The 114,222-nt window shown below is 70.5% G+C and carries 102 protein-coding genes, 1 tRNA gene and 3 pseudogenes (1 of these 106 only partly in view); 45 read left to right on the forward strand and 61 right to left on the reverse strand.

What is annotated here, in order from left to right:
• From ACIPK3_RS16485 to glgB, 4 genes are all read left to right on the forward strand, one after another.
• Positions 1-432, forward strand: a 432-nt coding sequence (locus ACIPK3_RS16485; RefSeq protein ID WP_402570233.1) for a DUF3459 domain-containing protein, incomplete at its 5' end; no start/stop codon positions are given.
• Positions 429-2,129 carry a maltose alpha-D-glucosyltransferase gene (treS, locus tag ACIPK3_RS16490; RefSeq protein WP_402570235.1) on the forward strand — a complete coding sequence of 567 codons (1,701 nt, stop codon included), beginning with the start codon at positions 429-431 and terminating at the stop codon, positions 2,127-2,129. The genes ACIPK3_RS16485 and treS, both read left to right, overlap by 4 nt.
• 91 nt (positions 2,130-2,220) lie before the next feature.
• Positions 2,221-3,636, forward strand: a complete 1,416-nt coding sequence (locus ACIPK3_RS16495; RefSeq protein WP_402570237.1) for a maltokinase — start codon at positions 2,221-2,223, stop codon at positions 3,634-3,636.
• A 27-nt stretch (positions 3,637-3,663) separates the two neighbouring features.
• Positions 3,664-6,009: a 1,4-alpha-glucan branching enzyme gene (gene glgB / locus ACIPK3_RS16500; RefSeq protein ID WP_402570239.1), complete on the forward strand. Its 2,346-nt coding sequence runs from the start codon at positions 3,664-3,666 to the stop codon at positions 6,007-6,009.
• 27 nt (positions 6,010-6,036) lie between these two features.
• Here glgB and ACIPK3_RS16505 read toward each other — a convergent pair whose 3' ends face one another.
• The 5 genes from ACIPK3_RS16505 to ACIPK3_RS16525 form a co-directional block, all read right to left on the reverse strand.
• On the reverse strand, positions 6,037-8,307 hold the full coding sequence (locus tag ACIPK3_RS16505) for a HelD family protein (RefSeq protein ID WP_402570776.1): 2,271 nt from the start codon (positions 8,305-8,307) through the stop codon (positions 6,037-6,039).
• A 130-nt stretch (positions 8,308-8,437) separates the two neighbouring features.
• A complete protein-coding gene (locus ACIPK3_RS16510) occupies positions 8,438-8,770 on the reverse strand; it encodes a thioredoxin family protein (RefSeq protein WP_402570241.1) in 333 nt (110 codons plus the stop codon).
• Positions 8,767-9,171 (reverse strand): MerR family transcriptional regulator, encoded by a 405-nt coding sequence (locus ACIPK3_RS16515; RefSeq protein ID WP_402570242.1) that lies wholly within the window; start codon positions 9,169-9,171, stop codon positions 8,767-8,769. Before ACIPK3_RS16515 ends, ACIPK3_RS16510 begins: the two co-directional genes overlap by 4 nt.
• Before the next feature lie 103 nt (positions 9,172-9,274).
• Positions 9,275-10,042 carry a DUF2127 domain-containing protein gene (locus ACIPK3_RS16520; protein ID WP_402570243.1) on the reverse strand — a complete coding sequence of 256 codons (768 nt, stop codon included), beginning with the start codon at positions 10,040-10,042 and terminating at the stop codon, positions 9,275-9,277.
• Positions 10,043-10,136: 94 nt separating this feature from the next.
• On the reverse strand, positions 10,137-11,810 hold the full coding sequence (locus ACIPK3_RS16525; protein ID WP_402570245.1) for an MFS transporter: 1,674 nt from the start codon (positions 11,808-11,810) through the stop codon (positions 10,137-10,139).
• 133 nt (positions 11,811-11,943) lie between these two features.
• Between ACIPK3_RS16525 and ACIPK3_RS16530 the strand changes: the two genes are divergently transcribed.
• On the forward strand, positions 11,944-12,573 hold the full coding sequence (locus tag ACIPK3_RS16530) for a TetR/AcrR family transcriptional regulator (protein ID WP_402570247.1): 630 nt from the start codon (positions 11,944-11,946) through the stop codon (positions 12,571-12,573).
• A gap of 184 nt (positions 12,574-12,757) precedes the next feature.
• Here ACIPK3_RS16530 and ACIPK3_RS16535 read toward each other — a convergent pair whose 3' ends face one another.
• Complete coding sequence (locus ACIPK3_RS16535; protein ID WP_402570778.1) at positions 12,758-14,182, reverse strand: cation:dicarboxylate symporter family transporter; 1,425 nt, start codon at positions 14,180-14,182, stop codon at positions 12,758-12,760.
• Positions 14,183-14,302: 120 nt separating this feature from the next.
• Between ACIPK3_RS16535 and ACIPK3_RS16540 the strand changes: the two genes are divergently transcribed.
• The gene (locus ACIPK3_RS16540) at positions 14,303-15,940 is read left to right on the forward strand and encodes an ATP-binding protein (RefSeq protein ID WP_402570248.1); all 1,638 of its coding nucleotides are present in this window, start codon (positions 14,303-14,305) and stop codon (positions 15,938-15,940) included.
• A complete protein-coding gene (locus ACIPK3_RS16545; RefSeq protein WP_402570250.1) occupies positions 15,937-16,632 on the forward strand; it encodes a response regulator in 696 nt (231 codons plus the stop codon). The genes ACIPK3_RS16540 and ACIPK3_RS16545 overlap by 4 nt, the downstream gene beginning before the upstream one ends.
• Positions 16,633-16,662: 30 nt before the next feature.
• Here the strand turns inward: ACIPK3_RS16545 and ACIPK3_RS16550 are convergent, their stop codons facing one another.
• Positions 16,663-17,688 (reverse strand): ATP-dependent 6-phosphofructokinase, encoded by a 1,026-nt coding sequence (locus ACIPK3_RS16550; RefSeq protein ID WP_402570252.1) that lies wholly within the window; start codon positions 17,686-17,688, stop codon positions 16,663-16,665.
• A 177-nt stretch (positions 17,689-17,865) separates the two neighbouring features.
• Here ACIPK3_RS16550 and pta point away from each other — a divergent pair, with 177 nt between their 5' ends.
• The 3 genes from pta to pyk all read left to right on the forward strand — a co-directional run bounded on the left by pta (position 17,866) and on the right by pyk (position 22,725).
• Positions 17,866-19,956, forward strand: coding sequence for a phosphate acetyltransferase (pta, locus tag ACIPK3_RS16555; protein WP_402570254.1), 2,091 nt, complete (start codon positions 17,866-17,868; stop codon positions 19,954-19,956).
• Complete coding sequence (locus ACIPK3_RS16560; protein WP_402570256.1) at positions 19,953-21,197, forward strand: acetate kinase; 1,245 nt, start codon at positions 19,953-19,955, stop codon at positions 21,195-21,197. Before pta ends, ACIPK3_RS16560 begins: the two co-directional genes overlap by 4 nt.
• Before the next feature lie 97 nt (positions 21,198-21,294).
• Positions 21,295-22,725, forward strand: a complete 1,431-nt coding sequence (gene pyk / locus ACIPK3_RS16565) for a pyruvate kinase (protein ID WP_402570258.1) — start codon at positions 21,295-21,297, stop codon at positions 22,723-22,725.
• A gap of 113 nt (positions 22,726-22,838) precedes the next feature.
• Here the strand turns inward: pyk and ACIPK3_RS16570 are convergent, their stop codons facing one another.
• The 4 genes from ACIPK3_RS16570 to ACIPK3_RS16585 form a co-directional block, all read right to left on the reverse strand.
• Complete coding sequence (locus tag ACIPK3_RS16570) at positions 22,839-24,257, reverse strand: hypothetical protein (RefSeq protein ID WP_402570260.1); 1,419 nt, start codon at positions 24,255-24,257, stop codon at positions 22,839-22,841.
• A complete protein-coding gene (locus ACIPK3_RS16575; protein WP_402570262.1) occupies positions 24,247-24,810 on the reverse strand; it encodes a DUF6114 domain-containing protein in 564 nt (187 codons plus the stop codon). The genes ACIPK3_RS16570 and ACIPK3_RS16575 overlap by 11 nt, the downstream gene beginning before the upstream one ends.
• 116 nt (positions 24,811-24,926) lie before the next feature.
• The gene (locus ACIPK3_RS16580; RefSeq protein ID WP_402570263.1) at positions 24,927-25,571 is read right to left on the reverse strand and encodes a DUF6230 family protein; all 645 of its coding nucleotides are present in this window, start codon (positions 25,569-25,571) and stop codon (positions 24,927-24,929) included.
• A gap of 618 nt (positions 25,572-26,189) precedes the next feature.
• Entirely contained in the window at positions 26,190-27,161 is a 972-nt protein-coding gene (locus ACIPK3_RS16585; RefSeq protein ID WP_402570264.1) for a tetratricopeptide repeat protein, read from the reverse strand.
• Positions 27,162-27,383: 222 nt separating this feature from the next.
• Between ACIPK3_RS16585 and ACIPK3_RS16590 the strand changes: the two genes are divergently transcribed.
• Positions 27,384-28,070 (forward strand): TetR/AcrR family transcriptional regulator, encoded by a 687-nt coding sequence (locus ACIPK3_RS16590; protein ID WP_402570266.1) that lies wholly within the window; start codon positions 27,384-27,386, stop codon positions 28,068-28,070.
• A gap of 85 nt (positions 28,071-28,155) precedes the next feature.
• On the opposite strand, the gene ACIPK3_RS16595 is transcribed toward ACIPK3_RS16590, so the two are convergent.
• From ACIPK3_RS16595 to ACIPK3_RS16640, 10 genes and pseudogenes are all read right to left on the reverse strand, one after another.
• Positions 28,156-29,856: a methylmalonyl-CoA mutase gene (locus ACIPK3_RS16595; protein ID WP_402570268.1), complete on the reverse strand. Its 1,701-nt coding sequence runs from the start codon at positions 29,854-29,856 to the stop codon at positions 28,156-28,158.
• A 95-nt stretch (positions 29,857-29,951) separates the two neighbouring features.
• Complete coding sequence (locus tag ACIPK3_RS16600; RefSeq protein ID WP_402570270.1) at positions 29,952-30,290, reverse strand: DUF3817 domain-containing protein; 339 nt, start codon at positions 30,288-30,290, stop codon at positions 29,952-29,954.
• Positions 30,291-30,344: 54 nt separating this feature from the next.
• Complete coding sequence (locus ACIPK3_RS16605) at positions 30,345-30,854, reverse strand: MarR family winged helix-turn-helix transcriptional regulator (RefSeq protein WP_402570272.1); 510 nt, start codon at positions 30,852-30,854, stop codon at positions 30,345-30,347.
• A 90-nt stretch (positions 30,855-30,944) separates the two neighbouring features.
• Positions 30,945-31,304: pseudogene (locus ACIPK3_RS16610) on the reverse strand (MFS transporter); the annotation flags it as partial.
• 297 nt (positions 31,305-31,601) lie between these two features.
• On the reverse strand, positions 31,602-32,276 hold the full coding sequence (locus tag ACIPK3_RS16615; RefSeq protein ID WP_402570274.1) for a TetR/AcrR family transcriptional regulator: 675 nt from the start codon (positions 32,274-32,276) through the stop codon (positions 31,602-31,604).
• Positions 32,273-33,043, reverse strand: coding sequence for a hypothetical protein (locus ACIPK3_RS16620; RefSeq protein WP_402570276.1), 771 nt, complete (start codon positions 33,041-33,043; stop codon positions 32,273-32,275). The genes ACIPK3_RS16615 and ACIPK3_RS16620 overlap by 4 nt, the downstream gene beginning before the upstream one ends.
• 224 nt (positions 33,044-33,267) lie before the next feature.
• Positions 33,268-33,744: a MarR family winged helix-turn-helix transcriptional regulator gene (locus ACIPK3_RS16625; RefSeq protein WP_402570278.1), complete on the reverse strand. Its 477-nt coding sequence runs from the start codon at positions 33,742-33,744 to the stop codon at positions 33,268-33,270.
• A gap of 92 nt (positions 33,745-33,836) precedes the next feature.
• Positions 33,837-34,592: an AIM24 family protein gene (locus ACIPK3_RS16630; protein ID WP_402570780.1), complete on the reverse strand. Its 756-nt coding sequence runs from the start codon at positions 34,590-34,592 to the stop codon at positions 33,837-33,839.
• Positions 34,593-34,636: 44 nt separating this feature from the next.
• Complete coding sequence (locus tag ACIPK3_RS16635) at positions 34,637-35,287, reverse strand: AIM24 family protein (RefSeq protein WP_402570279.1); 651 nt, start codon at positions 35,285-35,287, stop codon at positions 34,637-34,639.
• Positions 35,287-35,919, reverse strand: a complete 633-nt coding sequence (locus ACIPK3_RS16640) for an AIM24 family protein (RefSeq protein WP_402570782.1) — start codon at positions 35,917-35,919, stop codon at positions 35,287-35,289. Before ACIPK3_RS16640 ends, ACIPK3_RS16635 begins: the two co-directional genes overlap by 1 nt.
• Before the next feature lie 158 nt (positions 35,920-36,077).
• Here ACIPK3_RS16640 and ACIPK3_RS16645 point away from each other — a divergent pair, with 158 nt between their 5' ends.
• Entirely contained in the window at positions 36,078-36,428 is a 351-nt protein-coding gene (locus ACIPK3_RS16645) for a DUF3817 domain-containing protein (RefSeq protein ID WP_402570281.1), read from the forward strand.
• Entirely contained in the window at positions 36,425-36,718 is a 294-nt protein-coding gene (locus ACIPK3_RS16650) for an MTH1187 family thiamine-binding protein (RefSeq protein ID WP_029387678.1), read from the forward strand. Before ACIPK3_RS16645 ends, ACIPK3_RS16650 begins: the two co-directional genes overlap by 4 nt.
• A gap of 76 nt (positions 36,719-36,794) precedes the next feature.
• Here ACIPK3_RS16650 and meaB read toward each other — a convergent pair whose 3' ends face one another.
• Positions 36,795-37,751, reverse strand: coding sequence for a methylmalonyl Co-A mutase-associated GTPase MeaB (gene meaB, locus ACIPK3_RS16655; RefSeq protein ID WP_402570283.1), 957 nt, complete (start codon positions 37,749-37,751; stop codon positions 36,795-36,797).
• Positions 37,752-37,798: 47 nt separating this feature from the next.
• Positions 37,799-39,004: an acetyl-CoA C-acetyltransferase gene (locus ACIPK3_RS16660; RefSeq protein ID WP_402570285.1), complete on the reverse strand. Its 1,206-nt coding sequence runs from the start codon at positions 39,002-39,004 to the stop codon at positions 37,799-37,801.
• Between the two features lie 148 nt (positions 39,005-39,152).
• On the opposite strand from ACIPK3_RS16660, the gene mce reads away from it, so the two are divergent.
• The 7 genes from mce to ACIPK3_RS16695 all read left to right on the forward strand — a co-directional run bounded on the left by mce (position 39,153) and on the right by ACIPK3_RS16695 (position 48,933).
• Positions 39,153-39,593 carry a methylmalonyl-CoA epimerase gene (mce, locus tag ACIPK3_RS16665; RefSeq protein ID WP_402570287.1) on the forward strand — a complete coding sequence of 147 codons (441 nt, stop codon included), beginning with the start codon at positions 39,153-39,155 and terminating at the stop codon, positions 39,591-39,593.
• 213 nt (positions 39,594-39,806) lie between these two features.
• Positions 39,807-43,688 carry a polarized growth protein Scy gene (gene scy, locus ACIPK3_RS16670; RefSeq protein WP_402570289.1) on the forward strand — a complete coding sequence of 1,294 codons (3,882 nt, stop codon included), beginning with the start codon at positions 39,807-39,809 and terminating at the stop codon, positions 43,686-43,688.
• A 141-nt stretch (positions 43,689-43,829) separates the two neighbouring features.
• A complete protein-coding gene (locus tag ACIPK3_RS16675; RefSeq protein ID WP_402570291.1) occupies positions 43,830-44,768 on the forward strand; it encodes a cellulose-binding protein in 939 nt (312 codons plus the stop codon).
• 82 nt (positions 44,769-44,850) lie between these two features.
• On the forward strand, positions 44,851-45,804 hold the full coding sequence (locus ACIPK3_RS16680) for an ABC transporter ATP-binding protein (RefSeq protein WP_402570292.1): 954 nt from the start codon (positions 44,851-44,853) through the stop codon (positions 45,802-45,804).
• Between the two features lie 2 nt (positions 45,805-45,806).
• On the forward strand, positions 45,807-46,577 hold the full coding sequence (locus tag ACIPK3_RS16685; RefSeq protein WP_402570293.1) for an ABC transporter permease: 771 nt from the start codon (positions 45,807-45,809) through the stop codon (positions 46,575-46,577).
• A 104-nt stretch (positions 46,578-46,681) separates the two neighbouring features.
• Positions 46,682-48,052 (forward strand): ABC transporter ATP-binding protein, encoded by a 1,371-nt coding sequence (locus ACIPK3_RS16690; RefSeq protein ID WP_402570295.1) that lies wholly within the window; start codon positions 46,682-46,684, stop codon positions 48,050-48,052.
• A complete protein-coding gene (locus tag ACIPK3_RS16695) occupies positions 48,049-48,933 on the forward strand; it encodes an ABC transporter permease (RefSeq protein WP_402570297.1) in 885 nt (294 codons plus the stop codon). Before ACIPK3_RS16690 ends, ACIPK3_RS16695 begins: the two co-directional genes overlap by 4 nt.
• Before the next feature lie 18 nt (positions 48,934-48,951).
• On the opposite strand, the gene ACIPK3_RS16700 is transcribed toward ACIPK3_RS16695, so the two are convergent.
• Positions 48,952-49,284, reverse strand: a complete 333-nt coding sequence (locus tag ACIPK3_RS16700) for an ATP/GTP-binding protein (RefSeq protein WP_402570299.1) — start codon at positions 49,282-49,284, stop codon at positions 48,952-48,954.
• Positions 49,285-49,507: 223 nt separating this feature from the next.
• Between ACIPK3_RS16700 and ACIPK3_RS16705 the strand changes: the two genes are divergently transcribed.
• Positions 49,508-50,536 carry an LLM class flavin-dependent oxidoreductase gene (locus tag ACIPK3_RS16705; protein ID WP_402570301.1) on the forward strand — a complete coding sequence of 343 codons (1,029 nt, stop codon included), beginning with the start codon at positions 49,508-49,510 and terminating at the stop codon, positions 50,534-50,536.
• 112 nt (positions 50,537-50,648) lie between these two features.
• Here ACIPK3_RS16705 and ACIPK3_RS16710 read toward each other — a convergent pair whose 3' ends face one another.
• Positions 50,649-51,041, reverse strand: a complete 393-nt coding sequence (locus tag ACIPK3_RS16710; protein WP_402570302.1) for an SCO5389 family protein — start codon at positions 51,039-51,041, stop codon at positions 50,649-50,651.
• 287 nt (positions 51,042-51,328) lie between these two features.
• Between ACIPK3_RS16710 and nucS the strand changes: the two genes are divergently transcribed.
• Positions 51,329-52,000 (forward strand): endonuclease NucS, encoded by a 672-nt coding sequence (gene nucS / locus ACIPK3_RS16715; protein ID WP_402570303.1) that lies wholly within the window; start codon positions 51,329-51,331, stop codon positions 51,998-52,000.
• Positions 52,001-52,045: 45 nt separating this feature from the next.
• On the opposite strand, the gene ACIPK3_RS16720 is transcribed toward nucS, so the two are convergent.
• A complete protein-coding gene (locus ACIPK3_RS16720) occupies positions 52,046-52,618 on the reverse strand; it encodes a cob(I)yrinic acid a,c-diamide adenosyltransferase (protein ID WP_402570304.1) in 573 nt (190 codons plus the stop codon).
• Positions 52,619-52,791: 173 nt separating this feature from the next.
• Here ACIPK3_RS16720 and ACIPK3_RS16725 point away from each other — a divergent pair, with 173 nt between their 5' ends.
• The 4 genes from ACIPK3_RS16725 (at position 52,792) to ACIPK3_RS16740 (ending at position 58,652) form a co-directional block, all read left to right on the forward strand.
• Positions 52,792-53,640 (forward strand): 3-hydroxyacyl-CoA dehydrogenase family protein, encoded by an 849-nt coding sequence (locus ACIPK3_RS16725; protein WP_402570306.1) that lies wholly within the window; start codon positions 52,792-52,794, stop codon positions 53,638-53,640.
• A 181-nt stretch (positions 53,641-53,821) separates the two neighbouring features.
• Complete coding sequence (locus ACIPK3_RS16730) at positions 53,822-54,145, forward strand: STAS domain-containing protein (protein ID WP_402570308.1); 324 nt, start codon at positions 53,822-53,824, stop codon at positions 54,143-54,145.
• A gap of 147 nt (positions 54,146-54,292) precedes the next feature.
• Positions 54,293-56,701: an ATP-binding protein gene (locus tag ACIPK3_RS16735; RefSeq protein WP_402570310.1), complete on the forward strand. Its 2,409-nt coding sequence runs from the start codon at positions 54,293-54,295 to the stop codon at positions 56,699-56,701.
• Positions 56,702-56,831: 130 nt separating this feature from the next.
• The gene (locus tag ACIPK3_RS16740; protein ID WP_402570312.1) at positions 56,832-58,652 is read left to right on the forward strand and encodes a glycosyl hydrolase family 18 protein; all 1,821 of its coding nucleotides are present in this window, start codon (positions 56,832-56,834) and stop codon (positions 58,650-58,652) included.
• A gap of 4 nt (positions 58,653-58,656) precedes the next feature.
• On the opposite strand, the gene ACIPK3_RS16745 is transcribed toward ACIPK3_RS16740, so the two are convergent.
• From ACIPK3_RS16745 to ACIPK3_RS16865, 25 genes are all read right to left on the reverse strand, one after another.
• Positions 58,657-59,103, reverse strand: a complete 447-nt coding sequence (locus tag ACIPK3_RS16745; protein WP_402570314.1) for a DUF2550 domain-containing protein — start codon at positions 59,101-59,103, stop codon at positions 58,657-58,659.
• Between the two features lie 128 nt (positions 59,104-59,231).
• A complete protein-coding gene (locus tag ACIPK3_RS16750) occupies positions 59,232-59,606 on the reverse strand; it encodes a F0F1 ATP synthase subunit epsilon (protein WP_402570316.1) in 375 nt (124 codons plus the stop codon).
• A gap of 138 nt (positions 59,607-59,744) precedes the next feature.
• On the reverse strand, positions 59,745-61,181 hold the full coding sequence (atpD, locus tag ACIPK3_RS16755; RefSeq protein WP_402570318.1) for a F0F1 ATP synthase subunit beta: 1,437 nt from the start codon (positions 61,179-61,181) through the stop codon (positions 59,745-59,747).
• Positions 61,181-62,095: a F0F1 ATP synthase subunit gamma gene (locus tag ACIPK3_RS16760; protein ID WP_402570320.1), complete on the reverse strand. Its 915-nt coding sequence runs from the start codon at positions 62,093-62,095 to the stop codon at positions 61,181-61,183. Before ACIPK3_RS16760 ends, atpD begins: the two co-directional genes overlap by 1 nt.
• A gap of 21 nt (positions 62,096-62,116) precedes the next feature.
• A complete protein-coding gene (gene atpA, locus ACIPK3_RS16765) occupies positions 62,117-63,709 on the reverse strand; it encodes a F0F1 ATP synthase subunit alpha (RefSeq protein WP_402570322.1) in 1,593 nt (530 codons plus the stop codon).
• Between the two features lie 156 nt (positions 63,710-63,865).
• On the reverse strand, positions 63,866-64,681 hold the full coding sequence (locus ACIPK3_RS16770) for a F0F1 ATP synthase subunit delta (RefSeq protein ID WP_402570324.1): 816 nt from the start codon (positions 64,679-64,681) through the stop codon (positions 63,866-63,868).
• Positions 64,678-65,223, reverse strand: coding sequence for a F0F1 ATP synthase subunit B (locus tag ACIPK3_RS16775; RefSeq protein WP_402570326.1), 546 nt, complete (start codon positions 65,221-65,223; stop codon positions 64,678-64,680). The genes ACIPK3_RS16770 and ACIPK3_RS16775 overlap by 4 nt, the downstream gene beginning before the upstream one ends.
• Positions 65,224-65,261: 38 nt before the next feature.
• On the reverse strand, positions 65,262-65,510 hold the full coding sequence (locus tag ACIPK3_RS16780; RefSeq protein ID WP_018544514.1) for an ATP synthase subunit C: 249 nt from the start codon (positions 65,508-65,510) through the stop codon (positions 65,262-65,264).
• Positions 65,511-65,584: 74 nt separating this feature from the next.
• Complete coding sequence (atpB, locus tag ACIPK3_RS16785) at positions 65,585-66,415, reverse strand: F0F1 ATP synthase subunit A (protein WP_402570328.1); 831 nt, start codon at positions 66,413-66,415, stop codon at positions 65,585-65,587.
• A gap of 225 nt (positions 66,416-66,640) precedes the next feature.
• The gene (locus ACIPK3_RS16790; protein ID WP_402570329.1) at positions 66,641-67,072 is read right to left on the reverse strand and encodes a hypothetical protein; all 432 of its coding nucleotides are present in this window, start codon (positions 67,070-67,072) and stop codon (positions 66,641-66,643) included.
• A 279-nt stretch (positions 67,073-67,351) separates the two neighbouring features.
• Positions 67,352-68,677 (reverse strand): MraY family glycosyltransferase, encoded by a 1,326-nt coding sequence (locus tag ACIPK3_RS16795; protein ID WP_402570331.1) that lies wholly within the window; start codon positions 68,675-68,677, stop codon positions 67,352-67,354.
• A gap of 139 nt (positions 68,678-68,816) precedes the next feature.
• Complete coding sequence (gene glyA, locus ACIPK3_RS16800; RefSeq protein ID WP_402570332.1) at positions 68,817-70,055, reverse strand: serine hydroxymethyltransferase; 1,239 nt, start codon at positions 70,053-70,055, stop codon at positions 68,817-68,819.
• Between the two features lie 121 nt (positions 70,056-70,176).
• Complete coding sequence (locus ACIPK3_RS16805) at positions 70,177-70,839, reverse strand: protein-tyrosine-phosphatase (protein ID WP_402570334.1); 663 nt, start codon at positions 70,837-70,839, stop codon at positions 70,177-70,179.
• Positions 70,840-70,891: 52 nt separating this feature from the next.
• Positions 70,892-71,539 (reverse strand): L-threonylcarbamoyladenylate synthase, encoded by a 648-nt coding sequence (locus tag ACIPK3_RS16810; RefSeq protein ID WP_402570336.1) that lies wholly within the window; start codon positions 71,537-71,539, stop codon positions 70,892-70,894.
• A gap of 52 nt (positions 71,540-71,591) precedes the next feature.
• On the reverse strand, positions 71,592-72,431 hold the full coding sequence (gene prmC / locus ACIPK3_RS16815; RefSeq protein ID WP_402570783.1) for a peptide chain release factor N(5)-glutamine methyltransferase: 840 nt from the start codon (positions 72,429-72,431) through the stop codon (positions 71,592-71,594).
• An 86-nt stretch (positions 72,432-72,517) separates the two neighbouring features.
• Positions 72,518-73,594, reverse strand: a complete 1,077-nt coding sequence (prfA, locus tag ACIPK3_RS16820) for a peptide chain release factor 1 (protein ID WP_402570338.1) — start codon at positions 73,592-73,594, stop codon at positions 72,518-72,520.
• Positions 73,595-73,699: 105 nt separating this feature from the next.
• Positions 73,700-73,921, reverse strand: coding sequence for a 50S ribosomal protein L31 (gene rpmE, locus ACIPK3_RS16825; protein ID WP_402570340.1), 222 nt, complete (start codon positions 73,919-73,921; stop codon positions 73,700-73,702).
• A gap of 172 nt (positions 73,922-74,093) precedes the next feature.
• A complete protein-coding gene (locus ACIPK3_RS16830) occupies positions 74,094-75,233 on the reverse strand; it encodes an LCP family protein (protein WP_402570341.1) in 1,140 nt (379 codons plus the stop codon).
• A gap of 321 nt (positions 75,234-75,554) precedes the next feature.
• Positions 75,555-77,648: a transcription termination factor Rho gene (gene rho, locus ACIPK3_RS16835; RefSeq protein ID WP_402570342.1), complete on the reverse strand. Its 2,094-nt coding sequence runs from the start codon at positions 77,646-77,648 to the stop codon at positions 75,555-75,557.
• Positions 77,649-78,054: 406 nt separating this feature from the next.
• The gene (gene thrB, locus ACIPK3_RS16840; protein ID WP_402570343.1) at positions 78,055-78,972 is read right to left on the reverse strand and encodes a homoserine kinase; all 918 of its coding nucleotides are present in this window, start codon (positions 78,970-78,972) and stop codon (positions 78,055-78,057) included.
• 282 nt (positions 78,973-79,254) lie between these two features.
• A complete protein-coding gene (gene thrC / locus ACIPK3_RS16845) occupies positions 79,255-80,313 on the reverse strand; it encodes a threonine synthase (protein ID WP_402570344.1) in 1,059 nt (352 codons plus the stop codon).
• A 6-nt stretch (positions 80,314-80,319) separates the two neighbouring features.
• The gene (locus ACIPK3_RS16850) at positions 80,320-81,609 is read right to left on the reverse strand and encodes a homoserine dehydrogenase (protein WP_402570785.1); all 1,290 of its coding nucleotides are present in this window, start codon (positions 81,607-81,609) and stop codon (positions 80,320-80,322) included.
• A gap of 176 nt (positions 81,610-81,785) precedes the next feature.
• Complete coding sequence (lysA, locus tag ACIPK3_RS16855; protein ID WP_402570346.1) at positions 81,786-83,177, reverse strand: diaminopimelate decarboxylase; 1,392 nt, start codon at positions 83,175-83,177, stop codon at positions 81,786-81,788.
• Positions 83,178-83,235: 58 nt separating this feature from the next.
• A complete protein-coding gene (gene nrtL / locus ACIPK3_RS16860; protein ID WP_402570348.1) occupies positions 83,236-84,216 on the reverse strand; it encodes an ArgS-related anticodon-binding protein NrtL in 981 nt (326 codons plus the stop codon).
• Positions 84,217-84,330: 114 nt separating this feature from the next.
• Entirely contained in the window at positions 84,331-84,936 is a 606-nt protein-coding gene (locus ACIPK3_RS16865) for a response regulator (RefSeq protein ID WP_402570350.1), read from the reverse strand.
• Positions 84,937-85,002: 66 nt separating this feature from the next.
• On the opposite strand from ACIPK3_RS16865, the gene ACIPK3_RS16870 reads away from it, so the two are divergent.
• Positions 85,003-85,074 (forward strand) — tRNA-Arg (locus ACIPK3_RS16870).
• A gap of 165 nt (positions 85,075-85,239) precedes the next feature.
• Here ACIPK3_RS16870 and ACIPK3_RS16875 read toward each other — a convergent pair.
• Positions 85,240-85,797, reverse strand: coding sequence for a DUF6083 domain-containing protein (locus ACIPK3_RS16875; RefSeq protein WP_402570787.1), 558 nt, complete (start codon positions 85,795-85,797; stop codon positions 85,240-85,242).
• 83 nt (positions 85,798-85,880) lie between these two features.
• Complete coding sequence (locus tag ACIPK3_RS16880) at positions 85,881-87,419, reverse strand: MauE/DoxX family redox-associated membrane protein (RefSeq protein WP_402570352.1); 1,539 nt, start codon at positions 87,417-87,419, stop codon at positions 85,881-85,883.
• A 566-nt stretch (positions 87,420-87,985) separates the two neighbouring features.
• Between ACIPK3_RS16880 and ACIPK3_RS16885 the strand changes: the two genes are divergently transcribed.
• The 8 genes and pseudogenes from ACIPK3_RS16885 to ACIPK3_RS16920 all read left to right on the forward strand — a co-directional run bounded on the left by ACIPK3_RS16885 (position 87,986) and on the right by ACIPK3_RS16920 (position 96,020).
• On the forward strand, positions 87,986-88,276 hold the full coding sequence (locus ACIPK3_RS16885; protein ID WP_402570353.1) for a hypothetical protein: 291 nt from the start codon (positions 87,986-87,988) through the stop codon (positions 88,274-88,276).
• Between the two features lie 500 nt (positions 88,277-88,776).
• Positions 88,777-89,463, forward strand: a pseudogene (snpA, locus tag ACIPK3_RS16890) (snapalysin); the annotation flags it as partial.
• 1,197 nt (positions 89,464-90,660) lie between these two features.
• The gene (locus tag ACIPK3_RS16895; RefSeq protein ID WP_402570355.1) at positions 90,661-91,086 is read left to right on the forward strand and encodes a hypothetical protein; all 426 of its coding nucleotides are present in this window, start codon (positions 90,661-90,663) and stop codon (positions 91,084-91,086) included.
• Between the two features lie 185 nt (positions 91,087-91,271).
• Positions 91,272-91,742, forward strand: coding sequence for a GNAT family N-acetyltransferase (locus ACIPK3_RS16900; protein WP_402570357.1), 471 nt, complete (start codon positions 91,272-91,274; stop codon positions 91,740-91,742).
• Positions 91,743-91,902: 160 nt separating this feature from the next.
• Positions 91,903-91,982, forward strand: a pseudogene (locus ACIPK3_RS16905) (DNA-binding protein); the annotation flags it as partial.
• 362 nt (positions 91,983-92,344) lie between these two features.
• On the forward strand, positions 92,345-92,812 hold the full coding sequence (locus tag ACIPK3_RS16910; protein ID WP_402570358.1) for an NUDIX domain-containing protein: 468 nt from the start codon (positions 92,345-92,347) through the stop codon (positions 92,810-92,812).
• Complete coding sequence (locus ACIPK3_RS16915) at positions 92,809-94,839, forward strand: ABC transporter ATP-binding protein (RefSeq protein ID WP_402570360.1); 2,031 nt, start codon at positions 92,809-92,811, stop codon at positions 94,837-94,839. The genes ACIPK3_RS16910 and ACIPK3_RS16915 overlap by 4 nt, the downstream gene beginning before the upstream one ends.
• A gap of 17 nt (positions 94,840-94,856) precedes the next feature.
• On the forward strand, positions 94,857-96,020 hold the full coding sequence (locus ACIPK3_RS16920) for a bifunctional class I SAM-dependent methyltransferase/NUDIX hydrolase (RefSeq protein WP_402570362.1): 1,164 nt from the start codon (positions 94,857-94,859) through the stop codon (positions 96,018-96,020).
• Between the two features lie 61 nt (positions 96,021-96,081).
• Here the strand turns inward: ACIPK3_RS16920 and ACIPK3_RS16925 are convergent, their stop codons facing one another.
• Positions 96,082-97,212, reverse strand: coding sequence for a Ku protein (locus tag ACIPK3_RS16925; protein WP_402570364.1), 1,131 nt, complete (start codon positions 97,210-97,212; stop codon positions 96,082-96,084).
• Between the two features lie 71 nt (positions 97,213-97,283).
• Between ACIPK3_RS16925 and ligD the strand changes: the two genes are divergently transcribed.
• On the forward strand, positions 97,284-98,165 hold the full coding sequence (ligD, locus tag ACIPK3_RS16930) for a non-homologous end-joining DNA ligase (protein WP_402570366.1): 882 nt from the start codon (positions 97,284-97,286) through the stop codon (positions 98,163-98,165).
• Between the two features lie 25 nt (positions 98,166-98,190).
• Here the strand turns inward: ligD and ACIPK3_RS16935 are convergent, their stop codons facing one another.
• Positions 98,191-98,994 (reverse strand): nuclease-related domain-containing protein, encoded by an 804-nt coding sequence (locus ACIPK3_RS16935; protein WP_402570368.1) that lies wholly within the window; start codon positions 98,992-98,994, stop codon positions 98,191-98,193.
• A gap of 113 nt (positions 98,995-99,107) precedes the next feature.
• Here ACIPK3_RS16935 and ACIPK3_RS16940 point away from each other — a divergent pair, with 113 nt between their 5' ends.
• The 5 genes from ACIPK3_RS16940 (at position 99,108) to ACIPK3_RS16960 (ending at position 104,582) form a co-directional block, all read left to right on the forward strand.
• Complete coding sequence (locus ACIPK3_RS16940) at positions 99,108-99,614, forward strand: protein phosphatase (RefSeq protein WP_402570370.1); 507 nt, start codon at positions 99,108-99,110, stop codon at positions 99,612-99,614.
• Positions 99,615-99,722: 108 nt separating this feature from the next.
• Positions 99,723-100,481, forward strand: a complete 759-nt coding sequence (locus tag ACIPK3_RS16945) for a hypothetical protein (RefSeq protein WP_402570789.1) — start codon at positions 99,723-99,725, stop codon at positions 100,479-100,481.
• Positions 100,478-101,731, forward strand: coding sequence for an ATP-binding protein (locus ACIPK3_RS16950; protein ID WP_402570371.1), 1,254 nt, complete (start codon positions 100,478-100,480; stop codon positions 101,729-101,731). Before ACIPK3_RS16945 ends, ACIPK3_RS16950 begins: the two co-directional genes overlap by 4 nt.
• A 35-nt stretch (positions 101,732-101,766) precedes the next feature.
• Entirely contained in the window at positions 101,767-103,128 is a 1,362-nt protein-coding gene (locus ACIPK3_RS16955; RefSeq protein ID WP_402570372.1) for an FtsW/RodA/SpoVE family cell cycle protein, read from the forward strand.
• A complete protein-coding gene (locus tag ACIPK3_RS16960) occupies positions 103,125-104,582 on the forward strand; it encodes a peptidoglycan D,D-transpeptidase FtsI family protein (protein WP_402570374.1) in 1,458 nt (485 codons plus the stop codon). Before ACIPK3_RS16955 ends, ACIPK3_RS16960 begins: the two co-directional genes overlap by 4 nt.
• Positions 104,583-105,175: 593 nt before the next feature.
• Here the strand turns inward: ACIPK3_RS16960 and ACIPK3_RS16965 are convergent.
• Positions 105,176-106,288, reverse strand: coding sequence for a ferritin-like domain-containing protein (locus tag ACIPK3_RS16965; protein ID WP_402570376.1), 1,113 nt, complete (start codon positions 106,286-106,288; stop codon positions 105,176-105,178).
• A 121-nt stretch (positions 106,289-106,409) separates the two neighbouring features.
• Here ACIPK3_RS16965 and ACIPK3_RS16970 point away from each other — a divergent pair, with 121 nt between their 5' ends.
• From ACIPK3_RS16970 to ACIPK3_RS16985, 4 genes are all read left to right on the forward strand, one after another.
• Complete coding sequence (locus ACIPK3_RS16970) at positions 106,410-107,348, forward strand: diiron oxygenase (protein ID WP_402570378.1); 939 nt, start codon at positions 106,410-106,412, stop codon at positions 107,346-107,348.
• Between the two features lie 59 nt (positions 107,349-107,407).
• The gene (locus tag ACIPK3_RS16975; RefSeq protein ID WP_402570380.1) at positions 107,408-108,061 is read left to right on the forward strand and encodes a TetR/AcrR family transcriptional regulator; all 654 of its coding nucleotides are present in this window, start codon (positions 107,408-107,410) and stop codon (positions 108,059-108,061) included.
• Positions 108,054-108,362 carry a hypothetical protein gene (locus ACIPK3_RS16980; RefSeq protein ID WP_402570382.1) on the forward strand — a complete coding sequence of 103 codons (309 nt, stop codon included), beginning with the start codon at positions 108,054-108,056 and terminating at the stop codon, positions 108,360-108,362. The genes ACIPK3_RS16975 and ACIPK3_RS16980 overlap by 8 nt, the downstream gene beginning before the upstream one ends.
• A 166-nt stretch (positions 108,363-108,528) precedes the next feature.
• Positions 108,529-109,674, forward strand: a complete 1,146-nt coding sequence (locus tag ACIPK3_RS16985) for an NlpC/P60 family protein (RefSeq protein ID WP_402570383.1) — start codon at positions 108,529-108,531, stop codon at positions 109,672-109,674.
• Here the strand turns inward: ACIPK3_RS16985 and ACIPK3_RS16990 are convergent.
• The 5 genes in view from ACIPK3_RS16990 to ACIPK3_RS17010 are tightly spaced (at most 28 nt apart) and all read right to left on the reverse strand, a layout consistent with a single transcriptional unit that may run on beyond the window.
• Positions 109,635-110,900, reverse strand: coding sequence for a styrene monooxygenase/indole monooxygenase family protein (locus ACIPK3_RS16990; RefSeq protein WP_402570385.1), 1,266 nt, complete (start codon positions 110,898-110,900; stop codon positions 109,635-109,637). The two genes, ACIPK3_RS16985 and ACIPK3_RS16990, sit on opposite strands and share 40 nt — an antisense overlap.
• Positions 110,901-110,928: 28 nt before the next feature.
• Positions 110,929-111,573 carry a GTP-binding protein gene (locus tag ACIPK3_RS16995; RefSeq protein ID WP_402570386.1) on the reverse strand — a complete coding sequence of 215 codons (645 nt, stop codon included), beginning with the start codon at positions 111,571-111,573 and terminating at the stop codon, positions 110,929-110,931.
• A complete protein-coding gene (locus tag ACIPK3_RS17000) occupies positions 111,554-111,985 on the reverse strand; it encodes a DUF742 domain-containing protein (RefSeq protein WP_402570388.1) in 432 nt (143 codons plus the stop codon). The genes ACIPK3_RS16995 and ACIPK3_RS17000 overlap by 20 nt, the downstream gene beginning before the upstream one ends.
• Positions 111,982-112,494, reverse strand: a complete 513-nt coding sequence (locus ACIPK3_RS17005; RefSeq protein WP_402570390.1) for a roadblock/LC7 domain-containing protein — start codon at positions 112,492-112,494, stop codon at positions 111,982-111,984. Before ACIPK3_RS17005 ends, ACIPK3_RS17000 begins: the two co-directional genes overlap by 4 nt.
• Positions 112,491-114,222 carry the 3' portion of a nitrate- and nitrite sensing domain-containing protein gene (locus ACIPK3_RS17010; protein ID WP_402570391.1) on the reverse strand. The gene runs 1,007 nt beyond the window's last position, so only the last 1,732 of its 2,739 coding nucleotides appear in the window; the start codon falls outside the window, past its right edge — the gene reads right to left on this strand; the stop codon is at positions 112,491-112,493. The genes ACIPK3_RS17005 and ACIPK3_RS17010 overlap by 4 nt, the downstream gene beginning before the upstream one ends.

Here is a 114,222-nt window from a genome sequence, read left to right on the forward strand (position 1 = left end):
GAGAAATACCAGCTCCACCCCCGCGACTGGACCACCGCCACCCGCGAGGGCCGCACCATCGCCCCCCTCATCACCCGCCTCAACACCATCCGGCGGCAGAGCCCGGCGCTGCGGCAGTTGCGTGATCTCCACTTCCACCACGCCGACAACGACGCGGTGATCGTCTACAGCAAGCGGAGCGGATCGAACACGGTTCTGGTGGCCGCGAACCTCGACCCCCACCACACCCAGGAGGCCACGGTCTCGTTGAACATGCCACAACTCGGCCTGGACTGGCACGAGTCGGTACCGGTGCGTGACGAACTCACCGGCGAGACCTATCACTGGGGCAGGACCAACTATGTGCGCCTCGAACCGGGTCGACGGCCCGCGCACGTCTTCACGGTGCTGCGACCGTCCACCCCGCAGATCGGAGGGTCACCCACACAATGATCGTCAACGAGCCTGTTCCGGACACCTTCGAGGACACCCCCGCCAAGGACCGTGACCCGGAGTGGTTCAAACGCGCCGTGTTCTACGAGGTCCTGGTGCGCTCCTTCCAGGACAGCGACGGGGACGGCATCGGGGACCTGAAGGGCCTGACCGCCAAACTGGACTACCTCCAGTGGCTCGGCGTCGACTGCCTCTGGCTGCCGCCCTTCTTCAAGTCACCTCTGCGGGACGGCGGTTACGACGTCTCGGACTACACCGCCGTACTGCCCGAGTTCGGTGACCTCGCGGACTTCGTGGAGTTCGTGGACGCGGCCCACCAGCGCGGGATGCGCGTGATCATCGACTTCGTCATGAACCACACCAGCGACCAGCACCCGTGGTTCCAGGAGTCGCGACGGGACCCGAAGGGACCCTACGGCGACTACTACGTCTGGGCGAAGGACGACAAGCAGTACCAGGACGCGCGCATCATCTTCGTGGACACCGAGGCCTCGAACTGGACGTACGACCCCGTCCGCAAGGAGTACTACTGGCACCGTTTCTTCTCCCACCAGCCGGACCTGAACTACGAGAACCCGGCGGTGCAGGAGGAGATGGTCTCCGCCCTGAAGTTCTGGCTGGACCTCGGGATCGACGGCTTCCGTCTGGACGCGGTGCCGTACCTGTACCAGCAGGAGGGCACCAACTGCGAGAACCTCCCCGCCACCCACGAGTTCCTGAGGCGGGTGCGCAAGGAGATCGACTCCCAGTACCCGGACACGGTGCTCCTCGCGGAGGCGAACCAGTGGCCGGAGGACGTGGTCGACTACTTCGGCGACTTCCAGAGCGGCGGCGACGAGTGCCACATGGCGTTCCACTTCCCGGTCATGCCGCGCATCTTCATGGCGGTGCGCCGTGAGTCCCGCCACCCCGTCTCCGAAATCCTGGCGAAGACCCCGGCGATCCCGTCGAACTGCCAGTGGGGCATCTTCCTGCGCAACCACGACGAGCTGACCCTGGAGATGGTCACCGACGAGGAACGCGACTACATGTGGGCCGAGTACGCCAAGGACCCACGGATGCGCGCCAACATCGGCATCCGCCGGCGTCTCGCCCCGCTCCTGGACAACGACCGCAACCAGATCGAGCTCTTCACCGCGCTGCTGCTCTCCCTGCCCGGATCACCGATCCTCTACTACGGTGACGAGATCGGCATGGGCGACAACATCTGGCTCGGCGACCGCGACGCCGTCCGCACCCCCATGCAGTGGACCCCGGACCGCAACGCCGGCTTCTCCTCGAGCGACCCCGGACGCCTCTACCTGCCCACGATCATGGACCCGGTCTACGGCTACCAGGTCACCAACGTCGAGGCCTCCATGTCCTCCCCCTCGTCGCTGCTGCACTGGACCCGCCGCATGATCGAGATCCGCAAGCAGAACCCCGCCTTCGGACTCGGGTCCTACAACGAACTCCCGTCCTCCAACCCGGCGGTCCTCGCCTTCCTGCGCGAGTACGAGGACGACCTCGTGCTGTGCGTGCACAACTTCTCCCGGTTCGCCCAGCCCACCGAACTCGACCTGCGCCGGTTCGGCGGCCGCCATCCCGTCGAGCTGTTCGGCGGGGTCCGCTTCCCGGCGGTCGGCGAACTGCCGTATCTGCTCACCCTCGCGGGCCACGGCTTCTACTGGTTCCGGCTCCGCGCGGAGACCGCGTAGTTCATCCCGTGGCCCGGGACGGTTTCCGCCGTCCCGGGCCGGGCACCCGTCACCGACACCCCGAAGCCCCCCGGGGAAAGGACCCGACGCCATGGCGGAAACGGTCATACCCTCCGGCACGACAAGTCCCGGCATTCTCGCGTCACTCGACCCGCTGCTGCGTGAATGGCTGCCCCGGCAGCGGTGGTTCGCGGGCAAGGGGCGGCCGGTCACCGGCTTCTCCCTGGTCGAGGCCACCGAGCTGCTCCCGCCGGGCGCGCGCCTCGGCCTGCACCACCTGCTCGTCCGCGCCCACCAGCCGCCCGCCCCGGGGACCGTCCCGCGGCCCGGGGACTGCTACCAGCTCCTCATAGGCGTGCGCGAGGCGCTGCCGCCCCGGCTGGCGCCCGCGCTGATCGGACACGTCACCGCGGGGCCGCTCGCCGGGCGGACGGTGTACGACGCCCTGTACGACACCCGGCCCGCCGAGGTGCTCCTGGAGGCGCTGCGCACCCGGGCCCGTGTCGGCGCGCTGCGCTTCGAACGGGACCCGGGCCAGGAGGTCCGGGACGCACTGGTGCCCCGGCTGCTGACCGCCGAGCAGTCCAACTCGTCGGTCGTCTATGGAGATACGTTCATTCTCAAGCTGCTGCGCAGAGTCGTCCCGGGCGTCAACCCCGACCTGGAGATACCCCGCGCGCTCGCTCGCGAGGGCTGCGCCCGGGTGCCCGCGCCGACCGCGTGGTTCCTCGCGGACCCGTCCGGGGCGTCCGGACCGTCCGGGCAGGAGGACGACGCCTACGTCCTGGGCGTGCTCCAGCCCTTCGTGCGGGGCGCGACGGACGGCTGGGAGCTGGCCCTGCGGGAGCTGGCCAAGGGCGAGGACTTCGCCGCCGAGGCGCGGGCGCTGGGGCGGGCGACCGCCGAGGTGCACACGGCGCTCGCCCACGCGCTCCCCACGGTCACCCTTGGCCACGGCCAACTGCGGCTGATGGCCGACGGCATGACCGACCGGCTGACGGCGGCCGTGCGGGCGGTGCCCGCGCTGCGGCCCTACGAGTCCGGTCTGCGCTCGGCCTACCGGGCCCTCGCCGACCTCGCCGCCGAGGGCCGCACCTGGACCGCCCAGCGCGTGCACGGCGATCTGCACCTCGGACAGTGCCTGCGCTCGCCCGCCGGGCGGTGGTCGCTGATCGACTTCGAGGGCGAGCCGGCCCGGCCGCTGGCCGAGCGGCGGATGCCGCAGCCGACGGTCCGGGACATCGCGGGGATGCTCCGCTCCTTCGACTACGCGGCGCACTCGGTGACCCCGCCCGCCCCGGACTGGGCGGCCGCGTGCCGGGCCGCGTTCTGCTCCGGGTACGCCGAGGCCGACGGCCGCGACCCGCGCACCGAACCAGTGCTGCTGCGGGCCTACGAGACCGACAAGGCGGTCTACGAGGTCGTCTACGAGGCCCGCCACCGCCCCGACTGGCTGCCGGTGCCGCTGTCGGCGGTGCACCGCCTCGCCATGTCCGACCAGATCTGACCCCATCCTCGCCCAGGAGGCTAGTCCGTGACCCCCAGTCCCCCGTCCAGCGGTTCGGATCCGAAGAAGAAGGCGAAGAAGACGAGGAAGGCCACAGCTCAGAAGGCCACGGCGCAGACGGCCACGGCGCAGAGGATCCCGGACGAAAGGACCGGCGACGCGGCCGCGGCGCCCGTCGAGATCGCCGTGTCGCCCGCCGTGGACGCCGCCGACCGCGAGCGGCTGCTGGCCGGGACGCACCACGACCCGCACTCCGTCCTCGGTGCCCACCAGGTGACCGGTGGAGTCGCCTTCCGTGCCTTCCGCCCGTACGCCCGGTCGGTCACCGTCCTGTCGGGCGACCTGCGGGTGGAGCTGCACGACGACGGCGACGGATTCTTCTCCGGGCTGCTGCCCCTCACCATCGTTCCGGCCTACCGGCTGCTCCTGGCGTACGAGGGTGTGGCGCAGGAGACCGAGGACGCATACCGCTTCCTGCCCGCGCTCGGCGACCTCGACCTGCATCTGATCGGCGAGGGACGGCACGAACAACTGTGGAGGGCGCTGGGCGCCGAGCCGATGACCCACCAGGGCGTCACCGGCACCCGGTTCACCGTGTGGGCCCCCAACGCCCGGGGCGTGCGGCTGGCCGGTGGCTTCAACTTCTGGGACGGCACCGGGCATCCGATGCGTTCGCTCGGTTCGTCCGGGGTGTGGGAGCTGTTCGTGCCGGGGATCGGCACGGGCGAGCTGTACAAGTTCGAGATCACTCGTCCGGACGGCTCCCACAGCCTGCGCGCCGACCCGATGGCCCGGCGCACCCAGGCCCCGCCGGACACCTCGTCCGTCGTACACGCCTCGCACCACGAATGGGGCGACGCCGTGTGGATGGCGCACCGCGGGGACACCCCGGTGCACGAGGCACCGTTCTCGGTGTACGAGGTCCATCTCGCTTCCTGGCGACCTGGCTTGACCTACCGTCAGCTCGCGGATCAGCTCCCCGCCTATGTCAGGGACCTGGGCTTCACCCACGTCGAGCTGATGCCGGTCGCCGAGCACCCGTTCGGCGGCTCCTGGGGCTACCAGGTCACCGGTTTCTACGCGCCGACCGCGCGGCTGGGCACCCCCGACGACTTCAAGTACCTGGTCGACGCCCTGCACCGGGCCGGCATCGGCGTGATCATGGACTGGGTGCCCGCCCACTTCCCGCGCGACGACTGGGCGTTGGCGGAGTTCGACGGGCGCCCGCTGTACGAGCACGAGGATCCGCTACGGGCCGCGCACCCCGACTGGGGCACGCTGGAGTTCGACTTCGGCCGTCGCGAGGTGCGCAACTTCCTGGTGGCCAACGCGGTGTACTGGTGCGAGGAGTTCCACATCGACGGCCTCAGGGTGGACGCGGTCGCCTCGATGCTCTACCTCGACTACTCGCGGGAAGCGGGCCAGTGGTCGCCGAACCGGCACGGCGGCCGGGAGAACCTGGACGCGGTGGCCTTCCTCCAGGAGATGAACGCCACCGTCTACCGGCGCAGTCCGGGGGTCGTGACCATCGCCGAGGAGTCGACCGCCTGGGACGGCGTCACGCGCCCCACGCACCACCGGGGCCCGAGCGGCTTCGGCGGTCTGGGATTCGGGCTGAAGTGGAACATGGGCTGGATGCACGACTCGCTGGAGTACATGCGGCACGAGCCGGTGCACCGCAGGTACCACCACCACGAGATGACCTTCTCGATGGTGTACGCGTACAGCGAGAACTACGTCCTGCCCATCTCCCACGACGAGGTCGTGCACGGCAAACGCTCACTTGTCTCCAAGATGCCCGGCGACTGGTGGCAGCAGCGCGCCGGCCACCGTGCCTACCTCGGCTTCATGTGGGCCCACCCCGGCAAACAACTCCTCTTCATGGGACAGGAGTTCGCGCAGGGCGCCGAGTGGTCCGAGGCGCACGGCCCGGACTGGTGGCTGCTCGACCCCGGCTACGGCGCCGAGGCCGACCACCGGGGCGTGCGGGACCTGGTCCGCGATCTGAACTCCGTCTACCGCGCCGCCCCGGCCCTGTGGCAGTTGGACACCGACCCGGCCGGCTTCCAGTGGGTCGTCGGCGACGCGGCCGACGACAACGTCATCGCCTTCCTGCGGCTGGACACCGGGGGCAGCCCTCTGCTGTCCGTCTCGAACCTCTCCCCGGTGGTCCGGCACGGCTACCGCCTCGGCGTCCCCGAGGAGATATCAGCCTGGCGCGAGGTCCTGAACACGGACCACGGGAGGTACGGGGGCAGTGGCGTGACCAACGCGGACGAGGTCAAGCCGGAGCCCCAGCCCCTGCACGGCCGCCCCACATCGATGGGCCTGACCCTGCCGCCGCTGGCGACGGTGTGGCTGCGGCCGGCCTGAGCGACACCGGGCCGCCGCAGCCCGCGGTCACTCCGTCTCGGCCAGGCCCTGCGGCAGCGAGCCCGTGTGCAGCACCCCCAGCCGTTGCGTGGCCCGGGTCAGCGCGACGTAGAGATCACTCGTGCCGTACCGGCCCGGCTCCACCACGAGTACCGAGTCGAACTCGAGTCCCTTGGCCTGGCGTGGGTCCAGCAGCACGACGGTGCGGGTGAGGTCGGGTTCGGACCCGGCGGTGACGCCGTCCAGCCGTGCGGCCAGCGCGCGGTGCAGGTCGCGCGGGGCGATCACCGCCAGTCTCCCCTCGGTGGGGGTGAGTTCGGCGACCGCCTTCGCCACCGCGCCGGGCAGGTCGTCGGCCACGTGCCGCACCCAGGGCCGTACTCCCGTGGAGCGGACCGAGCTCGGCGGTTCGAAGTCCGGGCGCACGGCGCGGACCACGGCCGCCGCGAGGTCCATGATCTCGGACGGGGTGCGGTAGTTGACGCCCAGTCGGGTGTGCTCCCAGCGGTCCTCCACGTAGGGGGCGAGGATGTCCGACCAGGAGCCGACGCCCGCCGCCTCGGCCGTCTGGGCCGGGTCGCCGACCAGGGTCATGGAGCGGGTGGGGCTGCGCCGCATGAGCAGCCGCCACGCCATCGGTGACAGCTCCTGCGCCTCGTCCACGATGATGTGCCCGAACGCCCAGGTCCGGTCGGCCGCCGCCCGCTCGGCCGCGCTGCGGAGATCGTCCTCCTCCTGCCGCTCGGCGAACCGTTCGGCGTCGATGATGTCGTGCGCGGACAGCACCTCCGAGTCGTCGTCGTGCATGTCCTCGAACTCGTAGGTCCGGGAGGCGTACGACACGTCGAGGACACCCTGGGCGTAGGCGACCTGTGTCTCCCGCTCACGCTCCGCCCGCTCCCTGACGACCCGCTCGTCGACACCGAGGAGTTCGGCAGCCTCGTCGAGCAGCGGCACGTCCGCGACCGTCCACGCCCGGGTGACCGGACGGCGGATCGCGGCCGCGTCCTCGTCGGGCACATAGCCCTCGGGATTCGCGAGGAAGTCGGCGACCAGCCGCCGTGGGGTGATCCTGGGCCACAACTGGTCGATGGAGGACCAGACTTCGGGGTTCTCGGCGAGCTCGTCGCGGATCTGGGTGATGTCGGAGGCGTCCAGCAGACTGGTGCCGTCGTAGGGGTCGGTGCCGACCCGCTCGGCGTAGAGCTCGGTGAGGGTGTTCAGCAGGTGTCCCTCGAAGTGCTCGCGGGCCACGTTGTGCGGCAGTCCGGCGGCCCGGGTGCGCTCGCGGGCGACACCGACCAGGCCCTCGTCGAGCATCAGGACCTCGCGGTCGTGCGCGACGGTGAGGACGGGGTCGGGCAGTGCCTGCCGGCCGCGTACGACGGCGGCGAGGACGTCGGCCATGCCGGCCCGGCCCTTCACCGCGGCCGCCTCGGGGGTGTCCCGGGCCGTGGCCCGCACCCCGGGGAACAGTTCGCCGACCGTGGCGAGGAGCACGCCGGTCTCGCCCAGGGAGGGCAGCACCTCGCCGATGTAGCCGAGGAAGGCGGGGTTGGGGCCGACGATCAGCACGGCCCGCTTGGCGAGTAGTTCGCGGTGCTCGTAGAGGAGGTAGGCGGCCCGGTGCAGGGCGACCGCCGTCTTTCCGGTGCCGGGGCCGCCCTCCACGACCAGCACTCCCCGGTGCGGAGCCCGGATGATTTCGTCCTGTCCGGCCTGGATGGTCTGCACGATGTCGGTCATGCGGCCGGTGCGCGCGGAGTTGAGCGCGGCCAGCAGCACGGCGTCCCCCGTGGGGTCCTCGTGGCCGGTGCGGGTGGCGTCACCGAGGTCGAGGATCTCGTCGTGCAGGGAGGTCACCCGGCGGCCGTCGGTGCCGATGTGCCGGCGTCTGCGCAGGCCCAGCGGGGTGTGCCCGGTGGCCAGATAGAAGGGGCGGGCGACGTCGGCCCGCCAGTCGACGAGGACGGGGGTGCGTTCGGCGTCGTCGGCGCGCAGGCCGATTCGGCCGATGTGGTGGCTCGCGCCGGAGGACTGGTCGATGCGGCCGAAGCAGAGGGAGCCGTCCACGGCGTTCAGCGCGGCGAGCAGCCCGGAGCGCTCGGCGACCAGGATGTCCCGTTCGAGCCGCGCCTGCATGGGCTTGTCGCCCTGGGCGAGCGCGTCCGCGACGGAGGTCTCGGTGTCGCCGCGCAGGGCGTCCACACGTGCGTACAGTCCGTCGATGAATTCCTGCTCGTGCCGCAATTCATCGCCCGGAAATTCGGTGTTTGACAATTCCGCTCCCGCCCGGATATACTCTGCTCAGTAAGCTTCTTCGCGCCTTGACGTTCCTCAAGTCGCGAATCATTGAATATACGCAAAGAAATCCCCCGGGCGCAATTGCCCGGGGGATTTCTTTGTATGGGGGTAGGCGGTATGGGGATCAGAGCACGTCGGACAGCTCCTCGAGCAGCCGCCGCTTCGGCCGCGCGCCGACCACGGCCTTCACCGGCTCACCGTCGCGGAAGACCATGAAGGTCGGCATGGACAGCACCCGGTAGGCGTTCGTGGTCACCGGACTGCGGTCGACGTCCAGCTGTACGACCTTCAGGCGCCCGCCCGTCTCCTCGGCCACGGCGCCGAGCACCGGCCCCATCTGCCGGCACGGCGGGCACCAGTCGGCGGTGAACTCCACCAGCACGGGCACCGCCGAACCGATCACCTCCGCCGCGAAGTCCGCGTCCGTCACCTCGGTCACACCGTCGGCCTTGATCACCGCTCCAGCCCTCCCAGCTCGCACAGGGGTTCCGGGCCTCCCGGAACCAGCGACTCGGCGGCCAGCCGCAGCCGCCCGGCGACCTGCTCACGCACCGTGCGCAACTCCCCGATGAGTGCGTCCAGTTCGTCCAGCTTGCGCCGGTAGACCGCGAGCGACGCCGGACACGCGTCGCCCTCCGGGTGCCCGGCCCGCAGACACTCCACGAACGGCCGTGTCTCCTCCAGCTCGAACCCGAAGTCCCGCAGCGTCCGGATCTGTGTGAGCAGCCTGAGATCGGCCTCGTCGTACGACCGGTATCCCCTGTCGTCGCGCCGCGCGGGCAGCAGCCCCCGCGACTCGTAGTACCGAAGCGCCCGCGTGGTGGTCCCGGCCCGTGCGGCCAGCTCGCCGATTCGCATGCGTACGACCGTAGGCGTTGACGTGGGCGTCAGGGCAAGGCCGCGGGCGGCGGCCTGTACGGCAGCGGCTTGTACGGCACCGACGGCTCGGGCCGAGGGCCCCTCAGGAGGCCGCCAGCCCCGCCGACTCCTCCACCTCCATCAGCGAGGCGCTGTGGCGCTCCTCCTCGAAGGCCCTGCGGCCACCGCGCAGGCCGAACAGCCGCTTCGTGAGGGCGATGTAGAGCACGGCGAGGATGTTGAGGACCAGGGTGGCGATCTTCAGCCAGCTGATGTGCTCGGTGAGTTCGTAGATCTCCAGCGGGAGGAAGGCGGCGGTGGCGACCACCGTCAGGTACTCCGCCCAGCGCTTGGCGTACCAGAGGCCGACCGCCTCGACCAGTTCGATCAGCGCGTACGCCAGCAGCAGGGCGGCCACCAGCAGCAGCGTGGAGTGCTTGTAGCCGAAGGTCTTCTGGATGGTGCCGACCACGGGCGAGTGGTCGAGGTCGTAGTGGAAGTGTCGGAAGACCGGGCGGAGGACGTCCAGATACTCGTTGAAGAGGCGGCGCACCGCGTCCTGGCTGTTGCTGAACTTCCACACCGCGATGGCGACCAGCACGATGAACACCCCGCGCACGGCCCGTTCGACGGCCAGGAAGCGCAGGACGAACAGGTCCCGCAGCACCTTGCCGCGCGGCACCAGCGGGGCGTCGGACGCCGGACCCGAGCCGTGCGGTTCGCCGAGCACGAAGTCACCGCAGCGCAGGCAGCGCCACACGTCACCGAGGGCGGTCTCCGCGTGCAGCCGTACCCGCAGCCGGGGGTCGTCCGGCGCGTAGGTCACATGCCCCTTGCGCGCGCAGTTCCGGCGGTCCCAGTCGATCTTCATCCCCCGTGCCTCCATATGTGACGACGAACGTGCCGTTCCGGTTGATCCGGCACGGCACGTTAATCGATACGGCCCGGGGGCCGCCGACGCGGGGTCAGTGTGCCGCGCTGTCCACCGGTTCCCGCTCCTGGGCCGCGGTCTCGGTCACGGAGGCCGCGCGGCCCGGCAGCAGCAGGGCGACCAGGACGGTGCCGACGCCCAGGATCACCGCGCCGACCAGGCTGGTGCGGGCCACCGCGTCGGAGAAGGCGGAGCCGACCGCGTCGGCCATCTGCCGTGCGCCGGTGGAGAGTCCGGCGGCCTGCTCCTTCAGCTTCGCGGCCTGCTGCGGGTCGGTGGCCTGCGCGGCCTGGGCGGCCGCCTGACGGGCCTTCTCCCCGATGCCCTGCGCCACGCCGTATCCGGCGCCCACCGAGTCCCGCGCGGTGGCCAGGGCGCTCGCGGGAAGCCTGCTGCCCGCGGTGGCGTCCGTGAGGTGGTCGCCGTACGACGTCGACAGCAGCGAGCCGAGGATGGCGATGCCGAGCGAGCCGCCGAGTTCCAGCGAGGTGTCGTTCACCGCGCCGCCGACGCCCAGTTCGGCCTCCGGGAACGCGCCCATGATGGCGTCCGTGCAGGGCGAGAGGGCGAGGCCGATGGCCAGGCCGAGGACGACGAGCGGGGTGACGAGGTCGCCGTACGTCGAGTGCGCGTCCACCCGGGTGAGCAGGGCCAGCGCCGCCGTGCCGCCGACCATGCCCGCGGTGACCGTCCAGTGCATGCCGACGCGCGGGGTGAGCCAACCGGTGAGCGCGGATCCCACGAAGACCGCTCCGGCGAGCGGAAGCATGCGCACTCCGGTGCCGAGGGCGTCGTAGCCGAGGACGAACTGGAGGTGCTGGGTCAGGTAGTAGAAGGCGCCGAAGACGGCCAGGAAGAACAGGGAGACGGCGAGGTTGGAGCCCGCGAACCGGCGGTCGGTGAAGCGCCGCACGTCCAGCACGGGGTGCGGATGGCGCAGTTCCCAGAGCACGAAGCCGACGAGGCCGAGTCCCGCGACGACGGCGGCGGTCACGGCCTTGACGCCCCAGCCGAAGTGCGGGCCCTCGATGATCATGTAGACGAGCGCGCCGATCCACACCACCGACAGCAGGCCGCCGACGTAGTCGATCCGGTTGTGGTGACCGGCCCTGGACGGCGGCACCAGGACGAGGGTGCCGATGATCGCGACGACCGCGACCGGCACGTTGATCAGGAAGGTGGACGCCCAGCCGTGGTCGCGCAGCAGCGCGCCGGCGACGACCGGACCGGCCGCTATGGCGAGCCCGGCGGTGGCGGTCCACAGGGTGATGGCCTTGGCCCGCTCGGCACGCGGGAAGGTCGCGGCGAGCAGGGAGAGGGTGGCCGGCATGATCAGCGCGGCGCCGAGTCCCATCACCGCGCGGGCGGTGATCACGGCGGTGGCGCTGCCGGCGAGGTAGCCGGAGACGGCCCCGGCGCCGAAGACCACGAGCCCGAGGAGGAGTGCGCCGCGGCGGCTGTACTTGTCGCCGATCGCGCCGAGCAGCAGCATCAGCGCGGCGTAGGGCACCGTGTAGCCGTCGATCACCCACTGGAGGTCGGCGCCGGACAGGCCGAGGTCGCGGGTCATGTCGGGGGCCGCGACCGTGAGGGCGGTGTTGGCCATCACGATGATCAGCAGGCTCAGGCAGAGCACGAGCAGCGCCCACCAGCGCCGGGCGTAGGGGCCGCGCATCCTCTCGACCGGTTCGTTCATGACGAGTCGCATGGCAGGGGTCGCCTTCCTCGGTGCGCACGACAGCACTTGCACAGTGGCGTGCAATTGCACAACCATGTGCAATGTACGACCGCTGCACAGCAATGTGCAAATCGGGGAGCGCCCGGGCCGCCGGGCGGGCAGAATGTCAGCCATGACCACGGGTAACAGCTCTCGCGCCGACGCCAACAGGCGCCGCATCCTGGACGTGGCGCTCACCGAGCTGCTGCGCGACCCCGACGCCTCGATGGACCAGATCGCGCGCGCCGCGGGCGTCGTACGCCGCACGGTGTACGGCCACTTCCCCAGCCGTGAGGCGCTGATCAGCACGCTGATCGACGAGGCGGTGGAGGCACTGATGGCCGCGCACGCCGCGGGACGCGCCGGGGTGGACGACCCGGCGGAGGCGGTGGCCCGTTCGGTGCTCGCGGTCTGGGAGATCGCCGACGGCTACCGGCTGCTCGTCGCCCTGGCCCAGCGCACGGTCACCGTCGAGGGCATCCGTGAACGTCTCACCCCGGTCCGTGAATCCTGCGCCGAACTGCTCCAACGGGGCCTGGACCAGGGAACGTTCAGCTCACCGCTGCCGGCGCCGGCGCTGGCGTACGTGCACGAGCAGATGCTGTTCGCCCTGATGGAGACCGTGAACGAAGGCCTGCTCCCGGCCACCCGGGCGGGCCGCTCCGCCGCGGTCACGGTGCTGACCGCGACGGGCGTCCCCGCATCCCTCGCCACCGCGCTCGTGGCAAGGGTGAGCGGGAGACCGGGCGGCTGAGTCGTAGTGGGAAAGCCTCAGACGCCCGGAGACGGCGGCCCCCCGCCCGGAGACGGGGGGCCGGGCGTCCGGCCCGGGTTCAGGCCGGGCCGGACGCCCGGGACAACGGCAGCCCTGCTGTTCCGCTGACCCATCCATACCCATCCGCCCCGCCCCGGACCGGAGCGGACCGGACCGGAGCGCCTTACGCCTTCGTGAGTTCCCGCTCGCGTTCCGCGTCCGCTCCCGGCGACGGCTCGCCGTCGCCCCGGCCCTCGCCCTCGTCCAGCAAGGTCGTCTCGTCGAACGGCAGCTCCCCGGCGAGGACCCGCCGGACGCGGTCCTTGTCGATCTCCTTCGTCCAGGTGCCGATGAGGACGGTGGCGACCGCGTTGCCGGCGAAGTTCGTCAGGGCGCGGGCCTCGCTCATGAAGCGGTCGATGCCGACGATCAGTCCGACGCCGTCGACCAGCGCGGGCTTGTGCGACTGAAGACCGCCGGCCAGGGTGGCGAGGCCTGCGCCGCTGACGCCCGCCGCGCCCTTGGAGGCGAGGAGCAGGAAGAGGAGCAGCGGGATCTGCTCGCCCACCGACATCGGCGTACCGAGGGCGTCGGCGATGTAGAGGGACGCCATGGTCATGTAGATCATGGTGCCGTCGAGGTTGAAGGAGTAGCCGGTCGGCACGGTGATGCCGACCACCGGCTTGCTGACGCCGAGGTGCTCCAGCTTCGCGATGAGCCGCGGCAGCGCCGACTCGGAGGAGGACGTGGACAGGATCAGCAGGAACTCACGGCCCAGGTACCGGAACAGCGAGAAGACGTTCAGGCCGGTGCAGATCCGCAGTACCGCGCCGAGGACCACGAAGACGAACAGGAAGCAGGTCACGTAGAAGCCGACCATCAGCACGGCGAGGCTCTTGAGCGCGTCCAGGCCCGCCGAGCCGACCACGGCCGCGATGGCGCCGAACGCGCCGATGGGGGCGGCCCACATCACCATGGAGAGAATGCGGAAGACGAGCCGCTGGATGTGTTCGACGCCGCGCAGCACCGGCCGCCCGGCCCGGCCCATGGCCTGGAGCGCGAACCCGGCGAGCAGCGCGACCAGCAGGGTCTGAAGCACCTGGCCCTCGGTGAAGGCGGACACGAAGGTCTTCGGAATGATCGAGAGCACGAAGTCCACCGGCGGCAGCGCCTCGGACGACACCTGGCCGTGGCCGGACGCCTTGACCGCCGCCGTCAGATGCAACCCGTCCCCGGGGTGCAGGATGTTGCCCACGACCAGCCCGATGCTCAGCGCGACCAGCGACATCACGAGGAAGTAGCCGAGCGCGATGCCGCCGACGGCGCCGACCTTCGCCGCCTTGCGGACCGATCCGATGCCGAGCACGATCGTGCAGAAGATGATCGGCGAGATCATCATCTTGATCAGGTTCACAAAGCCCGTACCGAGCGGCTTCAGCTCGACCCCGAGGTCCGGCCGGATGAGGCCCACGGCGATGCCGAGCACCACCGCGGCGATGACCGCCAGATACAGATAGTGGGTACGGTCCCGCTTCCCAGCGGGTACGGCAGGTGCCGTATCGGGAGTTCTGGCGGCCACGGCTGCCCTCCTTGACGTCTTCGTCGGCATCACCGGCGTGCGGCTCACGTCCGGGGGTGTGGGGGAATGCCGTGACTATCTCCCGCCGTGTGAGGGCGGTCACGCTTGCGTTCATTTAGTTCACGCCCGACCGCGGGCCACACTGACGTCATGCGTCTGCCGTCCGTCGCCCGCCCCCGCAGCCTGGCCGGCCAGCTCTTCGCCATGCAGGCCGTGATCATGGCGGTGGTGGTGGCCGGGTACGCGCTGTTCACCTACGTCAGCGACCGGCGCCAGGCCGAGGAGGCCGCGGGGCGCCAGGCCATGGCCGTGGCCCGCTCGGTCGCCGACGCGCCCTCGGTGCGGCAGTCGATCCACACCCCGCGGCCCTCGGCACGGCTCCAGCCGTACGCCCTCCAGGTCATGCGGGACACGGACGTCGACTTCGTCACGATCATGAATCCGCAGGGCATCCGCTGGACCCACCCGGACGACAACGAGATCGGGAGGCCTTTCCTCGGACACACCGCGCGCGCCCGGCAGGGCCACGCCTTCACCGAGACGTACACGGGCACCCTGGGCGCCTCGGTCCGGGCGGTGACCCCGGTGGAGGAGAACGGCCGCGTCATCGGGCTGGTGAGCGCGGGCATACGGGTCGAGGCGATCAGCAGGCGGCTGCGGGAGCAGGTCACCGCCCTGATCGGGGTCGCGGCCGGGGCGCTGCTGCTGGGCGCGGTGGGCACGTACGTCGTCAACGCCCGGCTGCGCCGCCACACCCACGGGATGAACGCGACCGAGCTGAGCCGACTGCACGACTACCACGAGGCCACGCTGCACGCGGTGCGCGAGGGCCTGCTGATGCTCGACGGGCAGTACCGGGTGGCCCTCATCAACGACGGCGGGCGGGAGCTGCTGGGCGTGCCCGCCGGGCAGGACGTGATCGGCAGGTCGGTGGCGGAGCTGGGGCTGCCCGCCCCGCTGACGGGCGCGCTGCTCGCGTCCGGCCCCCGGGTGGACGAGGTGCATCTGACGGCGGACCGGATGCTGGCGGTGAACACCTCCCCGGTGTCGGGCGGTGAGCGGCGCGGCACGGTGGCGACGCTCCGTGACGTCACCGAACTCCAGTCCCTGATGGGGGAACTGGACACCGAGCGCGGATTCACCCAGGCGCTGCGCTCGCAGGCGCACGAGGCCGCGAACCGGCTGCACACGGTGGTCTCGCTGATCGAGCTGGGCCGCGCCGCGGAGGCGGTGGAGTTCGCGACGGCTGAGCTGGAGCTGGCGCAGGCCCTCACGGACCGGGTGGTGGCGGCGGTGGGCGAGCCGGTGCTCGCGGCACTGCTGCTCGGCAAGACGGCGCAGGCCAACGAGCGCGGTGTCGAACTGGTCGTCTCGGCGGACAGCCGCCTGGACGACGGGGTTCTGCCCTCCGGTCTGTCGGCCCGCGACCTGGTGACCGTCCTCGGCAACCTGATCGACAACGCGGTGGACGCGGCGCAGGGGAGCACCGGGGCCCGGGTGACCGTGACGGCGTATGCCGACGGGGGCGAACTGGTGCTGCGGGTCGCGGACACCGGCGGCGGTGTGGACCCGGCCCATGCGGAACTCGTCTTCCAGCGCGGGTTCTCCACCAAGCCGGCCGGACCGGGCGGGCGTGGGCTCGGGCTCGCCCTGGTCCGGCAGGCCGTGCACCGCCTGGAGGGGGCGCTGGCGGTGACGGAGGCCGACGGCGGCGGGGCGGAGTTCGAGGTGCGGCTGCCGCTGGGCGCGGTGGCCGTGGCCTCCCCGGCGCCCGGAGGCGAGGCATGACGGTGGGGCCGCCCATCCGGGTGCTGATCGTGGAGGACGACCCGGTCGCCGCCGACGCGCACGTCCTGTATGTCGGACGGGTGCCCGGCTTCACCGCCGTCGGCAAGGCGCACACCGGCGCCCAGGCCCGGCGGCTGCTGGAGCGCACGCCGGTGGACCTGCTCCTGCTCGACCTGCACCTGCCCGATGTGCACGGTCTCCAGTTCGCCCGGTCGCTGCGCGCGGCCGGTCACCAGGCCGACGTGATCGCGGTGACCTCCGCGCGTGATCTGGCCGTCGTGCGGGAGGGCGTCTCGCTGGGCGTGGTGCAGTACGTGCTGAAGCCGTTCACGTTCGCGACGCTGCGGGACCGGCTGGTCAGATACGCCGAGTTCCGCGGGGCGGTGGGCGAGGCGAGCGGCCAGGACGAGGTGGACCGCGCGCTGGCCTCGCTGCGCGCACCGGGCCCGGCGTCCCTCCCGAAGGGTCTGAGCGCGCCCACCCTGGAACGGGTCACGGCCACCCTGCGGGACCGCGTCGAGGGCCTCACGGCGGCCGGTGTCGCCGAGGCGACCGGCCTCTCCCGCATCACCGCACGCCGCTACCTGGAACATCTGGTGACCGCGGGCGTCGCGGCCCGCAGCCCGCAGTACGGCACGGTGGGCCGCCCGGAACTCCAGTACCGCTGGACGGGCTCCCGGGGCGTGTCCTAGGGCGTTGTCCGTCAGACACGCCCTGGTGCCCTAGAAGACCGACTCCGTCTCGTCCATCCGGTCCTTCGGGACCGTCTTCAGTGCCGTCACCGCCTCCGCGAGCGGCACCATCTTGATGTCGGTGCCGCGCAGGGCGGTCATCCGGCCGAACTCGCCCCGGTGCGCGGCCTCCACCGCGTGCCAGCCGAAGCGGGTGGCGAGGACGCGGTCGTAGGCGGTGGGGGTGCCGCCGCGCTGGATGTGGCCGAGGATGACGGGCTTGGCCTCCGTGCCGAGCCGCCGCTCCAGTTCGTACGCCAGTGCCGTGCCGATGCCCTGGAAGCGCTCGTGGCCGTACTGGTCGATGTCGCCCTTGCCGTAGTCCATGGTGCCGTCGGCGGGGTGGGCGCCCTCGGCGACACAGATGACGGCGAACTTCTTGCCCCGGGAGAAGCGCTCCTCGACCATCTTGGCGAGGTCGCCGGGGTCGAAGGCGCGTTCCGGCAGGCAGATGGCGTGGGCGCCGCCGGCCATGCCGGACTCCAGCGCGATCCAGCCCGCGTGCCGTCCCATGACCTCGACAACCATCACCCGCTGGTGGGACTCGGCGGTCGTCTTCAGCCGGTCCATGGCCTCGGTGGCCACGCCGACCGCCGTGTCGAAGCCGAAGGTGCGGTCCGTGGAGGAGATGTCGTTGTCGATGGTCTTCGGTACGCCGACGACCGGCAGCCCGGCGTCGGAGAGCATGCGGGCGGCGGTCAGGGTGCCCTCGCCGCCGATCGGGATCAGTGCGTCGATACCGAACTCGGCGACCATGTCGGTCGCCTTGTCGCAGGCTTCGCGCAGCCGGTCGCGCTCCAGCCGGGAGGAGCCGAGAATGGTGCCGCCGAGCGCCAGGATGCCGCTGACGTCGTCCAGGTCGAGGGCGCGGTAGTGGCGGTCGAGCAGACCGCGGTAGCCGTCCTCGAAGCCGATGACCTCGTCGCCGTAGCGGGCGACGGCCCGGTGCACGACGGACCGGATCACTGCGTTCAGACCCGGGCAGTCGCCGCCTGCGGTGAGAACTCCGATGCGCATCGTGCTGTGTCTCCTGGTCGTTGTCGATACCGGTGAGCCAGTCCGATTGTTTCATGACCGGTGGCCGTGCGCGGCCTCCGTCCTGGGGGGCGCCTTAACCGCTCCCGGGGGTACCGTCAAGAGGGATCCGCTCACCTCGGTGGGCGATTTTTGCGTACGGAAACGGAGGGCATACGCGTGACGCGCAGCGTGTACGTGACCGGGATCGACCGTGGTGACGGCCGTCAGGTCGTCGAGCTCGGGGTCATGGAGCTGCTGACCCGGCAGGTCGACCGGGTGGGGGTGTTCCGTCCGCTCGTCCACCACAACCCCGACCGGCTGTTCGAGCTGCTGCGTGCCCGCTACCGGCTGTCGCAGAACCCGGTCACCGTGTACGGCATGGACTACCACGAGGCGTCCGCGCTCCAGGCCGAGCGGGGCACGGACGAGCTGGTGTCCACGCTGGTCGACCGGTTCCACCGGGTCGCCCGGGACTACGACGTCGTCCTGGTCCTCGGCACCGACTTCGCCGACACCCAGCTCCCGGACGAACTGTCCCTCAACGCCCGGCTGGCCAACGAGTTCGGCGCGTCCGTGATCCCGGTCGTCGGCGGCCGGGGCCAGAGCACCGAGTCCATGCTCGCCGAGACCCGCAACGCCCACCGGGCCTACGAGAGCCTGGGCTGCGACGTCCTCGCCATGGTCGCCAACCGGGTGGCCCGCGAGGACCGCGACGAGATCGCGGGGCACCTGGAGAACCGGCTGCCGGTCCCCTGCTACGTGCTGCCCGACGAGCCCGCGCTGTCGGCGCCCACGGTCGCCCAGATCACCCAGACGCTCGGCGGCACGGTGCTGCTCGGGGACGACTCCGGGCTCGCCCGGGACGTGCTCGGCTTCGTGTTCGGCGGTGCGACACTGCCGAACTTCCTGGGCGCCCTGACCCCGGGCTGCCTGGTGGTGACCCCGGGCGACCGCGCCGACCTGGTCGTGGGCTCGCTCGCCGCGCACAGCGCGGGCACCCCGCCGATCGCGGGGGTGCTGCTCACCCTGAACGAGCGGCCCGGCGACGACGTCCTCACCCTCGCCGCGCGGCTGGCCCCGGGCACCCCGGTGATATCCGTGGCCGGCAACAGCTTCCCCACCGCCGAGCGGCTGTTCTCGCTGGAGGGCAAGCTGAGCGCGGCCACCCCGCGCAAGGCGGAGACCGCGCTCGGCCTGTTCGAGCGGTACGCCGACACCGGGGAGCTGAGCCGGCGGGTGTCCGCGCCGAGCGGCGACCGGGTGACCCCGATGATGTTCGAGCACACGCTGCTCGAACAGGCCCGCTCCGACCGGCGCCGCGTGGTCCTTCCGGAGGGCACCGAGGAACGCGTGCTGCACGCGGCGGAGGTGCTGCTGCGCCGGGGCGTGTGCGACCTGACCCTGCTCGGCCCGGTCGACGGGATCCGCAAGAAGGCCGCCGACCTCGGCATCGACCTCGGTGACGCCCAGCTCGTCGACCCGGCCACCTCCGAGCTGCGCGACCGCTTCGCCGCGAAGTACGCCGAGATCCGGGCCCACCGGGGCGTCTCTGTGGAGCTCGCGCACGACGTCGTGGCGGACGTCAACTACTTCGGCACCCTCATGGTCCAGGAGGGGCTGGCGGACGGCATGGTCTCCGGGTCCGTGCACTCCACGGCCGCCACCATCCGGCCCGCCTTCGAGATCATCAGGACTGAGCCGGGCTCCTCGATCGTGTCGTCCGTGTTCTTCATGTGCCTCGCCGACAGGGTGCTGGTCTACGGCGACTGCGCGGTCAACCCGGACCCGGACGCCGAGCAGCTGGCCGACATCGCCGTCCAGTCGGCCGCCACCGCCCGGCAGTTCGGCGTGGAGCCGCGCATCGCCATGCTGTCGTACTCCACCGGCACCTCGGGTTCCGGCGCGGACGTGGACAAGGTGCGCGCCGCGACGGAGCTGGTCCGCTCGCGACGGCCGGATCTGAGGATCGAGGGGCCGATCCAGTACGACGCGGCCGTGGAGCCGTCGGTCGCCGCGACCAAGCTGCCGGACTCGGATGTCGCGGGGCAGGCGACGGTCCTGATCTTCCCGGACCTCAACACGGGCAACAACACGTACAAGGCCGTGCAGCGCTCGGCCGGCGCGATCGCCGTCGGCCCGGTCCTCCAGGGCCTGCGCAAGCCGGTCAACGACCTGTCCCGGGGCGCTCTGGTCCAGGACATCGTCAACACCGTCGCCATCACCGCCATCCAGGCGCAGAACCCGAGCGAGAAGGCGGCCGCCCAGTGAGCCCCACCCGCGTCCTCGTCCTCAACTCCGGCTCCTCGTCGGTGAAGTACCAGCTGCTGGACATGCGGGACGGCAGCCGGCTGGCGACGGGTCTCGTCGAGCGCATCGGCGAGCAGACCTCCCGGCTCAAGCACACCTGCCTGGTGTCGGGCCGCAGCGCCGAGCTGAACGGGCCGATCTCCGACCACGGCGCCGCGCTGGAGGCGGCCGGCGAGGAGCTGGCCCGGGACGGTCTCGGCCTGGACTCGCCGGAGCTGGCCGCCATCGGGCACCGCGTGGTGCACGGCGGGATGTTCTTCACCGAGCCGACCCTGGTCGACGACGCCGTGCTGCACGAGATAGAGCGGCTGATCCCGGTGGCACCACTGCACAACCCGGCCAACCTCACCGGTATCCGCACCGCACGGGCGCTGCGCCCCGACCTCCCCCAGGTCGCCGTCTTCGACACGGCGTTCCACACCACGATGCCGGAGTCGGCGTCGCGCTACGCGATCGACGTGAAGGTCGCGGACCGGCACCGCATCCGGCGCTACGGCTTCCACGGGACCTCGCACGCGTATGTGTCCCGGGAGACCGCTCGGCTGCTCGGCAGGGCGCCGGAGGAGGTGAACGTGATCGTGCTGCACCTGGGCAACGGGGCGTCCGCCTCGGCGGTGCGGGGCGGCCGCTGCGTGGACACCTCGATGGGGCTCACCCCGCTGGAGGGGCTGGTGATGGGAACGCGTTCCGGCGACCTGGATCCCGCCGCCATCTTCCATTTGCAGCGCGTTGGCGGAATGTCCATGGACGAGATCGACACTCTGCTCAACAAGGGAAGCGGTCTGTTCGGCCTGTGCGGTGACAACGACATGCGGGAGATCCAGCGCCGGATCGACGAGGGCGACGAACAGGCGCGGCTCGCCTTCGACATCTACATTCACCGCTTGAAGAAGTACATCGGTGCCTATTACGCGGTGCTCGGCCGGGTGGACGCGGTCGTGTTCACAGCGGGAGTCGGGGAAAACGCGAGTCAGGTGCGAGAGGCTGCCCTCGCGGGCCTGGCGGAACTGGGCCTGGCGGTGGACGGCGAACTCAACGCCGTGCGCGGCGACGGGCCCCGGCTGATCTCACCGTCGCACGCGCGGGTGGCCGTCGCCGTCGTGCCCACCGACGAGGAACTGGAGATAGCGACACAGACCTACGCGCTGGTCGGAAAGAACAGCGCGCGAAACAGCGAGCGGAACAGCGGAGCAGCCGAATAATTACACCCCGGTAACACGCCTGAGCGCATGCCCGCCCATTTGTATCTTCCGCCAGACGGAATATTCCGCAGCGAAACAAACCGATAGGATCGCCCTCATGCGCCGTTCGAAAATCGTCTGTACTCTCGGCCCCGCGGTCGACTCCCACGAGATGCTCGTCTCCATGATCGAGGCCGGCATGAACGTGGCCCGCTTCAATTTCAGTCACGGCACGCACGCCGAGCACCAGGCACGGTACGACCGTGTCCGGGCCGCGTCCAAGGAGACCGGCCGCGCCATCGGCGTCCTGGCCGACCTCCAGGGCCCGAAGATCCGCCTGGAGACCTTCGCCGAGGGGCCCGTGGAGCTGGAGCGCGGCGACGAGTTCGTCATCACGACGGAGGACGTGCCGGGCGACAAGCAGATCTGCGGCACGACGTACAAGGGCCTGCCGGGCGACGTCTCGCGCGGCGACCAGGTCCTGATCAACGACGGCAACGTCGAGCTGAAGGTGCTGGACGTCGAGGGCCCCCGGGTCCGGACCATCGTCATCGAGGGCGGTGTCGTCTCCGACCACAAGGGCATCAACCTGCCCGGCGCGGCCGTGAACGTGCCCGCGCTCAGCGAGAAGGACATCGAGGACCTGCGGTTCGCGCTGCGCATGGGCTGCGACATGGTCGCCCTGTCCTTCGTCCGCGACGCCAAGGACGTCCAGGACGTCCACCGGGTCATGGACGAGGAGGGCCGTCGCGTCCCGGTCATCGCCAAGGTGGAGAAGCCGCAGGCGGTGGAGAACATGGAGGACGTCGTGATGGCGTTCGACAGCGTGATGGTCGCGCGCGGTGACCTGGCCGTCGAGTACCCGCTCGAAAAGGTCCCCATGGTCCAGAAGCGCCTGATCGAGCTCTGCCGGCGCAACGCCAAGCCGGTGATCGTGGCGACCCAGATGATGGAGTCGATGATCACCAACTCCCGTCCGACCCGCGCCGAGGCGTCCGACGTGGCCAACGCGATCCTGGACGGCGCGGACGCGGTCATGCTGTCGGCTGAGTCGAGCGTGGGCGCGTACCCGATCGAGACGGTCAGGACGATGTCGAAGATCGTGGCCGCGGCGGAGGAGGAACTGCTCAGCAAGGGCCTCCAGCCGCTCGTGCCCGGCAAGAAGCCGCGCACACAGGGTGGTTCGGTGGCGCGTGCCGCCTGCGAGATCGCGGACTTCCTGGGTGGCCGGGGCCTGATCGCCTTCACCAAGTCCGGTGACACCGCCCGCCGGCTGTCCCGCTACCGCGCGGCCCAGCCGATCCTGGCCTTCACCACGGACGAGGGCACCCGCAACCAGCTGACGCTCAGCTGGGGCGTGGAGTCGCACGTCGTGCCCTTCGTGAACACCACGGACGAGATGGTCGACATGGTCGATCAGGAACTGGCCAAGCTGCACCGCTTCGACCAGGGCGACACCGTGATCATCACGGCCGGATCGCCCCCCGGCGTCCCCGGCACGACCAACATGGTCCGCGTCCACCACGTGGGCGGCGACGAGGGCCGCTGACGGTCCGCCCGAGGGCGTGTCCGCCCTTGGGCCTGTACGACAGCGAGGGCGCCCCCTGCGAAAGGGGGCGCCCTCGGCCGTGTTGCGGCTCCCGGACGGGCTTGTGGCTGCGCTCAGTCGGTGGTGTAGACGTGCATCCCGGGCACGTGCAGGCTGCCGCCGAACTGGCCGGCCTGCGTCACCTTCACCTTGGTGAAGTAGATCAGCGGGATGTTGAGCGGCGGCGGGCTGTCCGGGCTGAACGTCACCGGGATCAGACCGAACAGGTTGCCGGAGATCTTCTCCGTGTACATGACCGTGTCACCGTCACGGATGGTGGACGTCGAACCCTCACGCGCCTGCACGTGGTAGGTCTTGCCCGACTGCTTGTCCAGCACGGTCTGGTGCAGGTCGCCGATGTCGGTGCCACCCGAGATGACGTACTTGAGCACCTTCTTCCTGGTGCCGTTGGCCGTCTTCACCTCGACGACGCCCTTGTAGTCGGCGCTCTTGAGGGTCAGCGAGCTGGCGTTGAGGTACCAGGGGTCGTCCGCGACCGGCGTCTTGTTGTCGACACCGCTCTCGTCCTCGGTGGCCGCCGGACAGGAGTCCGCGGACGTGGCGTCGTCGGCCTTGGCCTTCGCGTCGTCGGCCGACTGGCTGGGCGAGGCGGTGGCCTGCCCTGCCGCGTCCTCGGCCGCGTCCTTGGCCTCGTCGGCCGTCTTGGACGCCGTGTCGGTGGTGTCCTTGACGGTCTTGCCGACCGCCTTGGTCACGGTGTCGGCCGTGTCCTTGACGGTGTCCTGGGCGCCGGTCGAGTCCTTGGTGTCCTTGCCGTCCGTGCTGTCCTTGGCGGCATCCGTGGACGGGGACGTGGTGTCGGAGGGCGCGGGGCTCGTGCTCGTGGTGGAGTCCGAGTGGTCGCCTCCCCCGGTGAACACGTCCTTGATCGCGCCCCCGATCTTCTCGAGGACGTTCTCCTTGTCCTCGGAACCCTGGGGCTGCGACGGAGCGGCCGTGTCCGTACCGGCGCTGCTCGACGACGAGGACGGGGCGGGCGCCGGCTTGCTGCCGGAATCCGAACCCGACGACCCCGACGACGACGTGCCCTTGCCGCTACCGGTGGCCGAGGAAGCGGACGGGGCCTCGTCCTTCTTGTCCTCGGAGCCCTTGGAGTCCTTGGCATCCTCGGAGCCCTTGGAGTCCTTGGCATCGTCGGAGCCCTTGGCGTCCTCCGACTCGCTCGCGGAGGGCGACGGCGAGGACGAGGCATCCTTCGCGTCGTCGTCCAGAGCCTTGACGCAGTCCTTGTACTCGTCGGCCGTCAGACTCTTCGAGGTCGGCGGGGTCGAGCCGTTGTCGGCGAGAGCCAGGCTGGACGTGAAGCCCAGGCCCACGAGGACCGCGGTGGGCATCGCCACCGTGGCTATCGCCTTGCCCGCCGGCATGTGGAACCTGGTGAACAGCGGCCTCTTGGGTGCCGCGTGTCGCGGCCCGGTTCTCACACGGGACTCGTCCACGTCAGTCCCGTGGGTCACCTCGTCAGCCGGCACTGTGCCTCCCGTTCGCCCCGTTCGCCGGGCTCGTTCCTGACAGGTCGTTCGGCTCGCCCATGCCGTGTGTGTCCTTGCCGAGCGCGACCTCGGGGGCGGGCTCGGGCACGCCGCCCGTGCTCGCGGGGGCCTCGCCGGTCGGCTGCGGTTCCCCTGACTCCCCCGGCACCCATGCCACGGCCATCGCTCCGCCGATGAGGGCGAGCAGGAAGCCCATGATGAAGCCGCCGAAGTTGGACACGGGGAGGGACACCAGCGCCAGGAGGATCGCGGCGACTCCCGCGAACGTTCTGACGTGCTTCTGGAACCAGAGGCTGATGCCCAGGACGACGAGCAGTACGCCGATGATCAGGGAGCCGGCACCCGCCGTGGTGGCCATCGCCAGCGTGAGATGGCCGAGCCGGAGGTGGAAGTACGGGAAGTACATGATCGGCAGGCCGCTGAGCAGGATGTACAGCCCGGCCCAGAACGGACGTGTGCCCCGCCAGGCGCGGAACTGCAGCCGACGGCGGGTGAACTGGCCGGATGCGGCGGCAGGGGTCTCGGCGCTCATGGAAAACAGCTCCCTGGTGCGGCGTTGCTGTGGTGGTGATGTGTGCCGCGTGTGAAGCGCGGCCGATGATGGAACGGGCGGGGGCGCCGTCGGCTCCCCCGCCCATCACCGGGTGCTCAGTAGCACTCGATTCCCTTGCCGTCGCCCTTCTTGAGCGACATGTGCAGACCGCTGAGCTTGAAGGTGCCGGCGGTGGTGGCCCACGCCGTCTGCTGCACTCCGGTCAGGTCGGCCGACTCGGCCTGCTGCGCGAAGCCGAACGGGTTGGCCTGCTCGCCGTTGCCCTTCATGCCCGGACCCTGGGTCATGTCCTTGGCGGCAACACCGATGTCGATGTTGTGGAAGGTCGCGTCGGCCTTCAGGTCCTCGACGTCGATGTAGAGGTTGTGAGCCTCGACCGCGTCGTGACCCTCGCCACCGGCCTCCAGACGGAGGGTGATGTTGCCGAGGATCGGCACCGGGGTCACCACGGACTGGCACATGTTGGTGATGCTGGCGTCCGTGAACGACGAGACGGCCACGGGCCGAGCCGCCTTCTTGCCGTCCAGCGTGTAACCGCTGTCGACCGCGCCGTACTGCGCGAAACCCTTACCGTGCAGGGTGTCGGCGGTCACCTTGAACTGCTGGCCGGAGACGCTGAACGACGCGGCGAGAGCGCCCTGCGCGAGGGCGACACCTATACACGCCGTGGCGGCGACGCTGGGCACCATGACCACAGCGAACCGCTTCCATCTGGTCCCGCCACGCACCTGGGACTCCATATTTCCTCCTTCTCGGACGTACATCTCCTGACCCTGGCTCGCCTCCGGGCGGCGGCTCAGCCGGGCAGGGATGGAGAAGCACTACGTCCTCGGAAGGGGAGCGCCCGCACTCGGCGGCGCGAACCGCGCCCGAATCACCGGCGATCACCCCCGAGCGACACTGGTCGCGCCTGACACGCATCACGCACAACCTGCTGGACAGGCTTCGTCGAGTGACGAAGACCCCCCTGCCCAAGAGCCGGCGCCACTGCCGCCAACCCTGCTCGGTGGGGACCCACATGAACCCCTGGACCCGACCGGTTGCCGGGGTGCGGGGAATGGACCGAGCGTGGCCGATCGTGGTGCATTCTCGCCGCCGACACAAGGGGGTTCGTTACTCACTAGTAACGGCCTGATAACCGAACAACGACCCGAAGGTCTCGGAGGGCGACTCTCGGTGTCGCCGAGGGGCGGAACAAAACTGTTGATGTCTGGACAGAAACAGACAGACGAAGGCGCGTCTTTTACTCGGAGTAACAGCGGCCGCGATTACCAAGATTTGGTAAAGCGCGGCCGCTTTGAAACCCCTGCTCCAGATCCTTCACCGGCACATCACACGACGTGATGTCCGGTGACCGGTCAGAAGAGCGCTCGGGCCAGCGCCCTGCGTGCCCCGATCACCCGCGGATCGTCCGCGCCCACCAGCTCGAAGAGCTCCAGCAGCCGGCGACGCACGGCGTCGCGGTCGTCACCCGCCGTACGCGAAACGGTCTCGATGAGCCGCCCGAAGGCGTCCTCCACATGGCCACCGATCAGGTCCAGGTCGGCGGCGGCGATCTGCGCCCCGGCGTCCGCGGGCTTCTCGGCCGCGTCCTTGCGCACCTGCTGCGGGTCCACGCCCTGCACCCGCTGGAGCAGCTCGGCCTGCGCCAGGCCCAGCTTGGCCTCGCTGTTGCCCGGGTCCTCGCCGAGCACGCTCTGGTACGCCTGGATCGCTCCGCCCAGGTCACCGGCGTCCAGTGCCTGTACGGCGGCTTCGAGGAGCGCGTCGTACGGCCCGACCGGTGCGGCGGGGATCGTGGCGTCGGCCGGCTCGGCTTCGGGGTCGACGGTCAGGCCGGTCAGTCCGAAGCGCTGCTCGGCGACCTGCACCAGCTGGTCGAGGGTCTCGCGGATCTGCTGCTCGCCCGCCGCTCCCTGGAAGAGCGGCAGCGCCTGTCCCGCGACGACGGCGAAGACGGCCGGGATGCCCTGCACCCCGAACTGCTGCATCAGCATCTGGTTGGCGTCGACGTCGATCTTGGCCAGCAGGAAGCGGCCGCCGTACTCGACCGCGAGCCGCTCCAGGACCGGGCTCAGCTGCTTGCAGGGCTGACACCACTCGGCCCAGAAGTCGATGACGACGGGTACTTCGGCCGACCGCTGGAGTACGTCGCGCTCGAAGGTGGCCTCATCGACGTCGATGACGAGATCGGCCGGCGAGACGGCTCCCGTCCCGCCCTGGCGGGCCGCTTCGGCGCGCGTCTGCTCGGCCTTGGCCTTGGCATCCTGGGCCGCCTTCACCGCGGCGAGGTCGACAACGCCGCTCATGGACATGTTCCGTGGCTGCATGCGTCTATCCTCCCCCGTTCCCGCGCATGAATGAAAAACGATGTACGAGGTGCCGGGTCCCCACGCGGCACCAAACGCTGGTCGTGTGTGAGCGTCGCTCGCGCACGTCCAGCGCGAGCTTTCGCTACGAGTCGTAGCGTAATGGCATCCGGGGCCCTGGCGACACCACGCCTCGGTGATCTCCCTCACGGCCTCACAGGAACCGCCGGTTATGGTCGTGGGATGCAGAGCCGCACCCCCGCCAGCCGTACCGGCCGACCGCGCAGCGCCACCGCGGACGCCGCGATCCTGGCGGCGACGCGGCAGGCGCTGGTGGAACTCGGCTGGTCCAGGCTCACCCTGGGAGACGTGGCGACACGGGCCGGGGTCGCGAAGACGACGCTGTACCGCCGCTGGTCCGGCAAGCACGAGCTGGTGGTGGACGCGGTCGCGGAACTCTTCGACGAGCTCGAACTGCCCGACCGCGGCAGTCTGGCCGCCGACATCGAGGGCGCGGTCCTCCAGTTCGCGGCCATCCTGGCCAGACCGGAGGCCAGGAGCGGCCTGATGGCGGTGGTCGCGGAGTCCACCCGGGACGACGCGCTGCGCGAGCGCATCCGCTCGTCCATCGTGGACCGCCAGAAGCGCCTGGTGCTCGAGGGCCGCGCCCGCGCCCAGGGACGGGGCGAGCTGCCCCCCGAGAGGAATCCCGAGGAGGCGGCTCGCGCGGTCGATCTGATCTTCGACGTGGTGGCGGGCGCGGTGGTGCACCGCACGCTGGTGAGCGCGGAGCCGGCCGACGCCGACTGGGTGCGCTCCTTCACCCGCGTCCTGGTGCTGGGCCTGGCGGCGGCCGAGTCACCGGAGGGACCCTCGGGGACCCTGACACCCCCGCGGGGCCCCGAGACGGGCCCTGAAGGTGCCCCTTGAGGCCCTTGAGGCCCTTGAGGCCCTTGAGGCCCTTGAGGCCCTTGAGGCCCTTGAGGCCCTTGAGGCCCTTGAGGCCCTTGAGGGTCTAGAAGCCCGCCGGCTCCGTGTACACCCCCCACTCGTCGCGCAGCACTCCGCAGATCTCGCCGAGGGTCGCCTCGGCCCGTACGGCGTCCAGCATGGGCTCGATCATGTTCGAGCCGTCGCGGGCGGCGGCGAGCATGGCGTCCAGGGCCGCCTTGACGCGGGGTTCGTCGCGGGCGGTCTTGCGGGAGGCGAGCATCCGGACCTGCTCGCGCTCCACCTCGTGGCTGACGCGCAGGATCTCCAGGTCGCCGGTGACGGAGCCGGTGGCGACGTTGACGCCCACCACCCTCTTGTCGCCCTTCTCAAGGGACTGCTGGTAGCGGAACGCGGACTCCGCGATCTCGCCGGTGAACCAGCCGTCCTCGATGCCGCGCAGGATGCCGGAGGTGATCGGCCCGATCGGGTGGCGACCGTCGGGGTGCGCCCGCAGTCCGCGCTCCTTGATCTGGTCGAAGATCTTCTCCGCGTCGGCCTCGATCCGGTCCGTGAGCTGCTCGATGTACCACGAGCCGCCCAGCGGGTCGGCCACGTTGGCGACGCCGGTCTCCTCCATCAGCACCTGCTGGGTGCGCAGCGCGATCTCGGCCGCCTGCTCGCTGGGCAGCGCGAGCGTCTCGTCCAGGGCGTTGGTGTGCAGCGAGTTGGTGCCGCCGAGCACCGCCGCGAGCGCCTCGACCGCGGTGCGGACCACGTTGTTGTACGGCTGCTGCGCGGTGAGCGAGACACCGGCGGTCTGCGTGTGGAAGCGCAGCCACTGGGCCTTGTCGGTCTTCGCGCCGTACACCTCCCGCATCCAGCGGGCCCAGATCCGGCGGGCCGCGCGGAACTTGGCGATCTCCTCGAAGAAGTCGACGTGCGCGTCGAAGAAGAAGGAGAGGCCGGGTGCGAAGACGTCCACGTCGAGCCCGCGCGAGAGGCCCAGTTCGACGTATCCGAAGCCGTCCGCCAGCGTGTACGCCAGCTCCTGCGCGGCCGTCGCACCGGCCTCGCGGATGTGGTAGCCGGAGACGGACAGCGGCTTGTAGGCGGGGATGCCGGCCGCGCAGTGCTCCATCAGGTCGCCGATCAGCCGCAGATGGGGCTCGGGCTGGAAGAGCCACTCCTTCTGCGCGATGTACTCCTTGAAGATGTCCGTCTGGAGTGTGCCGTTCAGGACGGCGGGGTCGACGCCCTGCCGCTCGGCGGCGACCAGGTACATGCAGAAGACAGGGACCGCCGGTCCGCTGATCGTCATCGAGGTGGTGACGTCACCCAGCGGGATGTCCTTGAAGAGGACCTCCATGTCGGCGGCCGAGTCGATGGCGACCCCGCAGTGCCCGACCTCGCCCAGCGAGCGCGGGTCGTCGGAGTCGCGGCCCATGAGCGTGGGCATGTCGAAGGCGACCGACAGGCCGCCACCGCCCGCGGCCAGGATCATCTTGTAGCGCTCGTTGGTCTGCTCGGCGTTGCCGAACCCGGCGAACTGCCGGATGGTCCAGGCCCGCCCCCGGTAGCCGGTCGGATGCAGACCGCGGGTGAAGGGATACTCCCCGGGCCAGCCGATTCGCTCGAAGCCCTCGTACCTGTCCCCCGGTCGGGGTCCGTACACCGGCTCCACGGGGTCCCCGGAGAGCGTGGTGAAGTCAGCGTCGCGCTTGCGCGCGGCGTCATAGCGGGCCTGCCAGCGGCTCCGGCCCTCTTCGATGGCGTCAGCGTCCATACCATCGAATTTACTAGGACGTCCTAGTAAATGTCGATGGGAAACCGCCGCGTGTGACTCGCGCGACGGTGGAGACTGCGCCTCGACGAGGGAGGCTACGCCTTGACGGGGGCCGGAACCTGGCCCGTGACCTGGGCGTCCAGCTCGCGGGTGACCTTGCGCTCGACGAAGAAGGCGGCGGTCGGAATGGTCCCCGCGAGGAGTACCCACAGCTGCCGGGCGACCGGCCACTTGGCCTTGGAGCCCAGGTCGAAGGCGACGACGAGGTACACGACGTAGAGCCAGCCGTGCGCGATGGCCACGACCCGGGTGAAGTCCGCCGCGCCGTCGACGTCCATGCCGTACTTGGCGATCATGCCCAGGCACAGCAGCACCAGCAGCACGCCGGTGACATAGGCGAGGACGCGGTAGCGGGTCAGCACGCTTTTCTTCATGCCGATGAGCGTAACGGCCCGTTCCGGTAGATCCCGCCCCGGGTCGGCCCCGTGTCAGCCCGCGTCGAAGTCGTGTGCCGAGACGCGCAGCGGCCGCAGCATCGCGAAGATCTCGCCGCACTCCTCCGCGTCGTACACCCCGAGCCCGAAGTCCATCGCCATCAGGTCCCGGGTGGCCGCGTCGACCGCCTCGCGCCCCTTGTCGGTGATGGCCGCGAGGGTGCCGCGCCCGTCGTTGGGGTTGGGCCGCTTGGTCACCAGCCCCGCGCTCACCAGCCGGTCCACGGTGTTCGTCACCGACGTGGGGTGCACCATGAGCCGCTCGCCGATCTTCGACATCGGCAGCTCACCGGCCTTGGAGAAGGTGAGCAGCACCAGCGCCTCGTAGCGGGCGAACGTCAGCCCGTACGGCTTCACCACCGCGTCGACCTCGGCGAGCAGGATCTGGTGCGCGCGCATGATCGAGGTGATCGCGGCCATCGAGGGCACGTTTCCCCAGCGCTGCTTCCAGAGGTCGTCGGCACGGGCGATGGGGTCGAAGGGAAGACTGAGAGGCTTCGGCACGCAACGACCCTACCGGGGGGTCATCTGCGGTTCAGCCCTGTCTCGGACTTCGGTCGCCCCCGGGATCCGTACGCCGGGCCGCGGCCGCCGCGCCAGCGCCATGCCCGCGCCCTGGACGGTCACCCGCCCCGCGCTGAGCAGGGTCATGGCCCGGCCGCGCAGCTCCTCGGGCACGTCCCGGACCAGCCACTGGTCCAGGCCCAGGGAGTACGCGGATCCGATGCCGGAGAGCAGCAGCAGGAGCAGCGCGACCGGCAGGCCGGGGTGCAGGGCGTAGCCCGGATACGGCAGCAGCGTCAGGCAGACCAACGGAAGCGCGATCCGCTCGCGGGTCGAGGACCCCAGCCGGGGGCCGGCGAACACCTCGCCCACGATCGCCCCCACGGGCAGGGCGCACATCAGCAGGCCGAGGCCGGACGATGAAGCGGGCCTGGCAGCTGCTGGTGGCGCCGGACCGGCCCCGGTTGCGCGCCGTGCTGGACGCGGACACCGCCTTTCACTCCCGTCGGCTCGCCGAGGTCGACCTGGGCGGTCTGCTGCCGGAGATCAGCGGGCGCCTCGGCCGGCAGAACGGGACGCCGACCGTCGAGTCGCGCGGCGAGCACGAGCGGCACCTGTGTGGACAGGGGCTGGTGCTGATGCCGAGCGTGTTCAGCCGGCCGGACGTGATCAGTACCTTCGACCCGCCCTGGCAGCCCGCCCTCGACGAGCCGTCGACCACCACTGCCCTCGCCCATCTGCTGGGCATCATGTCGGCTTCGGGGGCCGCTCAGGGCTTGTGCGCCGCAGGTGGTGGCGGACCGCGCGCTGCGCGACCGGGCCGAGCTCCTCCAAGGCGGCCACCAGGGCGCCGAGTTGTTCCAGGGCGTCGAGAGCCGCCTGGGCGCCGTTCTCGTCCACTCCTTCGTACAGTTCGATGCCGACGAACGAGGCGGCGACGGCGCGTGCCAGTCCCGCCGGGTCGGTGAACTCGCCGAAGGGGGTGCCCGCGAGCACCCGCGTCAGCACCTTCTCGATCTCGGTGATCCACAGGTCGAGGCCCGCGGCGGTGGCCGGGCGGAGGATCGCGTGGGTCTGGGCTCCGGCGAGCAGCTGGCCGAGGAGCGCCAGGCTGCCGCCCGCGCGCTCCTGCTCGTGGATCTCCCGGCCCGCGGCCAGGAGTTCGGTCAGGGAGGTGACTGCGGCGAGGCGGTCACGGTAGCGGTCCACGGCTCTTCCGGCGCCGTAGCGGCAGGCGGCGGCGAGGAGTTCGTCCATGGAGCCGAAGTGGTAGAAGACCAGGGCCTGGTTGACGCCCGCGGCCGCGGCGACGGTGCGGGCCGACGTCTTGGCGATGCCCTGTTCGGTGAGCGTGCGCAGCGCGCCCTCCAGCAGTTTGGCCTTGGTCTCCTGGGACTTGGCCGTCTCCGGGGTCGAGCTCATGACGGGATCTCCAGGGTGCGCAGGACACAGGGGGCGCGCATCTGGGCGGCCGGAGTGCGCGGGCAGCGGCGGGCGGCCGGGGTGTGGGCGAGGGGCGCCTTGAAGACAGCCAGGTAGATGGCGACGAGGAGGAGCAGCGGGCACAGGAACGCCACGGCGGGCGCGAGCGAGCCGAGGATGCCGACGAGGGGGCGCAGGCCGAAGCCGCCGCAGGCGACGGCGAGTACGAGTGCCCGGACGGCCAGTTCGGTCAGCCAGTTGCGCAGCGCCCGCTCCGGGGTGATCCCGCGCTCCAGCCACAGCCGGAGCCGGTCGAAGGACCAGGCGGTCGCCCATCCGATCAGCGGCCGGAAGAGCATCCGGTCGGCGAGCGCGCCGAAGGCGCCCCAGCGGGGGCGGTAGTCGTAGCCGGTGAGGAGGCGGACGCCGTCGGTCTCGGGGACGTACCGCCAGTAGCCGCTGCCCTCGGCGATCAGCGAGAGGGGGTGCGGGGAGGTGAAGCGCAGGGCGGAGGTGCGGGTGCCGTCGGGGCGTTCCTTCTCCCCCGCCAGGACGCCGGTGCCGGAGACCGTGAGGAACGGCAGGATCCGCTTCGCGTACCGGAAGCGCTGCGGTTCGCCGTCCACGCGCGGGAGATGGGCGATCTCGGTGAACCGGAGGTCCCACCGCTGGTGTCGAACGGGGTCCTGGGTGTACGTCCACAGTTCGTCGAGGTCGGCACGTATTCGGATCTCCGCGTGGAGGGCCTTGCTCGCCTTACTCACCATGCGATGTTCCCCCGTCAGTGAGTGTTTGAGCGAACGCTCAAGGGACTGAACAGGAAAGGTACACCCGCTTGAGCGATCGCTCAATCAAGCGAATCCAGGCGGCGGTCATGGCGTGTGCGGGGCTCTTCACCCGCCCCGACACGGCGAAGGCGCCGGCGGCGGGTGTGCCGGCCGGCGCCCTGCGCTCGGGGTGTGTGTTCCGCCGTCGGGCGGGACGGAGGGGGTCAGGGGCGGCCCCGCTGCCCCCGGAGATGGTCTGCGATCGGCTTCAGGGCCTTGTCCAGCTCGTCCAGCGCGTCCGACGACAGCAGGTCGATGAAGTGTCTGCGCACGGACGCCACATGGTAGGGCGCGACCTTCTGCATGGTCTCCATGCCGTGGTCGGTGAGCACCGCGTACAACCCGCGACGGTCGGACTCGCAGTTCTCGCGCCGGACCAGGTTGGCGTTCTCCATGCGGGTGATCTGGTGCGAGAGGCGGCTCTTGGACTGGAGCGTGGAGGACGCGAGGTCACTCATCCGCATCCGTACGTCCTCCGACTCGGACAGATTGACCAGGATCTCGTAGTCGTTCATCGTCAAGCCGAACGGCTGGAGGTCCTTTTCGAGCTGATACGTCAACAGCCTGTTGACCTCCAGGTGGGTGCGCCAGGCGCACTGCTCCGCTTCGGTCAGCCAGCGCGTGGCCGTGTCGGTCTCCATGAATCAAGTCTACCTAAGAAGTTGAAAGACGAACTAGTGAGGGTGGTGTGACTGTGCGCACGCGTTCGATGTCACACTCCGCAGACTACCGCTCACAGCCCGAAGCGACGCTGGAGGTCTCCCAGCTGTCCGGGAAGGCGCGGTGCGCCGGGAGCCTGTCCGTGGCCCCCCGGTACCCCACCCCCGCCGGGGACTCCGGGCTCGTGCGGGACCCCTCCGACGGCCTGGTCCGCCATGAGGGTCTCGGTCGACTGGAGCAGTACGGTTCCGGCTCCCACGAACTCGAACTGGTGCTCTTCCCCGGAGGCCCCGCCGAGGCCCGTCATCGCACGTAGACCGCCCATTACGCCGGTCAGGTAACCGTGGTCGTAGTGATGGCACGGCGAGGGGCAGTCGGCCCATCCCACCAGCGCCTGCGGGTCCACCCGGATCGGGGGTTCCATGAACACCACCGGGCCGTTAGATGCGGCCACGAACTTCCCGGTTCCGATAAGGGTCAGAAAACCCGGCACGATCGACTGCTTGAGCGCGAGACTTGGCTGAAAAGCAAGCAAGTTGCCGGAGCGAATGGTCAGGTTGCCATCCTCCAGGTCGTACGAATTCACATCGAAGGCCCGGTCGGCGAGGAGCATTTTGCCCGAGCCCTCCGCCACGACCCACTCGCCCGCGTGCAGTGGCGAATGGAACGACGTACGGACAAGACGGTCAAGTCGGCCGTGCCCGAAGCCGTTGAACTCGATCGCCCCGTAGTAGGCGATCATCTTCCCCTTCTGCAGGAACCACTGCCCGCTCTTGAGCTCCACGCAGAACGTGTACTTGTTGACGTTGTCGTCGGACGGCAGCGTCATCGGGTCGTGGATCACGGGACCGGCCCCGGTCCCCGGATAGACGGTCACAGCTTCTCCTCCGAGGCCTGCACGTACACCACGCCACTGCCGCTCAGCTCCAGCTGGAACGCTTCGCCCGAGCCGCGCCCCACCATGTCGCGCCAGCCCAGCGCGGTGGAGAGCTTGTTGCGCACCTCGCCGTGATGGGCGACGTACGCCTGCGGGTCGACATGAACCGGGCGCTGCGGGGTGATCGGGATCTCGAAGACGCCCCCGTGCGCCATCACGGCCACCGCCCCCTGCCCCTTGAGGGTGGTCGTGAACAGACCCTGCCCCGTCACCTGCCCCCGCACCAGCCCCATGACCCCGCCCTGCGCGCCCATGAACATCGTCCCCTGCTGGAGCGTGCCCTCGAAGGCCAGCAGCCGGTCCGCCTCCACATAGAGGGTGTCGCCGCCGAGGTGGATGACCTGGACGTGGTGGCCGCCGTGCCCGAAGAAGACGGTGCCGCTGCCCTCCACGGTCATCAGCGGGGTCGCCTCGCCGGCCACCCGCCGCCCGAGCATCGACATGACCCCGCCCTGGCCGCCCTGGATGTTGGGCGTGAAGGACACGTCGCCCCGGTAGGCGAGCATCGCCCCGCGCTGACTGAACAGCCGCTGGCCGGGCAGGACCGTCGCCTCGACCATCTTCGAGTTGATCTCCCGCAGCGCCATCACACGTCCCCCGCGATCGTGTTCCGCTCACTCGGCTGCACGTACACCAGTCCGTCGCCCTCGAAGCGGATCTGGAAGGCCTCACCGCTGCCCTCCCCGAGGAAGGTGCGGAACGTCACGCCGGACTGGAAGGACTGCCGTACGTTCCCCTGGTGCGCGATGTAGGCGCCGGGGTCGACGGTCAGCGGGTACTGCGAGCTGACCCGCAGGACCACGGCCGGGCCGTCGGACGTGATGGCCGCCTGCCCGTGCCCCTCGACGGTCGTCGTGAACAGCCCGTTGCCCTGGGTGGCCCCCCGCAGCCCGGTGAAGGACGTACCGGTGCGCAGCCCGGCGTCGGTCGCGAGCAGGTTGCTCGCCTCCACGTACAGCTTGTCCCCCTGAAGGCTGACGAGGTTGATCTCGGACGCGCGGTCCGCGAACCAGCAGGTCCCCTGGCCCTTCACCTCCATCACGGTCATCTGCTCGCCGGTCAGCCGGCGGGTCACCATCCCCCGGAGCCCCTCACCGCCGCCGCTGAGTTTCTTGAAGGCCATCTGCCCGTCGTACGCGACCATCGAGCCGTTCTTGGCCTTCACGGCGTCCCCGGTCATGTCGACGGCGAGGACCTTGCTTCCTTGAAGTCGGAACATCGCCACGCTGCGAAGGTAGCGGCGGACGCCCCGTCACGGACAGACCCCTCCCCCTGGGACCGGTGGGGCGTTTGCCACAATGGGCGGACGCTTGTGCGTGCGTTCACAAACCGTGGGCGCCGCGCGCCGACGCCGCTCCCTCTCACCGAAGGTGACCCGTGGACCTCAAGACAGCCTCCGCCATCCGCCGCCTCCGGCTGATCTCCGTGCCGGAGGGCATCTCCTGGATCGTCCTTGCGGCCTGCACGGTCATCAAGTACACGATCACTTCGAGCGTCGACGTCGCCCGGGTACTGGGGCCGATCCACGGTGTGCTGTTCGTCCTCTACGTGATCTTCTGGGCCGACGCCTGGAACCGCGCCAAGTGGGCGCGGGGCAAGGCCGCGCTCTACTTCGCCTACTCGATCATCCCGGGCGGCGGCTTCGTCATCGAGCGCACGCTGCGCCGCGAGGCGGAGGACGCGGTCATCGCCGCCCGCGCCCGCAAGGAAGGCGTGGTGAACGCGTGATCGTCGCCTTCTCCGTGACGCCCCTCGGCGTCGGCGAGGACGTCGGGGAGTACGTCGCCGACGCAGTCCGCGTCGTACGCGAGTCGGGGCTGCCCCACCGCACCGACGCGATGTTCACCTCCGTCGAGGGCGAGTGGGACGAGGTCATGGACGTCGTACGCCGCGCCGTGGCCGCCGTGGAGGCACGCGCCCCGCGGGTGTCCCTCGTCCTCAAGGCGGACATCCGCCCCGGGGTCACCGACGGGCTCACCTCCAAGGTGGAGACGGTGGAACGCCACCTGGCCGGCTAGGACACGGCTAGGACGTGTTTTCCGGATCAGGCGAAGCCCGGCAGGCGCGGACGCGCATGCCGGGCTTCCCGCCGGGTCAGCCCTCCGTCAGGCTCGCCACCAGGTCGTCCGCCGCACGGTAGGGATCCAGTTCGCCCGCGACGATGCGCTCCGCCAGGGCGCCGAGACGGCGGTCGCCGTGGAGGTCGCCGATGCGCTCGCGCAGGGCCGTGACGGCGATGGTCTCCACCTCGCGGGAGGCCCGGGCCCGGCGGCGCTCGGCGAGTACGCCGCGCTCCTCCATCCAGGCGCGGTGCTTCTCCAGGGCCTCCACGACCTCGTCCACGCCCTCGGCTCGGGCGGCCACCGTCTTGACGATGGGCGGGCGCCAGTCGCCGGGGCCGCGGGACTCGCCGAGGCCCAGCATGTGGTTCAGCTCCCGGGCCGTGGCGTCGGCGCCGTCGCGGTCGGCCTTGTTGACCACGTAGACGTCACCGATCTCCAGGATGCCCGCCTTGGCGGCCTGGATGCCGTCCCCCATGCCGGGGGCGAGGAGGACCACCGAGGTGTCCGCCTGGGAGGCGATCTCCACCTCGGACTGCCCGACGCCCACCGTCTCGACCAGGATCACGTCGCAGCCCGCCGCGTCCAGCACCCGGATGGCCTGCGGGGCGGCCCAGGCGAGGCCGCCGAGATGGCCACGGGTGGCCATCGAGCGGATGTAGACGCCGGGGTCGGAGGCGTGGTCCGACATCCGGACGCGGTCACCGAGCAGGGCGCCGCCGGAGAAGGGCGACGACGGGTCGACGGCGAGCACGCCGACCCGTTTGCCTTGTTTGCGGTATGCGGTCACCAGGGCGGAGGTCGACGTCGACTTGCCGACGCCGGGCGAGCCCGTCAGACCGACCACGTATGCGTTGCCGGTCAGCGGCGCGAGCGCCGCCATGACCTCCCTGAGCTGTGGGGACGCCCCCTCCACCAAGGAGATCAGCCGGGCCACGGCCCGCGGCCGGCCTTCCCTGGCCTGGGCCACCAGAGAGGAGACGTCCTGCATCACAGCTCCGTTCGCTTACGAGAAGACGTACCGCTTGCTCAGGCCACTCAGGCCTTGGGCACCCGCACGATCAGCGCGTCACCCTGACCGCCGCCACCGCACAGCGCGGCCGCGCCGACCCCGCCGCCCCGGCGCTTCAGCTCCAGCGCCAGGTGCAGCACCAGACGCGCGCCGGACATGCCGATCGGGTGGCCGAGGGCGATGGCCCCGCCGTTGACGTTCACCTTTTCCGTGGAAACCCCGAGGTCCTTCATTGACTGCACCGCGACGGCGGCGAAGGCCTCGTTGATCTCGATGAGGTCCAGGTCGGAGACGTCCAGACCGTCCTTCTTCAGCGCGTGCAGGATGGCGTTCGACGGCTGCGACTGAAGGGAGTTGTCCGGGCCGGCCACGTTGCCGTGGGCGCCGATCTCGGCGATCCAGTCCAGGCCCAGCTCCTCGGCCTTGGCCTTGCTCATCACGACCACGGCCGCGGCGCCGTCGGAGATCTGCGAGGCGGAGCCCGCGGTGATCGTGCCGTCCTTGGCGAACGCCGGACGCAGCCTGCCCAGCGACTCCGCGGTCGTGTCGCCGCGAATGCCCTCGTCCTTGCTGAAGAGGACCGGGTCGCCCTTGCGCTGCGGGATCTCGACCGGGGTGATCTCCGCCTCGAAGATCCCGTTCTTCTGCGCAGCCGCGGCCCGCTGGTGGGAGAGGGCGGCGATCTCGTCCTGCTCCGGGCGCCTGATGCCCAGGCGGGTGTTGTGCTTCTCCGTGGACTCGCCCATGGCGACGCCCTCGAAGGAGTCGGTCAGACCGTCGTGGGCCATGGCGTCGAGCATCTCGACCGCGCCGTACTTGAAGCCGTCGCGGGACTTCGGCAGCAGGTGGGGGGCGTTGGTCATGGACTCCTGGCCGCCCGCGACCACGATGTCGAACTCGCCGGCGCGGATCAGCTGGTCGGCGAGCGCGATCGCGTCGAGGCCGGACAGACACACCTTGTTGATGGTGAGCGCCGGGACGTTCATCGGAATGCCGCCCTTGACCGCGGCCTGGCGCGCCGGGATCTGCCCTGCCCCGGCCTGGAGCACCTGGCCCATGATCACGTACTGCACCTGGTCGCCGCCGATTCCCGCACGGTCGAGGGCGGCCTTGATCGCGAAACCGCCGAGGTCGGCTCCGCTGAAGGACTTGAGCGAGCCGAGCAGTCGGCCCATCGGGGTGCGGGCACCGGCCACGATGACCGAGGTGGCCGAGGTGTTCGTTCCTGACATGAGGTGCGATCCCCTTTCAGCTGCACAAAGCTGAGGAGTGAACGAGGGTTTACTTCGAATGTACTGAGCGGTACAGCACCCGTCACCGGCCCGTCGGTGTGATCGCGCGCACGTTGCGTAACCATCTCAGGAGCGCTGCACTGAGTCCATGCTGACGCGAATCGACCACATCGGGATCGCCTGCCACGACCTCGACACGACCGTCGAGTTCTACCGGTCCACGTACGGCTTCGAGGTGTTCCACACCGAGGTCAACGAGGAGCAGGGCGTGCGCGAGGCCATGCTCAAGATCAACGACACGTCCGACGGCGGAGCCTCCTACCTCCAGCTGCTCGAACCCACCCGCGAGGACTCCACGGTCGCCAAGTGGCTGGCCAAGAACGGCGAGGGCGTGCACCACATCGCTTTCGGTACGGCGGATGTCGACGCCGACGCCGCGGACATCCGCGAGAGGGGCGTACGCGTTCTGTACGAGGAGCCCCGGCGCGGCTCCATGGGGTCGCGGATCACCTTCCTGCACCCCAAGGACTGCCACGGTGTACTGACAGAACTCGTCACATCCGCGCCTGTTGAGTCGCATGAGCACTGACCCTCGTACATGAGGGCCGGTAGGGTTGGGGGCGGTCGCCCCCGAAGTCCGGGGTGACCGCTTTCCGGGGTCCGGGTTTCGGGGGACGAGCGTCGGGGCAGCAGCCCGTGCGCTCCGCCGTTGATCTGACACCATTCCCCGGGGGCCACGTTCGGCGGACGGACGAGGCTCGTTTGGACAGGCTTGCGACCAGGGGACGGATGGGACCGCGCAGTGCGGGGCTACGAGAGCCAGGAGCGAGAGCCGGCGGCTGACGTCGACCACCTCTCTCGGTTCGAGGCCGAGATGAAGCGGCTGAAGACCGAGCGGGAAAAGGCGATCCAGCATGCCGAGGACCTCGGCTACCAGGTCGAGGTGCTGCGCGCCAAGCTGCATGAGGCGCGGCGCACCATCATGTCCCGGCCCGCCTTCGACGGCGGTGACATCGGCTATCAGGCCGAGCAGCTGCTGCGGAACGCGCAGGTCCAGGCGGACCAGCTGCGCCAGGACGCCGAGCGGGAGCTGAGCCAGGCCCGCGCGCAGACCCAGCGGATCCTCCAGGAGCACGCCGAGCACTCCGCCCGGCTCCAGGCGGAGCTGCACACCGAGGCCGTCACCCGCCGCCAGCAGCTGGACCAGGAGCTGGCCGAGCGCCGGCAGACGGTCGAGTCGCACGTCAACGAGAACGTGGCCTGGGCGGAGCAGCTGCGGGCCCGCACCGAGGCGCAGGCCCGGCGGCTGCTCGACGAGTCGCGCGCCGAGGCCGAGCAGGCCATGACGGCCGCCCGCGCCGAGGCCGAACGGCTGACCGCCGAGGCCAGGCAGCGGCTCACCAGCGACGCCGAGGCCGCCCGCGCGGAGGCCGAGCAGTTGCTGCGGCGCGCCCGCACCGACGCCGAGCGGCTGCTGAACGCCGCGTCGACGCAGGCCCAGGAGGCCACCGAGCACGCCGAGCAGCTGCGCAGCTCCACCGCCACGGAGTCGGACACCGCCCGCCGCCAGGCGGGTGAGCTGAGCCGGGCCGCCGAGCAGCGGATGGCGGAGGCCGAGGAGTCGCTGCGCAAGGCGCAGTCCGAGGCCGAGAAGGTGCTCGCGGAGGCGAAGGAGGCCGCCGCCAAGGCCCTGTCGACCGCCGAGTCCACCAACGAGCAGCGCACGCGTACGGCTAAGGAGCAGGTCGCCCGGCTGGTCGGCGAGGCCACCAAGGAGGCCGAGAGCACCAGGGCGGACGCCGAGCAGGTCGTCGCGGACGCCCGCGCCGAGGCGGAGAAGATCCTCGCCGAGGCCGGTGACAAGGCCCGCAGCGTCACCGCCGAGGAGACCGCCTCCCAGCTGGGCAAGGCCGCGAAGACCGCCGAGGACGTCCTGAACAAGGCGGCCGAGGAGGCCCGGCAGACCACGAAGGCCGCCGCCGAGGAGGCCGAGCGGATCCGCACCGAGGCGGAGGCCGAGTCGGACCGGCTGCGGGCCGAGGCGCACGACATCGCCGAGCAGCTCAAGGGCGCGGCCAAGGACGACACCAAGGAGTACCGCGCCAAGACGGTCGAGCTCCAGGAGGAGGCCCGTCGGCTGCGCGGTGAGGCCGAGCAGCTGCGTTCGGACGCGGTCGCCGAGGGCGACAGCATCCGCGCCGAGGCCCGGCGCGAGGCCGTCCAGCAGATCGAGCAGGCGGCCAAGTCCGCCGAGGAGCTGCTGGCCAAGGCCAAGGTCGACGCGGACGAGCTGCGGCAGAGCGCCACGACGGACAGCGAGAAGGTCCGCACCGAGGCCATCGAGCGCGCCACCGCGCTGCGCCGGCAGGCCGAGGAGACCCTGGAGCGCACCCGCAAGGAGGCCGAACGGCACCGCGCGGAGGCCGACGAGCAGGTCGAGGCGGTCAAGGACGACGCCGAGCGGGCCGCACGCGAGCTGCGCGAGGAGACCGAACGCGCGGTCGAGGCGCGGCGTGCGGAGGCCGCCGAGGAGCTGACCCGGCTGCACGGCGAGGCCGAGGACCGGCTCGCGTCGGCCGAGCAGGCGCTGACCGAGGCCCGTGAGGAGGCCGCCCGGGTCCGCCGGGAGGCGTCCGAGGAGGGCGAGCGGCTGCGCGCCGAGGCCGCCGAACGGATCCGCACGCTCCAGCAGCAGGCGGAGGCGGAGGCGGAGCGGCTGCGCACCGAGGCCGCGGCGGACGCGTCCGCGTCCCGCGCGGAGGGCGAGTCGGTCGCCGTACGACTGCGGTCGGAGGCGGCTGCCGAGGCCGAGCGGCTGAAGTCGGAGGCGCAGGAGAGCGCCGACCGGGTGCGGGCGGAGGCGCAGGCCGCCGCCGAACGGCTGGGCACCGAGGCGTCGGAGACCCTGGCGGCCGCCCAGGAGGAGGCCACCCGGCGCCGCCGCGAGGCCGAGGAGCTGCTCGGTGCCGCGCGCACCGAGGCCGGCCAGGAGCGTGAGCAGGCCCGCGAGCAGAGCGAGGAACTGCTGGCGTCGGCGCGCAACCGCGTGGAGGAGGCGCAGGCCGAGGCCGTACGCCTGGTCGAGGAGGCCGACCGGCGCGCCACCGAGATGGTGTCCGGGGCCGAACAGCACGCCCAGCAGGTACGGGACTCCGTCGCGGGGCTGCACGAGCAGGCGCAGGAGGAGATCACCGGTCTGCGCTCGGCCGCCGAGCACGTGGCGGACCGTACCCGGCGGGAGGCCGAGGAGGAGGCGGACCGGGTCCGTTCCGACGCCTACGCCGAGCGGGAGCGGGCCAGTGAGGACGCGAGCCGACTGCGGCGCGAGGCGCAGGAGGAGGCCGACGCGGCCAGGGCGCTCGCGGAGCGTACGACGGCGGAGGCGATCACCGAGGCGGAGCGGCTGCGGACGGACGCGGCGGCGCACGCCCAGCGGGTGCGCACGGAGGCCTCGGACGCGATCGCGGAGGCCGACCAGGCCGCGACCCGCACCCGGGCCGAGGCCCGCGAGGACGCCAACCGCATCCGGTCGGACGCGGCGACGCAGGCCGACACGCTCATCACCGAGGCACGCGCGGAGGCGGAGCGGCTCCAGGCGGAGACCCTCGCCGAGGCGGAGCGGCTCCAGACGGACACCGTCGCGGAGGCCGACCGGGTCCGGGCGGAGGCCGTCGCGGGCGCCGAGAAGCTGATCACGGACGCCACCGGGGACGCCGAGCGGCTGCGCGCCGAGGCCGCCGAGACCATCGTCTCCGCGCAGCAGCACGCCGAGCGGATCCGCGCCGAGTCCGACCGGCTGCGGGCGGACGCGGAGGCGGCGGCCGAGCGGCTGCTGGGCTCCGCGCGCCAGGAGGCGGAGCAGACGCTGGACGAGGCCCGCAAGGACGCCAACAAGCGGCGTTCCGAGGCGGCCGAGCAGGTCGACACGCTCATCACGGAGACCACGGCGGAGGCCGACAAGCTGCTGACCGAGGCGCAGCAGCAGGCGCTGAAGACCACCGCGGACGCCGAGTCGCAGGCGGACACGATGGTCGGCGCGGCCCGCAGCGAGGCGGACCGGCTGGTCTCCGAGGCGCGGATCGAGGGCAACGCCCTGGTGGAGAAGGCCCGTACGGACGCGGACGAGCTGCTGGTCGGCGCGCGCCGGGACTCCACCGCCATCCGGGAGCGGGCGGACGAGCTGCGCGAGCGGATCACCGCCGAGATCGAGGAGCTGCACGAGCGGGCCCGTCGTGAGTCGGCCGAGACCATGAAGTCGACCGGCGACCGCTGCGACGCGCTCATCAAGTCCGCGGAGGAGCAGCACGCCAAGGCGCAGACGAAGGCCAAGGAGATCGTGTCGGAGGCCAACTCCGAGGCGGGCAAGGTGCGGATCGCGGCCGTGAAGAAGGCCGAGGGTCTGCTCAAGGAGGCCGAGCAGAAGAAGGCCACCCTGGTCCGCGAGGCCGAGGAGCTGAAGGCCGAGGCGATCCGCGAGGCCAAGCAGACGGTCGAGGAGGGCAAGCGTGAGCTGGAGATCCTGGCCCGCCGCCGCGAGGACATCAACGCCGAGATCGCTCGGGTGCAGACGGTCCTGGAGGCGTTGACGTCGTTCGAGGCACCGGGAGGGGCGAAGGACTCGGCCGTCAAGGCGGCGGCGTCCATCGGAACGCCTCGTTCGGGTGGCAAGTCGACCGAAGACTAGCCAAGTGGCAAGTACCCCCCCGTCCGACCACTCAAAAGGGGTGTCATTCTCCAGATCAAACACGCATACGCTCGATGACACACCGCATCGGCCCCTAGGATTCCCCCTAACACCTCACCGGTCCCATTCGACAGGAACCCCATGAGCGACACTTCCCCCTACGGCTTCGAGCTAGTGCGGCGTGGGTACGACCGCGCTCAGGTGGACGAACGGATCTCCAAGCTCGTCTCCGACCGTGACAGCGCTCTCGCCCGCATCACCGCTCTGGAAAAGCGCATCGAGGAGCTGCACCTCGAAACGCAGAACGCCCAGGCCCAGGTCACCGACGCGGAGCCGTCGTACGCGGGTCTCGGCGCGCGGGTCGAGAAGATCCTGCGCCTGGCCGAGGAAGAGGCCAAGGATCTGCGTGAGGAGGCCCGACGCGCGGCGGAGCAGCACCGCGAGCTCGCCGAGTCGGCGGCCCAGCAGGTGCGCAACGACGCGGAGTCGTTCGCGGCCGAGCGCAAGTCCAAGGCCGAGGACGAGGGCGTCCGTATCGTCGAGAAGGCCAAGAGCGACGCCTCGCAGCTGCGCTCCGAGGCGCAGAAGGACGCGCAGTCCAAGCGCGAGGAGGCCGACGCCCTCTTCGAGGAGACCCGTGCCAAGGCCGCGCAGGCCGCCGCCGACTTCGAGACGAACCTGGCCAAGCGCCGCGAGCAGTCCGAGCGTGACCTGGCCTCGCGTCAGCAGAAGGCCGAGAAGCGCCTGGCGGAGATCGAGCACCGCGCCGAGCAGCTGCGTCTGGAGGCGGAGAAGCTGCGCACCGACGCCGAGCGCCGCGCCCGCCAGACGGTCGAGACGGCCCAGCGCCAGGCCGAGGACATCGTGGCCGACGCCAACGCCAAGGCCGACCGCATCCGCTCGGAATCCGAGCGCGAGCTGGCCGCGCTGACCAACCGCCGCGACTCCATCAACGCCCAGCTGACGAACGTCCGCGAGATGCTCGCCACGCTGACCGGCGCCGCGGTGGCCGCCACCGGCGCCCCCGCGACCGAGGACGAGCCCGTCTCCCGGGGCGTGCCGGCGCAGCAGACCCGGTAACTCCCGGCGCCTGTCGACGACGAGGTCGAGGCCCCCTGCCGCTCCGGTGGCAGGGGGCCTCGTCCCGTCTTAGCGTGACCGCATGATCGAGCTCTCGGGGCTGACCAAGCGGTACGGCGAGAAGGTCGCGGTCGACGGCCTGTCCTTCGCCGTCACACCCGGCATCGTCACGGGGTTCCTCGGGCCCAACGGCGCCGGGAAGTCCACGACCATGCGGATGATCCTCGGACTCGACCACCCCACCTCGGGTGATGTCCGGATCGACGGCAGGCACTACGACCAGTTGAAGGACCCCCTGACGTACATCGGGGCGCTGCTGGAGGCCAAGGGGGTGCACGGCGGCCGGAGTGCCTTCAACCATCTGCTGTGCCTCGCCCAGAGCAACGGGATCCCGAGGAGCCGGGTCCACGAGGTGCTGGACACGGTGGGCCTCACGGCGGTGGCGCGGAAGAAGGCCAAGGGGTTCTCGCTGGGCATGGGGCAGCGGCTCGGGATCGCGGGCGCGCTGCTCGGCGACCCGCGGATCCTGATGTTCGACGAGCCGGTCAACGGACTCGACCCCGAGGGCATCCACTGGATCCGCAACCTGATGAAGTCGCTCGCCGCTCAGGGCCGGACGGTGTTCGTCTCCAGTCATCTGATGAGCGAGATGGCGCTGACCGCCGATCACCTGGTCGTGATCGGACAGGGCCGGCTCCTGGCGGACATGTCCATGGCGGACTTCATCCGCCAGAACTCGCGGTCGTACGTCCGGATCCGCACCCCGCAGCGCGAGCGGCTGCTCGACGCGCTGCACGAGGCCGGGATCACCGTGGTGGAGTCCGGCGGCGGCACGCTGGAGGTGGACGGGGGCAAGGCGGAGCAGATCGGGGAGCTGTGCGCGCGGGGCGGGATCGTCCTGCACGAGCTGAGCCCCCAGCAGGCCTCGCTCGAGGAGGCGTTCATGCGGCTGACCGCGCAGTCCGTCGAGTACCACGCACACACCGACGCCGCCCCCGTCCCGCAGGACTGGGGCACCGGCTGGAAGGAAGGCTGACCGTGGTGGTCGTCCAGGTCGTCCGCTCCGAGTGGACGAAGATCCGGTCCGTCGCGTCCACCGTGTGGACGCTGTCCCTCGCCGTCGTCGTCACCGTCGCTCTCGGCATGCTGATCTCGGCGCTGTCCCGGCACCAGTTCGACAGGATGCCCGCCCAGGAGCGGGGGTCCTTCGACCCGACCTTCATCAGCTTCGCGGGCATGACCCTCGGGCAGCTGGCGATGATCGTGTTCGGGGTGCTGGTCGTGTCGAACGAGTACAGCACCGGCATGATCCGCACCTCGCTGGCCGCCGTTCCGCAGCGCGCCACCTTCCTGTTCAGCAAGATCGCGGTGGCGACCGGGCTGGCCCTGGCCGTCGGCATGGTCACCAGCTTCGCCGCCTTCTTCCTCGGCCAGGCGATGCTCGGCTCCCACGGGACGGACATCGGCGAGACCGGGGTGCTGCGGGCGGTCATCGGCGGCGGCCTCTACATGACGCTGATCGCGATGTTCTCGATGGGTGTCGCCGCGATGCTGCGCTCGCCGATGCTGTCGCTCGGCATCCTGATGCCGTTCTTCTTCCTGATCTCCAACATCCTCGGCAACGTGGACGCCACGAAGAAGATCGGCCGGTTTCTGCCCGACCAGGCGGGCAGTCGGATCATGCAGGTGATCCCCCGGGTCGGTGACGACACCCCGTACGGCCCCTGGGGCGGCCTCGGCATCATGCTGCTCTGGGTGATCGCGGTGATCGCGGGCGGTTATGCGCTGCTGAAGCAGCGTGACGCCTGAAGTTTTACTTCCTCTTGAGCGGAACCGTCAGCGCCCGGATATCCTCCTAACCCTTACGGGGGCCCTGTGCCCTGCTGTCCTGATCCTTTCGATGGGTGCGGAGCATGATCGAGGCTGTCGGCCTGACCAAGCGATACGGCGACAAGACCGCCGTCTACAACCTTTCCTTCCAGGTACGGCCGGGTGCCGTCACCGGCTTCCTCGGACCGAACGGTTCCGGCAAGTCGACGACCATGCGGATGATCCTGGGTCTGGACAATCCCACCGCGGGCTCAGTGACGATCGGCGGCTACCCGTACCGCAGGCTTCCCAACGCCGCCCGCCAGGTCGGCGCGCTGCTCGACGCCAAGGCGGTGCACGGCGGCCGGCACGCCCGCAACCACCTGCTGTGCCTGGCCCAGCTGTCGGGCATCCCGGCCCGCCGGGTGGACGAGGTGCTCGGCGTGGTCGGCCTCCAGGACGTGGCCAAGAAGCGGTCCAAGGGCTTCTCCCTCGGTATGGGACAGCGGCTTGGCATCGCCGCCGCGCTGCTCGGCGACCCCCAGGTGCTGCTGTTCGACGAGCCGGTCAACGGCCTCGACCCCGAGGGCATCCTCTGGGTGAGGAACCTGATGCGGGCGCTCGCCGCCGAGGGGCGGACGGTGTTCGTCTCCAGCCACCTGATGAGCGAGATGGCGCTGACCGCCGACCACCTCATCGTGATCGGGCGCGGACAGCTGCTCGCCGACATGAGTGTGAAGGACTTCATTTCGGCCAACTCCGCCGACTTCGCGCGCGTACGCACTCCGGACACCGACCCGCAGCTGCGCGAGAAGCTGACGTCCGCGCTGACCGAGGCGGGCGGACATGTGATGTCGGAGCAGGACGGCGCGCTCCGGGTCACCGGACTGCCGCTCCCCCGCATCAGCGACCTGGCGCACGATGCCGACGTGCGCCTGTGGGAGCTCTCTCCGCACCAGGCGTCCCTGGAGGAGGCGTACATGCGGATGACGCAGGGCGCCGTCGACTACCGCTCGACCATCGACCAGCGGGCCGGCCTCCAGCAGCCCCTGCCGCCCGGCGCCCAGCCGCCGATGCCGGTGCCGGGCCAGGGCCAGCCGGGCTGGTACGCCCCGCCGCCGCCCCAGCAGGGCGGCCAGCCGTTCGCCATGCAGGGTCCGGCGCCCGCCGGGTCGTACGCCGCTCCGGGTGCGCCCCACCCGTACGGCGCCCCCGCCGCGCCCGCCGGGGCTCCTGCCGCCGGTCACCCGAACCCTTACGCGCAGCCCGCCCCGGCAGCGCCCGCAGCAGCGGCAGCACCGGCCGCGCCCACCAGTGCCCCGGCAGCCGCTCCCGCGGCCCCGGCGGCCGCCCCGGCCGCCCCCGCGCAGCCCGAGCCGCAGCAGTCCCCGGCCCCCGCTGCCGAATCGTCTCCGCAGCCGGCCGCACCCACCGCCGCCCCCGCCGACCTGACCAAGCCCGAGGACGCCCGATGAGCACCCCACAGCCCCCCATGCCGCAGGCAGCCGCTGCCCCGGCCCCGCAGCACTGGCAGGCGGCGCCGGGTGGGTCGTACCCCGGTTACAGCTCGCCGATCCCGGTGGTGCGCACGCACCTCGGACACGCGCTGGCCTCCGAGTGGACGAAGATCAAGTCGGTCCGCTCGACCATGTGGACGCTCGGGGTGTTCGTGCTCCTCGTGATCGGCATCGGTCTGCTGGCCGGCACCGTGGTCAGCAGCTCGTCGTCGGACCTCGATGGCGAGAACCCGCTGAGCATGGGCTTCTTCGGGCTGCTCCTCGGCTCCATGTGCATCATCACGCTCGGCGTGCTGACCACGTCGTCGGAGTACGGCACGGGGATGATCCGCACGACCATGACCGCCTGCCCCAGCCGGGGCCGGGTGCTCACGGCCAAGGCGATCGTGTTCTTCCTCGTCGCCTTCGTGGTGACGCTCGCCTCCGCGTCGTTCGTCGCCATGGTGCAGGTGCCGATGCTGGAGGGGAACGGCGCCGAGACCCCGTCCGGCGGCGAATGGCTGAAGGGCACGGTCGGCGTCAGCCTCTACATCGCGCTGCTCGGACTGTTCGCGCTGCTGATCGGCTCGATCATCCGGCACTCGGCGGGCGCCGTCACGATCATGATCGGTGCCCTGCTCGCCCCGCTGGTGATCGCGCTGTTCATGTTCTCCCAGTCGCTGGAGGACGTGCGCCAGGCGCTCCTCGAGTACTCGATCCCGAACCAGCTGAGCGTCTTCTACTCCAACTCCCTCAGCGGATCCGGCCCCTCCGGCTGGGACCCGCTGTGGATCATCCTGGGCGCGACGGTGCTGGCGTTCGCCGGGGCCTACGCGCTGCTGGAGAAGCGGGACGTCTGAGGGCCCGGAGTCCGGACCCTAGAACCTGGGCGCGTTCCGGGACCGCCGCACCGACGTGGTGCGGCGGTCCTTCGCGTTCCAGCAGGCCTTGTGCCAGTGCCGGCGGTCGTCCACGCCCGAGTACTCCGCCCAGGCCACCACGTGCGGGACGCCGGACGGGATCACCTGGTCGCAGCCGGGGCAGCGGTAGGTCTTGCCCGCCGTGCTCGCCCCGGCCACATGGCGCACGTTCCACTCCTCCCCCTGCCAGCTCTCCGTGGACTGCCAGCCGCCGTATCGGTCGGCGCGGTCGTCCTCGGCGCTCGGGCCGGACGATCCGGCTCCCTTGGCTCGGTTGCGACGCGGGGACACGGGACACCTCTCGGGGCTATACAGGACGCACGGGCGGATTCCAGCCTACGCGGCACGCACAGGGGTACGCGTAGCGCGCCAATCTACACAAGTCCCCCTCCGCGAAGACCCGTTCTCCAGACAATCGGCAAATCTCTCCACGATGCCGTGTCCTTGGCACGTGTCGGACGGTTATGCCGTGTGGGGGAGCTCCGTGTCGGAGCCAAGGGAAGCAGGAAGAACCATGCACGTCGGAAGTTTTGTGCTGGCCGCCCAGTTCCCGGGCCAGGGCCAGGGGGAGGCACTGCACCGGGCGGTTCGCTCGGCGGAGGTCGCCGAGCAGGCGGGACTGGACACCGTCTGGATCGGCGAACACCACTTCGTGCCGTACGGCACCTGTCCGTCGGCGGTCACCCTGGCCGCCCTGCTGCTGGGGCGCACCCACCGTATCCGGGTCGGCACCGCGGTGAGCGTGATGTCCACCGTCCACCCGGTCGCCCTCGGCGAGCAGACCGCACTGCTCCATGTGACGAGCGGCGGACGGTTCACGCTGGGCGTGGGCCGGGGCGGCCCCTGGGTGGACCTGGAGGTGTTCGGCACCGGCCTGGCGGCCTACGAACAGGGGTTCCCGGAGTCCCTCGACCTGCTGCTCCGCTGGCTGGGCGAGCCCGCGGTGTCCGCCTCGGGCGACCGGTTCTCCTTCCGTGAGGTCCCCGTCGTACCCCGGCCCTCCGAGGCCCTGACGGACGCCCCGGGTCCCGAGGTCGTCGTCGCGTGCACCTCGGCGGAGAGCGTCCGGCTGGCGGCCGAGCGCGGGCTGCCGATGCTGCTCGGGATGCACATCGGGGACGAGGAGAAGGCCGATATGGTCGCCCTGTGGCGGCGGCACGCGCGCGCGGCAGGACGCCCGCAGGATGAGATCCTCGGCGCGGCCCATGTCTCGGCGGGCGTCTGCCAGATCGCGGACCGGCGCCCGGACGCGGCCGAAACACTGCTGAAGGCGATGCCGGGCTGGTTCCGGCAGGGCCTCGCGGCCCATGTGACGGTGGACGACCGCAAACGCGCGATGCGCGACCCGCTGGCGTACACCGAGCTGCTCTGCGGGCTGCACCCGGTGGGCACACCCCGGCTGTGCGCCGACCGGCTCGCCGCGACCTCCGAGCGGACCGGGATCTCCCGTTTCGCGCTGCTGGTGGAGGGCTCGGGAGACCTGGCGGCGACCGAGGAGAACGTGCGGCGGCTGGGCGCGGAGGTGCTCCCCCACCTCCGCTGAGCCGTGTACGGCCCGGCCGTTCGGGGAGCTTGCCGCCCCGGTACTGATGCACCTCCTGCGTACGGAGCGGCAAGCAAGCGGCTCACTGCGTCAGCAGTGCCCGGATCTCGCGTCAGCAGTCCCTGAGCTCCGGGGACTGGTTCAGCAGCTGACCGCGCACCGAAGTGAAGCGGGTCAGCGCCTCGTCGACCGAGGTGTCGAGCGGGAACACCGCCACCCGATGGCAGTTCTGGAAGGCCAGCCGTACGCCGAAGTGCCGCTGGAGCGCGCCGCGTATGGCGTCACTCGCGAGCGCGCGGAGCAGCTGACCCCGTGCCTGCTCGTCCGGCGGGGGCGTCTGGTTGTCGGCGAACTGTCCGCCGTCCACCTTCAGCTGGGCCACCAGGGAGCTGATCATCTCCCACGCAAAGGGCAGGGAGGTCCGGACGCAGTCGACGAAGTCTGCTTCGTCGACCTCGCCTCGCTCGGCCTGTTCCAGTAGGGCCGGTGAGACGTCGAGCGACATGGGTTCTCCTCTCGCACCCCCGAACAGCAGGGGTTGCCGGACAGGTAGGGGAGTTCGCGGTATCGAACACTCTGAGTACATGCGCCGCGACCTCCCGTTCACTACGGTAGGCAACGGTCCGTGGCCGCACCAGGAGAATGCGCACATGCGCCGGTCCCTTTAGGCGCACAATCGGCCAGATATGAACACGGGTTGCCAGAAAGCACGAGTCGGCCGCAAGGGGCCACAGGGGAAGCACCCTCGGGCGAATCGCGTGCACCCCGGGGCGTCGAGTAGCGTTGCCGACCATGCGTCTCGTCATTGCCCGGTGCTCGGTCGACTACGCCGGCCGGCTCACCGCCCACCTCCCCTCGGCCCCCCGCCTGATCCTGGTCAAGGCAGACGGCAGCGTCTCGATCCACGCGGACGACCGGGCGTACAAGCCCCTCAACTGGATGTCGCCGCCCTGCACCCTGAAGGAGGGGGCGGACGGCGAGACGGGCGTCTGGACCGTCGTGAACAAGGCCGGCGAGAAGCTGATCATCACGATGGAGGAGGTCCTCCACGACTCCTCGCACGAACTGGGCGTGGACCCGGGCCTGATCAAGGACGGCGTGGAAGCGCACCTCCAGGAGCTGCTCGCCGACCGGATCGAAACCCTCGGCGACGGCTACACCCTGATCCGCCGTGAGTACATGACCGCCATCGGCCCGGTCGACATCCTGTGCCGGGACGCCGAGGGCCGGACGGTCGCGGTCGAGATCAAGCGGCGCGGCGAGATCGACGGCGTGGAGCAGCTCACCCGCTACCTGGACCTGCTGAACCGCGACCCGCACCTCGCCCCGGTACGCGGCGTCTTCGCCGCCCAGGAGATCAAACCCCAGGCCCGCGTCCTCGCCACGGACCGCGGCATCGACTGCCAGATCCTCGACTACAACGCGCTGCGGGGCATCGAGGACGACAAGCTCCGGCTGTTCTGAGAGACCAGCTCCGGCTGTTCCGGGAAACGGTTTCGGGAAACGGCCTCAGCGCTCCCCGCCCGGCACCCAAAGCACGTCACCCGTGGCCTTGTTCGCGATGCGGGCCAGGATGAAGAGCAGGTCCGACAGGCGGTTGAGGTAGGTCGCGGTCAGCGCGTTCATCACGTCGCCGTGGGCCTCCAGGGCCGCCCAGGTGGAGCGTTCGGCGCGGCGGACGACCGTGCAGGCCTGGTGGAGCAGGGCCGCGCCGGGGGTGCCGCCGGGGAGGATGAAGGAGCGGAGCTTCTCCAGACGCTCGTTGAAGCGGTCGCAGTCCGCCTCCAGCCGGTCGACGTAGAACTGCTCGACGCGCAGCGGCGGGAACTCCGGGTTCTCGGCCACCGGCGTGGACAGGTCCGCGCCCACGTCGAACAGATCGTTCTGCACCCGGGTGAGGACCGCGACGACCTCCTCCTCCAGCCCGCCGAGCGCGATCGCGGTACCGATCACCGCGTTCGCCTCGTTGGTGTCCGCGTACGCGGAGATACGCAGATCCGTCTTGGCGACCCGGCTCATGTCACCGAGGGCGGTGGTGCCCTGGTCGCCGGTCCTGGTGTAGATGCGCGTCAGATTGACCATGGCGTCAATCTAGTGGCTGACCGACAGGTGCCCGGCCGGGCAGGGGGACTCGACGTGACGGTTGTCTCACGCCCTGAGACCGTGACACGCGTTACTTACTGGATTCGTGGCCCCTCGCGAGCGCTATCGTCCGGCGAAGAGCCATACGTAAACAGCGTGTAAGGGGAGTCGCAGTGGCACGGAAGCTCGCCGTCATCGGGGCCGGACTCATGGGTTCCGGCATCGCCCAGGTCTCCGCGCAGGCGGGCTGGGACGTCGTCCTGCGTGACGTCACCGACGAGGCACTGAAACGTGGCACCGACGGCATCAAGGCCTCGTACGACAAGTTCGTCGCCAAGGGCAAGTTGGCGGCGGACGCCGCCGAGGCCGCCCTCGGCCGCATCACCGCGACCACCGACCTCGACGCGACCGCGGACGCGGACATCGTGGTCGAGGCCGTCTTCGAGAAGCTTGAGGTCAAGCACGAGATCTTCCGTGCGCTCGACAAGATCGTGCGCCCGGACGCGGTGCTCGCCTCCAACACCTCCGCCATCCCGATCACCAAGATCGCGGCGGTCACCGAGCGCCCCGAGCGGGTCGTCGGCGTGCACTTCTTCTCGCCGGTGCCGATGATGCAGCTCGTCGAGCTGGTCCGCGGCTACAAGACCAGCGACGAAACCCTCGCCACCGCGCGGGAGTTCGCCGAGTCCGTCGGCAAGACCTGCATCGTCGTCAACCGGGACGTGGCCGGCTTCGTCACCACCCGGCTCATCTCGGCCCTCGTGGTCGAGGCGACCAAGCTGTACGAGTCGGGCGTCGCGACCGCCGAGGACATCGACCTCGCCTGCAAGCTGGGCTTCGGTCACGCCATGGGCCCGCTCGCCACGGCCGACCTCACCGGCGTGGACATCCTGCTGCACGCCACCGGCAACATCTACACCGAGTCCCAGGACGAGAAGTTCGCTCCGCCGGAGCTGATGCGCCGGATGGTTGACGCCGGTGACATCGGGCGCAAGAGCGGGCAGGGCTTCTACACGTACTGAAAGTCGTACGTACCGCCACCGAAACCGCACACGCCCCGGGGGTATCACTCCTGGGGGTGAATTCCGTATCGGTTCGCTCACAGACGGCAACCACATTGCCACTGGAGCAGTCAGACGTTGCAACGCATCGTCTTGGAATACCTAGTACCTGGAGCACGCACCGCACTCTCGGGGAGCGCATATGTACATCAGGGGCGACCACGCCGAAGTGGCCGTCGGGGGCCGCCTCGACGTCCGCAGCGCGGCGGACGCCCGTACGGCCCTGCACTCCGCCGTCGACGGCGGAGTCGGCGACCTGGTGCTCGACCTGTCCGGACTGGACTCCTGGGACGCCACCGGCCTCGGGGTGATCATGGGCGCCCACCGGCGGGCCGGCCGTCGCGGCCGACGGCTGGTGCTGCGCGCCGTTCCGCCGCAGATGCAACGCCTGCTGGTGGCCACCCGGCTGCACCGGATCCTGGCCATCGAGGGGGCGAGCGGCGCGGAGCCGCTGCCCCGGGTGTGACCACGCAATCCTCACGAGACCGTGACCTGGCAAGCGGCGCGCGACCCGGGCCTGTCGTAGATACTGTGCGAAGGTTTTAGGTTCGGTCGCCCGCTGCTCAGCAACACCCTCGAAACGGGCACATGACGCTTTAGGGGTTAGCAGCCTATGGACCCGATCGACCGGGCACCCGAGGGGTACGGCCAGGACGGCGACGGCGGCTCCACGCCGGGCCGGCGCCCGCCCCGGGACTCTCTCGCGGCGGACTTCCAGAGCGCGCCCGTGCCCGTCCGCACGGTGCGGCTCGTCGCGGGTGACCTGCTGCTCACCCTCAATCCCGTCGACGGCAGCGAGATCGAGCCCTGCCCACCCACCGAGCGGCCCGGCCCGCCGGCCAGGTTCTCCGTCGAGGAGCGCGCCCGGAACGAGCGCGCCGCCCGGCCGCCCGTTCCGCCGGGCCCCGCGCTGCCCGCACTCCCGCTGCTGGCCCGCCAGGACGAGCGGGAGAGCCTGGTACGGCTGCTCGCCCGCGGCCGCACCGTGCGTCTGACCGGCCCGTCCGGATCGGGCCGCAGCGCTCTGCTGGACCTCGTCGCCGAAGACTGTGCCGACCTCGCCCCCGACGGCGTGGTCCGCCTCAGCGGCTTCGGCCGCACGGCCGACGAGCTGCTGCACGACCTGTTCCACGCGGTCCACGACGCACCCCGGTACCGGCCGCAGCGTGACGAACTGCGCGCGCTGGTCCGGGAGATCGGCGCGGTCGTCGTGGTCGACGACATCGGGTTCGGCGGCGCCGCCTTCGACGAGCTCATCGACGCCACTCCCGAGTGCGCCTTCCTCGTCGCGGCCATCCCCCAGGTGCCCGCGCCGTCCGACGGCTCCGGTGTGGAGGAGGTCGTTCTCGCGGGCCTGGACCGTGCCGCGGGCGTCGACCTGCTGGAGCACGCCATCGGCCGTGTGCTCACCGAGGACGAGGTCACCTGGGCCGGTGACCTGTGGTTCGAGTCCGAGGGTCTGCCGCTGCGCTTCGTCCAGGCGGGCGCGCTGCTGCGGCAGCGCGACCAGCTGCGGGCCAGCGCCGGAGCGGTCGACGTGGTGGGGGTCTTCGAGGACGTCCGGCTTCCCGGCGACGCCGAGGTGGACGCGGACGTGGACCCCGTCGATCCCGGGGAAGTGCCGCTGCCGTCGCTCGGGGAGGCCGCCGCGCCCGCCCCGCTGCTCGCCTCCCGGCTGAGCGCCTCCGCGCGCGCCACCCTCCGGTTCGCCGTCGCGCTCGACGGCGAGGTGCCGCACCAGGCCCATCTGCCCGCCCTGGTGGGCGACACCCACGCCGACGCGGCGCTGGGCGAACTGGCCGCCTGCGGGCTGGTCTCCCCGGTCGGCTCGCGCTACCGGCTCGCGGCCGGGGTGCGGGCCCAGCTGACGGCCGCCGGATACGGCGACGACGTGCCCGGCGCCGCCCTCGCCGCCGCCCGGCACTACGCCTGGTGGACCGGGCACCCCTCTGTCACCCCGGAGCGGGTCTGTGCCGAGGCCGACGCGGTGCTCGCCGCGCTCGGCGTCCTGGTCCCGGACACCGCACCGGCCGCCGCGGCGGCGGCGGCGAACGACGCCGTGCTGCTGGCCCACTCGGCCGGGCCCGCGTTCGCCGCCGGTCTGCGGTGGAGCGCCTGGGAGCGGACGCTGCGGTTCGGCGCGGAGGCCTCCCGGCTGGCCGGGGACGTGTCCGAACAGGCCTATTTCCAGCACGAGTCGGGAGTGATCGCGCTCTGCGAGGGGCAGCTCGACCGGGCCCGGCGCGAGCTGGAGGCGGCCGTCGCCCTGCGCGGCGCCCTCGCCGACAAGCGGGGCGGTGTCACCGGGCGCCGTGCCCTGGCGCTGGTCACCGACCGCGCGGGCGACGGACCCGGCGTGGCGGTGGCGGGCGAGGAGCTGTCCGAGGCGCGTCACGAGCAGCCGGCGTTGGCCCCGGGCCGGGTCCTCCCGGCCCTTCCGGCCGGCGGTGGGAACGACACCGTGGTCACCAGCCGGACCCCGGCACCGAAGTCCCGGGGCGGCGGTGTCCGGCGACCGGCCCGGCGCAACCTCGTCGCGGCCGGTGCCGGGACGCTGCTCGCCGCCGTGCTGGGCACGGTGGTCACGCTCGGCATGACGTCCCACGACAGTGCCGACGACCCTTCGGGGAACGTGGGCGTCAACCCTTCCGTGGGCCAGGGCGACCCTGGCGTCGACCCGGCCGAGGGCGCCGGAAGCGCCGCCGACCCGGGTACGGCGACCGGCCGTCCGACCGACCCGGGCCACAGCGGCAAGCCCGGCGCCACGGACGACCCGACGTCCCCGACGGACGGCCGCCCGGCCGAACCGGCCGGTGCGAAGGGACCGGAGGGCGGTTCACCGAGCACGCCTCCCAGGCCCACGACGAGCAGACCCACCTCCAGGCCGACGACGCCGAAGCCGTCGACCTCGTCGAGCGGTTCCACTCCGACGGGGAACCCGAGCGGCTCCGCTTCACCCTCGCCGTCCGGTTCGACGTCGTCCTCGCCGTCGGCCCCCGACACGGCGAGCAGGCCCGCCTGACACCAAGTGCGCCCGACACCAAGTGGTCCAGACCCATTGACCCTTGGTCCAGACCTTTCTATTCTCGCGGCACCAAGGGCATGAAGGCTCAGTCATGCCCCTGTCATCCCCGAGAAGAGGGAGGCGCCGCATGCGCGTCAGAGACAGAGTCGCGGCAGGATTCGCGAGCCTGCTGCTCCCCCTGGCAGGACTGGTCGGGCTCGCCGCCCCGGCCGAGGCCGCCACTACCGCCACCGCCACCTACGCCAGGACCCAGGACTGGGGCACCGGCTTCGAAGGCCGGTGGACCGTCAGGAACACCGGCACGACCTCGATCAGCTCCTGGACCATCCAGTGGGACTTCCCCACCGGAACATCCGTCACCTCCGCCTGGGACGCCGACGTCACCTCGTCGGGCACCCACTGGACCGCGAAGAACAAGTCCTACAACGGCACACTCGCCCCGGGCGCCTCCGTCTCCTTCGGGTTCAACGGCGTCGGCACCGGCTCACCGGCCAACTGCAAGCTGAACGGCGGCGGTTGCGACGGGACCACGGTCCCGGGCGACGCGCCGCCCTCCGCACCCGGCACCCCGACCGCCTCCGGTGTCACCGACACCTCGGCGAAGCTGTCCTGGAGCGCCGCGACCGACGACAAGGGCATCAAGAACTACGACGTGCTGCGCGACGGAACGAAGATCGCGACCGTCACGACGACCTCGTACACCGACACCGGCCTGACCGCCGGCACCGACTACACGTACACCGTCCAGGCCCGTGACACCGCGGACCAGACGGGCCCGGTCAGCGGCACCACCGCCGTGCACACCACCGGCGGCGGCACCAATCCGAACCCCGGGGACAAGGTCAAGCTCGGCTACTTCACCGAGTGGGGCATCTACGGCCGGGGCTACAACGTCAAGAACGTGGTGACCTCCGGCTCCGCCGCCAAGATCACCCACATCAACTACGCGTTCGGCAACGTCACCGGCGGCAGATGCGCGATCGGCGACTCCTACGCCGACTACGACAAGGCGTTCACCGCCGACCAGTCCGTGAGCGGCGTCGCGGACAACTGGGACCAGCCGCTGCGCGGCAACTTCAACCAGCTGCGCCAGCTGAAGGCCAAGTACCCGAACATCAAGGTGCTGTGGTCCTTCGGCGGCTGGACCTGGTCCGGCGGCTTCGGCGAGGCCGCGAGAAACCCGGCCGCCTTCGCCCAGTCCTGCTACGACCTGGTCGAGGACCCGCGCTGGGCGGACGTGTTCGACGGCATCGACATCGACTGGGAGTACCCCAACGCCTGCGGGCTGAGCTGCGACAGCAGCGGACCTGCCGCCTTCAGGAACCTGATGGCCGCGCTGCGCGCCAAATTCGGCGCGAACCATCTGGTCACCGCGGCCACCACGGCCGACGGTTCGCCCGGCGGGAAGATCGACGCCACCGACTACGCGGGCGCCTCCCAGTACGTCAACTGGTACAACGTGATGACGTACGACTTCTTCGGCGCCTTCGCCCCGCAGGGCCCCACGGCCCCGCACTCCCCCCTCACCTCCTACAGCGGCATCCCGACCGCCGGCTTCACCACCGCCGACGCGATCGCCAGGTACAAGGCACAGGGCGTGCCCGCGAACAAGCTGCTCATCGGCATCGGCCTCTACGGCCGCGGCTGGACCGGCGTCACCCAGGACGCCCCCGGCGGCACCGCCACGGGAGCGGCACCCGGGACCTACGAGCCGGGCATCGAGGACTACAAGGTGCTCAAGACGTCCTGCCCGGTCACCGGCACCGTCGCGGGCACGGCCTACGCACACTGCGGCAACAACTGGTGGTCGTACGACACCCCCGCCACCATCGGCACCAAGATGGCCTGGGCCAAGACCCAGGGGCTGGGCGGCGCCTTCTTCTGGGAGTTCAGCGGTGACACCACGGGAGGCGAGCTGGTGAACGCCGTCAGCGGCGGACTGTCATGACCGGCTAGGCGACGTTGACGCGCTGTCCGGGCGGGGCCGCCTCGAGCCACGCGAGAAAACCGGTCAGCGCGTCCTCGCTCATGGCCAGCTCCAGGCGCGTACCCCGGTGGGCGCAGGCGAGGATCACGGCGTCGGAGAGCAGCGCCAGTTCCTCCTCGCCCTCGGGATGCCGGCGGCCGGCCACCTCGATCGAGCCGCGCTCCAGCACCCGGCGCGGGCGGTAGGCGTAGGAGAAGACCCGGTACCACTCGATGCGGTCGCCGTTGTAGCGGGCGACGCCGTAGCTCCAGCCCTTGCCGCCCGTGTCGGGTTTCTCCGGTACGTCCCAGCGCAGGGAACAGTCGAACGTACCGCCGGAACGCTGGATGAGTCTGCGGCGCAGGCCGAACAGGAACAGCCCCACCACCACGAGCGCCACCACGACTCCGCACACAGTCAGAGCGAGGACCATCGACACCGACCTCCTCGTCTCTTAGGTAACGGAACGTAAAAAACACCCACATCTGCCTCAGCCGCGGCTGGTACCGGATCGCTCCGGTACCAGCCGCGGCTGAGTGTTACGTCATAGCCTGCGCTGGGTCAGCTCGTCGCCGCCGCACGCAGTCGGACATCCGCGCGGCGCTCGGCGGTGGCGTCGCCCTCCGCCTTCGCACGCTCCAGCTCCCGCTCCGCGCGCTGGACGTCGATCTCGTCCGACAGCTCGGCGATCTCGGCCAGCAACGACAGCTTGTTGTCCGCGAACGAGATGAAACCGCCGTGCACCGCGGCGACGACCGTCCCGCCGTCGTTCGTACGGATGGTCACCGGGCCCGACTCCAGCACACCGAGCAGCGGCTGGTGACCGGGCATGACGCCGATGTCGCCGGACGTGGTGCGCGCGACGACCAGGGTGGCCTCGCCGGACCAGACCTGGCGGTCCGCGGCGACCAGCTCGACATGCAGCTCAGCAGCCAAGGGTGGCTCCTCGGGTCACCACCCGGCGGTAGTGCCGGGTGTGGGTCAATTCTAGGGGGCGTGGCGAGAGGGGCGGACACACCCCCGCGGGTGTCACCCCGCAGGAGGTGTCCTGCCCCTCTCGGACGAGCACGGGGCTCAGGAGACGCCGAGCTCCTTGGCGTTGGCCTTGAGGTCCTCAATGCCACCGCACAGGAAGAACGCCTGCTCCGGGAAGTGGTCGTACTCACCGTCGATGATCGCGTTGAACGCGGTGATCGACTCGTCCAGCGGCACGTCCGAACCGTCGACGCCGGTGAACTGCTTGGCGACGTGGGTGTTCTGGGACAGGAAGCGCTCCACGCGACGGGCACGGTGGACGACGAGCTTGTCCTCCTCGCCGAGCTCGTCGATACCGAGGATCGCGATGATGTCCTGAAGGTCCTTGTACTTCTGCAGGACCGTCTTGACGCGCATCGCGGTGTTGTAGTGGTCCGCCGCGATGTAGCGGGGGTCCAGGATGCGGGACGTGGAGTCCAGCGGGTCCACGGCCGGGTAGATGCCCTTCTCCGAGATCGGACGGGAGAGAACCGTCGTCGCGTCGAGGTGGGCGAAGGTGGTGGCCGGGGCCGGGTCGGTCAGGTCGTCCGCGGGGACGTAGATCGCCTGCATCGAGGTGATCGAGTGACCACGGGTCGACGTGATGCGCTCCTGGAGGAGACCCATCTCGTCGGCCAGGTTCGGCTGGTAACCCACCGCGGACGGCATACGGCCGAGCAGCGTGGAGACCTCGGAACCGGCCTGCGTGAAGCGGAAGATGTTGTCGATGAAGAACAGCACGTCCTGCTTCTGGACGTCACGGAAGTACTCGGCCATGGTGAGGCCGGCCAGCGCGACGCGCAGACGGGTGCCCGGGGGCTCGTCCATCTGGCCGAAGACAAGGGCGGTCTTGTCGATGACGCCCGAGTCCGCCATCTCCTCGATGAGGTCGTTGCCCTCACGGGTGCGCTCGCCGACACCGGCGAACACGGAGACACCGTCGTGGTTGTTGGCGACGCGGTAGATCATCTCCTGGATGAGCACCGTCTTGCCGACGCCGGCACCACCGAACAGACCGATCTTGCCGCCCTTGACGTACGGGGTCAGCAGGTCGATGACCTTGACGCCGGTCTCGAACATCTCGGTCTTCGACTCGAGTTCGTCGAAGCGCGGGGCCTTGCGGTGGATGGACCAGCGCTCGCCCTCGTACTTCTCGTCGACGTTCAGCACCTCACCGAGGGTGTTGAACACCTTGCCCTTGGTGAAGTCGCCGACCGGGACGGTGATGCCCGTGCCGGTGTCGGTGACGGCGGCCTGGCGGACCAGACCGTCGGTGGGCTGCATCGAGATGGTGCGGACCAGGCCGTCACCCAGGTGCTGGGCGACCTCCAGGGTCAGCACCTTCTTCTCGCCGGCGTTGGCCGGGTCGGCCACCTCGACGTGCAGGGCGTTGTAGATCTCCGGCATCGCGTCGACGGGGAACTCCACGTCGACGACCGGGCCGATGACCCGGGCGACGCGGCCCGTGGCCGCCGCGGTCTCAACAGTGGTGGTCATTATCGGTCACTCCCCGCGGTCGCGTCGGCCAGGGCGCTGGCGCCACCGACGATCTCGCTGATTTCCTGGGTGATTTCGGCCTGGCGGGCCGCATTGGCAAGACGGGACAGCGTGTTGATCAGCTCGCCCGCGTTGTCGGTGGCCGACTTCATCGCGCGCCGCGTGGCGGCGTGCTTCGAAGCGGCCGACTGGAGCAGCGCGTTGTAGATACGGCTTTCCACGTAGCGCGGCAGAAGGGCGTCGAGGACGTCCTCCGCCGAGGGCTCGAAGTCGTACAGCGGAAGGATCTCGCCCTTGGGCGCTTCCTCCGCCACCTCTTCGAGGCTCAGCGGCAGCAGACGGGCGTCGAGCGCCGTCTGCGTCATCATCGACACGAACTCGGTGAAGACGATGTGGAGTTCGTCCACACCGCCGTCCGCCGTCTCCTTCTCGATGGCCTCGATCAGGGGCGCGGCGACCTTCTTGGCGTCCGCGTACGAGGGCTCGTCGGTGAAGCCCGACCACGACTCCGAGATCACACGCTCACGGAAGTTGTAGTGGGCGACACCGCGCCGGCCGACGATGTACGTGTCGACCTGCTTGCCCTCGCGCTCCAGGCGCTCGGTCAGCTGCTCCGCCGCCTTGATGGCGTTGGAGTTGAAGGCACCGGCCAGACCGCGGTCGCTCGTGAGGAGCAGGACTGCGGCACGGGTCGGGTTCTCCGTCTCCGTGGTGAGCGGGTGCTTGGTGTTCGACCCGGTACCGACCGCCGTGACCGCGCGGGTGAGCTCGGTCGCGTACGGCGCGGAGGCCGCCACCTTGCGCTGCGCCTTGACGACGCGCGAGGCGGCGATCATCTCCATCGCCTTGGTGATCTTCTTGGTCGCGGTGACGGATCGGATGCGACGCTTGTAGACCCGGAGCTGGGCTCCCATGAGTCAGGTCCCTTCCTTACGTCACTTGGCGGCAGCGGCCGGGACGTCCTCGCCGAGCAGCTTGCCGTCGGAGGTCTCGAACTGCTTCTTGAACTCCGCGATCGCGTCCGCGATGGCGGTGAGCGTGTCGTCCGACATCTTGCCGCCCTCCTTGATGGAGGTCATGAGGCCCTGCTCCTTGCGGTGCAGGTGCTCCAGCAGCTCCGTCTCGAAGCGGCGGATGTCGGCGACCGGGACCTCGTCCATCTTGCCGGTGGTACCGGCCCACACGGAGACGACCTGGTCCTCGGTCGGCATCGGCTGGTACTGAGCCTGCTTGAGCAGCTCGACCAGGCGCTGACCGCGCTCCAGCTGGGACTTCGACGCGGCGTCCAGGTCGGAACCGAAGGCGGCGAACGCCTCCAGCTCACGGTACTGGGCGAGGTCCAGACGGAGTCGGCCGGAGACCTGCTTCATCGCCTTGTGCTGCGCGGAACCACCGACTCGGGAGACGGAGATACCGACGTTCAGCGCGGGGCGCTGACCGGCGTTGAAGAGGTCCGACTCCAGGAAGCACTGGCCGTCGGTGATGGAGATGACGTTGGTCGGGATGAACGCCGAGACGTCGTTGGCCTTCGTCTCGACGATCGGCAGACCGGTCATCGAGCCGGCGCCCATGTCGTCGGAGAGCTTCGCGCAGCGCTCCAGCAGACGGGAGTGCAGGTAGAAGACGTCACCCGGGTAGGCCTCACGGCCCGGCGGGCGGCGCAGCAGCAGCGACACGGCGCGGTAGGCGTCGGCCTGCTTCGACAGGTCGTCGAAGATGATCAGGACGTGCTTGCCCTCGTACATCCACTGCTGGCCGATGGCCGAGCCGGTGTACGGCGCCAGGTACTTGAAGCCGGCCGGGTCGGACGCCGGGGCGGCGACGATGGTCGTGTACTCCAGCGCGCCGTTCTCCTCCAGCGCACGCCGGACCGACGCGATGGTCGAGCCCTTCTGGCCGATGGCGACGTAGATGCAGCGGACCTGCTTGTTCGGGTCGCCGGTGCGCCAGTTGTCGCGCTGGTTGATGATCGTGTCGACGGCCAGGGCGGTCTTGCCGGTCTGGCGGTCGCCGATGATCAGCTGACGCTGACCGCGGCCGACCGGGGTCATGGCGTCGACGGCCTTGTAGCCGGTCTCCATCGGCTCGTGCACCGACTTGCGCTGCATGACCGTGGGGGCCTGCAGCTCAAGGGCGCGGCGGCCGCTGGTCTCGATCTCGCCGAGGCCGTCGATCGGGTTGCCGAGCGGGTCGACAACGCGGCCGAGGTAGCCCTCGCCGACCGCGACGGAGAGGACCTCACCGGTGCGGTGCACCGGCTGACCCTCCTCGATGCCGCTGAACTCACCGAGGACGATGGCGCCGATCTCGCGCTCTTCCAGGTTCAGCGCGAGGCCGAGGGTGCCGTCCTCGAACTTGAGAAGTTCGTTGGCCATGGCCGAGGGCAGGCCCTCGACCTTCGCGATGCCGTCGCCGGCAAGGGTGACCGTACCGACCTCCTCGCGCGAGGCCGCGTCCGGCTTGTACGACTGGACGAAGTTCTCCAGCGCGTCCCGGATCTCCTCCGGCCGGATCGTGAGCTCCGCCATCTGGGTTCCCTGCTCTCCTTGTTGGGCCCGAAGTTTCACTTGGGGGGATGGGGGACTCCCCCCTGAACGAGGTGAATCCTCTGCACGGCCCAACCAGGGCCGTATGCGTACGTACTGCTGTTCTCGAATACTGAGGTGCCGTCGCCGGCGGTGTCGCTAGCTCGCCATGCGGCGGGCCGCGTCCTCCAGCCGGTCCGCGAGGGAACCGTTGATGACCTCGTCACCGACCTGCACCCGCATCCCGCCGACGACCTCGGGGTCGACGTCGAGGTTGAGGTGCATCGTGCGGCCGTAGAGCTTCGCGAGGGCGGCGCCGAGGCGCTGCTTCTGCGGGTCGCTCAGCGGGACCGCCGACGTGACGACCGCGACCATGCGGTCCCGGCGCTCGGCGGCGAGCTTGGACAGGGACTCGAGTCCCGACTCCAGGCTACGTCCCCGCGGCGCGGTCACAAGGCGCGTCATCAGACGCTCGGTGGTCGGCACGGCCCGGCTGCCGAGCAGCCTGTTCAGCAGCTCGGTCTTGGCCGCGGCGCCCGCCTTGCGGTCGGTCAGCGCGGCGCGCAGTCCGGTGTTCGAGGCGACGATCCGGCCGAACCGGAACAGCTCGTCCTCGACATCGTCCAGCCTGCCGGTCTGCTGCGCGGCGGTGAGGTCGGCGATGTCCGCCAGCTCCTCCAGCGCGTCCACCAGGTCGCGGGGCTGCGACCAGCGGGAGCGCACCGCCCCGGCCACCAGGTCGGCGGTCGGACCGCCGACGTGGCCGCCGATCAGTCGCTGGACCAGCTCGGCCTTGGCCTCACCGGCCTGCGCCGGGTCGGTGAGGACCCGACGCAGCGACACCTCGCGGTCGAGCAGCGCGGTGACCGTCGCCAGCTCGTCGGCGAGCCGCGTCACGTCCGTGGACGTGGTGTCCGTCAGCGCGTCGAGACGCTCGCGCGCGGCTGCCAGTGCCTCGCGGCTCGCTCCGTTCATCGCGCGGCCTCGGCCTTCTCCTCAAGCTCGTCGAGGAAACGGTCGATCACACGGCTCTGGCGGGCGTGGTCCTCGAGGGACTCGCCGACGAGCTTGCCGGCCAGTTCGGTGGCGAGCTTGCCGACGTCCTGCCGCAGCGCGGACGAGGCGGCCTTGCGGTCGGCCTCGATCTGCGCGTGACCGGCGGTGACGATCTCCTCGCGCTGACGCTGGCCTTCGGCCCGCATCTCGGCGATGAGCGTGGCGCCCTGCTCCTGAGCCTCCTGGCGCAGGCGCGCGGCCTCGTGCCGAGCCTCGGCGAGCTGAGCCTTGTACTGCTCAAGGACGCTCTGGGCCTCGGTCTGTGCGGCCTCGGCCTTCTCGATACCGCCTTCGATGGCCTCGCGGCGCTCTTCCAGAACCTTGTTGATGTTCGGGAGGAGCTTCTTGGCGAGGAAGCCGAAGACGATGACGAAAGCGATCAGGCCGATGACGAGCTCTGGGATCGGCGGGATGAGGGGGTTTTCGGCCTCCTCAGCCGCCAGCTGAACCAGGGGGCTCATATCAGTGCCTTTCGTCTATGTGGTGCGCGGCGGTCGGGTCAGGAGGCCGGGTAGACGAACGGCATGACCAGACCGATCAGGGCGAGCGCCTCACAGAAGGCGAAGCCGAGGATCTGGTTGGCGCGGATCAGACCGGCCGCCTCGGGCTGGCGGGCGAGGGCCTGCGTGCCGTTACCGAAGATGATGCCGACGCCGACGCCCGGGCCGATGGCGGCGAGACCGTAACCGATGGAGCCGAGGTTGCCCTTGATCTGGACGCCGGCGGCAAGGGTTTCGAGAGCGGACATGCCGGTTCTTCCTTCTCTTTCAATGACCGGTGGGGGTTGGCCACCGGATGTACATGGGTGGGTGTTCGGGTCGCTCAGTGGTGCTCGGCGAGCGCGCCCTGGATGAAGCTGCAGGTCAGCAGTACGAAGACATAGGCCTGGACAGCCTGGATGAAGAGCTCGAAGGCGGTCATCACGATGACCATCAGGAACGAGACACCGGAAAAGGCGATGCCGAAGCCGTTCAGCATGTACCAGCTGGCGACCGTGAAGAGCAGCAGCAGGGTGTGACCGGCGAACATGTTCGCGAAGAGTCGCACGGCGTGGGTGAAGGGCCGCACGAGCAGGTTCGAGAACAGCTCGATCGTCATCGACAGGGGGAGGACGCCACCGAGCGACTTGTCGTAGCCGGTGAAGTTCTTGAAGGCCCCGACGAAGCCCTGGCGCTTGAAGGTCAGCGAAACCCAGAGGATGTAGACGATGGCCGCCAGTACCGCGGGGTACGAGATGATCGCGGTCACCGGGAACTGGGCGATCGGGATGATCGACCAGAGGTTCATCATCCAGATGAAGAAGAACAGCGAGACGACGAGCGGGACGTACTTCTCGCCTTCCTTCTTGCCGATCGTCTCGTAGACGACCCCGCGCCGGATGAAGTCGTACCCGGTCTCGGCGACCATCTGGAGCTTGCCCGGAACGACCTTCGGCTTGGCGAAGGCGGCCCAGAAGAAGCCGACGATGATGATGGAACCGAGGAGCGCCAGCAGCATCGTCTTGTTGAAGTACAAGTTGCTGTCCGCGTCGCCCCAGAGCGGCTTGAACAGGAACGAGTGCAGGCCCGGAGCGACCGTGTCGAAGCCGCACCCGTCGTTTCCGAGCAGGTGGCAGCTCGTGTCGAAAGCGAGCGTCTTCGGGTCAGCACTCACCGCGGGCTCCTTCAGCGTGGCGCATAGGTACGGCAACCTCGTTGTGTCGGCGCGGCGTGCAGCCGCGGTTCGGCACGGGACTGGTGTTACGGGTGTGGGGGCGGCTGTGGGGCATCTCGCCTCGCGATTGAGCAGGCGTCAGCTCGGATGCCCGCGCCCGCGATGCCGCAGTTGGCACCGGACGATAGCAGGATCTCTCGTGCGCCTTTATCCCGGCCCTACCCCTCACGACGAGCGGCCCGACTTCTCGGACTTCTCCGACGAGTCGGGTTCGACGTAAAGGATCTTTGCCTTCATGTGAGCACGCGTCTGCGCGCCGATCCACGTGAGGGTGGCGACGACGAGAGCGATGGCGAAGGCCCGGGGGTTGAACAACGTCGTGTTCTTGAAGGCGGCGACGAAGACGAAGAGGAGCAGCAGCTGGACCGCGTAGAGCATCAGGCCCATCATCTGGAACAGCTGCGGGAACGACTTGGCGGTGCGTTGCAGCACGTACAGGCCGATTCCCATGAAGAGCATCACCACGACCGTCCCGATGACCGCCCCGATGGCCCCCTTGCCGCCCGCGACCACCGCGCTGACGACGGCGACGAGCGCGCCGACGGCAGCCGTGGGTACGGCGGCCTGGGCCAGGATCCGGGCGTCATTGGACGGCATGGCGGCAACTCCGCTTTCACAGGGGGCAGGTGTCGTCATGGACGAGCGTAGTCCCGGTCTGAGTGCGTGAGAGCACACGCCCAGGGACCGCTGTCTGGCGGTCCTTGGGCTCCGTCCGGGGTTCTCGTGAACCGTATCACAAACTATTTGATGAGGTCTTTACCTGGTGGGTGTGCTTGCTGTCACACATGAGAGTGACAGTGCCCGTCTGTGCAAGAACCAGGGGAGCTTGTCTGGTATTGGGGGTCTTTGCTCCCCCACGAGTTGGCAATGCTCTAGTCAGATTCTTACCTTGCGGTCCTTGGTGAGACCCGCACGAGGACCAATCGCGGTTGCGCCGTTGACGGACGGGGCACCCGACGTGACCCCGACCGGCTCCCCCGCCTCCTGCTCCCGGACGCTGCCCGGAGCCTCCGACGCGAGGGCGCGGGCCGCCCGGCGACGGCGGTAGCGAGGCGGCACGAAGTGCTCGGCCCAGCGGGGAGCGCGCGGGGTGAACCGCGGCAGCAGAAGCAGGATCAGACCGATCGCGCTGAAGAAGACGACCCCGAGCACGATCCACATCGACGCGGAGTTCACCGAGTACGCCAGCGCCCCGAAGCCGATCAGCGCCGACCAGAAGTACATGATCAGCACGGCCCTGCTGTGCGAGTGGCCGATCTCCAGGAGCCGGTGGTGCAGATGCCCTCGGTCGGCCGCGAACGGCGACTGGCCGCGCCAGGTGCGGCGCACGATGGCCAGCACCAGGTCGGCGGCCGGCACCGCGATGATCGTCAGCGGCAGCAGCAGCGGGATGTAGACCGGTACCGTCTGGTGCACCGCAGCCTTCTCCGAACCGGTGAACAGCGCGAGCGCGTCCGGGTCGACCTGGCCGGTGATCGAGATCGCGCCCGCCGCGAGCACCAGGCCGAGCAGCATCGACCCGGAGTCGCCCATGAAGATCCGCGCGGGATGCATGTTGTGCGGCAGGAAGCCCAGGCACATGCCCATCAGGATGGCCGCGAACAGCGTGCCCGGTGCGGCGGCCTCGATGCCGTACGAGTACCAGATCCGGTACGAGTACAGGAAGAACGCGGCCGAGGCGATGCACACCATGCCCGCGGCGAGACCGTCCAGGCCGTCCACGAAATTCACCGCGTTGATGGTGATGACCACCAGCGCCACCGTCAGCAGCGTGCCCTGCCACTGGGTCAGCGCCACATTGCCGACGCCCGGGACGGGCAGCCACAGGATTGTCAGACCCTGCATGACCATGACGCCCGCGGCGATCATCTGGCCGCCCAGCTTGATCAGGGCGTCGATCTCGAACTTGTCGTCCAGTACACCGATCAGCCAGATCAGCGCCGCGCCGGAGAGCAGCGCGCGCGGCTCGTTCGACTTGACGAACACCTCACTGAGGTTGGTGAGGTGGTCGGCGACCAGCAGCCCCGCGCACAACCCGAAGAACATCGCGATGCCACCGAGGCGCGGAGTCGGTTCCCGGTGCACGTCACGCGCCCGGATCTGCGGCATCGCTCCTGCCACGATCGCGAACTTGCGTACCGGCCCTGTCAGCAGATACGTCACCGCGGCCGTGATGCAGAGCGTCAGCAGGTATTCACGCACGGGCTTCCCCACAGGTCTCGCTGGCCATCACAGCCCCACACACTAGCGACGTACGCATATCCGTGAGGACTTCCGGGTAGCGACGATGGTTGCACGCGTGGCTGTGTGCGTATGCGTACGCCCTTGCGCCTACCCGCGATCAGGCGGGGTACGGCGGGAAGGCGCCCGCCAGTCCCCGGACCTCGTCCCGGGCGCCCGTGACATCGATCTCCCCACGCAGCACCCCCGCCATCAGCACGGCGATCCGGGCCATCTCCGGCTCCCCCATGCCCTGCGTGGTCAGCGCCGCCGTGCCCAGCCGCAGCCCGCGGGCGTCGGCGTGCGGCAACGGGCAGCAGTCCAGCACCATCCCGGCGGCGGCCAGCCGGCCGCGCGCCGCACGGCCGTCGATGCCGAGCGGCGCGGGGTCCACGGTGATCAGGTGGGTGTCCGTGCCGCCCGTGGTGACCGCGAAGCCCTCGTCTGCCAGCTCGGCGGCCATCGTCCGGGCATTGGCGACCACCTGGTGGGCGTACGCGGCGAAGGCCGGCGTCGCCGCCTCGCCGAACGCCACGGCCTTGGCCGCGATGGTGTGCATCTGGGCGCCGCCCTGGGTGAACGGGAACACGGCCCGGTCGACGCGCCCGGCCAGCTCGGCGCCGCACAGGATCATCCCGCCACGCGGTCCGCGCAGCACCTTGTGCGTGGTCGCGCACACGATGTCCGCGTACGGCACCGGACTGGGCGCCGCTCCCCCGGCGACGAGTCCGATGGGATGGGCCGCGTCGGCGATGAGATAGGCGCCCACCTCGTCGGCCACCTCACGGAAGAAGGCGTAGTCGATGTGGCGCGGGTAGGCGATGGACCCGCACACGATCGCCTTGGGCCGGTGCGCCCTGGCCAGGGTGCGGACCTGGTCGTGGTCGATGAGCCCGGTCTCCGCGTCGACTCCGTATCCGACGAAGTCGAACCAGCGGCCGGAGAAGTTCACCGGGGAGCCATGGGTGAGGTGACCGCCGTACGGCAGCCCGAGCGCGAGGACGGTGTCACCGGGCCGCAGCAGGGTGGCGTAGGCGGCGAGCACGGCGGACGAGCCGGAGTGCGGCTGCACATTGGCGTGCGCGGCACCGAACAGGGCCGTGGCCCGCTCGACCGCGACCCGCTCGGCGACGTCCACGATCTCGCAGCCGCCGTGGTGACGTGCCCCCGGATAGCCCTCCGCGTACTTGTTGGCGAGCGGCGAGCCCAGCGCGGCCAGCACCGCGGGCGACGTGAAGTTCTCCGCCGCGATCAGCTGAAGCGTCGTCGACTGCCGGTCGACCTCTCCCAGCAGGATCTCGGCCAGCTCCGGGTCCTGCCGCCGCAGGACATCGGCCTCAAGCGTATGGGTGACCGACATGGCGGGCTCCCGGGCGGTCGACGGTGACGTAGCTCCAATGTAGGCCCGGCACCGGCGGGGTGCGCGTGGTCGTCGGCCGACCGGGCAACACCCACCGCGCGCACGTGCGCACCGCCGGCCGTCAGGCCCGCGCCGGTACCCCCGTCAGTGCCGTCACCACCGGGTCCAGTGCCTCGCCTATCTCGTCGCCGATCGAGCGGAAGAACGGGAGCGGCGCTCCGTAGGGGTCGTAGACCTCGTCCGCCTCCGCCGACGGCGCGAGCAGCCAGCCGCGGAGGGCCGCCGCGGCGCGGACCAGGGCACGGGCGCGGGCGACCACGCCGTCCTCCAGCGGGGGCAGGGTCGTCGGGTCTATCGCACGCACCAGGCGGGTGAACTCCTTCAGCGTGAAGGTGCGCAGGCCCGCCGAGTGGCCCATGGAGATGACCTGGGCGCGATGGTCGCGGGTCGCGGTCAGCACCAGGTCGGCCATGATGACGTGCTCGTCGAGCAGCTCACGGCCGGTGAAGCCGGAGGCGTCCGCGCCGAACTCGGCCAGCACGGCCTCCGCGTTGGCCTCCATCGGCGCGCCCTCGTGGCCCCAGGTGCCCGCGCTCTCCACGATCAGGCCGCCGCCCAGCACACCGAGCCGCTCCATCACGAAATGCCGGGTCAGCCGCTCGGTGATCGGCGAGCGGCACACATTGCCGGTGCTGACGTGGAGGATGCGGAAGCTGTCGGGCGGAAGCCCCACGAACGTGGTCGTGATCTCCGCCACGCGCTCCCCGTTGCCTATGCCACGCATGGGGGCGCCCCCTGCTCGAGCGAAGCCGAGAGCTTGGGGGATTCAGGGGCTGTCAATTCGCCACCTCGAGGTCGGGTACGACCTTCCGCAGCTCCTCCGCCGAGATCGCGCCCGCGCGCAGCAGCACCGGCACGTCGCCGGTGACGTCGACGATCGAGGACGCCGCGTTGCCGGGGGTCGGGCCGCCGTCGAGGTAGACGGAGACGGAGTCACCGAGCATCTGCTGTGCGGCGTCGCAGTCCTCCGGCGCCGGGTGGCCGGTGAGGTTCGCGGACGACACGGCCATCGGGCCGACCTCGGTGAGCAGTTCGATGGCGACCGGGTGCAGCGGCATCCGCACGGCGACGGTGCCCCGGGTGTCCCCGAGGTCCCACTGGAGGGACGGCTGGTGCCGGGCGACGAGCGTGAGGCCGCCCGGCCAGAACGCGTCGACCAGTTCCCAGGCCATCTCGGAGAAGTCGGTGACCAGGCCGTGCAGCGTGTTCGGCGAGCCGATCAGCACGGGGGTGGGCATGTTGCGGCCACGGCCCTTGGCCTCCAGCAGGTCGGCGACGGCCTCCGCGGAGAACGCGTCGGCGCCGATGCCGTACAGCGTGTCGGTCGGCAGCACCACGAGTTCGCCCCGGCGGACGGCGGACGCGGCCTCACGCAGACCCGTCGCGCGGTCGGTCGCGTCGTTGGTGTCGTATCGCCGTGCCATCTCTAGCGGGCCTCCTCGTACACGTACTGCTGGCTTGACGTCTGGGGCGCGCTCACGGCAGCGCCCTGCGGGCGGTCGCGAAGCGCGGGCGGTTGTTGAGGTCCGGGTGGTCGGCCGCGTCGGCCCAGCCCCGCTCCTCGGTGAAGATCCACGGCACCTGCCCGCCCTGGGTGTCGGCGTGCTCGATGACGACGACCCCGCCGGGGCGCAGCAGCCGGTGTGCGGTGCGCTCCAGTCCGCGGATCAGGTCGAGTCCGTCCTCCCCCGAGAACAACGCCAGCTGCGGGTCGTAGTCACGGGCCTCGGGAGCGACATACTCCCACTCCGTGAGCGGGATGTAAGGCGGATTGGAGATGACCAGGTCGACCTGGCCGTCGAGGTCTGGGAAGGCGTCCAGGGCGTTGCCCTGCCGCAGGTCGACCCGGGACCCCTCCATGTTCTTGCGGGTCCACCGGAGCGCGTCGTCGGACAGCTCCACGGCGTGCACCCGCGAGCGCGGGACCTCCTGGGCGAGGGCCAGCGCGATGGCACCCGAGCCGGTGCACAGGTCGACGATGAGCGGCTCGACGACGTCCATGGCGCGTACCGCGTCTATGGCCCAGCCGACCACCGACTCGGTCTCCGGCCGCGGTACGAAGACACCGGGGCCGACCTGGAGCTCCAGATAGCGGAAGTAGGCGCGCCCGGTGATGTGCTGGAGCGGCTCACGCTGCTCGCGCCGGGCGATGACCTCCCAGTAGCGGGCGTCGAAGTCGGCGTCCTTCACGGAGTGCAGTTGGCCCCGCTTCACGCTGTGCACGAACGCGGCGAGTTCCTCCGCGTCGGTGCGCGGCGAGGGCACGCCGGCGTCGGCCAGCCGCTGGGTGGCCTGGGCCACCTCCGCGAGCAGCACGCTGCGGGGGCCCTGGGGTCGCCCCCCGAATTCTTGCTGCACGCTGGTCCTCCGTGTGGGGTGTGCTCAGTACGTCGTGCCGCGACTTAGGCGGCGGCGAGCTTGGCGGCCGAGTCCGCGTCGACGCAGGCCTGGATCACCGCGTCGAGTTCGCCGTCCAGGACCTGGTCCAGGTTGTACGCCTTGAAGCCGACGCGGTGGTCCGAGATGCGGTTCTCCGGGAAGTTGTAGGTGCGGATCTTCTCGGAGCGGTCGACGGTGCGGACCTGGCTGCGCCGGGCGTCCGCGGCCTCACGCTCCGCCTCCTCCTGTGCCGCCGCGAGCAGCCTGGAGCGCAGGATACGCAGAGCCTGCTCCTTGTTCTGCAGCTGGCTCTTCTCGTTCTGGCAGGAGGCGACGACTCCGGTGGGGAGGTGCGTGATACGGACCGCGGAGTCGGTGGTGTTGACGGACTGGCCGCCGGGGCCGGAGGACCGGTAGACGTCGATGCGCAGGTCGTTCGGGTTGATCTCGACGTCGACCTCCTCGGCCTCCGGGGTCACCAGGACTCCGGCGGCGGAGGTGTGGATACGGCCCTGGGACTCGGTGGCCGGCACGCGCTGCACGCGGTGCACGCCGCCCTCGTACTTCAGCCGGGCCCATACGCCCTGGCCGGGCTCGGTGGCGCCCTGGCCGCCCTTGGTCTTCACCGCGACCTGGACGTCCTTGTAGCCGCCCAGCTCGGACTCGGTGGAGTCGATGATCTCGGTCTTCCAGCCGATGCGCTCCGCGTAGCGCAGGTACATGCGCAGCAGGTCACCGGCGAACAGGGCGGACTCGTCGCCGCCGGCTCCCGCCTTGATCTCCAGGATGACGTCCTTGTCGTCGCTCGGGTCGCGCGGAACGAGCAGCAGGCGCAGCTTCTCCGTGAGCTCCTCGCGCTGCTTCTCCAGCACCTTCACCTCGGCGGCGAAGTCCGGGTCGGCGGCGGCGAATTCACGCGCGGTCTCGATGTCGTCGCCGGTCTGCTTCCAGGAGCGGTACGTGGCGACGATCGGGGTGAGCTCGGCGTAGCGCTTGTTCAGCTTGCGCGCGTTGGCCTGGTCCGCGTGCACCGACGGGTCGGCGAGCTTCGTCTCCAGGTCGGCGTGCTCACCGATGAGTTCCTCGACGGCCTCGAACATCTTGGGCTCCTGAATACTGCGGGTGAAGGACAGGCGACGACCAAAAACGCCGGTCCCGGCCCGCCCGTGGAGGGACGAGGCCGATGACCGGCGAAATGGAGCTCGCTACTTCTTGGAGCCGGAAGCCTTGCCGAAGCGGGCCTCGAAGCGGGCCACACGGCCACCGGTGTCGAGGATCTTCTGCTTGCCCGTGTAGAACGGGTGGCACTCGGAGCAGACCTCGGCCCGGATCGCGCCGGACTCGATGGTGCTGTGGGTGGTGAACGACGCACCGCAGGTGCAGCTGACCTGCGTCTCGACGTACGCGGGGTGAATGTCGCGCTTCAAGGTGTCTCCTAGGTTCGGGAGGGCACCGGGTCGCATCCGCGGGCTGCGAAGGCGTGAACCGGGGCCGACGTACCAGTCTGCCAGCACTGGCCGTATCCCCCAAAACCGGGGGGTGGGGCGTTCTATTCCCGGAGGTTTCCGGCTCCTCGGGATCCCGGCTCGGGCCGGCCTCCTACGACGCGCTCACCACGCCCTTGGCCTGCCCCGTCGCCGTGTCCTCGGTGGCGCTCGCCGGAATGGGGCGGTCGTTCTTCAGGGCGGTCCACACCTGCTTGGCCTTGGTCTTGGCGATGATGACGCGGTTGGGGTCCGCGGGGTCGTACCGCACCGGCATGGTGACCATCTTCATGTGCGACGAGCCGATGCCCTTGAGGCCGTCCGCGAAGTCCATCAGGGAGTTCACCGAGCCCAGGTCGGAGTCGGTGGTGACGGTCTTGGTGGCGGTGTCGGCGAGGCTGAACAGCTTCTTCGGGCTGGACAGCACACCGATCTGCTTGACCTGGTCGACCAGCGCCTTGACGAAGGCCTGCTGGAGCTGGATACGGCCGAGGTCGGAACCGTCTCCGACGCCGTGCCGGGTGCGGACCAGGCCGAGCGCCTGCTTACCGGTGAGGGTGTGCTCGCCGGCCTTGAGGTGCAGATGGCTGTCGGGGTCCGCGATGCTCTTGGTCGTGGTGACCGTGACGCCGCCGAGGTCGTCGATGAGCTGCTGGAAGCCGGAGAAGTCGACCTCCAGGTAGTGGTCCATGCGGATACCGCTGAGGGACTCGACGGTCTTGACCGCGCAGGCCGCGCCGCCGGTGGAGTACGCGGAGTTGAACATCACGCCGGACGCGGCGGGGTGTGCGGTGCCGTGGGTGTCCGTGCACGCGGGGCGGTTGATGAGGGTGTCGCGCGGTATGGAGACCACGCTGGCCTTCTTGTGGCCCTTGTACACGTGGACGACCATCGCGGTGTCGGAGCGGGCGCTGCCGTCGTCGGTGCCGCCGCCGAGCTTCCTGTTGGATCCCGAGCGGGTGTCCGAGCCGAGGACCAGGATGTTCTCGGAGCCGTTGTCGACCTTCTCCGGCCGTCGCTGGCCGCCGAGGGCCTGGTCGATGTCGACGCTCCTGAGGTTGCCGTTGAGCTTGAAGTACAGGTACCCGGCGCCGGTGCCTCCCAGCACGACGATCCCCGCCGCTGTCCAGGCCGTGACGAGCAGCGCCTTGCGGCGCCCGCTGGGGGCCTTGCGGCGGCGGCCCTTCCCGCGCCGGCGCGGACTGCTCGCGCCGGGCTCGGGTATGCCGGGTTCCGGTGTGCTCTCGGCGGACATGTGCTCCTCGGTTCTCGGGGACCGTATCGGCCCATACCGTTCCATCGTCACTCCATCGGCTCAGACGGAGAACTCGGGAAAGACTCGCACAACGCTTTGTCGCCACTGCGTGGCGCGATGCCTACGGTGCGTAGCCGGACGATCCGGAGGAAGCGTGTCCACCTGCGGCTTCGGCCGACCGTGCGCGCTGCCCGACGTCGACGCCCGCGGGGCCCGCTGTGGGCAAGGTCTCGCCCGGCGCCCGGCGGAAGCGCGAAAGGCCGGTCCCCGTCACATGCGTGACGGGGACCGGCCTCGAATGCCCCAGGGGCGCAGCGCCTGCTAGTCGCCGTTGCCCGGCGTCGGCGTCGTCTTCTGGATCTGCATCAGGAACTCGCCGTTCGACTTCGTCTGCTTCATCTTGTCGAGGAGCAGTTCGATCGCCTGCTGCTGGTCGAGCGCGTGCAGCACCCGGCGCAGCTTCCAGACGACGGCCAGCTCCTCGTTGCCGAGGAGGATCTCCTCCTTGCGGGTACCGGACGCGTCGACGTCCACCGCGGGGAAGATGCGCTTGTCGGCGAGCTTCCGGTCGAGCTTGAGCTCCATGTTGCCGGTGCCCTTGAACTCCTCGAAGATGACCTCGTCCATGCGGGACCCGGTGTCCACCAGCGCGGTGGCGAGGATGGTGAGCGAGCCGCCGTCCTCGATGTTGCGGGCCGCACCGAAGAACCGCTTCGGCGGGTAGAGGGCCGTCGAGTCGACACCACCGGACAGGATGCGGCCGGAGGCCGGGGCGGCGAGGTTGTACGCACGGCCCAGACGCGTGATCGAGTCGAGCAGTACGACGACGTCGTGACCCAGCTCCACCAGGCGCTTGGCGCGCTCGATGGCCAGCTCGGCGACCGTGGTGTGGTCCTCGGCCGGACGGTCGAAGGTCGAGGAGATGACCTCGCCCTTGACCGACCGCTGCATGTCGGTGACCTCTTCCGGACGCTCGTCGACAAGGACGACCATCAGGTGGCACTCGGGGTTGTTGTGGGTGATCGCGTTGGCGATCGCCTGCATGATCATGGTCTTGCCGGTCTTCGGCGGGGCCACGATCAGACCGCGCTGGCCCTTGCCGATCGGCGACACCATGTCGATGATCCGCGTGGTCAGCACGCCCGGGTCCGTCTCCAGACGGAGGCGGTCCTGCGGGTAGAGCGGGGTCAGCTTGTTGAACTCCGGGCGGCCACGGCCGTGTTCGGGCGCCATGCCGTTGACGGAGTCGAGGCGGACCAGCGCGTTGAACTTCTCGCGGCGCTCGCCGTCCTTGGGCTGACGGACCGCACCGGTGACGTGGTCACCCTTGCGCAGGCCGTTCTTGCGGACCTGGGCGAGGGAGACGTACACGTCGTTGGGACCCGGCAGGTAGCCCGACGTACGGATGAAGGCGTAGTTGTCGAGGATGTCGAGGATGCCCGCGACGGGGATCAGGACGTCGTCCTCGGCGACCTGCGGCTCGCCCGCGCCCGCGCCGAACTCGTCGCGGCCACGACGCCCACGGCGGTCGCGGTAGCGTCCGCGGCGGCCGCGGCGGCCACCGTCGAAGTCGTCGTCGTCCTGCGGGCCGTTGTCGCGCTGACGGTCCTGGCGGCCGCCGCCCTGCTGCTGGCCCTGCCCCTGGCCCTGCTGACGGCCCTGGCCCTGCTGGCCACCCTGGCCGCCCTGACCACCCTGCTGCTCGTCGCTCTTGCCGCGGCGGTCGCGGTCCCGGCCACGGTCACCACGGTCGCCACGGTCGCCGCGGTCACCACGGTCGCCGCGGTCACGGCGGTCGCGGCGGCCACGGCCCTCGCCGTCACCGGCGTCGCCCTTGGCCTCGCCCTGCGACTCGGCCTTCGGCTCGCTCTTCGCCTCGGCGGCGATGGTCTCGGTGCCGCCCGCGGGGCTGCCGGCCTCGGCGGTGGCGCGGCGACGGCGGCGCTCGGTCGGCGCGTCGTCGCTGGGGGCTCCCTGGTCGAGCGAGGCCGCGACCTTGGGGGACGGCTGGCCGGGAATCTCGATCTGCTGCTGGGCCACGGCCTTCTCGGCGGGCGCCTCGGACTTGGCCGGGGCCTTCTTCTCGGCCTCCTCGCCGGTGCGAGCGCGCGAGGTGGTCCGGCGCTTCGGCTTGGTCTCGGCGGAGTCCCCGGCGGCGGACGTGGCCTTGGCGGCGCCGCCTCCGGCCTGCGCCTCCTTGATGACCTCGATCAACTGGCTCTTGCGCATACGCGCGGTGCCCTTGATGCCGAGGCCGGATGCGACCTGCTGCAGCTCTGCCAGCACCATGCCCTCAAGGCCGGTACCGCGGCGCCGCCTGGAGCCGGCACCGGTGGCAGGCGCGGAGGCGTCCGTGGCGGGCGCGGCAGCGGTCTCCTCGACACGTGCGCCCATCAGATCGGTGGTGTCGCTCACGAAGGGTCCTTCCCTGGAGCGGACGTCGGCCTGTCTGGCTCGGCGACCGGTTGTGCTGTCCGGCGTCGGTCCTTGCTGTGTGGACCGTGCCGGGGCGGTGGTCCGCCAAAGCGGCGGAAGAGATATCTGGTGATGGCGCTTCCCCGACGGGCCGTGACACCTGTGTGTCACGCGGCGTGGTCGCACCGATTCCGGAGCGTGCCCAGCGGCTCACTCACTGCCCTCATGCGGCGTACTGCCCAGGTACGTCGAACGGGACGATGAATGGCTTGGGAGACTCCCGGAAGAATGTCTGCCCCGGAGGGGGACACGAAGCACCTCGCCATGGTGGGGTCGGGTGCAGACTTGAGATTAACACTAACGGATCCAACAAACATTCCCCCTCTCCAAATCCGGCAACCGTGTGTCAGGTCGCGAGCGGCAGCACACAGGCTCCCTGGACATCGAGTTTCAGCCGGTTGGCGGCCCATTCGGCGCCTGCCAGGGTCTCCACCTTGTCGGCGGTGCCGACGTCGGCCAGGGCCATGACGGTGGGCCCGGCACCGGAGATGACGGCCGGGATGCCGTCGGCGCGCAGCCGCTCCACCAGCGCGGCGCTCTCCGGCATGGCGGGCGCGCGGTACTCCTGGTGGAGGCGGTCCTCGGTGGCGGGCAGCAGCAGCTCGGGACGCCTGGTCAGGGCCTCGACGAGCAGCGCGGCGCGGCCCGCGTTGGCGGCGGCGTCGACGTGCGGCACGGTGCGCGGCAGCAGGCCGCGCGCGGTCTCGGTGAGAACCGGTTTCCCGGGCACGAAAACCACCGGAACGATGGAATCACTGGGGTCCATCCTGATGGCCCGCGCGGATCCGCCCTCCATCCAGGAAAGCGTGAAACCGCCGAGCAGACAGGCGGCGACGTTGTCGGGGTGGCCCTCGATCTCGGTGGCGAGTTCGAGCAGCGCCGCGTCGTCCAACCGCGCCTCCCCGCCTATGGTCACGGCGCGGGCGGCGACGATCCCGGCGCAGATGGCGGCGGAGGAGGAACCGAGTCCCCGGCCGTGCGGAATGCGGTTGGCGCAGACGATCTCCAGGCCCCGGGGCTGGCCGCCCAGCAGGTCGAAGGCGGTGCGCAGGGAGCGCACCAGCAGGTGGTTCTCGTCGCGCGGCAGCGTCTCGCTGCCCTCACCCGCGATGTCGATGTGCAGCCCGGCGTCGGCCACCCGGACGACGACGTCGTCGTAGAGGCCCAGCGCGAGGCCCAGGGCGTCGAAGCCCGGACCGAGGTTGGCGCTGGTGGCGGGGACGCGCACCCGGACGGCGGCGGCGCGGAAGGCTGGACCGGCCATCGTTTCGATGACTCTCCTTGAGCAGCGTGACGGTGGGGTGTGAGGGGGAAGTGGCACTTGGTGAGAAGTGGGGGCGGGATCCGGTGCGTTCGCGAGACCCTCGGGCCGCGGACGGCGCGGCTCCGCACCTCATGCGAAGGCATATGCGGCGGGCGGATTCGGTACAGCGTATCGAAGGAAGGTTCTGCCACGACACAGGGCGCACAGGAGGCGCACGATGCGTGTCGTAAGCCCCCTGTGCCCCCATTGGCCCCTTGGGCCGAAATCGGGCCGTACCGGACCTCAGGCGAGGCCCAGGCGCTCGGCCGCGGCGACCGCGTCGACCGGGACGGTGACCGGCTGCGGGGCGCCCGCGACGGCCCAGTCCGGGTCCTTGAGGCCGTTGCCGGTGACCGTGCACACGATCCGCTGGCCCGGGTCGACCCTGCCCTGCTCGGCGGCCTTGAGCAGACCGGCCACGGACGCGGCGGACGCCGGCTCCACGAACACACCCTCCTGCGCCGCCAACAGGCGGTAGGCGCGCAGGATTTCACGGTCCGTCACCTCGTCGATGACGCCACCGGACTCGTCCCGGGCGGCCAGCGCGTACTGCCAGGAGGCCGGGTTGCCGATGCGGATGGCGGTGGCGATGGTCGAGGGGTCCTTGACCACCTCGCCGCGCACGATCGGCGCACTGCCGGAGGCCTGGAATCCCCACATGCGCGGGGTCCGGGCGGCCAGACCGTCGCGGGCGTACTCCTGGTACCCCTTCCAGTACGCGGTGATGTTGCCCGCGTTGCCCACCGGCAGTACGTGGATGTCGGGGGCGTCGCCCAGCATGTCCACGATCTCGAAGGCGGCGGTCTTCTGCCCCTCGATACGCACCGGGTTCACCGAATTGACCAGCGCCACGGGGTAGTTGTCGCTCAGGCTGCGGGCGAGGGAGAGGCAGTCGTCGAAGTTTCCGTCGACCTGGAGGATCTTCGCGCCGTGCACGAGGGCCTGGCCCATCTTGCCGAGCGCGATCTTCCCGCGCGGCACCAGGACGGCGGAGACCATCCGGGCCCGTACGGCGTAGGCGGCGGCGGAGGCGGAGGTGTTGCCCGTGGAGGCGCAGATCACCGCCTTGGCCCCCTCCTCCTTGGCCTTGCTGATGGCCATCGTCATACCGCGGTCCTTGAAGGACCCGGTCGGGTTCGCGCCCTCCACCTTGAGGTGGACCTCGCAGCCCGTGCGCTCGGAGAGCACCTGCGCGGGCACGAGCGGCGTGCCGCCCTCGCGGAGCGTCACGACCGGCGTGGTGTCGGACACCGGCAGCCGGTCCCGGTATTCCTCGATGATTCCGCGCCACTGGTGGGTCATTGCTGGCTACTCTCCTTCAACCCGCATGATGCTTGCGACACCCCGCACGGTGTCGAGCTTGCGCAGCGTCTCGACGGTCCCGGCGAGGGAGGCGTCCGAGGCGCGGTGAGTGACGACGACGAGGGACGCCTCGCCGTCCTTGCCCGTCTGCCGAACCGTATCGATCGACACGTCGTGCTCGGCGAACACGGTCGCCACCTGGGCGAGAACTCCCGGTTTGTCGGCGACGTCGAGGCTGATGTGATAGCGCGTCACGACATCGCCCATCGGCGAGACGGGCAGCGCCGCGTACGCCGACTCGCCGGGCCCAGTCGCACCGTTGAGCCGGTTGCGGCAGACGGCGACGAGGTCGCCGAGCACGGCGGAGGCGGTGGGAGCGCCACCGGCGCCGGGGCCGTAGAACATGAGCTGCCCGGCCGCGTCCGACTCGACGAACACGGCGTTGTACGCGCCGCGCACGGAGGCGAGGGGGTGGCTCAGCGGAATCATGGCGGGGTGCACGCGCGCGGTGACCGAGCCCCCGTCCTTCGCCCGCTCGCAGATGGCGAGCAGCTTGATGGTGCAGCCCATCTGCCGGGCCGAGGCGAAGTCGGCGGCGGTGACCTCGGTCATGCCCTCGCGGTAGACGTCGTCCAGGCGCACGCGCGTGTGGAAGGCGATCCCGGCGAGGATGGCGGCCTTCGCGGCCGCGTCGAAGCCCTCGACGTCGGCGGTGGGGTCGGCCTCGGCATACCCGAGCGCGGTGGCCTCGTCCAGGGCCTCCTGGTAGCCGGCGCCGGTGGAGTCCATCTTGTCGAGGATGAAGTTGGTCGTACCGTTGACGATCCCGAGCACCCGGTTGACCTTGTCGCCGGCGAGGGACTCGCGCAGCGGCCGGATCAGCGGGATGGCGCCGGCGACGGCGGCCTCGTAGTAGAGGTCCCGGCCGTGCGCCTCGGCGGCGGCGTGCAGCGCGGCGCCGTCCTGGGCCAGCAGCGCCTTGTTGGCGGAGACGACGGAGGCCCCGTGCTCGAAGGCGGTGGTGATGAGGTTCCGGGCGGGCTCGATGCCCCCGATCACCTCGACCACGACGTCGATGTCGCCGCGTTTGACGAGGGCGGTGGCGTCGGTGGTGACAAGGGCCGGGTCGATGCCCTCGCGCACCTTGGACGGCCGCCGCACGGCGACCCCCGCGAGCTCCACCGGGGCACCGATCCGCGCGGCGAGGTCTTCGGCGTGCGTCGTCATGATGCGCGCCACCTCTGAGCCGACTACCCCACAGCCCAGCAGCGCCACCTTCAGCGGACGCGTACGCATCATCCGACCTCGTCTCCTTCTACCGTCTACGGTTGGACCAGTCTCACGTACCGGAAAGGAGTTTCTACCCTTCGTCCGGATCGTGAGACATGTATTTCATTTTGAGGGGGGAGCGGCCGAAGACCTTCCGGCCACACGCCCCCGCCCGCTCGTCGCCCGCTCACGCGGGTGTTCATTCATCCCACATCGAGCCGGAGCAGATCCTCCTCCGTCTCCCGGCGGACGATCGTCCGGGCCTGCCCGTCGCTCACGGCGACGACCGGCGGCCGCGGCACGTGGTTGTAGTTGCTGGCCATGGAGCGGCAGTACGCGCCGGTGGCGGGCACCGCGATCAGGTCGCCCGGGGCCAGGTCGGCGGGCAGGAAGGCGTCCTTCACCACGATGTCTCCGCTCTCACAGTGCTTGCCGACGACACGCACGAGCATCGGAGCTGCATCGGAGGTGCGCGAGACGAGAGCCACGCTGTACTCGGCGTCGTAAAGGGCGGTGCGGATGTTGTCGGACATGCCCCCGTCGACGGAGACGTAGGTGCGCAGGCCGTCCAGCGGCTTGATCGTGCCGACCTCGTAGAGCGTGAAGGCGGTGGGCCCGACGATGGCGCGCCCCGGCTCGACGGAGATCCGGGGGGTGCGCAGCCGGGCGGCGTCGCACTCGCGGGTGACGATCTCGGTGAGCGCCTTGGCGATCTCATGCGGCTCGCGGGGGTCGTCGTCACTCGTATAGGCGATGCCGAGCCCGCCGCCGAGGTCGATCTCCGGAAGTTCCACCCCGTGTTCGTCACGGATGTCCTTGAGCAGCCGCACCACGCGATGGGCGGCGACCTCGAACCCGGACATGTCGAAGATCTGCGAGCCGATGTGGCTGTGAATGCCGATCAGCTCGAGCCCGTCGAGCTGGAGCGCGCGCCGTACGGCCTCCGCCGCCTGGCCGCCGGCCAGCGGGATCCCGAACTTCTGGTCCTCGTGAGCGGTGGCGATGAACTCGTGGGTGTGGGCCTCCACGCCGACGGTGATACGGATCTGCACGCGCTGCCGCCTGCCGAGCGACCGGGCGATGTGCGCGACCCGCACGATCTCCTGGAATGAGTCGAGGACGATCCGCCCGACCCCGGCCTCGACGGCCCGCTCGATCTCGGCGACGGACTTGTTGTTGCCGTGCAGGGCGATCCGGTCGGCGGGCATCCCGGCGGACAGGGCGGTGGCCAGTTCGCCGCCGGAGCACACGTCGAGGTTGAGCCCCTCCTCGTGCAGCCACCGGACGACGGCACGCGACAGGAAGGCCTTGCCCGCGTAGAAGACGTCGGCGTCCGGCCCGAAGGCGGTGCGCCAGGCACGGGCACGCGCCCGGAAGTCGGTCTCGTCGAGGACGTAGGCGGGCGTGCCGTACTCCTCGGCGAGTCGCCTGACGTCGATACCGCCGACGGTGACGACGCCCTCGGGGTCACGGGTGACGGTCTGCGCCCACACCTTGGGGTCGAGGGCGTTGAGGTCGGCGGCCGGGCCCGAGTAGTGGCCCTCGGGCAGGACGTCTGCGTGGCGGGGCCCGGCGGGGTGTGCGGAACGGCTCATGGCTGGTGGCTCTCTTGGCTCTCTCTGAACGCTCCGGGCGGGTCCTTGGCGAGCCCGCTCAGAGGTGGTCGGGTGCGTCGATGCCGAGCAGGGACAGGCCGCCGGCCAGCACCGTCCCGGCGGCTTCGGCGAGCGCGAGCCGGGACCGGTGGGCGGCCGAGGGTTTCTCCTCACCGTAGGGCAGCACGGTGGGCAGGAAGGGCAGGGCGGCATCGGCGACGGTGACGAGATGCCGGGCGAGCCGGTCCGGGGCACGGTGCACGGCGGACGCGGCGATGACACGAGGGTGATCGGCCAGCGCTGCGACGAGTTCCCGCACCTCGGCACCCTCGACCTCGCCGGGTACGGCGTCGAACCCGAGACGGGCGGCGTTGCGGCTGAGGGCCCGGGTACGGGCGTGGGCGTAGCGGACCCGGAAGAGGGGGTTGCCCTCACGCTGCACCAGATGGTCGGCGGTGATCCGGGGCCGGTCGTGCGCGGCGGGATGAAGCAGCGCCCAGCGGGCGGCGTCGGGCCCGAGCGGTGCGGGGTCCTCCGGTGCCGGCACGGGCCGCAGGTTCACGGGCTCCCCGTGACCGGTCTCGGCCCGGCCGCCCTGCGCGGCCACGATCCGCACGAGCGCGTCGGCGACGACCTCGGCACGGGCCTCGTACGGCACACGCAGCGCGACGACCTGCCCGGCGAGCGCGTCCCCGTGCCCGTACGCCGTGCCCCGCTCCCGGATCTCCCGCACCAGGGAGGCGACCGGATCGGCGGTGCCGCTCAGGCTGATGTTGATGAACCCCGGCCCGGTGACGACGACGTCCCCGACACCGTCCTGCTCGACAAGATGCGGCCGCAGAATCTCCGCGACCCGCTGCGCCGGCTGTCCGGCGGGCCGGGCGAGCCGCAGCGCGATGTTGGTGGAGTAGTCCCCGCACCCCCCGGGCCCCGGCAGAGCAACCACAGCCCGCTCCGGCACGGTTACCGCCAGTTCCCCCTCGTCAACGGCACGCCGCACCGCGCGCAGCACGGTACGGGAGAGCTCGACGGGGGTCACGGGACAAGGGTAGGTGAGGAGGGGGGCGGGCGGGCCAATGGGTTTGCGCGAGGAAGCCACGAGGCGAGGGGGTGCGAAGCTCAGCGAGGGGGTGCGAAGCTCAGCGAGCGGTCGTCAGCGATCGGCGGGGAGCTTGGCCTCCTCGATGCCGACGTCACACCGAACATCGCTGCCGCGGTCACCACTGCCTTCGCCCTCGGTGTCGCCCCCTGTGTCACCACTGCCGCTGCCGCCGGCGGCGGCGCCACGGCCCCTCCGCCCCCGCTCGATCAAGTTCCGGACGATGCGGACGAGTTCCGCAGGCTCGAAGGGCTTGGCGAGAAAGGCGTCGACGCCTACGTCGAGGCCGCTCTCGACCTCGTGCTCCGTGCAGGCACTGACGATGGCGAGAGGGAGATCTCGGGTCACCGGATCGGCACGCAGCCGGGCGGCGGTCCGCAGTCCGTCCAACCGGGGCATGACCACGTCGAGCGTGACGACATCGGGCCGCACCTCGTGCACCACGTCCAGGCACTCGGCGCCATCGGCCGCGGTCACGACCTCGAGCCCTTCCAGCTCAAGGTTGACCCTGATCAGCTGCCGGATGACCTTGTTGTCGTCCACAACAAGCACCCGACCCGACGCGCCCGGCACAACTCGAGAGTAGGTCCGCGACAGCCACCGCGTCCGGGTTTTCCCCACTTCCACCCACCCCCGACCCACCCCCGCAAACTCGTTCATGAACACCCCGACGGAGCTGGTAGTGTTCTACCCGTCGCCGCGAGCAAACAACACCGCAGCAGACACGCCCCCGTAGCTCAGGGGATAGAGCAACGGCCTCCGGAGCCGTGTGCGCAGGTTCGAATCCTGCCGGGGGCACCTTGAATGAGGTTGCCCAAAGACCCCGTCACCAGCGGAAACGCTGAGGCCGGGGTCTTCGCGTATGTGCAGGCACATGCCGCTCGGAGCGGCCGTATGTCGGAGTCCGTGGGCTGTTTGCGGACAGGATCGACTCAGGTCGGCCCAGCATTCTCCCGATGCCCGTCATCCCGCGTCCGGCCACGCCTCGGGAGGGAGGGGTGGCTCGGGCTCGTTCAGCCGCTCGGCGTGCCGCTCGTTCTCCCCACGCAGGCTCGTCAGCCACGGCCACAGGTCAGGCAGGCTTTGTCCCGGGCAGGCCAGGCGATGCTCGATGCGGCACCGTTGGAACGGATCGGGCGGACAGACGCCGTACACCGTCACGCACCCGTCGGACGTCTCGATCCACCGGTACTCCGCCGGCACCACGTGGGCGAGCGGAGCCATGTCCGGCTCCAGCAGCACCCAGTCGTGTTCGAGCGTCGCCACCCGTTCCTGAGGCAGACCGCAGTGCGGGCACATCAACCGTGCCCCACCCAGCCGACGCGTCGACCCTTCCGAAGCCCCCATACACCGAGAGTCGGCACCCTGCCCACCCATGCGTAGAGGGCAAACCGGACGGGAATCCTGAGGCGTTCGTCGACTGGCGGAACAGAAGTCGGCGCGGCAGGTGCACCCTGCAACCAGCGAATTGGGAAGTGCGGCCAGTACATGACCCAGTGCATGACGAAGCCCCCAACCCATAAGGGGTGGGGGCTGTTCGCCGAGCGACCCGACGAGCAGGTCCACAGACTGCCCGACTCGCCGGAAGCTCGAAGGGGCCGTGATCAGTTGCCCCAAGGCAGCTCCAGCCCAGAGCCGCTGGGCGGGCGGTCATGGTCGTCCGTGCCTGTCGGGCATGCTTCGGGGAGTGTGACTGACAGGCCGATACTCGCCATCGCGGCTTGGTAGGGGACTCCGGGTGGTGTTGCCGCTGACCAAATGACGGAGGTGCAGGTGCTGGTGTCGCAGTTTCCGCCGAACGTGAAGAAGTCGCCGCTCTCCACGGACTTGCAGCGGCACACAGCGTGTCCCGGGTTGTACGGGTCGATCTCGCACTCCACGTCCAGGCAGTTCGCCCATTGCGCCGGGGACTCGCAGGTCATGGTGCGGGTGCGGTAATTGGTGTTCTGCGTCGAGAACGTCGATACCAGTCTTTTTCCGACTGGCGCCCGTTCTTCACACGAGGTATAGCCGTAGGAGTAGCCGTATTCCACCACGCAGCGACAGATGAGGACGTTGGGGTCGCTCGGCGAGGGTTTGCAGGCAGCCTTGGTGCACAGCGCGTAACGCTGTCTGCAGAGCCATCCCCCGGCGAACTTCACTTTCTTTGGGCGCCAGTTCGGCCCGGTACCGCCGCGAGCCATCGCGTGGGTGGAGAAGACTGCGGGTACCACCGTGGCCGAGGCGAACAACAGCGCGCGTCTTGCGATCGTTGATCTACCACGCGGTTGGAGTGCCCTGGTCACCAGATCGGCGATCTCCGCTGACCCAACTGCCGGCGCGGCGGCGAGGATCCGGTCGGCGTCGATCAGCATGGCGCTGGGTGTGGCGGTCAGACCGTATGTGGTGAGCAGCGTTCGGTCTTCGTCCACCAGCAGGTTCCGCAGCCCGTGCTCATGCGAGAAGGCGACGCTGTCTGCGAGGGGACCGCCGTTCACGATCGCGATGGTCAGCCGTTCCGCATGAGCCTGTTGCCACCGGGCCACCTGTGGCAACAGTGCGTCGCACGCGCTGCACGCATGATCAGTGAAGAGAAGCAGGAGTGGCTGATGTGCAGCGGCAAGCAGTTTGTCGAGAGTCCACACCTGTCCCGTTGCGTCGGGCAGTGAAAAACCCGGTGCGACCATGCCCGGTCGCACGTTCCCGGATCGCTTGAGTCCCAGCACCACCCAACACGTCGCTGCGATGGCTCCCAGGCCCGTGAAGAACCACGGGGCGCGGCCGTCGGTTGCGACGAATCCCGCCGCAGCAACGAGGAGCCCGTTGCGTGCGAGCGTGGCCCAACCGACCGGCGTGGCGCGCAGCCCTCCGAAGCAGTGGCAATCCGGGGTCCGGCCGCGCGCGATGCTCACCATGATGGCCAAGCAGAACGTCAGCAACAGGCCGAGCGCTCCAAGCGCACCGATTCCTGCCCAGGGGTTGACGACTAGGGCCAGAGCCGTGACGAACTCGCAGAAGATGAGGAGGTATCCGAGCGGCTTCCCTGTTCGAGCCGGCAGGCCGAAGCTTGCGATAGTGCGAGGCAGTCCCTCGCGATCCATGAGTTTGGCGATCCCCGCGACGCCAAAGACCGCGGCCAACACCAGCCGTGCTGCCAGGACCATGCCCGCTCACTCCAATCGTTCTGGACGCCCTCCGGTCGGAGCGCAGGCATCACGCACACACCACGGCGCACCGAACGACTCGTACCTCCTTGCCAGGCCGCGAACAACACTCCACACGTCAGACTCACCCGGACAGCCGTGAGCCCGGTGGCCGAATCGGGGAGCGGTCTGTCACGCATCCAGCCGACTCCCCTCCCTGGGTCACGCCGTCCCGCATCAGATCCGAGCTTCATAGGACGTCATGGGTTCCGCCTCGGTCGTTCTCGACCAAGTGATGCGGTGTCCCGGTCATCGCCGGATCGCAGGCCGCGCCTTCCCTACCTTCGCTATCCCGTGCCATCGCTTCAGGAAGGGGGCTGGAATGCGCGGCCATGGACCTCGAAGGTCGGGGCGACGTCTCTCCACGCCCGGGAAGGCAATTCATGACGTCCCGCCGACGTAGCTCACAATCCGGCGTGCCGCGCGGCGGGAGGCGTTCCGATCCCAAGGCCGCCCGATCAAGGAGCCGCCCCCAGCCACCGAGGTCGCGCCCGGATCGGGACGAGGACAAGGTGCTGACGGCCTGCTTGTCCTTCCTGAACAGGCTGCCCAAGCCATACCGGCGGATTCCGCAGCCGTGGCACTTCATCGCGAAACTGGCGACGGTCACCGGGCTCGTCTACGTCTTCTGGGGCGTCATCACCGCTGTCGTCAGTGCGATCGTGTCCTTTCTCCTCATGCTGGCCTTCGGCGGCTTCACGCTGGCGGTGCTCGTCGGCACGATCAAGCACTCCATGAGCGCAGAGGGCCGACGCGAGGAAGAACGTTGGTACGAGGACAACGACCCCCGCGGCAACGGCCCTCGCGGCGCCCTCTAGTGCCGTATCAGGCGATGTTCGCGTCGCTGGCGACAGCCCGGCCCGCATAGCCCAGGGGTCGGTGGGGCGCGAAAGCAGCGGAAGTCCGTGCTTTATGACGTCGGTCACAGCGTCTCGCGCAATAAACCGGCGTACTTAGTAGACGCGGCATGGCGGACATTGGGTGATTTGTCCGTCTTAGTTGATATGCGGATTCCGTCGCGCGTCCCGGGAATTCGGCCGGTCGCCCCGCGCGCTCATTGTCCCGTGATGCAGGGCTTCTGACTTGGCGTCAGCTTTCCCTTCCTGCCTCCATGTGCGGACCGGAGGCCCGTGCACCGCCCTGGCGAGGTCCCGGGACCTACGGGGTGACGTAGTAGTGGGACCCCTTTGCGCTCCCTGTCGAGCCGTCCTAAGAATGTCGACCCACAGGACGTCGCCGCAGTTCGCACCCGGTGTTTCACGCAGAGTCGACCGCGCACCGGGCGCTCGGCGTCACCGAGTGAGTAGGAGCCCCCCACATGAAGTCGTCCCGAATGTCCGCGAGACCCCTCGTCCTCGCTCTCGGCCTGGGTCTGGCCTCCAGCGCGCTGGGCGCGGCGGTGCCGGCGAGCGCCCAGGCGGCCGCCACCCCGCCCGCTGCCTCCGGTTCCTCCGTGGCACGCTACGTCGGGTCGGCCAAGGATGCCTCGAACAACAAGGCGTTTTTCGAGGCCGTCCTCAAGTCCGTCGCCGCGAAGCGCGCCGCCCAGCCGAACGCGCAGGCGGTGACCATCCACTACAACGCCTCCCAGGCACCGAGCTTCCGTTCCCAGATAGCGAGCGCGGCTTCGATCTGGAACAGTTCCGAGTCCAACGTCAAGCTCGAGGAGGCGTCGAGCGGTGCCGACTTCTCCTACTACGAGGGCAATGACTCGCGCGGGTCGCACGCCTCCACCGACGGCCACGGAAAGGGCTACGTCTTCCTCGACTACACCCAGAACCAGCAGTACGACTCGGTCCGCATCACCACCCATGAGACCGGGCACGTGCTCGGCCTGCCGGACGACTACAGCGGGCCGTGCAGTGAGCTGATGTCGGGCGGCGGCGCCGGACCGTCCTGCACCAACCGCTACCCGAACGACACCGAGCGCTCGAAGGTCGACGAGCTGTGGGCCGCCGGGCTCGCGCAGGCCCCGGGCACGGCATCCGGCTCCACCGGCCAGCCCGGCACGGCGCCCGGGTCCACCGGCCGGCCCGGCACGGCCTCCGGCTCCACCGGCCGGCCCGGCACAGCGTCCGGCTCCACCGGCCAGCCGGGCACGGTGACCGGGCCCGCCGGTCAGCCGAGCGCCGCACCGTCGGTACGCGGCATCGCGCCGGGCCGCGGTCCGGGGCATCCGCTGCGCAGCACCGCACCCTGGCCGTCCTGGAGGAGCTCGGCTCCCGTGGGCGGCTCAACCGCTCCGGGTGCCTGATCGACCCGGTCGGCATCCGGGTCCCGTGCCGCGCTCCCTTCGACTCCCCCAAGCCCCGTCGGGTGTCGCAGGGTGTCGCCGGATGAGCACGCACTGTGGCAAGGGGCATGCGTCCGCGTGAGGCAGGACGGGCGGTTCTTCTGGTGGCACGCGGCGTCAGCGACTGTGCGTGCTGTCGCTCTGCCCGTCCCGCCCGTCCTGCCCGTCCTGCCCGTCCTGCCGTCCTGCCCGTCTCCTTCTTCGAAGGCGGGGAACGGCTTGGCGCACGGGCGGCTGTTTCGGCCACTGAGATGGCTTCGCCGAAGCGTTCCAGCGGGAACGGCCCTGCGGGATGGTCAGCACCTCGTCGACGACGAGGGCGCGAACGAGCGGTTCAGTCAGAAGCCGTCAACTGCTTCGGTCTCGTAGATGACCGAGTGATCGCGCGAATGCCCGGTGCCGGGCCAGTCGGATGAGCCGACCGTCTGTTGCGGTCAATGGGTTGACGGCGAGTTGGCAGGCGTCGGAGTTGCTCAGGCGATCAGGGACCGGCGGGAGCCTTCGTGTGTCGGCGACAAGGAATTCTGCCAGGTGCCGGAGACATGCGGCCCACGCATTCCATGTTTCCCCAACAGCGGGAAACTCGGGGGAGAAACCGTAGCGGCCTAGCAGCACATGCAGATCGCCGGCGTGAACCGGGGTCGCCGGCGCGCGGATTAACGTCTGACCAGCCGCCGGCGTGGGAGCAGGCCGGGATTCCATCCTTAGGGCATCGGTGCAATGCACGGGCGCCGCCTCTTCGGACATTCTCCAATACGTAGTCGGATTAAGTGGTTTCACCGATGCGACCAGCCATGGCTCCGCGAAATGGTTGGGGTGTTCTGGGGGGCGAGGCTTCACATTTCCGTAGAAGTCGACCTCACAGACCTCACAAGGTGGGATCCTCAACCAGCTCCATGGAGAAGAATCATGCGTCTACCTGCCCTGTCTGCCACCGTCGCCGTCGTGATCGCGGCGGTGGCACAAGGAGCAGCTCCGGCCGCTGCCGACACCCTGGTCAGCACGGTCAATCTGGAGGCCGGTGCCGGCCTCCACCACAGTTCCGCGACCGTGACCTATGAGCGCGTCGACGGCGCGGTGAACTCGGTCAAGATCATCTCGCTCCAGATCCTCTCCAGCGAACGGGACTGCGTCTGGCTGGAGTGGAACGACCCGCAGGACGTGTCGGACGGCTGGAGCGCCCTCAACTCCGAACCCTCTTGCTACGGCAACAGCATGGAGGAGACTCCCAACCGGATCATCAAGGCACCCAAGGGCCATCAGCTCAAGGTGCGGCTGGGCGGCTACCACGACGGCGGGGTTGCAGTGGTCCACAAGGACATCGCGAAGCTCTAAGCGGTCTCCCGTCCAGCCCCTGTCCCGTGTCGCCCGCAGCCCGCAGCTGCGCGGGCTGCGGGTCCGGCGCGCCAGTCCCGCTCGGGATCCGCTGCGTCGCATACGCTGCGAAGCGTGCGACCTGAAGTCCGTGGTATCGCGTGGGCCGGCATCACGTGCACCGCCGGACCCGGAAGGGGAGTGGCATGAGTTCTCCGGGCGTGCACCTGCGGGAGATCACCGACGACAACCGGGACGCCGTTCGTGCCCTCCGCGTCCGACGCAAGCAGAAGCAGTTCGTCGCCTCCGTGTCCAAGTCGCTCAAGCAGGCGAAAAAGAACCCGGAGACCAATCCCTGGTACCGCGCCGTGTACATCGGCGACGAGCCGGTCGGCTTCGTGATGCTGTCATGGAAACCGCCGACCGGCCCTTACACAGGGCGACACTTCATCTGGCGCCTCCTCGTCGACAAACGGCACCAGAGGCGAGGTGTCGGCCGAGAGACGCTCACCCAGATCGCCGCCCTGGTTCGCGCGGACGGCGCCACCGAGCTGCTGACCAGCTACGACCCCGGCGACGGCGAACCGTGGCCCTTCTATCAGAAGTTCGGGTTCGAGCCCACCGGGGACATCGACGACGGCGAGATCGTTCTGCGGCTCACCTTCCCCGCCCAGTGAGCTCATACGACTCCTCGCGGCCGCCGAGGCCGAGCACGGACCCGTCACCGAAGTAGAGGTCCAGGCCCTGCGCGCAGCTCCACCAAGCACGTGAGCAGCAGAAAACAGCGGGGCGAATGCCGAGTGACCCGCTCCCCCGCCGCCCTCCCCTGGCGGCACGCTGCTCCTCGACCGCGATGGGCTCGCCAAGGCTGTTCTGCGAGACCGCGCGGTCACGGATGGCTCGCTCTCGCCCATGCCGTGGCAGCCGGAGTTCTCGTGCTGCAAGCAGTGCGGCCGTTCCAGGAGGAGCCAGGCCTCTGCCGCGTTGCCGAGCAGCGCCGCAATCCCCCGAAAGAAGTACCCACACCCACAGGAGTGATCGAACACAGGATCACGGTGGCGCGAGGCCGGTCTCGTCGCGGGTGGAGCGTGGATACGAAAATGTGTTCTAAAATTCGCCCTCGCAGACCCGTTACGGCGACAAAGAAGCCCCAGTTAACCGATCACCTGTCCGCATCGTGACTCTGGGAGCAACACGTGTATCGCTTGCCTCACCCTGCCCTCGTTCATCTTGTGTTCGAAATCGTCGGCTCCGGATCCGCGTCCCGACGGAGGTGGCTATGAGCGAGAGCCGTCACCTGCTCCACGCGGACGTGGCCCAAGTGCTGCTGCGCGCCAACGGCTTCGCGCTGTGCGTGCGGAGGAAGCACGGGTCGGCGCTCGCGCCGGGGCGGCTCAGCGTCGTGGGCGGTCGCCTCCGGGCCGGCGAGCCCTTGGACCTGGCGGCCCGCCGGGAGGCCGAGGAGGGGACCGGAGTCCGGGTCGGCCCGGGCGAGCAGGAGTTCTGCGGGATCGTGCACCGTCACGACCCCGACGGACTTGACCGGATCACCGCGGTGTTCGTGGCGCAGTCCTGGACCGGTGAGCCGTACAACCGCGAGCCGCACCGGCACGACGGGCTGTTCTGGGTGTCGATGGAGAAGCCGCCGCCGGACTGCCATCCCCACACCGCCGCCGTCTTCCAACTGCTCACCCAGGGCCCCTCCTACCGGGCACTGGACTGGCCCGCGCGGGGAGGCGCCCGGTGAAGAGGTTCTTCGGAAAGGTCAGGCACGCCGACCCCGAGGTCTCCGACGCGGAACGCGAACTGTTCGGCGGCCCGCTGCGCTACGACATGGGCTGGTCCCAGCACGAGCACGCGCGGCTCGACCTGACCATGACGTCCGCGCTCCGGTCGATGCCCGCCCTGGTCGGTGCGACGCTGCGCATGGCGTGGCACACGGACCGCCGCGCGCTCGTCGCGGTCGTGGCCGGCGAGATCGGGCAGGGCGTCGCCGCCGCCGTCGGGCTGCTGGCCGTCAACGCCGTCATGCACGCGCTGCTCGGCACCGGCACCCCCGTCGATCGGCTGCACGCCCTGCTGCCCGGCCTGCTCGCCGCCGCCGCGATCGCCGTACTGAACACCGCGTTCGCCACTTGGTCCACCTCCCGGGCCGGACGGCTGGAACCCCTGGTCGAACGGGTCGCCACCACGCAGTATCTGGCGGCCGCCGCCTCCGTCGAACTGGAGGCCATCGACGACCCGGACTTCCGCCGGCTGATCGACGTCGCCCAGTACGGTCCGGCCTCCGCCCGGCGCATGATCAGCGCCTGTGTCGCCGCGCTGAACGGCGTCATCTCGCTGATCGCCACGGCCGGTGTGCTCACCGTGCTGCATCCCGCCCTGCTGCCCATGCTGATCCTCATCGCCGCACCGCGCGGCTGGGGCGCCATGCGGGTGGCCCAGGAGCGCTATGTGTCGGTGATGAGCTGGATCGAGCACCTGCGCGCCAGCCGCCTCATCGGCAACCTGCTGACCGAGCGCACGGCCGCCCAGGAGGTGCGTGTCCACGGCGTCGGACCGTTCCTGCTCAGCCGGTACGAGCGCATGGCCCGCAGCGCGGAGGCCGAGCAGGAGCGGCTCGCCTCCAGCAAGGCGCTCACCGAGTGGGCCGCCGCCGCGCTGTCCGGGGTGGCCATGGCCGCCACCTACGGGGCCATGATCTGGCTGATCATGAGCGGACGCATGAGCCTGGCCGTGGCCGGCACCGCGGTCATCGCCGTGCGCACCGGCTCGGCCAGTCTGGGCGGCCTGGTGATGAACATCAACACGCTCCACGAGGAGTCCCTGTACGTCCGCGACCACGGACGTTTCCTGGCCGCTGCCGCCCACCGCTTCATCCCCGAGACGGGCGCCGACGTACCGGAACGGATCGGCCGGGTCGCCCTCGACCGGGTCACCTACCGCTACCCCGACCGCGACACACCCGCGCTGGACGGTGTCTCGCTCACGCTGCCCATGGGATCGGTCACCGCGGTCGTGGGCGAGAACGGCTCCGGCAAGAGCACCCTGATGAAGATCCTCTCGGGACTGCTGCTGCCCCAGGAGGGAACCGTGCGCTGGGGCGACCTGGACGTCGCCGACCTGCGACGCACCCAGGTGTTCGACCGCGTCGCACTCCTCACCCAGGACTTCCAGCGCTGGCCGGTGACCGCCGCGATGAACATCCGGATCGGCCGGCCCGACCACACGGCCTCCCCCGAAGACCTCCAGGCCTCGGTGGAGTACGCGGGAGCCGGTCCCGTCGTCGCCAAACTCCCCGACGGCTTGCAGAGCCTGCTGGCCCGTGTGTTCCGCGGAGCCACCGAACTCTCCGGGGGCGAATGGCAGAAGATCGGGCTCGCCCGCACCCACTGGCGCAGCTCCACCTCACAGGCGGACAGCGTCCTCATCGTGGACGAACCCACCTCGGCCCTCGACCCGGAGGCCGAGATCGAGGCCTTCGACCGCATCCGCCGGCTCGCCGCCCCGCACCGGGCCGTCGTCCTCGTCACCCACCGCATGTCCGGTGTCCGGCACGCCGACCTCATCTATGTCCTGCACCACGGACGGCTGGCCGAGCACGGCAGCCACGACGAACTCGTCGCGGCCAAGGGGCGTTACGCCGCGATGTTCGCCGCACAGGCCGCCCAATATGCCCCGACCCCGACGCCGGGCACAGATCCGGACACGGCCACCATCCCTCGCCCCGGCTCCCCCGCCACCACCACCGCCGACCGTGTGGAGCGCACATGACCCACCACGGAGTTCGCTTGCCTGCCGAGGACTCCAACGCCGAAGCCTGGACCGTCTACGGCCGACGGCAGCTCGACCGTGGCTGCATGCCGCCCGTTCCCGAGCGGCTGGAGTGGGTGCCCTGGGAGGGGGTCGGTCCCGGTACGGAGATCCTCGGTGACGTCGCCGGCAAGCGCGTCCTGGACATCGGATCCGGGGCCGGTCAGCACGCCGTGCACCTGACCCGCGCTCACGGTGCGCGGGTCACCGCGATCGAGCTGTCCCCCACCCAGCACCGCCGTGCCACCGATGCCTACGAGGTCACACCCGGCATCCGGTTCGTGCACGGTGACGTGGTCGACCATCTGCGTACCGCGGAGCCCTACGACGCCGCCTACGCCATCGGCAGCCTCGCCTGCACCGACCCGCACCGCTCGCTACCCGCCCTGCGGGACGGCCTGCGCCCCGGCGCACCGCTGATCCTCTCGCTCCCGCACACCGATCCGCATGGCCACGGGCCGTCCGACACCGTCGAGCCGCGTGAGGAGATGATCGGGCTCCGGGACGATCCGCCGCTGCCCACCTGGATGTGGGTCCTGACACCGCAGTTGTGGGAGGACCTGCTCACCGAGAACGGCTTCCGGGTCGAGGCCATCGACCTCCTGCGGTCACCCGCCGAGGACGATCCCGTCGTACGGCAGCTCATCCGCGCCCACCGCCTGCCCGACCACCCGGCCCGTGTCTCCAGCCGTCCCCGCACCGCGCGTCCGCCCGAGCCGCACGCGGCCATCGGAGTGGGTGCCATTGTCCTGAGCGGCCGGGGCGTGCTGCTCGGGCGCCATCGTCGGGGCACCCTCGAACTGCCCGGAGGAACCGTGGAGGCCGGGGAGTCCTTCGAGGCGACCGTGGTCCGTGAACTGGCCGAGGAGACCGGACTGGTCGCCCGGACCGACGACGTCACGTTGCTGGGCACACTCGTCGACCACGTCGACGGCGTCGTACGGGTCACCGTCGGCGCCCTTGTGAGTGCCTGGCAGGGCAGGCCGGCCACGCAGCCGGGCGAGAGCGTCGGCGACTGGGCCTGGTGGCCTCTCGAGCGGCTCCCGCAGGGCCTGTTCGTGTGCAGCGCCCAGATCCTGCGGGCCTGGCGTCCGGACCTGCCCATCGACCACACCCCGGCGCACTTCACCCCGTACGCCTGACCTGGCTCGCGTCGTCCTCGTGCCGGAGGACGAGGACGACGTGCCGCGGTGATCGGCCCGTTCAAGCGGACCGCTTGCGGGCCGCCGCCTTCTTCGCCGGGGTCTTCTTCGCGGCGGTCTTCGAGGTCGTCTTCGCGGTCGTCTTCGCGGCCGTCCTCGCCGTTGTCTTCGCCGTCGTCTTCGCGGTCTTCGCCGTCGACTTCTTGGGGGCGGCGGTCGTCTTCTTCGCCGTCGCCTTCTTCGCCGTGGACGTCGACTTCTTGCCGCCGGTCTCCTTGGGGGTGGTACGGCGGCGCAGGGGGGTGACCTCGGCCTGCTCGTCCGTGTCGGCCGTACCCGTACCGGCCTCGGCGCCCGCTTCCCCGGAAGCCGCTTCCCCGGACGTCGTCTTCCCGGTCACCGTCTCGCCACGGGACTCCTTCGCCGCCCGCACGCTCTTCTCCAGGGCGGCCATCAGGTCCAGTACCCGGCCGGCGGGAGCGGGGGCCGGGGACTCGGGGACCTCCTCGCCCGCGGCCTTCGCGGCGATGACCTCCTCCAGCGCCTCCCGGTACTCGTCGTGCAGGTCCGCCAGATCGACCTCGCCGAGGGTGTCCATCAGGGCGTCCGCGAGGTCGAGTTCCTGGTCGCGCACGGTGACGTCCACCTCGGGGGCGACGCCTTCGGGGGCGCGTACCTCGTCCGGCCACAGCAGGCCGTGCATGGCGATGGCGTCGCCGACCACGCGCAGCATGCCGAGCCGCTCGCGGCCGCGCAGGGCGTATTTGGCGATGGCCACCTTGTTGCTGCGCTTGAGGGCCTCGCGCAGCAGTGTGTACGGCTTGGCGGCCGGGGCGCCGCCCGCGGCGAGGTAGTAGGCGGCGTCCATCTGGAGCGGGTCGATCCGGTCGGCCGGGACGAAGGCGACGATGTCGATGGTCCGCGCGGTGGGGATGGGGAGGTTGGTGAGGTCCTCGTCGGTGATGGGGATGATCGTGCCGTCCGCGTCCTCGTACCCCTTGCCGATCTCCGCGCCGCTGACCTCGCGGTCCTCCACTTCGCAGAACTTGCGGTAGCGGATGCGGCCGCCGTCCTCGGTGTGGATCTGACGGAAGGAGATCGAGTGGCTCTCCGTGGCGTTCACCAGCTTGATCGGGATGCTGACCAGGCCGAAGGAGATGGCGCCGTTCCAGATGGATCGCACGTTCGGCATCCTTCCGACATGAGCGGCCCGAGGCGAGCGGCTCAAACGGTTTTGTGACGTTTTCGTGGGATTCTCATCGTATGACGCCGATCACTGAGGTGGAGGGGCGACGGGTCGCACTCAGCAACCTGGAGAAGGTGCTGTATCCGGAGACCGGCTTCACCAAGGGCGAGTTGCTGCACTACTACGCGACCGTCGCCGGGGCGCTGCTCCCGCATCTCAGGGATCGGCCGGTGTCCTTCCTGCGCTACCCCGACGGGCCGGACGGCCAGGTGTTCTTCACCAAGAACGTGCCGCCGGGTACGCCCGAGTGGGTGACCACCGCGCGGGTGCCGCGGTCGGCGGGGGCCGCGCGGATGGTGCTGGTGCAGGATCTGGCCTCGCTGATGTGGGCGGCGAACCTGGTCACCGAGTTCCACACGCACCAGTGGGTGATCGGGGCGCCGGAGCAGGCGGACCGGCTCGTGTTCGATCTGGACCCCGGGGCGCCCGCGACGGTCGCGCACTGCTGCGAGGTCGCGCTGTGGCTGCGGGAACGGCTGGCCGTGGACGGGGTCGAGGCGTACGCGAAGACGTCCGGGTCCAAGGGGCTGCATCTGCTGGCGGCGGTGCGCGGGGTGTCGTCGGACCGGGCGTCGGAGTACGCCAAGGGGCTGGCCGTGGAGGCGGAGCGGGCGCTGCCCCGGCTGGTGGTGCACCGGATGACGCGCAGTCTGCGGCCGGGGAAGGTGTTCGTGGACTGGAGCCAGAACGCCGGGCGCAAGACCACCGCCGTCCCCTACACATTGCGCGCACGGGCCGAGCCGACCGTCTCGGCGCCGGTCACCTGGGCGGAGGTGGAGGAGTGCCGGGCGCCGGGGACTTTGGTGTTCCGTGCCGGGGACATCGCGCCGCGCCTGAGCGACTTCGGGGATCTGCTGGCCCCGCTGCTTGACGAGGGGCGGGCGAGCGCGCTGCCCTGAGCAGGGGCGTCTGAGCAGGGCGTCTCTACACCCGTACCCAGGTCCTCCGGTCCCGTGCCGTCGCGTGCAGCGCCTCCACGTCCGCCGGCTTCAGTACACCCCCGAGCCGCGCCAGCGCCCCGAGCTCGGTGTCCGTCAGCACGCGCACCTCACGGGACGGGGCGGGGACGGAGACGGCCGCCGGGGCGGTCAGGGCCAGCACCGGGTGGACCTCGGCCGTCAGGGCGTACGACGCGCGGGCGGCATCGGCCCTTATACGACGGAGCAGTGGGCGTGGTTCGCGGCGGCCGACGGCGACCGTGAGGTCGGTGACCCGGACCCGTTGTTTGTGCGCGGCCAGGGTGTGCAGGGCGAACAGTCCGCCGGGGCCGATGAGCAGGTGGTGCAGGCGGTCGCCGCCGGGCAGGGTGATCGAGTGCAGGACGTGCCAGCCGACGCCCTGGAAGCGGTCCAGGGCCGCGCCCACGGTCTGCTCCGCCAGCAGGGCCCGGCGGCGCGGGTCCGGGCGCAGCCGGTGGGCGGGGGCAGGGTGCCGGTCGAGCGCCACCAGCAGGGCCTCGCCGGGGCGGTTGGGAGCCAGGTCGTCGTCCGGATGCAGGGTCAGGCGGGCCAGTTCGGCCGGTGTCGGTACCGGGGGCGGCCCGACCGTCACCGGTCCGGTCAGGAAGGGGCCGAGTGCCTCCAGTACGTCGTCCCTGTTCTGCTCGCTGAGCAGGCTGACCCGGGCGGCTTCACGGTCGTACCAGGCGATGTTGCCGCCGTCTGCGCGGCAGACGTACAGCCGTTCCCGGCCGTGCCGCCAGACCGGCACGACGCGCAGTCCACTCATGCGCCATCACCCCTCGCCCATGGGATCAGGACCATGGGAACAGGCGGGGTGCTCCACGGGCAAGAACCCGGTTACCTTTGGGGACAGTCGGGTGGGGACCTGGGGAGGCGCCGTTGCGGACGCGTGGCAGGCAGGCCGACGTACCGGCCCCGGACAGCCCGTGGAGCGAGATCGTGCCGGGGCTCTGGATGGGCGGGCACGAGTTCAGGGGGGCGTCGGGGCATCTGGAGTCCGCGGTCGTCCGGGGCGAGTTCGATCTCGTGCAGACTCTGTTGCGGCTGCCGGGGCACGGGCCGGATCCGGGGGTCGAGCACCATGTGTGGCCGATACCCGACGGTCCGCTGGACGGGACCCAGCTCGCCGGTGTGATCCGGCTGGCGCGGGCCGCGTGCGACGCGCTGGACGCGGGCCGCAGGGTGCTCGTCCGCTGCTACCACGGGTACAACCGCTCGGGCCTGGTGATCGCGCACGCCCTGGTGGACCGGGGCCGGTCCGCGGACGACGCCATCGGGCTGATCCGCACCCACCGCTCCCCCTGGGCGCTGCACAACGACCTGTTCGTGGAATACCTCCGCACGGGTCTGCCGACGGTACGGCTGCTGGAGGACCTCGCCGAGTAGTGGCACACGAGTAGCGGAATAACCGTTTCTCCTGACGAATAGGGTTACGGGGTCACCGAACGATTCCAGCCACACACCCGAGCGAGCCACAGGAGCACCGTGCAGTCCATCCGTCCCGCACGCCCCGCCCGGCGCATCGCCCTGTCCGCCGTCGCCGTGGCCCTGCTCGCGGTGTCGGTGGCGGCCTGCGGCGACACGGGTGGTCTGCGGGGCGCCGGATCGACTCCTACCGCGATCAGCCCCGAGAAGCTCTGGCCCGACCTGCGCCCGGCCTCCAGTCCGGCGTACCAGTACGACGAGGGATCGACCGAGGTCGTGAAGGGCATCACCGCTCCCGGCGGCGACCTCCGCAAGGTCGACCCGGTGGCTGTCGTACGGGCGGAGATCGCAGCGCACCCCGCCGAGTACGGCGCGAAGGGCCGTTACCACGAGACGGCGGAGCGGATGGCCGACTGCGACAAGGGCGGGGACCGCGCGCGATGCCCCCTGCTGAAGACGTACTACCGGGATCTGAGCGGGGACGGCCGGGAGAACATGACACTCGGCTTCCGGCTGTACCCGACGAACCAGACGGCCGTACGGGTCTACGCGGCCGAGGGGGACCGCGTCGTGCAGATCATGGCCGACGACGACGCGATCATCGGCGTCGAGCTGGCCGGACGGGCCGTGATCGTCCGCTCCCCCGCCGGGATCTCCGGCTACGAGTACCGCACCACCTGGGAGTGGGACCCGACTCAGCACGCGATGGTGTTCAGGCGTGACGAGTTCCTGCGCACCGGCCCGGCCAAGCACCCCACCCACTCGCCGTCACCGTCCGCCGCTCCCTCGGCGTCCCCGTCCCTCACGCCCTCCGCGAGCGCGCGATGAGACGGGCACCGACCCAGTGGGCCGGCACGCTCGCCACGAAGGCGGCCGTGTTCATCGTGGTGATGTGCTGCGCGCTGGCCGCTCTGCTCGGCATCCTGGTGCATGTGTCGGTGACCGACCAGACCGTCGGTCAGGCCCGCGCGGAGGCGCTCGCCCGGCTGACCGACGCGACCGCGGCCTACCAGGCCGGGGACGCGCTGCCGCCGGGCGCCGGGGTGGACCGGCCGGGGCTGCCGAAGCCGCTGCGGGACCTGGCGACGGCCGGGAACCGGGGCACGATGGTCGACAAGGACCGGGGGCGCCCCACAATGTGGGCGGCGGGCCCGGTCGACGACCACCGGACGCTCGCGGTGGCGATCAACTACTCGCAGCAGGCCCGCACCATCGCCGGGCTCGACCGGTCGATCCTGTGGTCGTCGCTGCTGGCGCTCACGGTGACGCTGCTGGCCGGTGCGTTCGCGGTGACCCGGGTGACCCGGCGGCTGCACGGCACGGCGCGGGTGGCACGACGGATCAGCGCGGGCGACCTGGACGCGCGCGTCAACGATCCCCGCACGAAGGACCCGACCCGCCCGCCGGACGAGGTTGCCGCGGTCTCCGCCGCGCTGGACTCGATGGCGTCGTCGCTCCAGAGCAAGCTGCTGAGCGAGCAGCGGTTCACCGCGGACGTGGCGCACGAGCTGCGCACCCCGCTGACCGGGCTGCACGCGGCCGCCGAGCTGCTGCCGCCGGGCCGTCCCACCGAGCTGGTGCGGGACCGGGTGGCGGCGCTGCGCACGCTCACCGAGGACCTGCTGGAGATCTCGCGCCTGGACACCGGCCGGGAGCAGCTGGAACTGGGCACCGAGGACCTGGGCGCACTGGCCCGGCGGGTGGTGCACGGGTCGGCGGACGGTATCGAGGTGCGGGTCTCGCGGGACGCCCGGGTGACCACGGACCGGCGGCGCCTGGAGCGGGTGCTCGGCAATCTGGTGGCCAACGCGCACAAGCACGGGCGGCCGCCGGTGGTGCTGACGGTGAACGGGCCGGTGGTCACGGTGCGGGATCACGGGGACGGCTATCCGGACTACCTGGCCGAGCACGGCCCGCAGCGGTTCCGCACCGAGGCCGGGGCGCGCGGGCACGGGCTCGGGCTGACCATCGCGCTGGGCCAGGCGGAGGTGCTGGGCGCCCGGCTGACCTTCGAGAACGCTCCGGACGGCGGTGCGCTGGCGACCCTGACACTGCCGCCGCCGTACGGCGCAGCGTGACACACGCAAGACGCCCTTTTAGGTAAGTTCCGGACATGACGAAGGCCGGAACCACCGTGGCGGTGACGCGGACCCGCACGCCTGTCGTACGAGTGCACCGGCGCCGTGGCATCGAACTGGCCCTGATCGTGCTGGCCGTGCTCCTGTCGGTGTACGGCTACTGCGCCGTCGGCCTGGCGAGGACCGGCAGTGTCCCGCACGGCGCCCTGGACTACGGCGCCGGACTCGGTGTGCTCGCACTGCTCGCGCACATCGCCGTGCGCATCCGAGCCCCGTACGCCGATCCGCTGCTGCTGCCCATCGGCGTGCTGCTGAACGGGCTCGGCCTGGTGCTGATCTACCGGCTCGACCTGGAGACGCCCGGCGACCGGGCCGCGCCCACCCAGCTGGTGTGGTCCACGCTGGGCGTGGGGCTGTTCACCGTGGTGGTCCTGCTGCTGCGTGACCACCGGGTGCTCCAGCGGTACGCGTACGTCAGTGTGGTCGCGGCCCTCGCGCTGCTGACCATGCCGATCCTCTTCCCGGCTGTGAACGGCGCCCGCATCTGGATCCGGATCGCCGGATTCTCCATCCAGCCCGGCGAGTTCGCGAAGGTGCTGCTCGCGGTGTTCTTCGCCGCGTACCTGGCGGACAACCGCAACGCGCTGGCGTACGCGGGCCGCCGCATCTGGTTCGTGCAGCTGCCCACCGGGCGGGTGCTCGGGCCGGTCGTCGCGATCTGGCTGATCAGCGTGGGAGTGCTGGTCCTGGAGCGGGACCTGGGCACCTCGCTGCTGTTCTTCGGCCTGTTCGTGATCCTGTTGTACGTCGCCACCGGCCGCACCGGCTGGATCGCGGTCGGTCTGCTGCTTGCGGTGGTCGGCGCGGTGGCCGTCGGCTGGCTCGAACCGCATGTGCACAGCCGGGTGCAGGACTGGCTGCACCCGTTCGCCACCATCGACGCGGGTCTCGGCCCCAACCAGCTCGCCCAGTCGCTGTTCGCGTTCGCGGCGGGCGGGATCCTCGGGGCGGGCCTCGGTCTCGGGCACTCCATCCTGATCGGCTTCGCTGCCAAGTCGGACTTCATCCTGGCGACGGCGGGCGAGGAGCTGGGCCTGGCCGGACTGTCGGCGATCTTCCTCCTGTACGGCCTCCTCGTGGAGCGCGGCTACCGGGCCGGGCTGGCGCTGCGCGAACCCTTCGGCCGGCTGCTCGCGCTCGGGCTCGCCTCGATCGTGGCGCTCCAGGTGTTCGTGATCGCGGGCGGGGTGACCGGGCTGATCCCGCTGACCGGCATGGCGATGCCGTTCCTCGCGCAGGGCGGCTCCTCGGTGGTCACCAACTGGGCGATGGTGGCGCTGCTGATCCGGGTGAGCGATTCGGCGCGCAGCCAGTACGACGGCCAGGTGGCACCGTGAGCAGATACATCCGGCACGCCGCCGTCTTCTGCGGCCTGCTGCTCGTGGCGCTCCTGGTGAACGCGGCGCGCGTCCAGGTCGTCCAGGGGCCCGCCTACGACGGGAATCCGGCCAACCGCCGCTCCGACATCGCCCGTTACGGCTCCGCGCGCGGTGACATCCTGGTCGACGGCATCCCGGTCACCGGTTCCCGCGACACCGGGGAGCAGCTGCGCCATGAACGGACCTACCCGGACGGGCCGTTGTACGCGCCGGTGACCGGCTTCGCCTCGCAGGTGTACGGGACGACGTTCCTGGAGCATGCCGAGGACGGCATCCTGTCCGGCGCGGATTCGGTGCTGGCGCCGTTCCCCTTCTGGAACGAGGTGACGCGGGCGCGGAACCCCCCGGGTGACGTGGTGACGACGCTCAACCAGGCCGCGCAGGAGGCGGCTTACCGGGGTCTCGGCTCGCGCAAGGGTGCGGTGGCGGCGATCGAGCCGTCCACCGGCCGGATCCTGGCGCTGGTGTCCACTCCGTCGTACGACCCGGCGGAGCTGTCCGGGAACGGCGAACCGGTGGCGGCGGCCTGGGCGCGGCTGAACGGCGATCCGGACAAGCCGATGCTCAACCGGGCCGTGCGGCAGACGTATCCGCCGGGCTCCACCTTCAAGGTGGTCACGGCCGCGGCGGCGCTGGACGCGGGCGTGGTCACGGATCTGGACGAGCCCACCGACTCACCCGACCCCTACACCCTGCCGGGCACGCGCACACGGCTGACGAACGAGTCGGACGACTGCGCGGACGCTTCGCTCCGGGCCGCGTTCGCGTGGTCGTGCAACACGGTGTTCGCCAAGCTGGGTGTGGACGTGGGGGTCGCGGACATGGCGTCGACGGCCCAGTCCTTCGGCTTCAACGACACCACGATGCGGGTCCCCTTCTCGGTGGCGCGGAGCACCTTCGATGCGCATGTGGACAAGGCCCAGCTGGCGCTGTCGTCGATCGGGCAGTACAACACGCGGGCCACACCGCTGCAGATGGCGATGGTCTCGGCCGCCGTCGCCAACGGCGGCCTGCTGCGGGAGCCGTATCTGGTGGAGCGGACCGTCCGCGAGGGCGGCGAGACGGTCTCCACTGCCGGTCCGCGTCCCGTACGTCAGGCGATGAACCCGGCGACCGCCGTGCGGATGCGGGAGCTCATGACCGACGTCGTACGGGAGGGCACCGGCGGCAACGCGGCCATCCGCGGCGCGACGGTCGGCGGCAAGACCGGCACCGCCCAGCACGGGATCGGCAACGCGGGTGTGCCGTACGCGTGGTTCGTGTCCTGGGCGCAGGCGGACGACGACATGGAGCCGAAGGTGGCGGTCGCGGTGGTGGTGGAGGACGCCTCGGCGGACCGCGGGGAGATCAGCGGGGGCGGGGACGCGGCACCGATCGCCCGGGCGGTGATGCGGGCGGTGCTGGGGTTGTGATGGCGCGGGTCGGTTCCGGGGATCACAGTGGTCGACGGGGCGACGGGGCGACGGGGCGGCGGGGCGGCGCTCGGCGGCTGGCGGTCAGCGGTCAGCGGTCAGCGGTCAGCGGTCAGCGGCTGACGGTCAGCGGTCAGCGGCTGACGGTCAGCGGGTCGGCGATCGGCGGTCGGCGGGTCGACGGGATGGCGGGTCGACGGGATGGCGGGATGGCGGGATGGCGGTCGACGGGGCGGCGGGACGGCGGTCGGCGGCTGACGGTCGGCGGTCGACGAGCCGACGAGCGACGAGCGGCGAGCGACGAGCCGGCGAGCCGGCGAGCAGCGAGCAGCGAGCAGCGAGCGACGGTCGACGAGCCGACGAGCGACGAGCCGACGAGCGACGAGCCGACGGGCGGCGAGCGGCGAGCGGCGAGCGACGGGATGGCGGGACGGCGGTCGACGGGACGACGGTCGCCGCTCGCCGGTAGGCGGTAGGCGGTAGGCGAGCTGACGGTCGGCGGTCGGCGGTCGGCGGTCGGCGGTCGGCGGTCGGCGGTCGGCGGTCGGCGGTCGGCGGTTGACGGTTGACGGTTGACGGTTGACGGCAAGTGATCATCCGCCGTGCCGCTGCCCCTCCTCGATCGCCTCCTCCACCTCCGCCACCCGCTCCCGTTCCTCCACCGCGAACCGTTCCGCGTCGAGCCTCTCGGCGATCTCCTCGTCCTGGGCCATCAGCAGGTCGAGGTTGGAGTCGCCCATCTCCAGGACGCCCATGTCGACGTAGGCACGCTGGAGGCGTTCGCCCCACAGGCCGATGTCCTTGACGCAGGGGACGATGCGGCTGAACAGCAGCTTGCGGAAGAGCTGGAGGAATTCGGACCGCTCGCTGAGCTCCTCGGCCTCGGCCTTGGGGATGCCGAAGTTCTCCAGCACCTCCACCCCGCGCAGTCGGTCGCGCATCAGATAGCAGCCCTCGATGACGAACTCCTCGCGCTCGCGCAGTTCGGCGTCGGTGAGCTGCTTGTAGTAGTCCCGCAGCGCCATCCGGCCGAAGGCCACGTGCCGGGCCTCGTCCTGCATGACGTAGGCCAGGATCTGCTTGGGCAGGGGCTTGTCGGTGGTGTCGCGGATCATGCCGAAGGCGGCGAGCGCGAGGCCTTCGATGAGGACCTGCATGCCCAGGTAGGGCATGTCCCAGCGGCTGTCGCGGAGGGTGTCGCCGAGCAGTGCCTGGAGGTTGTCGTTGATCGGGTAGACCATCCCGATCTTCTCGTGCAGGAAGCGGCCGTAGACCTCGGCGTGCCGGGCCTCGTCCATGGCCTGGGTCGCGGAGTAGAACTTGGCGTCCAGGTCGGGGACGGACTCCACGATGCGGGCCGCGCAGATCATGGCGCCCTGCTCGCCGTGCAGGAACTGGCTGAACTGCCAGGAGGTGAAGTGCTGCCGCAGCTCGCCCTTGTCACGGTCGGTCATCTTGTCCCAGTACGGCGTGCCGTAGAGGGTCATGGCCTCGTCCGGGGTTCCGAGCGGGTCGTGGGGGTCGACTTCGATGCTCCAGTCGATGCGCTTCTGGCCGTCCCACTGCTTGTCCTTGCCCTTCTGGTAGAGGGCGAGGAGGCGTTCGCGGCCGTCGTCGTACTCCCAGCTGAATCGGGCGGCTCCGGTCGAGGGGACCTGCCAGTGGGGGTCCGACGGGTCCATGGCGTAGATCTCGGAGGTCGGCATAACGGCAGGCTCACACGTAGACGGCGAGTCAACAAGTGCTGTGCAAGGGATTGACGCGCTTACTGACAAGCAGTCTCATAAGAGTCGACGCACATACCCCGGGTAACGAGGTGAGGGAGCCATGACCACCCTGACGGAGGCCGACGCGGTCGACGGTCTGCGCGACGCGCTGGGCCTGCTCAAGGACCGCGAGCAGGTGGCCGAGCGGCTGCTCGCCTCCTCCGCCAAGCACTCCTTCGACCCCGACACGGAGCTCGACTGGGACGCGCCCTTCGAGGAGGGCAAGTGGTTCTGGCCGCCGGAGCTGGTGTCGCTGTACGGCACGCCGATGTGGCGGCGGATGAGCGAGGAGCAGCGGATCCTGCTCTCCCAGCACGAGGCCGCGGCGCTCGCCTCGCTGGGCATCTGGTTCGAGATCATCCTGATGCAGCTCCTGGTACGGCACATCTACGACAAGGCGGCGACGAGCGCGCATGTGCGGTACGCGCTGACCGAGATCGAGGACGAGTGCCGGCACTCCAAGATGTTCGCCCGCCTGATCGCCAAGGGTGACGCGCCCTGGTACCCGGTGGGCCGGGCCCACCAGAGGCTGGGCCGCGTCTTCAAGACGGTCTCCACCACGCCCGGCTCCTTCACGGCGACCCTGCTCGGGGAGGAGGTGCTGGACTGGATGCAGCGGCTGACGTTCCCGGACGAGCGGGTGCAGCCACTGGTCCGGGGCGTGTCCCGGATCCATGTGGTGGAGGAGGCCCGCCACGTCCGGTACGCCCGCGAGGAACTGCGCCGCCAGATGGTGACGGCTCCGCGGTGGTCGCAGGAGTTCACCCGGCTCACCTCGGGCGAGTTCGCCCGCGTGTTCTCGGTGGCCTTCGTGAATCCCGAGGTCTACACGAACGTCGGCCTGGACAGGCGCGAGGCGGTGGCCCAGGCCAGGGCGAGCGCCCACCGCCGCGAGGTCATGCAGACCGGCGCGAAGCGGCTGACCGACTTCCTGGACGAAATCGGCGTGCTCCGCGGACCCGGCCGCCGCCTGTGGCGTTCCTCGGGGCTGCTGGCCTGACGCCCCACGGCCGCGGCCGGGCCGGCCCGGTCCGGCCCCCGAACGGATAGTCTCCCGTCATGACCCCGCAGGCCTCCACTCCCGCCTACCGTCGGCTCAGTGTCACGGAGCGGCGCAGGCAGCTGCTGGAAGCCGCGTTGTCGCTGTTCGCGCACCGGGCGCCCGAGGAAGTGTCGCTGGACGACGTGGCGGAGGCGGCGGGGGTGTCCCGGCCGCTGGTGTACCGGTACTTCCCGGGCGGCAAGCAGCAGTTGTACGAGGCCGCGCTCGGGTCCGCCGCCGAGGAGCTGCGGCAGTGCTTCGACGAGCCCAGGCAGGGGGAGCTCGTGCCCCGGCTCACCCGCGCCCTGGACCGCTACCTCGCCTTCGTGGACGAGCACGACGCCGGTTTCAGCGCCCTGCTCCAGGGCGGCAGCGTGGTCGAGACCTCCCGGACCACCGCCATCGTGGACGGCGTACGGCGGGCCGCCGCCGAGCACATCCTCGGTCACCTCGGCGTCACCGACCCGGGCCCGCGCCTGCGCATGACCGTCCGCATGTGGATCACGGCCGTCGAGGCGGCCTCCCTGATCTGGCTCGACGAGGACAAGCAGCCGCCCACGGTGGAGCTGCGCGACTGGCTGGTCGAGCAGTTCGTGGCCCTCCTGTCGGTGACCGCCGTCCGCGACCCGCAGACGGCGGCGCTCGTCGCCGGCCTGTCGGCGGATGGCTGAGACTGGTGCGGTGAAGAAACAGGAGACCCCCTTCGAGGGCGGACCCATGGACGGTCGCGTGCTGGCCGTCCTGGTGGGACCCACCGGCCACCCTCCGAAGACGTACCGCATCCCCGTCCCGGACGAGGACGGCGGCCCGCCCACCGTCCTCGTCTACCGCCGGGTGCCCCGCGGGCACAGCAAGCGGATCGGGATGGTGCGGGGATGGAAGTACCTGTACGACCCCGAGGGCCCCAAGCGCGGCGGCCTCAGATGGCCCTGGTCCAAGCCGGACCCCAAGCCGGACGCCACCACCGGTTGACACCACCGGACGACACCGCCGGATGACACCACCGAATGACGCTGACGGGTGACGCTGTTGCGCCGAACCGCGCACACCCGGCGCGCGGCCCGTACACACAAGTCTGATGCTCGCGGTGCGATGGGGGCGGAGGGGCCACAGCCCTCCCCGCACCGGAGGTGAAGACGTGTCAGGAAGACTTCTGCGACTGGCGTGTACGGCCGCGGCGGCCCAGGTTGTCCTCGCGCCCGCCGTCGCCCCCGCCCCCGCGACGGCCGCACCCGGCCCGCAGCGCCCGGTCGCCGAGCTGCTGACGGACCTTCAGCGACTGTACCGGCAGGCCGAGCAGGCCACCGAGACCTACAACGCCACCGAGGTGGCCCTGAAGGAGCAGCGCGCCCGGATGGGCCGTCTCGACCGGGAACTCGCGCACGCCAGGCTCACCCTGGAGGACAGCCGGGTCGACGCCGGGCGCCTGGCCCGTCAGCAGTACCAGGGCGCCACCAGCATCCCGGCCTATCTGCGTGTCCTCCTCGCCCGCGACCCCCAGCAGGCCCTCGACGAGGGCCAGGTCCTGGGTCAGTTGGCACGGGAGCACGCCAAGACCGTGGGGCGGCTCACGGACAGCGAGAAGCAGCGGGACGAGCTGGCCCGCAAGGCCCGCAAGGCGCTCGACGCGCAGCTCGACCTCGCCCAGCGGCAGAGGAAGCAGCGCGACGACGTGCGCGCGCGGCTCGGCCAGGTCGAGCGGCTCCTCGCCTCGCTCAACCGCGACCAGCTCAACGCGCTCGCCGGGTTCGAGCAGAACGGGATCGACGCGGCCCAGCGGCAGTTCATGGCGTCCGGCGCCCTCGGCACCGACCGGGCGCCCTCCGCGCAGGGCGACAGGGCCGTGCGCTACGCCGTGGACCAGCTCGGCAAGCCGTATGTGTGGGGCGCGACGGGCCCGGGGGCGTACGACTGCTCGGGGCTGACCTCGCAGGCGTGGATCCACGCCGGGACCGTCATCCCCCGCACCAGCCAGGAACAGTGGGCACGGCTGCGGCACATCCCGCTGCGTGAGCTGCGCCCCGGTGACCTCGTCATCTACTTCCCCGAGGCCACCCACGTCGCCCTCTACCTCGGCCGCGGCATGGTCGTTCAGGCGCCCCGGCCCGGCGCCCGGGTCAAGGTGTCGCCGATCGCGGCCAACCCGGTACTCGGCGCCGTACGCCCCGACCCGGGCGGGGAGCCCCTGAAGGGGTATGTGCCGCCGAGGCTCCCGCAGGGATCCCCGAAGGGGTCCGACCAGGGTTACTCCTCGGCCGCCGCGCCCGCCACCGCCGCGAGGTAGGCCTCGGTCTTCTCCGGCTCGTAGAAGAAGTCCTCGAAGTCGGCCGGATCGTTGAAGCCGTTGGCGAAGCGGTCGGCGACCGGCTGGAGGCCGCCGGCCGCTCCGATCAGGTTGAGGACGTGCTCCGGCGGCGCGGCGAGCATGGCGTTCGTCCACTTGGTGACGTGCTGCGCGGTGGCCCAGTAGCGGTCGAAGGTGGCCCGCATCCAGTCCTCGTCGAACTCCCGGTCACCGTGTTCGAGGATCGCGGCGAGGTAGGCGGCGGCGCACTTGGACGCCGAGTTGGAGCCCTGGCCGGTGATCGGGTCGTTGGCGACGACCACGTCCGCGACGCCGAGGACCAGTCCGCCGCCGGGGAGGTGACCGACGGGGTTGCGGACGGTGGGCGCGTAGCGGCCGGCCAGGGTGCCGCCGGCGTCGGTCAGCTCGACGGAGCGCGTCCGCTCGTACTCCCAGGGCGTGAACCTCGCCATGAGTTCCAGGGTCAGGGCGAGGTGCTCGGCCGGGTCCTTGACTCCGTTGAAGGCGTCCAGCGGGCCGCCGGGGATGCCCTCCCAGAACAGGATGTCGGCGCGACCGGAGTTGGTCAGGGTCGGCATGATGAACAGCTCGCCGACGCCCGGGACCAGGTTGCAGCGCACCGCGTCGAACTCCGGGTGCTCCGGGCGCGGGCCCAGACCGTGCACATAGGACACGGCGAGCGCGCGCTGCGGCTCGCTGTACGGGGAGCGGGCGGCGTCCCGGCCGAACATGGACACCAGTTCGCCCTTGCCGGCGGAGACCAGCACCAGGTCGTAGGCGCGGGAGAAGTAGTCGAGGTCGGAGACGGCCGCGCCGTGGATGACCAACTGGCCGCCGCGCTGGGCGAAGGTCTCCATCCAGCCGGCCATCTTCACCCGCTGGTCGACGGACTGCGCGTACCCGTCGAGTCGGCCCACCCAGTCGATGATCCGCTGGGTCGGGCCGGGGTCGTGCGAGCCGGGGGCCGCGACGGACACGCCGAGTCCCTCGATCCTCGGGGCCTGGGACTCCCAGAAGTTCAGCTGGAGGTCGCGCTCGTGCTGGAGCGCCGTGTCGAACATGCACTGCGTCGACATGACCCGGCCGGAGCGGATCTCGTCCGCGGTCCGGTTCGACATCAGGGAGACCTCGTATCCGTGCGACTGGAGTCCGAGGGCGAGCTGGAGGCCGGACTGGCCGGCTCCGACGACGAGTATCTTGCGCATGCGGGTGGTGCCTCCTACGGCTTGCGGGCTACTCGGGGGTTTCTTCGAGCGCGTGGGCGACGAGGTTCAGGAGGGTCTCGATCACCGAGATCCTGCGGCGCGCATCCATGATCATTACGGGGATGCGTGCGGGAATCGTCAACGCTTCGCGCACGTCCTCCGGTTCGAACAGCTCGCTGCCGTCGAAGTGGTTGACCGCGACGACGTACGGCAGCCCGCAGCTCTCGAAGTAGTCCAGGGCCGGGAAGCAGTCCTTGAGGCGCCGGGTGTCGGCGAGGACGACGGCGCCGATCGCGCCGCGCACCAGGTCGTCCCACATGAACCAGAACCGCTGCTGGCCCGGGGTGCCGAACAGGTAGAGCACCAGGTCGTCGTCGAGGGTGATGCGGCCGAAGTCCATGGCCACGGTGGTGGTCAGCTTGCCGGGCGTGGCGGTGAGGTCGTCGGTGTCCTCGCTCGCCTCGGTCATCAGCGCCTCCGTCTGGAGCGGCGTGATCTCCGAGACCGCGGTGACCAGCGTGGTCTTGCCGACGCCGAAACCACCCGCCACGACTATCTTCGTGGCTATCGGGGCCCGGGTACGGTCCGTCTGCCAGGCTTTCAGGTCCTCGTCGGGTTCGGGACCGACGAGGGGGGAGACGCCGTGCGCGGCGTCAGAGACGGCGGAGTCCACTCAGCACCCTTTCCAGCAGCGCACGGTTCGGGCGGCCCACGCCGTGGCCGGTGCCGGTTCCGTACACACGGATCCTTCCCTGGTCCGCGAGGTCACTGAGCAGGACCCGGACCACGCCGAGCGGCATGCTCAGCAGCGCGGCGATCTCGGCCACCGTGCGCATACGGCGGCACAGTTCGACGATGGCCCGCATCTCCGGCATGACGCGGGCCGAGAGCGGCGCGCTGGTCAGTTCCCTGCGCTCCTCGGGAGCGTCCAGCGCCTCCGCGTCGGCCGTGCTCGCCACGAAGCTCTCCACCAGGAGGACGTGGCCGAAGCGGGTACGGCCGCCGGTGAGCGAGTAGGGGCGGACGCGGGCGGGCCTGCGGTCGCCGCGGCGGACCGGAAGCCGATTCCTCGGGGCGTTGCTCACCGGGCGCTCCCTGTCGGCTGCGGTTCCTCGGACTCCAGGGACTTCCTCAGCTCGCCGCGGAGTTCGGGGGTCAGGACATGACCGGCCCGGCCGACGAAGAGCGCCATGTGGTACGCCACGACGCTCATGTCGCAGTCCGCGGAGCCGTGGACGCCGAGCAGCGAGCCGTCGCTGATCGACATCACGAAGAGGCTGCCCTCCTCCATCGCGACCATGGTGTGCTTGACCCCGCCGAACTCCATCAGCCGCGCGGCGCCGACGGTGAGGCTGCCGATGCCGGAGACGACGGTGGCGAGGTCGGCGGAGGAGCCGCGCGGGCCGCTGCGCCGCTCGGTCAGGGCGTCCCTCGCCTCGGCGTTCCTGCCGGGGTCGGAGGAGAGCAGCAGCAGGCCGTCGGAGGAGACCACCGCGACCGACTGGATACCCGGCACCTCCTCCACGAGATTCGTCAGGATCCAGTGCAGGTTGCGAGCCTCACTGCTCAGTCCGAAGGTACTGGGCGCGGTCAACTGCTTGCCTCCTCGGCTGTGCCCCCCGTGGCTTCTCCGGCATGTGCTTGTGCTGGTGCCGTGTCCGGCCGCTGACTGCGGTCCGTCCGCGTGGCGATCTCCCTCTCCGCGTCCCGGCGTCCGGCCTCCGCCCCGTGGCGGAAGCCGCCGAGGCGACGGCGGAGTGCTTCGGCGTCGACGGACCCGGTCCGCCGGCTCGGTGTGCCGGCAGGTTCGGTGATCTTGGGCGTGCGCTTGGGCAGCCCCTTGCTGGTGAGCCGTTCCGCGGTCTCGTCCCCGGCGCGCTCGTGCCGGTCGGGTCCGATGACGTAGGGGGCGCCGGGTTCGTCGTGCTGCGCGTCGGCACGGTCACCGGGCTCCGCGGCGACCTCCGGGAGCAGCAGCTCCATGGTGCTCTCGGCGGGGGACTCCGGGACGTCGAAGACCTGCGCCTCCGGCACCGCGGACGGCTCCGGGGCGGTGGATGCGGGTGCGGGTGCCTCCGTGTCCGTGCCCTCGGGTTCCGGGGTGGTGTTCTCCTGTACGGCCCGCTCCGCCAGTGTCACCAGGGGGTCGGTGTCCTTCGGGCGGCCGCGCAGGACGTTGGAGTTGGCTTCGGCGTCCGCGCCGGGGAGGGAGTAGGGCTCGGTGGCGGGCGGGCCCGCTGTCGCCGGGGCCTGGGCGAGCAGGGAGCCGGGGAGGACCACCACGGCGGCGATGCCGCCCTGCTTCTGCTCGCGGAGCTGGACGCGGGCGCCGTGGCGGTGGGCGAGGCGCGCGACGACGTACAGACCGAGGCCCAGGCCCTCCTCGCCCTCCCGCTCGTACGGGGAGTCCGGGTCGAAGTCGCCGAGGCGGGAGTTGAGGTGGGCGAGGCGTTCGGCGGTCAGGCCGATGCCCCCGTCCTGCACGGAGAGCATCACCTCGCCGCTCTCGAGCAGCCAGCCGGAGACCTCGACGGGCAGGTCGGGCGGGGAGAACGAGGTGGCGTTCTCCATGAGCTCGGCCAGCAGGTGGGAGAGGTCGTCGGCGGCGAACCCGGCGACATGCGCGTGCGGCGGGAGCGCGGCGATGCGGACCCGCTCGTACCGCTCGATCTCGCTGACCGCCGCTCGTACGACGTCCAGCAGCGGCACCGGCCCGTGGTGCTGCTGCACATGCTCGGCACCGGCGAGGACCAGGAGGTTCTCGCTGTGTCGGCGCATCACCGTGGCGAAGTGGTCGAGCTTGAAGAGGGTGGCGAGCTGCTCGGGGTCCTGTTCGCGCTCCTCCAGCCCCTCGATGACGGTCAGCTGCCGCTCGACGAGGCCGAGGGTGCGCAGGGCGAGGCTGACGAAGGTGCCGCCGATGCTGGTGCGCAGCCGTTCGAGCTGGGCCGTGGCGTCGCCGAGTTCGGCGCGGAGTTCCTCGCGGACGTCGGCCATTCGCTGGCGCTGGCCGACCAGGTGCCTGCGGTCGGTCTCCAGGGTGGCGATGCGCTCGTGCAGGGCCGCCGCGTGCGCGTGCAGAGCGTTGACGGAGCGGACGACCTGGGCGAACTCGTCGTTGCGGCCGGTGAACCTGACCGGTTCCTCGGCGGCCGGGTTCTCCGCGTCGGCCAGCCGGGCCGTGCCCCTGCGCAGGACCGAGAGGGGCCGGGTCAGGGTGCGTGCCATGGCGGTGGCGAGTCCCACGGCGACCAGTATCAGGCCACCGAGGACCGCGACGCGGATCTCCATGGCGGTGACGTCGTCGTCGCGCAGCCTGGCG

Source organism: Streptomyces sp. NPDC086787, assembly GCF_044745865.1.
Taxonomy (GTDB): domain Bacteria; phylum Actinomycetota; class Actinomycetes; order Streptomycetales; family Streptomycetaceae; genus Streptomyces.

What these genes read in the sequence shown, in the direction of transcription:
- ACIPK3_RS16760 (WP_402570320.1), bottom strand. Translation starts at nt 62,095, where the DNA reads ATGGGAGCCCAGCTCCGGGTCTACAAGCGTCGCATCCGATCCGTCACC.
- atpD (WP_402570318.1), bottom strand. Translation starts at nt 61,181, where the DNA reads ATGACCACCACTGTTGAGACCGCGGCGGCCACGGGCCGCGTCGCCCGG.
- nucS (WP_402570303.1), top strand. Translation starts at nt 51,329, where the DNA reads ATGCGTCTCGTCATTGCCCGGTGCTCGGTCGACTACGCCGGCCGGCTC.
- ACIPK3_RS16720 (WP_402570304.1), bottom strand. Translation starts at nt 52,618, where the DNA reads ATGGTCAATCTGACGCGCATCTACACCAGGACCGGCGACCAGGGCACC.
- ACIPK3_RS16970 (WP_402570378.1), top strand. Translation starts at nt 106,410, where the DNA reads ATGACCACCCTGACGGAGGCCGACGCGGTCGACGGTCTGCGCGACGCG.
- ACIPK3_RS16730 (WP_402570308.1), top strand. Translation starts at nt 53,822, where the DNA reads ATGTACATCAGGGGCGACCACGCCGAAGTGGCCGTCGGGGGCCGCCTC.
- ACIPK3_RS16695 (WP_402570297.1), top strand. Translation starts at nt 48,049, where the DNA reads ATGAGCACCCCACAGCCCCCCATGCCGCAGGCAGCCGCTGCCCCGGCC.
- ACIPK3_RS16910 (WP_402570358.1), top strand. Translation starts at nt 92,345, where the DNA reads ATGAGCGAGAGCCGTCACCTGCTCCACGCGGACGTGGCCCAAGTGCTG.
- meaB (WP_402570283.1), bottom strand. Translation starts at nt 37,751, where the DNA reads ATGCAGGACGTCTCCTCTCTGGTGGCCCAGGCCAGGGAAGGCCGGCCG.
- ACIPK3_RS16580 (WP_402570263.1), bottom strand. Translation starts at nt 25,571, where the DNA reads ATGGAGTCCCAGGTGCGTGGCGGGACCAGATGGAAGCGGTTCGCTGTG.
- ACIPK3_RS16775 (WP_402570326.1), bottom strand. Translation starts at nt 65,223, where the DNA reads ATGAGCCCCCTGGTTCAGCTGGCGGCTGAGGAGGCCGAAAACCCCCTC.
- ACIPK3_RS16620 (WP_402570276.1), bottom strand. Translation starts at nt 33,043, where the DNA reads ATGGTGAGTAAGGCGAGCAAGGCCCTCCACGCGGAGATCCGAATACGT.
- glyA (WP_402570332.1), bottom strand. Translation starts at nt 70,055, where the DNA reads ATGTCGGTCACCCATACGCTTGAGGCCGATGTCCTGCGGCGGCAGGAC.
- ACIPK3_RS16595 (WP_402570268.1), bottom strand. Translation starts at nt 29,856, where the DNA reads ATGGACGCTGACGCCATCGAAGAGGGCCGGAGCCGCTGGCAGGCCCGC.
- ACIPK3_RS16635 (WP_402570279.1), bottom strand. Translation starts at nt 35,287, where the DNA reads ATGGCGCTGCGGGAGATCAACTCGAAGATGGTCGAGGCGACGGTCCTG.
- lysA (WP_402570346.1), bottom strand. Translation starts at nt 83,177, where the DNA reads ATGAGCCGTTCCGCACACCCCGCCGGGCCCCGCCACGCAGACGTCCTG.
- ACIPK3_RS16865 (WP_402570350.1), bottom strand. Translation starts at nt 84,936, where the DNA reads ATGAACGAGTTTGCGGGGGTGGGTCGGGGGTGGGTGGAAGTGGGGAAA.
- ACIPK3_RS16690 (WP_402570295.1), top strand. Translation starts at nt 46,682, where the DNA reads ATGATCGAGGCTGTCGGCCTGACCAAGCGATACGGCGACAAGACCGCC.
- ACIPK3_RS16950 (WP_402570371.1), top strand. Translation starts at nt 100,478, where the DNA reads ATGAGACGGGCACCGACCCAGTGGGCCGGCACGCTCGCCACGAAGGCG.
- ACIPK3_RS16790 (WP_402570329.1), bottom strand. Translation starts at nt 67,072, where the DNA reads ATGCCGTCCAATGACGCCCGGATCCTGGCCCAGGCCGCCGTACCCACG.
- ACIPK3_RS16530 (WP_402570247.1), top strand. Translation starts at nt 11,944, where the DNA reads ATGTCAGCCATGACCACGGGTAACAGCTCTCGCGCCGACGCCAACAGG.
- thrC (WP_402570344.1), bottom strand. Translation starts at nt 80,313, where the DNA reads ATGACCCACCAGTGGCGCGGAATCATCGAGGAATACCGGGACCGGCTG.
- ACIPK3_RS16880 (WP_402570352.1), bottom strand. Translation starts at nt 87,419, where the DNA reads ATGGTCCTGGCAGCACGGCTGGTGTTGGCCGCGGTCTTTGGCGTCGCG.
- ACIPK3_RS16660 (WP_402570285.1), bottom strand. Translation starts at nt 39,004, where the DNA reads ATGTCAGGAACGAACACCTCGGCCACCTCGGTCATCGTGGCCGGTGCC.
- pyk (WP_402570258.1), top strand. Translation starts at nt 21,295, where the DNA reads ATGCGCCGTTCGAAAATCGTCTGTACTCTCGGCCCCGCGGTCGACTCC.
- ACIPK3_RS16780 (WP_018544514.1), bottom strand. Translation starts at nt 65,510, where the DNA reads ATGTCCGCTCTCGAAACCCTTGCCGCCGGCGTCCAGATCAAGGGCAAC.
- ACIPK3_RS16990 (WP_402570385.1), bottom strand. Translation starts at nt 110,900, where the DNA reads ATGCGCAAGATACTCGTCGTCGGAGCCGGCCAGTCCGGCCTCCAGCTC.
- ACIPK3_RS16745 (WP_402570314.1), bottom strand. Translation starts at nt 59,103, where the DNA reads ATGGTCCTCGCTCTGACTGTGTGCGGAGTCGTGGTGGCGCTCGTGGTG.
- ACIPK3_RS16735 (WP_402570310.1), top strand. Translation starts at nt 54,293, where the DNA reads ATGGACCCGATCGACCGGGCACCCGAGGGGTACGGCCAGGACGGCGAC.
- ACIPK3_RS16830 (WP_402570341.1), bottom strand. Translation starts at nt 75,233, where the DNA reads ATGTCCGCCGAGAGCACACCGGAACCCGGCATACCCGAGCCCGGCGCG.
- ACIPK3_RS16550 (WP_402570252.1), bottom strand. Translation starts at nt 17,688, where the DNA reads ATGCGCATCGGAGTTCTCACCGCAGGCGGCGACTGCCCGGGTCTGAAC.
- ACIPK3_RS16705 (WP_402570301.1), top strand. Translation starts at nt 49,508, where the DNA reads ATGCACGTCGGAAGTTTTGTGCTGGCCGCCCAGTTCCCGGGCCAGGGC.
- ACIPK3_RS16710 (WP_402570302.1), bottom strand. Translation starts at nt 51,041, where the DNA reads ATGTCGCTCGACGTCTCACCGGCCCTACTGGAACAGGCCGAGCGAGGC.
- ACIPK3_RS16875 (WP_402570787.1), bottom strand. Translation starts at nt 85,797, where the DNA reads ATGGGTTGGGGGCTTCGTCATGCACTGGGTCATGTACTGGCCGCACTT.
- ACIPK3_RS16600 (WP_402570270.1), bottom strand. Translation starts at nt 30,290, where the DNA reads ATGAAGAAAAGCGTGCTGACCCGCTACCGCGTCCTCGCCTATGTCACC.
- ACIPK3_RS16525 (WP_402570245.1), bottom strand. Translation starts at nt 11,810, where the DNA reads ATGCGACTCGTCATGAACGAACCGGTCGAGAGGATGCGCGGCCCCTAC.
- ACIPK3_RS16680 (WP_402570292.1), top strand. Translation starts at nt 44,851, where the DNA reads ATGATCGAGCTCTCGGGGCTGACCAAGCGGTACGGCGAGAAGGTCGCG.
- ACIPK3_RS16955 (WP_402570372.1), top strand. Translation starts at nt 101,767, where the DNA reads ATGACGAAGGCCGGAACCACCGTGGCGGTGACGCGGACCCGCACGCCT.
- ACIPK3_RS16895 (WP_402570355.1), top strand. Translation starts at nt 90,661, where the DNA reads ATGCGTCTACCTGCCCTGTCTGCCACCGTCGCCGTCGTGATCGCGGCG.
- prfA (WP_402570338.1), bottom strand. Translation starts at nt 73,594, where the DNA reads ATGTTCGAGGCCGTCGAGGAACTCATCGGTGAGCACGCCGACCTGGAG.
- ligD (WP_402570366.1), top strand. Translation starts at nt 97,284, where the DNA reads ATGACGCCGATCACTGAGGTGGAGGGGCGACGGGTCGCACTCAGCAAC.
- atpA (WP_402570322.1), bottom strand. Translation starts at nt 63,709, where the DNA reads ATGGCGGAGCTCACGATCCGGCCGGAGGAGATCCGGGACGCGCTGGAG.
- ACIPK3_RS16540 (WP_402570248.1), top strand. Translation starts at nt 14,303, where the DNA reads ATGCGTCTGCCGTCCGTCGCCCGCCCCCGCAGCCTGGCCGGCCAGCTC.
- ACIPK3_RS16975 (WP_402570380.1), top strand. Translation starts at nt 107,408, where the DNA reads ATGACCCCGCAGGCCTCCACTCCCGCCTACCGTCGGCTCAGTGTCACG.
- ACIPK3_RS16640 (WP_402570782.1), bottom strand. Translation starts at nt 35,919, where the DNA reads ATGTTCCGACTTCAAGGAAGCAAGGTCCTCGCCGTCGACATGACCGGG.
- ACIPK3_RS16630 (WP_402570780.1), bottom strand. Translation starts at nt 34,592, where the DNA reads ATGACGCTGCCGTCCGACGACAACGTCAACAAGTACACGTTCTGCGTG.
- ACIPK3_RS16590 (WP_402570266.1), top strand. Translation starts at nt 27,384, where the DNA reads ATGCAGAGCCGCACCCCCGCCAGCCGTACCGGCCGACCGCGCAGCGCC.
- mce (WP_402570287.1), top strand. Translation starts at nt 39,153, where the DNA reads ATGCTGACGCGAATCGACCACATCGGGATCGCCTGCCACGACCTCGAC.
- ACIPK3_RS16575 (WP_402570262.1), bottom strand. Translation starts at nt 24,810, where the DNA reads ATGAGCGCCGAGACCCCTGCCGCCGCATCCGGCCAGTTCACCCGCCGT.
- ACIPK3_RS16495 (WP_402570237.1), top strand. Translation starts at nt 2,221, where the DNA reads ATGGCGGAAACGGTCATACCCTCCGGCACGACAAGTCCCGGCATTCTC.
- ACIPK3_RS16675 (WP_402570291.1), top strand. Translation starts at nt 43,830, where the DNA reads ATGAGCGACACTTCCCCCTACGGCTTCGAGCTAGTGCGGCGTGGGTAC.
- ACIPK3_RS16515 (WP_402570242.1), bottom strand. Translation starts at nt 9,171, where the DNA reads ATGCGAATCGGCGAGCTGGCCGCACGGGCCGGGACCACCACGCGGGCG.
- ACIPK3_RS16810 (WP_402570336.1), bottom strand. Translation starts at nt 71,539, where the DNA reads ATGGCACGGCGATACGACACCAACGACGCGACCGACCGCGCGACGGGT.
- ACIPK3_RS16615 (WP_402570274.1), bottom strand. Translation starts at nt 32,276, where the DNA reads ATGAGCTCGACCCCGGAGACGGCCAAGTCCCAGGAGACCAAGGCCAAA.
- ACIPK3_RS16900 (WP_402570357.1), top strand. Translation starts at nt 91,272, where the DNA reads ATGAGTTCTCCGGGCGTGCACCTGCGGGAGATCACCGACGACAACCGG.
- ACIPK3_RS16935 (WP_402570368.1), bottom strand. Translation starts at nt 98,994, where the DNA reads ATGAGTGGACTGCGCGTCGTGCCGGTCTGGCGGCACGGCCGGGAACGG.
- thrB (WP_402570343.1), bottom strand. Translation starts at nt 78,972, where the DNA reads ATGGCCGGTCCAGCCTTCCGCGCCGCCGCCGTCCGGGTGCGCGTCCCC.
- ACIPK3_RS16850 (WP_402570785.1), bottom strand. Translation starts at nt 81,609, where the DNA reads ATGCGTACGCGTCCGCTGAAGGTGGCGCTGCTGGGCTGTGGGGTAGTC.
- treS (WP_402570235.1), top strand. Translation starts at nt 429, where the DNA reads ATGATCGTCAACGAGCCTGTTCCGGACACCTTCGAGGACACCCCCGCC.
- ACIPK3_RS16980 (WP_402570382.1), top strand. Translation starts at nt 108,054, where the DNA reads ATGGCTGAGACTGGTGCGGTGAAGAAACAGGAGACCCCCTTCGAGGGC.
- ACIPK3_RS16770 (WP_402570324.1), bottom strand. Translation starts at nt 64,681, where the DNA reads ATGAACGGAGCGAGCCGCGAGGCACTGGCAGCCGCGCGCGAGCGTCTC.
- ACIPK3_RS16520 (WP_402570243.1), bottom strand. Translation starts at nt 10,042, where the DNA reads ATGAAGATCGACTGGGACCGCCGGAACTGCGCGCGCAAGGGGCATGTG.
- ACIPK3_RS16625 (WP_402570278.1), bottom strand. Translation starts at nt 33,744, where the DNA reads ATGGAGACCGACACGGCCACGCGCTGGCTGACCGAAGCGGAGCAGTGC.
- ACIPK3_RS16965 (WP_402570376.1), bottom strand. Translation starts at nt 106,288, where the DNA reads ATGCCGACCTCCGAGATCTACGCCATGGACCCGTCGGACCCCCACTGG.
- ACIPK3_RS16535 (WP_402570778.1), bottom strand. Translation starts at nt 14,182, where the DNA reads ATGCCGACGAAGACGTCAAGGAGGGCAGCCGTGGCCGCCAGAACTCCC.
- ACIPK3_RS16545 (WP_402570250.1), top strand. Translation starts at nt 15,937, where the DNA reads ATGACGGTGGGGCCGCCCATCCGGGTGCTGATCGTGGAGGACGACCCG.
- ACIPK3_RS16740 (WP_402570312.1), top strand. Translation starts at nt 56,832, where the DNA reads ATGCGCGTCAGAGACAGAGTCGCGGCAGGATTCGCGAGCCTGCTGCTC.
- ACIPK3_RS16805 (WP_402570334.1), bottom strand. Translation starts at nt 70,839, where the DNA reads ATGCGTGGCATAGGCAACGGGGAGCGCGTGGCGGAGATCACGACCACG.
- ACIPK3_RS16585 (WP_402570264.1), bottom strand. Translation starts at nt 27,161, where the DNA reads ATGCAGCCACGGAACATGTCCATGAGCGGCGTTGTCGACCTCGCCGCG.
- ACIPK3_RS16925 (WP_402570364.1), bottom strand. Translation starts at nt 97,212, where the DNA reads ATGCCGAACGTGCGATCCATCTGGAACGGCGCCATCTCCTTCGGCCTG.